Annotated in this window: 105 protein-coding genes and 5 pseudogenes (1 of these 110 cut by a window edge); 46 read left to right on the plus strand and 64 right to left on the minus strand. The window is 74.8% G+C overall.

All coding sequences use genetic code 11. The annotated features are described in order from the left end of the window. Positions 1–232: the 5' end (the start) of a threonine synthase gene (locus ACVJO7_RS19505; protein WP_491674073.1), read on the minus strand. Its footprint begins 989 nt before the window's first position; the window shows 232 of its 1,221 coding nt (coding positions 1–232); its start codon is at positions 230–232; the stop codon falls past the left edge of the window. A 145-nt stretch (positions 233–377) separates the two neighbouring features. Here ACVJO7_RS19505 and ACVJO7_RS19510 point away from each other — a divergent pair, with 145 nt between their 5' ends. From ACVJO7_RS19510 to ACVJO7_RS19520, 3 genes and pseudogenes are all read left to right on the plus strand, one after another. Continuing rightward, complete coding sequence (locus ACVJO7_RS19510; protein WP_344022331.1) at positions 378–836, plus strand: DoxX family protein; 459 nt, start codon at positions 378–380, stop codon at positions 834–836. A gap of 52 nt (positions 837–888) precedes the next feature. Then, positions 889–1,726: pseudogene (locus ACVJO7_RS19515) on the plus strand (Fpg/Nei family DNA glycosylase). A gap of 102 nt (positions 1,727–1,828) precedes the next feature. Then, positions 1,829–2,152, plus strand: a complete 324-nt coding sequence (locus ACVJO7_RS19520; RefSeq protein ID WP_491674074.1) for a hypothetical protein — start codon at positions 1,829–1,831, stop codon at positions 2,150–2,152. 13 nt (positions 2,153–2,165) lie between these two features. Here ACVJO7_RS19520 and ACVJO7_RS19525 read toward each other — a convergent pair whose 3' ends face one another. From ACVJO7_RS19525 to ACVJO7_RS19535, 3 genes are read right to left on the minus strand one after another with little or no spacing between them, the layout of a single operon-like run. Continuing rightward, positions 2,166–2,324 carry a hypothetical protein gene (locus tag ACVJO7_RS19525; RefSeq protein WP_344022337.1) on the minus strand — a complete coding sequence of 53 codons (159 nt, stop codon included), beginning with the start codon at positions 2,322–2,324 and terminating at the stop codon, positions 2,166–2,168. A 59-nt stretch (positions 2,325–2,383) separates the two neighbouring features. Further along, complete coding sequence (locus tag ACVJO7_RS19530; protein WP_491674075.1) at positions 2,384–3,316, minus strand: MFS transporter; 933 nt, start codon at positions 3,314–3,316, stop codon at positions 2,384–2,386. A gap of 33 nt (positions 3,317–3,349) precedes the next feature. Beyond that, positions 3,350–3,715, minus strand: coding sequence for a hypothetical protein (locus ACVJO7_RS19535; RefSeq protein ID WP_344022341.1), 366 nt, complete (start codon positions 3,713–3,715; stop codon positions 3,350–3,352). A 104-nt stretch (positions 3,716–3,819) separates the two neighbouring features. Between ACVJO7_RS19535 and ACVJO7_RS19540 the strand changes: the two genes are divergently transcribed. Both ACVJO7_RS19540 and ACVJO7_RS19545 read left to right on the plus strand, forming a co-directional pair. After that, positions 3,820–4,884, plus strand: a complete 1,065-nt coding sequence (locus ACVJO7_RS19540) for an NAD(P)-dependent alcohol dehydrogenase (protein WP_491674076.1) — start codon at positions 3,820–3,822, stop codon at positions 4,882–4,884. Between the two features lie 140 nt (positions 4,885–5,024). Then, the gene (locus tag ACVJO7_RS19545; RefSeq protein WP_491674077.1) at positions 5,025–7,727 is read left to right on the plus strand and encodes a helix-turn-helix transcriptional regulator; all 2,703 of its coding nucleotides are present in this window, start codon (positions 5,025–5,027) and stop codon (positions 7,725–7,727) included. A gap of 15 nt (positions 7,728–7,742) precedes the next feature. Here the strand turns inward: ACVJO7_RS19545 and ACVJO7_RS19550 are convergent, their stop codons facing one another. From ACVJO7_RS19550 to ACVJO7_RS19620, 15 genes and pseudogenes are all read right to left on the minus strand, one after another. After that, positions 7,743–9,377 carry a flavin-containing monooxygenase gene (locus ACVJO7_RS19550; RefSeq protein WP_491674078.1) on the minus strand — a complete coding sequence of 545 codons (1,635 nt, stop codon included), beginning with the start codon at positions 9,375–9,377 and terminating at the stop codon, positions 7,743–7,745. 100 nt (positions 9,378–9,477) lie between these two features. Continuing rightward, a complete protein-coding gene (locus ACVJO7_RS19555; RefSeq protein WP_491674079.1) occupies positions 9,478–10,509 on the minus strand; it encodes a thermonuclease family protein in 1,032 nt (343 codons plus the stop codon). 122 nt (positions 10,510–10,631) lie between these two features. Beyond that, the gene (locus ACVJO7_RS19560; protein ID WP_491674080.1) at positions 10,632–11,111 is read right to left on the minus strand and encodes a hypothetical protein; all 480 of its coding nucleotides are present in this window, start codon (positions 11,109–11,111) and stop codon (positions 10,632–10,634) included. Between the two features lies 1 nt (position 11,112). Beyond that, positions 11,113–12,147 carry a DNA polymerase IV gene (locus ACVJO7_RS19565; protein ID WP_491674081.1) on the minus strand — a complete coding sequence of 345 codons (1,035 nt, stop codon included), beginning with the start codon at positions 12,145–12,147 and terminating at the stop codon, positions 11,113–11,115. A gap of 1 nt (position 12,148) precedes the next feature. Next, positions 12,149–12,802: a helix-turn-helix domain-containing protein gene (locus ACVJO7_RS19570; RefSeq protein ID WP_491674082.1), complete on the minus strand. Its 654-nt coding sequence runs from the start codon at positions 12,800–12,802 to the stop codon at positions 12,149–12,151. Next, a complete protein-coding gene (locus ACVJO7_RS19575; RefSeq protein WP_491674083.1) occupies positions 12,799–13,983 on the minus strand; it encodes an NAD(P)/FAD-dependent oxidoreductase in 1,185 nt (394 codons plus the stop codon). The genes ACVJO7_RS19570 and ACVJO7_RS19575 overlap by 4 nt, the downstream gene beginning before the upstream one ends. After that, positions 13,980–15,299, minus strand: coding sequence for an FMN-binding glutamate synthase family protein (locus tag ACVJO7_RS19580; protein ID WP_491674084.1), 1,320 nt, complete (start codon positions 15,297–15,299; stop codon positions 13,980–13,982). Before ACVJO7_RS19580 ends, ACVJO7_RS19575 begins: the two co-directional genes overlap by 4 nt. After that, positions 15,299–15,988 carry a glutamate synthase gene (locus ACVJO7_RS19585; protein ID WP_344023315.1) on the minus strand — a complete coding sequence of 230 codons (690 nt, stop codon included), beginning with the start codon at positions 15,986–15,988 and terminating at the stop codon, positions 15,299–15,301. The genes ACVJO7_RS19580 and ACVJO7_RS19585 overlap by 1 nt, the downstream gene beginning before the upstream one ends. Next, complete coding sequence (locus ACVJO7_RS19590) at positions 15,976–16,881, minus strand: class II glutamine amidotransferase domain-containing protein (protein ID WP_491674085.1); 906 nt, start codon at positions 16,879–16,881, stop codon at positions 15,976–15,978. Before ACVJO7_RS19590 ends, ACVJO7_RS19585 begins: the two co-directional genes overlap by 13 nt. A 24-nt stretch (positions 16,882–16,905) precedes the next feature. Next, positions 16,906–18,276, minus strand: coding sequence for a type III glutamate--ammonia ligase (gene glnT, locus ACVJO7_RS19595; RefSeq protein WP_491674086.1), 1,371 nt, complete (start codon positions 18,274–18,276; stop codon positions 16,906–16,908). A 214-nt stretch (positions 18,277–18,490) separates the two neighbouring features. Further along, complete coding sequence (locus ACVJO7_RS19600; RefSeq protein WP_491674087.1) at positions 18,491–19,843, minus strand: ammonium transporter; 1,353 nt, start codon at positions 19,841–19,843, stop codon at positions 18,491–18,493. Between the two features lie 133 nt (positions 19,844–19,976). Then, positions 19,977–20,789: pseudogene (locus tag ACVJO7_RS19605) on the minus strand (heme-dependent oxidative N-demethylase family protein); the annotation flags it as partial. Between the two features lie 48 nt (positions 20,790–20,837). Next, complete coding sequence (locus tag ACVJO7_RS19610; protein ID WP_491674187.1) at positions 20,838–21,212, minus strand: 2Fe-2S iron-sulfur cluster-binding protein; 375 nt, start codon at positions 21,210–21,212, stop codon at positions 20,838–20,840. A 305-nt stretch (positions 21,213–21,517) separates the two neighbouring features. Further along, positions 21,518–21,652, minus strand: a complete 135-nt coding sequence (locus tag ACVJO7_RS19615) for a hypothetical protein (protein ID WP_491674088.1) — start codon at positions 21,650–21,652, stop codon at positions 21,518–21,520. Next, positions 21,649–22,149 carry a dimethylamine monooxygenase subunit DmmA family protein gene (locus tag ACVJO7_RS19620; protein ID WP_491674089.1) on the minus strand — a complete coding sequence of 167 codons (501 nt, stop codon included), beginning with the start codon at positions 22,147–22,149 and terminating at the stop codon, positions 21,649–21,651. The genes ACVJO7_RS19615 and ACVJO7_RS19620 overlap by 4 nt, the downstream gene beginning before the upstream one ends. A 266-nt stretch (positions 22,150–22,415) precedes the next feature. Between ACVJO7_RS19620 and ACVJO7_RS19625 the strand changes: the two are divergent. Next, a pseudogene (locus ACVJO7_RS19625) lies at positions 22,416–22,562 on the plus strand (helix-turn-helix domain-containing protein); the annotation flags it as partial. 195 nt (positions 22,563–22,757) lie between these two features. Here the strand turns inward: ACVJO7_RS19625 and ACVJO7_RS19630 are convergent. After that, on the minus strand, positions 22,758–23,285 hold the full coding sequence (locus ACVJO7_RS19630; RefSeq protein ID WP_491674191.1) for a hypothetical protein: 528 nt from the start codon (positions 23,283–23,285) through the stop codon (positions 22,758–22,760). Between the two features lie 315 nt (positions 23,286–23,600). On the opposite strand from ACVJO7_RS19630, the gene ACVJO7_RS19635 reads away from it, so the two are divergent. The 3 genes from ACVJO7_RS19635 (at position 23,601) to ACVJO7_RS19645 (ending at position 25,492) form a co-directional block, all read left to right on the plus strand. Further along, the gene (locus ACVJO7_RS19635; RefSeq protein WP_344028610.1) at positions 23,601–24,029 is read left to right on the plus strand and encodes a hypothetical protein; all 429 of its coding nucleotides are present in this window, start codon (positions 23,601–23,603) and stop codon (positions 24,027–24,029) included. A 121-nt stretch (positions 24,030–24,150) separates the two neighbouring features. Next, positions 24,151–24,459: a hypothetical protein gene (locus tag ACVJO7_RS19640; protein WP_344028611.1), complete on the plus strand. Its 309-nt coding sequence runs from the start codon at positions 24,151–24,153 to the stop codon at positions 24,457–24,459. A 67-nt stretch (positions 24,460–24,526) separates the two neighbouring features. Beyond that, positions 24,527–25,492 carry an NADPH:quinone oxidoreductase family protein gene (locus ACVJO7_RS19645; protein WP_344028614.1) on the plus strand — a complete coding sequence of 322 codons (966 nt, stop codon included), beginning with the start codon at positions 24,527–24,529 and terminating at the stop codon, positions 25,490–25,492. Positions 25,493–25,499: 7 nt separating this feature from the next. Here ACVJO7_RS19645 and ACVJO7_RS19650 read toward each other — a convergent pair whose 3' ends face one another. The 5 genes from ACVJO7_RS19650 to ACVJO7_RS19670 all read right to left on the minus strand — a co-directional run bounded on the left by ACVJO7_RS19650 (position 25,500) and on the right by ACVJO7_RS19670 (position 32,204). Further along, positions 25,500–27,212 carry a hypothetical protein gene (locus tag ACVJO7_RS19650; protein ID WP_491674090.1) on the minus strand — a complete coding sequence of 571 codons (1,713 nt, stop codon included), beginning with the start codon at positions 27,210–27,212 and terminating at the stop codon, positions 25,500–25,502. Between the two features lie 279 nt (positions 27,213–27,491). Continuing rightward, positions 27,492–29,369, minus strand: a complete 1,878-nt coding sequence (locus tag ACVJO7_RS19655) for a BCCT family transporter (RefSeq protein ID WP_491674091.1) — start codon at positions 29,367–29,369, stop codon at positions 27,492–27,494. Positions 29,370–29,570: 201 nt separating this feature from the next. Further along, positions 29,571–30,890, minus strand: coding sequence for a serine hydrolase domain-containing protein (locus tag ACVJO7_RS19660; protein ID WP_491674092.1), 1,320 nt, complete (start codon positions 30,888–30,890; stop codon positions 29,571–29,573). Positions 30,891–30,912: 22 nt separating this feature from the next. After that, complete coding sequence (locus tag ACVJO7_RS19665) at positions 30,913–31,716, minus strand: DNA/RNA non-specific endonuclease (protein ID WP_491674093.1); 804 nt, start codon at positions 31,714–31,716, stop codon at positions 30,913–30,915. Then, entirely contained in the window at positions 31,713–32,204 is a 492-nt protein-coding gene (locus ACVJO7_RS19670) for an Lrp/AsnC family transcriptional regulator (RefSeq protein ID WP_491674094.1), read from the minus strand. The genes ACVJO7_RS19665 and ACVJO7_RS19670 overlap by 4 nt, the downstream gene beginning before the upstream one ends. A gap of 204 nt (positions 32,205–32,408) precedes the next feature. Between ACVJO7_RS19670 and ACVJO7_RS19675 the strand changes: the two genes are divergently transcribed. Continuing rightward, complete coding sequence (locus tag ACVJO7_RS19675; protein WP_491674095.1) at positions 32,409–34,715, plus strand: thiamine pyrophosphate-binding protein; 2,307 nt, start codon at positions 32,409–32,411, stop codon at positions 34,713–34,715. 6 nt (positions 34,716–34,721) lie between these two features. On the opposite strand, the gene ACVJO7_RS19680 is transcribed toward ACVJO7_RS19675, so the two are convergent. Genes ACVJO7_RS19680 through ACVJO7_RS19690 form a run of 3 tightly spaced genes read right to left on the minus strand, consistent with a single transcriptional unit; the run spans position 34,722 to position 37,107 of the window. Further along, the gene (locus tag ACVJO7_RS19680) at positions 34,722–35,642 is read right to left on the minus strand and encodes an alpha/beta hydrolase family protein (protein WP_491674096.1); all 921 of its coding nucleotides are present in this window, start codon (positions 35,640–35,642) and stop codon (positions 34,722–34,724) included. A gap of 23 nt (positions 35,643–35,665) precedes the next feature. Next, on the minus strand, positions 35,666–36,145 hold the full coding sequence (locus ACVJO7_RS19685; protein ID WP_491674097.1) for a hypothetical protein: 480 nt from the start codon (positions 36,143–36,145) through the stop codon (positions 35,666–35,668). Positions 36,146–36,177: 32 nt separating this feature from the next. After that, positions 36,178–37,107, minus strand: coding sequence for a proteasome assembly chaperone family protein (locus tag ACVJO7_RS19690; RefSeq protein ID WP_491674098.1), 930 nt, complete (start codon positions 37,105–37,107; stop codon positions 36,178–36,180). A 163-nt stretch (positions 37,108–37,270) separates the two neighbouring features. Between ACVJO7_RS19690 and ACVJO7_RS19695 the strand changes: the two genes are divergently transcribed. Then, entirely contained in the window at positions 37,271–38,569 is a 1,299-nt protein-coding gene (locus ACVJO7_RS19695) for an MFS transporter (protein WP_491674099.1), read from the plus strand. Positions 38,570–38,576: 7 nt separating this feature from the next. On the opposite strand, the gene ACVJO7_RS19700 is transcribed toward ACVJO7_RS19695, so the two are convergent. Further along, the gene (locus ACVJO7_RS19700; protein ID WP_491674100.1) at positions 38,577–39,230 is read right to left on the minus strand and encodes a PadR family transcriptional regulator; all 654 of its coding nucleotides are present in this window, start codon (positions 39,228–39,230) and stop codon (positions 38,577–38,579) included. Positions 39,231–39,523: 293 nt separating this feature from the next. Between ACVJO7_RS19700 and ACVJO7_RS19705 the strand changes: the two genes are divergently transcribed. From ACVJO7_RS19705 to ACVJO7_RS19715, 3 genes are all read left to right on the plus strand, one after another. Beyond that, positions 39,524–39,868 carry a hypothetical protein gene (locus tag ACVJO7_RS19705; protein WP_358484485.1) on the plus strand — a complete coding sequence of 115 codons (345 nt, stop codon included), beginning with the start codon at positions 39,524–39,526 and terminating at the stop codon, positions 39,866–39,868. 63 nt (positions 39,869–39,931) lie between these two features. Then, positions 39,932–40,375 (plus strand): CBS domain-containing protein, encoded by a 444-nt coding sequence (locus ACVJO7_RS19710; protein WP_358484483.1) that lies wholly within the window; start codon positions 39,932–39,934, stop codon positions 40,373–40,375. A gap of 59 nt (positions 40,376–40,434) precedes the next feature. Further along, on the plus strand, positions 40,435–40,839 hold the full coding sequence (locus ACVJO7_RS19715) for a YkvA family protein (RefSeq protein ID WP_491674101.1): 405 nt from the start codon (positions 40,435–40,437) through the stop codon (positions 40,837–40,839). Here the strand turns inward: ACVJO7_RS19715 and ACVJO7_RS19720 are convergent. From ACVJO7_RS19720 to ACVJO7_RS19730, 3 genes are all read right to left on the minus strand, one after another. Then, positions 40,812–41,276 (minus strand): hypothetical protein, encoded by a 465-nt coding sequence (locus ACVJO7_RS19720; protein WP_344028649.1) that lies wholly within the window; start codon positions 41,274–41,276, stop codon positions 40,812–40,814. The genes ACVJO7_RS19715 and ACVJO7_RS19720 overlap by 28 nt on opposite strands. A gap of 129 nt (positions 41,277–41,405) precedes the next feature. Then, on the minus strand, positions 41,406–42,170 hold the full coding sequence (locus ACVJO7_RS19725) for a glycerophosphodiester phosphodiesterase (RefSeq protein WP_491674102.1): 765 nt from the start codon (positions 42,168–42,170) through the stop codon (positions 41,406–41,408). 83 nt (positions 42,171–42,253) lie between these two features. After that, complete coding sequence (locus tag ACVJO7_RS19730; protein WP_491674103.1) at positions 42,254–43,066, minus strand: SGNH/GDSL hydrolase family protein; 813 nt, start codon at positions 43,064–43,066, stop codon at positions 42,254–42,256. A gap of 584 nt (positions 43,067–43,650) precedes the next feature. Here ACVJO7_RS19730 and ACVJO7_RS19735 point away from each other — a divergent pair. Continuing rightward, a complete protein-coding gene (locus ACVJO7_RS19735) occupies positions 43,651–44,535 on the plus strand; it encodes a M23 family metallopeptidase (RefSeq protein WP_491674104.1) in 885 nt (294 codons plus the stop codon). Here the strand turns inward: ACVJO7_RS19735 and sthA are convergent, their stop codons facing one another. After that, on the minus strand, positions 44,536–45,969 hold the full coding sequence (gene sthA / locus ACVJO7_RS19740; RefSeq protein WP_344028661.1) for a Si-specific NAD(P)(+) transhydrogenase: 1,434 nt from the start codon (positions 45,967–45,969) through the stop codon (positions 44,536–44,538). Between the two features lie 57 nt (positions 45,970–46,026). Then, the gene (locus ACVJO7_RS19745; RefSeq protein WP_344028664.1) at positions 46,027–47,517 is read right to left on the minus strand and encodes an FGGY-family carbohydrate kinase; all 1,491 of its coding nucleotides are present in this window, start codon (positions 47,515–47,517) and stop codon (positions 46,027–46,029) included. 275 nt (positions 47,518–47,792) lie between these two features. Here ACVJO7_RS19745 and ACVJO7_RS19750 point away from each other — a divergent pair, with 275 nt between their 5' ends. Then, positions 47,793–48,986, plus strand: a complete 1,194-nt coding sequence (locus ACVJO7_RS19750; RefSeq protein WP_491674105.1) for a DUF4192 domain-containing protein — start codon at positions 47,793–47,795, stop codon at positions 48,984–48,986. Positions 48,987–48,991: 5 nt separating this feature from the next. Here ACVJO7_RS19750 and galE read toward each other — a convergent pair whose 3' ends face one another. Together galE and ACVJO7_RS19760 are read right to left on the minus strand one after the other, a co-directional pair. After that, positions 48,992–49,960, minus strand: a complete 969-nt coding sequence (gene galE, locus ACVJO7_RS19755) for a UDP-glucose 4-epimerase GalE (RefSeq protein ID WP_491674106.1) — start codon at positions 49,958–49,960, stop codon at positions 48,992–48,994. Between the two features lie 86 nt (positions 49,961–50,046). Next, positions 50,047–50,763: an iron-dependent transcriptional repressor DtxR gene (locus ACVJO7_RS19760; protein WP_344028673.1), complete on the minus strand. Its 717-nt coding sequence runs from the start codon at positions 50,761–50,763 to the stop codon at positions 50,047–50,049. 93 nt (positions 50,764–50,856) lie between these two features. On the opposite strand from ACVJO7_RS19760, the gene ACVJO7_RS19765 reads away from it, so the two are divergent. From ACVJO7_RS19765 to ACVJO7_RS19775, 3 genes are read left to right on the plus strand one after another with little or no spacing between them, the layout of a single operon-like run. Further along, complete coding sequence (locus ACVJO7_RS19765; protein WP_491674188.1) at positions 50,857–51,783, plus strand: sulfurtransferase; 927 nt, start codon at positions 50,857–50,859, stop codon at positions 51,781–51,783. Positions 51,784–51,817: 34 nt separating this feature from the next. Continuing rightward, on the plus strand, positions 51,818–52,990 hold the full coding sequence (locus ACVJO7_RS19770) for an acetoin utilization protein AcuC (protein WP_344028679.1): 1,173 nt from the start codon (positions 51,818–51,820) through the stop codon (positions 52,988–52,990). 20 nt (positions 52,991–53,010) lie between these two features. After that, entirely contained in the window at positions 53,011–55,728 is a 2,718-nt protein-coding gene (locus ACVJO7_RS19775) for a bifunctional acetate--CoA ligase family protein/GNAT family N-acetyltransferase (RefSeq protein WP_491674107.1), read from the plus strand. Between the two features lie 24 nt (positions 55,729–55,752). On the opposite strand, the gene ACVJO7_RS19780 is transcribed toward ACVJO7_RS19775, so the two are convergent. Next, positions 55,753–57,402, minus strand: a complete 1,650-nt coding sequence (locus tag ACVJO7_RS19780) for a fumarate hydratase (protein WP_344028683.1) — start codon at positions 57,400–57,402, stop codon at positions 55,753–55,755. Between the two features lie 124 nt (positions 57,403–57,526). Here ACVJO7_RS19780 and ACVJO7_RS19785 point away from each other — a divergent pair, with 124 nt between their 5' ends. The 3 genes from ACVJO7_RS19785 (at position 57,527) to ACVJO7_RS19795 (ending at position 61,627) form a co-directional block, all read left to right on the plus strand. Next, entirely contained in the window at positions 57,527–59,902 is a 2,376-nt protein-coding gene (locus tag ACVJO7_RS19785; protein WP_491674108.1) for a xanthine dehydrogenase family protein molybdopterin-binding subunit, read from the plus strand. A 109-nt stretch (positions 59,903–60,011) separates the two neighbouring features. Continuing rightward, a complete protein-coding gene (locus tag ACVJO7_RS19790; RefSeq protein ID WP_344028689.1) occupies positions 60,012–60,851 on the plus strand; it encodes a fumarylacetoacetate hydrolase family protein in 840 nt (279 codons plus the stop codon). Beyond that, the gene (locus ACVJO7_RS19795; protein WP_491674109.1) at positions 60,848–61,627 is read left to right on the plus strand and encodes a maleylpyruvate isomerase family mycothiol-dependent enzyme; all 780 of its coding nucleotides are present in this window, start codon (positions 60,848–60,850) and stop codon (positions 61,625–61,627) included. Before ACVJO7_RS19790 ends, ACVJO7_RS19795 begins: the two co-directional genes overlap by 4 nt. Before the next feature lie 15 nt (positions 61,628–61,642). Here ACVJO7_RS19795 and ACVJO7_RS19800 read toward each other — a convergent pair whose 3' ends face one another. Together ACVJO7_RS19800 and ACVJO7_RS19805 are read right to left on the minus strand one after the other, a co-directional pair. After that, entirely contained in the window at positions 61,643–62,419 is a 777-nt protein-coding gene (locus tag ACVJO7_RS19800; protein ID WP_491674110.1) for a hypothetical protein, read from the minus strand. Between the two features lie 5 nt (positions 62,420–62,424). Then, entirely contained in the window at positions 62,425–62,592 is a 168-nt protein-coding gene (locus ACVJO7_RS19805; protein ID WP_344028697.1) for a hypothetical protein, read from the minus strand. A gap of 196 nt (positions 62,593–62,788) precedes the next feature. On the opposite strand from ACVJO7_RS19805, the gene ACVJO7_RS19810 reads away from it, so the two are divergent. Continuing rightward, on the plus strand, positions 62,789–63,961 hold the full coding sequence (locus ACVJO7_RS19810) for a glutamate-cysteine ligase family protein (protein ID WP_491674111.1): 1,173 nt from the start codon (positions 62,789–62,791) through the stop codon (positions 63,959–63,961). A 41-nt stretch (positions 63,962–64,002) separates the two neighbouring features. Here the strand turns inward: ACVJO7_RS19810 and panB are convergent, their stop codons facing one another. Next, positions 64,003–64,872, minus strand: coding sequence for a 3-methyl-2-oxobutanoate hydroxymethyltransferase (gene panB, locus ACVJO7_RS19815; protein WP_344028701.1), 870 nt, complete (start codon positions 64,870–64,872; stop codon positions 64,003–64,005). 182 nt (positions 64,873–65,054) lie between these two features. Here panB and ACVJO7_RS19820 point away from each other — a divergent pair, with 182 nt between their 5' ends. Together ACVJO7_RS19820 and glnA (ACVJO7_RS19825) are read left to right on the plus strand one after the other, a co-directional pair. Then, positions 65,055–66,683 carry an alpha/beta hydrolase gene (locus tag ACVJO7_RS19820; RefSeq protein ID WP_491674112.1) on the plus strand — a complete coding sequence of 543 codons (1,629 nt, stop codon included), beginning with the start codon at positions 65,055–65,057 and terminating at the stop codon, positions 66,681–66,683. Between the two features lie 93 nt (positions 66,684–66,776). Next, the gene (gene glnA, locus ACVJO7_RS19825; RefSeq protein ID WP_344028706.1) at positions 66,777–68,120 is read left to right on the plus strand and encodes a type I glutamate--ammonia ligase; all 1,344 of its coding nucleotides are present in this window, start codon (positions 66,777–66,779) and stop codon (positions 68,118–68,120) included. Positions 68,121–68,287: 167 nt separating this feature from the next. Here the strand turns inward: glnA (ACVJO7_RS19825) and ACVJO7_RS19830 are convergent, their stop codons facing one another. Further along, the gene (locus ACVJO7_RS19830) at positions 68,288–68,764 is read right to left on the minus strand and encodes a MarR family winged helix-turn-helix transcriptional regulator (RefSeq protein ID WP_491674113.1); all 477 of its coding nucleotides are present in this window, start codon (positions 68,762–68,764) and stop codon (positions 68,288–68,290) included. A gap of 44 nt (positions 68,765–68,808) precedes the next feature. Between ACVJO7_RS19830 and ACVJO7_RS19835 the strand changes: the two genes are divergently transcribed. The 3 genes from ACVJO7_RS19835 to ACVJO7_RS19845 all read left to right on the plus strand — a co-directional run bounded on the left by ACVJO7_RS19835 (position 68,809) and on the right by ACVJO7_RS19845 (position 72,728). Next, positions 68,809–69,240: a Rid family hydrolase gene (locus ACVJO7_RS19835; protein ID WP_491674114.1), complete on the plus strand. Its 432-nt coding sequence runs from the start codon at positions 68,809–68,811 to the stop codon at positions 69,238–69,240. Between the two features lie 32 nt (positions 69,241–69,272). Continuing rightward, on the plus strand, positions 69,273–69,473 hold the full coding sequence (locus ACVJO7_RS19840) for a hypothetical protein (protein ID WP_491674115.1): 201 nt from the start codon (positions 69,273–69,275) through the stop codon (positions 69,471–69,473). Between the two features lie 222 nt (positions 69,474–69,695). Next, positions 69,696–72,728, plus strand: a complete 3,033-nt coding sequence (locus ACVJO7_RS19845; RefSeq protein WP_491674116.1) for a bifunctional [glutamine synthetase] adenylyltransferase/[glutamine synthetase]-adenylyl-L-tyrosine phosphorylase — start codon at positions 69,696–69,698, stop codon at positions 72,726–72,728. On the opposite strand, the gene ACVJO7_RS19850 is transcribed toward ACVJO7_RS19845, so the two are convergent. Further along, complete coding sequence (locus tag ACVJO7_RS19850; protein WP_491674117.1) at positions 72,710–73,654, minus strand: MerR family transcriptional regulator; 945 nt, start codon at positions 73,652–73,654, stop codon at positions 72,710–72,712. The genes ACVJO7_RS19845 and ACVJO7_RS19850 overlap by 19 nt on opposite strands. A gap of 38 nt (positions 73,655–73,692) precedes the next feature. Between ACVJO7_RS19850 and ACVJO7_RS19855 the strand changes: the two genes are divergently transcribed. Genes ACVJO7_RS19855 through ACVJO7_RS19870 form a run of 4 tightly spaced genes read left to right on the plus strand, consistent with a single transcriptional unit; the run spans position 73,693 to position 76,232 of the window. Beyond that, positions 73,693–74,583, plus strand: coding sequence for a TIGR03619 family F420-dependent LLM class oxidoreductase (locus ACVJO7_RS19855; RefSeq protein ID WP_491674118.1), 891 nt, complete (start codon positions 73,693–73,695; stop codon positions 74,581–74,583). Between the two features lie 30 nt (positions 74,584–74,613). Continuing rightward, positions 74,614–75,327, plus strand: coding sequence for a M50 family metallopeptidase (locus ACVJO7_RS19860; RefSeq protein ID WP_344028720.1), 714 nt, complete (start codon positions 74,614–74,616; stop codon positions 75,325–75,327). Between the two features lie 13 nt (positions 75,328–75,340). Beyond that, entirely contained in the window at positions 75,341–75,763 is a 423-nt protein-coding gene (locus ACVJO7_RS19865; protein ID WP_344028722.1) for a nitroreductase/quinone reductase family protein, read from the plus strand. A 34-nt stretch (positions 75,764–75,797) separates the two neighbouring features. Beyond that, positions 75,798–76,232 carry a GlcG/HbpS family heme-binding protein gene (locus ACVJO7_RS19870; RefSeq protein WP_344028725.1) on the plus strand — a complete coding sequence of 145 codons (435 nt, stop codon included), beginning with the start codon at positions 75,798–75,800 and terminating at the stop codon, positions 76,230–76,232. A 306-nt stretch (positions 76,233–76,538) separates the two neighbouring features. Here ACVJO7_RS19870 and ACVJO7_RS19875 read toward each other — a convergent pair whose 3' ends face one another. Further along, positions 76,539–77,624, minus strand: coding sequence for an isopenicillin N synthase family dioxygenase (locus tag ACVJO7_RS19875; RefSeq protein ID WP_491674119.1), 1,086 nt, complete (start codon positions 77,622–77,624; stop codon positions 76,539–76,541). A gap of 217 nt (positions 77,625–77,841) precedes the next feature. Between ACVJO7_RS19875 and ACVJO7_RS19880 the strand changes: the two genes are divergently transcribed. The 4 genes and pseudogenes from ACVJO7_RS19880 (at position 77,842) to ACVJO7_RS19895 (ending at position 80,917) form a co-directional block, all read left to right on the plus strand. Then, entirely contained in the window at positions 77,842–78,108 is a 267-nt protein-coding gene (locus ACVJO7_RS19880) for a GlsB/YeaQ/YmgE family stress response membrane protein (protein WP_491674120.1), read from the plus strand. A 240-nt stretch (positions 78,109–78,348) separates the two neighbouring features. After that, positions 78,349–78,801, plus strand: a pseudogene (locus ACVJO7_RS19885) (isochorismatase family protein); the annotation flags it as partial. Between the two features lie 100 nt (positions 78,802–78,901). Next, a pseudogene (locus ACVJO7_RS19890) lies at positions 78,902–79,666 on the plus strand (siderophore-interacting protein); the annotation flags it as partial. Positions 79,667–79,945: 279 nt separating this feature from the next. Then, entirely contained in the window at positions 79,946–80,917 is a 972-nt protein-coding gene (locus tag ACVJO7_RS19895; protein WP_491674189.1) for a cold-shock protein, read from the plus strand. Positions 80,918–81,070: 153 nt separating this feature from the next. Here the strand turns inward: ACVJO7_RS19895 and glnA (ACVJO7_RS19900) are convergent, their stop codons facing one another. Next, the gene (gene glnA / locus ACVJO7_RS19900; protein WP_344028746.1) at positions 81,071–82,492 is read right to left on the minus strand and encodes a type I glutamate--ammonia ligase; all 1,422 of its coding nucleotides are present in this window, start codon (positions 82,490–82,492) and stop codon (positions 81,071–81,073) included. A 185-nt stretch (positions 82,493–82,677) separates the two neighbouring features. On the opposite strand from glnA (ACVJO7_RS19900), the gene ACVJO7_RS19905 reads away from it, so the two are divergent. Then, positions 82,678–83,151: an RDD family protein gene (locus tag ACVJO7_RS19905; RefSeq protein ID WP_491674121.1), complete on the plus strand. Its 474-nt coding sequence runs from the start codon at positions 82,678–82,680 to the stop codon at positions 83,149–83,151. Positions 83,152–83,163: 12 nt separating this feature from the next. Here ACVJO7_RS19905 and ACVJO7_RS19910 read toward each other — a convergent pair whose 3' ends face one another. The 3 genes from ACVJO7_RS19910 to ACVJO7_RS19920 are packed head-to-tail and all read right to left on the minus strand — an operon-like array spanning position 83,164 to position 85,875. Beyond that, the gene (locus ACVJO7_RS19910; RefSeq protein ID WP_344028752.1) at positions 83,164–83,901 is read right to left on the minus strand and encodes a DUF4191 domain-containing protein; all 738 of its coding nucleotides are present in this window, start codon (positions 83,899–83,901) and stop codon (positions 83,164–83,166) included. Between the two features lie 46 nt (positions 83,902–83,947). After that, positions 83,948–84,952, minus strand: a complete 1,005-nt coding sequence (gene lipA / locus ACVJO7_RS19915) for a lipoyl synthase (RefSeq protein ID WP_491674122.1) — start codon at positions 84,950–84,952, stop codon at positions 83,948–83,950. Then, positions 84,949–85,875, minus strand: coding sequence for an SDR family NAD(P)-dependent oxidoreductase (locus ACVJO7_RS19920; RefSeq protein ID WP_491674123.1), 927 nt, complete (start codon positions 85,873–85,875; stop codon positions 84,949–84,951). Before ACVJO7_RS19920 ends, lipA begins: the two co-directional genes overlap by 4 nt. Positions 85,876–85,929: 54 nt before the next feature. Here ACVJO7_RS19920 and ACVJO7_RS19925 point away from each other — a divergent pair, with 54 nt between their 5' ends. Next, the gene (locus ACVJO7_RS19925; protein ID WP_491674124.1) at positions 85,930–86,871 is read left to right on the plus strand and encodes an LLM class F420-dependent oxidoreductase; all 942 of its coding nucleotides are present in this window, start codon (positions 85,930–85,932) and stop codon (positions 86,869–86,871) included. Positions 86,872–86,883: 12 nt separating this feature from the next. Here the strand turns inward: ACVJO7_RS19925 and ACVJO7_RS19930 are convergent, their stop codons facing one another. The 6 genes from ACVJO7_RS19930 to lpdA all read right to left on the minus strand — a co-directional run bounded on the left by ACVJO7_RS19930 (position 86,884) and on the right by lpdA (position 93,727). Continuing rightward, on the minus strand, positions 86,884–87,366 hold the full coding sequence (locus ACVJO7_RS19930; protein WP_491674125.1) for an ArsR/SmtB family transcription factor: 483 nt from the start codon (positions 87,364–87,366) through the stop codon (positions 86,884–86,886). A 35-nt stretch (positions 87,367–87,401) separates the two neighbouring features. Beyond that, the gene (lipB, locus tag ACVJO7_RS19935) at positions 87,402–88,127 is read right to left on the minus strand and encodes a lipoyl(octanoyl) transferase LipB (protein WP_491674126.1); all 726 of its coding nucleotides are present in this window, start codon (positions 88,125–88,127) and stop codon (positions 87,402–87,404) included. Between the two features lie 10 nt (positions 88,128–88,137). Further along, positions 88,138–89,409, minus strand: coding sequence for an NAD(P)/FAD-dependent oxidoreductase (locus tag ACVJO7_RS19940; RefSeq protein WP_491674127.1), 1,272 nt, complete (start codon positions 89,407–89,409; stop codon positions 88,138–88,140). Further along, the gene (locus ACVJO7_RS19945) at positions 89,406–90,296 is read right to left on the minus strand and encodes a TIGR01777 family oxidoreductase (RefSeq protein WP_491674128.1); all 891 of its coding nucleotides are present in this window, start codon (positions 90,294–90,296) and stop codon (positions 89,406–89,408) included. The genes ACVJO7_RS19940 and ACVJO7_RS19945 overlap by 4 nt, the downstream gene beginning before the upstream one ends. A 145-nt stretch (positions 90,297–90,441) precedes the next feature. Then, complete coding sequence (sucB, locus tag ACVJO7_RS19950) at positions 90,442–92,271, minus strand: 2-oxoglutarate dehydrogenase, E2 component, dihydrolipoamide succinyltransferase (RefSeq protein ID WP_491674129.1); 1,830 nt, start codon at positions 92,269–92,271, stop codon at positions 90,442–90,444. A 61-nt stretch (positions 92,272–92,332) separates the two neighbouring features. After that, complete coding sequence (gene lpdA, locus ACVJO7_RS19955) at positions 92,333–93,727, minus strand: dihydrolipoyl dehydrogenase (RefSeq protein WP_491674130.1); 1,395 nt, start codon at positions 93,725–93,727, stop codon at positions 92,333–92,335. A 211-nt stretch (positions 93,728–93,938) separates the two neighbouring features. Between lpdA and ACVJO7_RS19960 the strand changes: the two genes are divergently transcribed. After that, positions 93,939–94,310: an oxidoreductase gene (locus ACVJO7_RS19960; protein ID WP_344028781.1), complete on the plus strand. Its 372-nt coding sequence runs from the start codon at positions 93,939–93,941 to the stop codon at positions 94,308–94,310. 2 nt (positions 94,311–94,312) lie between these two features. Here the strand turns inward: ACVJO7_RS19960 and ACVJO7_RS19965 are convergent, their stop codons facing one another. After that, on the minus strand, positions 94,313–95,155 hold the full coding sequence (locus ACVJO7_RS19965) for an SDR family NAD(P)-dependent oxidoreductase (protein WP_491674131.1): 843 nt from the start codon (positions 95,153–95,155) through the stop codon (positions 94,313–94,315). 36 nt (positions 95,156–95,191) lie between these two features. Here ACVJO7_RS19965 and ACVJO7_RS19970 point away from each other — a divergent pair, with 36 nt between their 5' ends. Beyond that, positions 95,192–95,476 carry a Uma2 family endonuclease gene (locus ACVJO7_RS19970; RefSeq protein ID WP_491674132.1) on the plus strand — a complete coding sequence of 95 codons (285 nt, stop codon included), beginning with the start codon at positions 95,192–95,194 and terminating at the stop codon, positions 95,474–95,476. Positions 95,477–95,588: 112 nt separating this feature from the next. Here the strand turns inward: ACVJO7_RS19970 and ACVJO7_RS19975 are convergent, their stop codons facing one another. Then, complete coding sequence (locus ACVJO7_RS19975) at positions 95,589–97,121, minus strand: leucyl aminopeptidase (RefSeq protein WP_491674133.1); 1,533 nt, start codon at positions 97,119–97,121, stop codon at positions 95,589–95,591. A gap of 196 nt (positions 97,122–97,317) precedes the next feature. Here ACVJO7_RS19975 and ACVJO7_RS19980 point away from each other — a divergent pair, with 196 nt between their 5' ends. The 3 genes from ACVJO7_RS19980 (at position 97,318) to ACVJO7_RS19990 (ending at position 101,035) form a co-directional block, all read left to right on the plus strand. Next, positions 97,318–98,679, plus strand: a complete 1,362-nt coding sequence (locus tag ACVJO7_RS19980; protein WP_491674134.1) for an APC family permease — start codon at positions 97,318–97,320, stop codon at positions 98,677–98,679. 19 nt (positions 98,680–98,698) lie between these two features. Continuing rightward, complete coding sequence (gene gcvT / locus ACVJO7_RS19985; RefSeq protein ID WP_491674135.1) at positions 98,699–99,814, plus strand: glycine cleavage system aminomethyltransferase GcvT; 1,116 nt, start codon at positions 98,699–98,701, stop codon at positions 99,812–99,814. Between the two features lie 99 nt (positions 99,815–99,913). Further along, positions 99,914–101,035: a branched-chain amino acid aminotransferase gene (locus tag ACVJO7_RS19990; RefSeq protein WP_491674136.1), complete on the plus strand. Its 1,122-nt coding sequence runs from the start codon at positions 99,914–99,916 to the stop codon at positions 101,033–101,035. Positions 101,036–101,044: 9 nt separating this feature from the next. On the opposite strand, the gene ACVJO7_RS19995 is transcribed toward ACVJO7_RS19990, so the two are convergent. The 9 genes from ACVJO7_RS19995 to ACVJO7_RS20035 all read right to left on the minus strand — a co-directional run bounded on the left by ACVJO7_RS19995 (position 101,045) and on the right by ACVJO7_RS20035 (position 108,865). Next, the gene (locus ACVJO7_RS19995; RefSeq protein WP_491674137.1) at positions 101,045–101,935 is read right to left on the minus strand and encodes an adenosylcobinamide-GDP ribazoletransferase; all 891 of its coding nucleotides are present in this window, start codon (positions 101,933–101,935) and stop codon (positions 101,045–101,047) included. After that, entirely contained in the window at positions 101,932–103,962 is a 2,031-nt protein-coding gene (locus ACVJO7_RS20000; protein WP_491674138.1) for a bifunctional adenosylcobinamide kinase/adenosylcobinamide-phosphate guanylyltransferase, read from the minus strand. Before ACVJO7_RS20000 ends, ACVJO7_RS19995 begins: the two co-directional genes overlap by 4 nt. 50 nt (positions 103,963–104,012) lie before the next feature. Then, positions 104,013–104,429 carry a hypothetical protein gene (locus ACVJO7_RS20005; protein WP_491674139.1) on the minus strand — a complete coding sequence of 139 codons (417 nt, stop codon included), beginning with the start codon at positions 104,427–104,429 and terminating at the stop codon, positions 104,013–104,015. Positions 104,430–104,642: 213 nt separating this feature from the next. After that, positions 104,643–105,032 carry a hypothetical protein gene (locus ACVJO7_RS20010; RefSeq protein WP_491674140.1) on the minus strand — a complete coding sequence of 130 codons (390 nt, stop codon included), beginning with the start codon at positions 105,030–105,032 and terminating at the stop codon, positions 104,643–104,645. A 195-nt stretch (positions 105,033–105,227) separates the two neighbouring features. Continuing rightward, on the minus strand, positions 105,228–106,214 hold the full coding sequence (locus tag ACVJO7_RS20015) for an ATP-binding cassette domain-containing protein (protein WP_491674141.1): 987 nt from the start codon (positions 106,212–106,214) through the stop codon (positions 105,228–105,230). A gap of 135 nt (positions 106,215–106,349) precedes the next feature. After that, on the minus strand, positions 106,350–106,829 hold the full coding sequence (locus tag ACVJO7_RS20020; protein ID WP_491674142.1) for a flavin reductase family protein: 480 nt from the start codon (positions 106,827–106,829) through the stop codon (positions 106,350–106,352). Next, positions 106,826–107,329: an NADPH-dependent FMN reductase gene (locus ACVJO7_RS20025; protein WP_491674143.1), complete on the minus strand. Its 504-nt coding sequence runs from the start codon at positions 107,327–107,329 to the stop codon at positions 106,826–106,828. Before ACVJO7_RS20025 ends, ACVJO7_RS20020 begins: the two co-directional genes overlap by 4 nt. Then, the gene (locus tag ACVJO7_RS20030) at positions 107,320–108,057 is read right to left on the minus strand and encodes a 3,4-dihydroxy-2-butanone-4-phosphate synthase (protein ID WP_491674144.1); all 738 of its coding nucleotides are present in this window, start codon (positions 108,055–108,057) and stop codon (positions 107,320–107,322) included. The genes ACVJO7_RS20025 and ACVJO7_RS20030 overlap by 10 nt, the downstream gene beginning before the upstream one ends. Positions 108,058–108,196: 139 nt before the next feature. Next, the gene (locus ACVJO7_RS20035) at positions 108,197–108,865 is read right to left on the minus strand and encodes a DUF3043 domain-containing protein (RefSeq protein ID WP_491674145.1); all 669 of its coding nucleotides are present in this window, start codon (positions 108,863–108,865) and stop codon (positions 108,197–108,199) included. A gap of 37 nt (positions 108,866–108,902) precedes the next feature. On the opposite strand from ACVJO7_RS20035, the gene ACVJO7_RS20040 reads away from it, so the two are divergent. From ACVJO7_RS20040 to ACVJO7_RS20050, 3 genes are all read left to right on the plus strand, one after another. Further along, positions 108,903–110,030, plus strand: coding sequence for a glycerate kinase family protein (locus ACVJO7_RS20040; RefSeq protein WP_344023407.1), 1,128 nt, complete (start codon positions 108,903–108,905; stop codon positions 110,028–110,030). 149 nt (positions 110,031–110,179) lie between these two features. Then, a complete protein-coding gene (locus ACVJO7_RS20045; RefSeq protein ID WP_344023405.1) occupies positions 110,180–110,557 on the plus strand; it encodes a HesB/IscA family protein in 378 nt (125 codons plus the stop codon). 145 nt (positions 110,558–110,702) lie between these two features. After that, positions 110,703–111,638: a carbohydrate kinase family protein gene (locus ACVJO7_RS20050; protein ID WP_344023449.1), complete on the plus strand. Its 936-nt coding sequence runs from the start codon at positions 110,703–110,705 to the stop codon at positions 111,636–111,638. The last annotated feature ends 54 nt before the right edge of the window (positions 111,639–111,692 follow it).

The raw sequence follows: 111,692 nt of genomic DNA on the forward strand, positions 1-111,692 counted from the left end.
TGACCACGTGCGCGGGGTCGCGCACCGGCAGCAGCTCGTGGTATCGCCACAGGTCCGGCGGGCGGGCCGCGATGTCGTCCGGGGTCACCAGGGTGCGGGCCCGGTCGAGGTCGTAGCGGGCGAGCAGCGGGGCACCGGCCGGGGATGTGCCCTGGACGACGTCGGCGTCGTGCCGGGTCCCCTCGCGGGAGCACTCCAGGTGGGCGAGCGTCGAGTAGTCGTGCACCCGCACAGGTGATCCGAGCGGGGCCGCCGGGGCAAGCCCGAACCGCCGATCGGGCGCGGACGAACGTCACTGCGAGCGGCGGCGGCCGAACGGCCGATGTCGGTACCGTCGAACGAGTCAGTGAATGTTCAACCATTGAGAGGTATGCCACATGCGCCCGCTCCCCGCGCCCGCGTCCGACATCGCCTTGTTGATCTCCCGTATCCTGCTCGGCGTCGTGCTCGTCGCGCACGGCGTCCAGAAGCTCGGCCGCGGTGTCGGTGGTGTCTCCGAGGGCTTCTCCGGCATGGGGATCCCGCTGCCGACGCTGTCCGCGCTGTTCGTCATGACCGTCGAGACCCTCGGCGGGATCCTGCTGCTCGCCGGTGCCGCGACGACCGTCGCCGGGCTGGCGACCGTGGTCACCATGGTGGGTGCCTACCTGTTCGCACACCTCGGGATCACCGTGTTCGTGTCCGACGGCGGCTGGGAGCTGGTCGGCGTGATCGCCGCGCTGGCCCTCGCGCTCGCCGCGACCGGCCCCGGCCGGTTCTCGGTGGACCATCTGCTGGCCGCCCGCCGCCGCGCGACCGCCGTGACCCGCGACCGGGCGGCGGCCCACCGGGCCTGACCGCGCACCCGGTCGCCGCGCGCAGCGGACGCGGCCGGGGGACGCTGGGCCCATGCCCGAGGGACACACGGTGCACCGGCTGGCCCGCCTGCAGCGGCGTCGCTTCGCGGGCCGGCCGGTCGCCGTCAGCAGCCCGCAGGGCCGGTTCACCACCGGTGCCGGGGCCGTCGACGGCCGGGTGCTCGACGGCGTCGACGCGCACGGCAAGCACCTGTTCCAGTACTTCGGCCCGGACACCGTGGTGCACGTCCACCTCGGGCTGTGGGGCCGGTTCGGGAACCGGCGGCGGCCCGAGACGCCACCGCGCGGGCAGGTGCGGATGCGGATCGTCGGCGACAGCCACTACGCCGACCTGCGCGGTCCGGCCGCCTGCGAGCTGCTCGACGACGCCGGGGTGGCCGCGCTGCGGGCCCGGCTCGGCGAGGACCCGCTGCGCGCCGACGCGGACCCGGAGCGGGTCCGGGACCGGTTCGCCCGGTCCCCGGGCACCGCTGGCCGCGCTGCTGATGGACCAGTCGGTGATCGCCGGCGTCGGCAACGTGTTCCGGGCGGAGACGCTGTTCCGCACCGGGCTCGACCCGATGACCCCGGCCCGCGAGCTCGACGACGACACGTTCGCCGCGCTCTGGGCGGACCTGTCCGCGATGCTGCGCGACGGCGAGCGGCGTGGCCGGATCGAGACGATCCTGCCCGCGCACGGCGACGGCCCGCCGGAGACCCCCGCCCGCGGCCCGGTCTGCGCGAGCGTCGTCTACACCTACCGGCGCACCGGCCGGCCCTGCCTGGTCTGCGGTACGCCGATCGCGCACCGTGCCGTCCGGGCCCGGAACCTGTTCTGGTGCCCCCGCTGTCAGGCCGGGAGCACCGTGTATCCGCTGGGTGATCGGTGATCGCCCGGAGTGGTGTCCGATCTGTCCCGCTCCGGGCGATACGAGTACCGTTGGAGCATGCTGTCGGCAGGGTCCCCGCGGGCCGGCGCGGACCGTCGTCCCGTGATCAGGTGGGACGTCGTGCTGTCCGGTGTCGCCCTGGCCCTGGCCGGGATGCTGGTCGCGCTGGGCGTGTTCGGCGGGGTCTTCCTGATGGCCTTCCTGGACTACTGCCCGCCGCAGACGTGCAGCTCGTCGCGGATCCTGGTCTCGGTGGCCGGATCGCTGGTCGTCGCGGCCGCGGCCGGGATCGCCGGGCTCGCGATGACCGTGCTGCGGATCGTCGAACGACGGCTGTCCTGGCCGTTCGCGCTGGTCACCCTCATGGTCGTGGCGACGGCGATCGGCTTCGGCGCGGCCGACTACACCTCGGCGATCGGCTACTGACCCCGACGCCGGCTCACCCGTCCCGGTAGCGCTTGCGGTTGTTCCACACGACGTTGCGGTCGAAGTGCGCGCGCCGCGTCTCGGCGCTCCAGCGGCCCATGAAGAAGCCCCCGACGCCGCCGAGCAACAGCAGCAGAATCGTCGCGATGTCCATCGTCGCCCCCCTGGTCACGCCGGACGAACCCCTCGCCGTCCGGTGTGTCCATGGTGCGCCGAATTGGGAAGACCCTATCAGGATTTCGTCGGTCCTGATGATCCGGAACGGGGCCTCCCGCGGAAGGCGAGCGCGACGGAGGCGGACATCACCATCATCGCCGCGACCACCCACAGCCCGGCCCGCGCGTCGCCGGTCAGATCGGCGAGCCGGCCGGTCACGAACGGCCCGACGAACCCGGACAGGTTGCCGAACGAGTTGACCAGGCCGATCCCGGCGGCGGCCCCGAAGCCGGTCATGAACGCGTTCGGCAGCGACCAGAACGGCGGGATCGCCGCGAACACCCCGATCGCGCAGACCGTCACGCAGGCCATCACCGCCGTCGGCGAGCCGGTGTAGAGGGCGCCGGCGATCGCCACCGCTCCCACCAGGGCCGGCACCGCGACGTGCAGCGCCCGCTTCCCGGTCCGGTCCGAGTGCCGGGCCCAGAGCACCATCGTCACCGAGGCGATCGCGTACGGCACCGCGGTGATCAGGCCGACCTCGATCAGCGTGTACTCGGTGCCGAACTGCTGCTCGAACCCGGCGATGATCTGCGGCAGGAAGAACGCGAGCACGTACAGCCCGAGCACGATGCCGAAGTACGCCGCCGACAACGCGATCACCCGGGGATCGCGCAGCGCCGCGAGGATCCCGCGGTCCTGCCCGGCGGTCGCCGTGTCCTCCGCCGCGATCGTCGCCTCCAGCGCGGCGGTCCGGTCGGCGGGTAGCCAGCGCGCCGCGGTCGGCCGGTCCGGCAGCAGCCACAGCACCGCGATGCCGAGCAGCACCGCCGGGATGCCCTCGACGAAGAACATGAACCGCCAGCCGGCGTCGAACCCCAGCGCGCCGTCGCCGATGGTGATCAGCCAGGTCGACAGCGGCCCGCCGGCCACCGACGACAGCGGCACCGCGAGGAAGAACAGCGCCACGATCCGGGCCCGGTCGGTCGAGTCCTCTCCGTTGCGCAACGCAAGATCTCGGGGGAGTGTCGACGACGATCGTCAGTTCTTCAACCAGGCGTACGCGGTCTGCCGGGAGATCCCGAGCGCCTCGGACATCGCGCGGATCTCGCAGCCGGCGTCCCGGCCGGCCCGCAGCAGCTCACGCTGCCGGTCCCGCAGCTCCGCCATCCGGGCCCCGGTCTCGGCCATCTCGGCGAGCAGCTCCTCCGCGGCCGCCGAGGTCCGGCGGTGCCCGGCGCCCGGCCGCGGGAACGCGCGGACCGCGGCGGCGTCCCACACCCGGCGGCCCGCGTCGTCCGGCGCCGGCAGCGGCGCGGGCGCCTGCCCGCGGCTCACGTAGGAGTTCCAGGTCCCCACCTGCACGCCCCACTGCTCGGCGCACTCGTCGGCCGTCCACGTCGTCACGTGCGGAGTGTCCCCGATCCGGTGCGCCCACCCGAAGGGGTGGGGCCACGGTGCCGGCGTCCTTGCAACGGTGGGCACCGTCACACCGGACAGGGAGGTCCAGCATGAGCCCGACGATGCGTGCGTTCGTCATGACCGAGGTCGGCCGGACGGCGGTGGTCGAGAAGCCGATCCCGGTGCCCGGGCCGGAGGAGGCGGTCGTCCGGACGACGGCGGCCCTGATCTGCACCTCCGACGTGCACACCGTGAAGGGCGCGTTGCCGGTCGCCGACGGCGCGACGCTCGGGCACGAGGCGGTCGGCGTGGTGCACGCGCTCGGCTCGGCCGTCGAGGGATTCACCGAGGGCCAGCGGGTGGCCGTCAACGCCGTCACCCCGTGCTTCCGCTGTGACTACTGTCAACGCGGGGACACCAGCCAGTGCGGCGGCCCGCTCGGCGGGTACCGCTACACCGCGCAGATGGACGGCAACATGGCCGAGTACTTCGTCGTGCCCGCGGCGAAGGGGAACCTGGCCCCCATCCCGGACGAGCTGTCCGACGAGAAGGCCGCCTACGCCTGCGACATGCTCTCCACCGGGATCATGGGCGCGGAGAACGCGTCGATCGAGATCGGCGACACGGTGGCCGTGTTCGCGCAGGGCCCGGTCGGGCTGTGCGCGACGATCGGCGCGCACCGGCTCGGCGCCGGCCGGATCATCGCCGTGGAGTCCCGGCCGGAACGCCAGGCGCTGGCCAAGCAGTTCGGCGCCGACGACATCGTCGACTTCACCGCGGGCGACCCGGTCGAGCAGATCATGGACATGACCGGCGGGGTCGGCGTGGACGCGGCGATCGAGGCGTTCGGCTTCCCGCAGACCTTCGAGGCGTGCCTGCGGGTGACCAAGGCCGGCGGCCGGGTCTCCAACATCGGTTACCACGGGGAGAACCCGAACCCGCTGCAGCTCCCGCTGGACGCCTTCGGCCTCGGGATGAACGGCAAGTCGATCCGGACCGGGCTGTGCACCGGCGGCAACCTGCGCATGCAGCGGCTGTTCCGGCTGATGCTCTCCGACCGGGTCGACCCGACGCCGATGACCACCCACCGGTTCGGCTTCGACCGGGTCGACGAGGCGTTCGAGCTGATGTCCTCCAAGTCCGACAACGTGATCAAACCGCTGGTCACCTTCTGAGCCTCGCCCCGCCCGCGCCGGATCCGGCCCGGTGCGGGCGGGGCGGATCCACTCCGGTCGTCGGGGTCACGGCGGCCGTCGACCTGCGTACCATCGGTGTCCGGGCAGGGACGCCCGGTGATCCTCACGGAGGTGGGGCGATGACGGCTCTGGAACCGGTCGGCCGCACGGTTCCACGCAACGTCTCCACGCGTTTCCGCGCGCCGACCCACGTGCACAACGTGATCGAACGCGAGCGGCTGCTGGACCGGCTGCGCGCCGACGGGGCGACCCGGCTGGTGGTGATCCACGCACCCGCCGGGTACGGCAAGACGACGCTGGCCGTGCAGCGGCTGCGCGAGCTGGAAGCCGACGGCGCGCTGATCGCCTGGCTGGGTCTGCACGACGACGACAACGCCCCGCACTGGTTCCTGTCCCACCTGCTCGGCGCGGTCCGCCGGGTGCTGCCCGGCGCGGACGAGCCGCTGCGCGACCTCGCCGAGCTGATCGAGCAGAACGCCGAGGACACCCAGCGCTACGTGCTGGCCACGCTGCTGGAGCTGATCGGGGCGGTCGCCGCGCCGGTCGTCCTCACCTTCGACGACTGGCACCTGATCGACGACGCCGCGGTGCACCACGCCCTGGTGCACCTGCTCGACTTCGCCCCGCCGAACCTCTCGGTCGTGCTGACCAGCCGGCGCCGCCCCCGGCTGCCGCTGTCCCGGCTGCGGGTGCGCGGCCAGCTCGTCGAGATCGACGCCGACGCGCTGCGCTTCGACCTGGCCGAGGCCCGCGAGTTCCTGGTCGAGCTGAACGGGCTCACCCTCGACGGCGACGACGTCGCCCGGCTCTCCGCGGGCACCGACGGCTGGGTCGCCGCGCTGCAGCTGGTGTCGCTGTCGCTGCGCGACTGCGCCGACCCGGAGGCGCTGATCCGCGGCTTCTCCGGCCGGCACCACTCGGTGGGGGAGTACCTCACCGAGAACGTGCTCGACGCGCTGCCGCCGGAGATCCTCGACGCGCTGCTCGCGACCTCGGTGTGCGACCGGCTCTGCGGCGAGCTCGCCGGCGAGCTCACCGGCCGCTCCGACGGCCAGGCGGTGCTGGAGGAGCTGGAGATCCGCAACCTGTTCCTGCGGCCGCTCGACGACGAGCGCGAGTGGTTCCGCTACCACCACCTGTTCGCCGACCACCTGCGACGACGGCTGCGGCGCGACCACCCGGACCGGGTCGCCGCGCTGCACCTGCGGGCCAGCGACTGGTTCGCCCGGGCCGGGCTCGCCCCGGAGGCGGTCAGCCACGCGCTCGCCGCGGGCGAGGTCGGCCGGGCCACCGATCTCGTCGAGCAGCACGCCATGTCGTTCGTCGAGCACAGCCGGATGGTCAGCCTGCTCGGGCTGATGAACCGGCTCCCGCCGACTGCCGCCGACGACCGGCCCCGCCTGCTGATGGCGGTGGCCTGGGCGAACTGCCTGCTCCAGCGCACCACGGCGGCCCAGGCGACGCTGGACCTGCTGCGCTCGGCGCTGCCCCACGGCGACGCCGCGATGGAGATCGAGGCCGACGTCGTGCAGGCGTGCATCGACATCTACAACGACCGCACCGACCGGGCCGAGGACCTGGTCCGGCGCAGCCTCGACCGGCCCTGGGAGCACCGGCCGTGGGTGGTCGCCGTGGGGGCGAACATCCAGACCTTCTGCGACTTCCACGCCACCCGGCACGGCAGTGCCCGGGAGCGCCAGCGCTGGGCGCGCCCGTTCCACGACCGCACCACCGGCTCGTTCGCGGCCGTGTACGGGCGCTGCTTCGCCGGCATCGCCGCGCTGTCCCAGCTCGACGTCGACGCCGCCGAGGAGCACCTCACCGACGCCGTCGAGCTGGCCCGCCGCTCGGCCGGGCAGCGGTCGCACGCGGCCCGGCTGGCGGCCGCGCTGCTCGGCGAGCTGCACTACATGCGGGGCCGGATCGACGCCGCCGAGCGGCTCCTGGAGGAGTGCGGCGAGCTGGGCGCGGAGAGCGGCGTCGTCGAGTTCATGGCCGCCGGGTACGCGCTGCGGGCCCGGGTCCGGGCCCGGCGCGGCGCCGTCGCGGAGGCCGCCGAGCTGCTCGCCGAGGGCGCGCAGGTCGCCGAACGCCTCGGGCTGGTCCGGCTGCGGGCCGCGATCGGGGCGGAGCGCATCGTGCAGCTGCTCGACGCCGGCAAGGTCCGCGACGCCCGCCGGGTCGCCCAGGAGCTGCCGGAGGGCTCGTGCCGGCACGGCGGGATCGCCGAGGCGATCGACCGGCTGCGCACCTCGTCGCTGGCCGCGGTGCTGTCCGCGGAGTGCGACCACGACGGCGCGGCCGCGCTGCTGGAGAACCTGGTCGGGTCCGACGCCGCCCGCGGCTGCGTCCGGTCGGCGACCGTGCTGTCGGTGCAGCTCGCCGGGGTCCAGGAACGGGCCGCGCTGCGGATGGCCGCCGAACGGACGCTGGCCGGCGTGCTCGACCGGGTCGTCGCCGAGCGGGTGCCGCAGATCGTGCGCGACGGCGGCCCGGCCGTCCGGGCGGTGCTCGAACGGCTCGTCGTGCGGGCCGCGGCCGGGAACTGGCCGGTGGGGGCGGCACCGCTCCCCGAGCAGCTGGAGGCGCTGCTCGGGGAACGGGCCGCCACCGCGTCCACCGCGTCGGTCGATCTCACCGGCCGCGAGCTGGAGATCCTCCGGATGATCGACGTCGGCCGGACCAACCAGCAGGTGGCCCGGTCGCTGTCGGTCACCGTGAACACGGTGAAGTGGTACCTGAAGAACATCTACGGCAAGCTCGGCGCCGGCAACCGGACCGAGGCGGTCTCGGTCGCCCGCCGGCACGGGCTGCTCGCCTGATCCGGTGCCGCCGGCTCAGCGCCGTTCGAACGCCGGGTAGCCGTCCGCCGCCTCCTTCTCGCAGAGCTGCCGGTAGGTGCCGACCCCGCCGATGTAGGACAGCAGCCGGCGCGGCTTGCCGGGCACGTTCGAGCCCAGGTACCACGACGTCGTGTTGACCACGATGGTCGCGCCCGCGGTCTCCTCGTGGTGCGCGACCCAGGCGTCCTCGCCCTGCTCGGTCGGCTCGATCACCGACTTGCCCTCGACCCGCAGGTCCCGGATCGCCCGGGTGATCCACTCGGTCTGCTGCTGCAGGCAGGTCGTCATGTTGCACAGCGCCGCCGACGGGGCCAGCGGGACGGCGGTGGTCAGCAGGTTCGGGTAGCCGTGCTTGGCCAGGCCCATCGTCGTCCGGATGTCGCGGCCCCACTCGTCGGCCAGCGAACGGCTGTCGCGCCCGCGGATGTCGATCCGGGTGAGCGCGCCGGTGCCGGCGTCGAACCCGGTCGCCAGGATGATCACGTCCAGCTCGACGACGGTGCCGTCGGTGAGCTCGATGCCCTCGGGGCGGATCCGGGCGATCGGGTTGTCCTTGACCCCGATCAGATCGACGTTGTCCCGGCGGTAGACCTCCAGGTACCCGTTCTCCAGCGGTACCCGGTGGGTGCCGAACCCGTAGTCGGTGGGCACCAGCACGTCGATCAGGTGCTGGTCGACCAGCCGCTCGCGCATCTTGTCGCGGACGAACTCCGACACCTCCTCCGACACCTCCTCGGAGAAGAACATCTCGCCGAAGCCGGCCAGCCACAGCTTCAGCGAGCCGTCCTGGTAGGTCTCCTCGAGGATCTCCAGCCGCTGCTCCGGCGTGCAGTCCGCCCAGGCGTGCTCGAAGTCGTACTCGAAGCCGGTGAAGGTGTGCGGGATCGTCGCCTTCAGCTCGGCGAAACGGGCCTTGTAGGCGGCCTGCTCCTCGGGCCCGTAGCGCGGGTTCTTCATCGGCAGCACGTACTGCGGGGTGCGGGCGAAGACCGTCAGGTGCCCGACGTCCGGTGCGATCGTCTGGATCACCTGGATGCCGGTCGCGCCGATCCCGACCACACCAACCCGCTTGCCCGCCACGTCGACGCCGCCGGCCGGGTACGACGAGGTGTAGACCAGCTGCCCGGCGAACGAGTCCTGGCCCTCGAACTGGTCGGTCAGCGGTGCCGACAGCATCCCGGCGCAGCTGACGAAGAACTGGGTGTCCAGCACGTGGCCCGCATCGGTGCGGACGGTCCAGCGGCCCCGGTCCTCGTCGAAGTGCGCGCTGGTGATCTTCGTGTTGAACGTGATGTCGCGGCGCAGGTCGAGCCGGTCGGCGACGTAGTGCAGCCACCGCTCGATCTCCGGCTGGCCGGGGAACTTCTCGCTCCAGCTCCAGTCGGTGTAGAGCTTCTCGTCGAACAGGTACTGGTAGATGTAGGCCTCGGAGTCGAACCGCGCACCCGGGTAGCGGTTCCACCACCAGGTGCCGCCGACGTCGCCCGCGGCGTCGAAGGCGCGCACGTTCAGGCCCTGCTCGCGCAGCTGGTGCAGCTGGTAGAGCCCGGCGACGCCGGCGCCCAGGACGACGGCGTCGAGCTGCTCGACGGCCTTCGTGTCGGAGTCGGTGGACGGAGCTGTCGTCATCGACGGTCCCTTTCCTCGCGGGTGGATGTGTCCGTGCACACACCATGCGAGGAAGAGGGGAGGGGTGGTCCCACCCGTAGGGGTGGGGGGTTGGGCTGGATCAGCAGGGCGTCCAGGTCTTGCCGCCCGGGGCGTAGCAGCGCGGGCCGGTGTAGCCGGGCCGCCCGCCGGAGCCGCCGGAGCTGCCGGAGTCGCGGACCTCCGGTGCCGGTGCGGGAGCCGGTGCCGGTGCGGGCGCCGGCCTGGGCCGTTGCCGGGTGGCCGGCGACTGCCGGGGCGCGCTCGCGGTACCGCCGGTGGATCCGGTCGTGGGTCGCGGGCTGGTGGTGGGGGCGGGCGGCGGCGGGGGAGTGCGCAGTTCGCGGGCCGTCGCCCGGTGGCCGTCGGCCCGGTCCTCGGCGGTACCCGCAGCCGTCCGGGCCCGCTGCGCCATGGCCGGGCGGTCGTCCCGGTCGCGGACCGCCGCCCACACCAGCCCGTCGCGCGGGGCGTCGGAGCTCAGCGCGGAGTGCAGCGCGAGGGCGGTCGCGGCCACCGCGGCCGCTCCGGCGGCGGCGGTGTCGGCCTGCTCCGCGGTGCCCGCCCCGGCCGGCGTGGCGAGGCCGGTGGCCGCCGCCTCGACGGCCGTGACCTGGCCGGGGACGGTGCAGCCGATCTCCGGGTCGTACAGGCCCCGCCCGGCGGCGACCGCCTTGGCGTGCGCCTGCTCGACCTCCGGCAGGAACCGGTCGTTGGCGCCCACCTGCATCGGCAGGGCCAGACCCGCACGGGCCATCTCGGCGTTCACCAGCCGGCCGTCGTCCAGCCGGATCCCGGCGAGCACCCGGTCGTAGCGGTCGGTGGTCTCCTCGTCGACGAGCACCTCGACCTCGGTGCCGGCCGGCAGCAGCGACCGCAGATGTGCGGCCGCCTCGGGGCCGAGACACTGCACGTCCTCGTCCGGGTGCACGGTCTCCGGGGTGTCGATGTTGAGCAGCCGGATCCGCTGCTCCCGGCCGTCGACGACGACGTCGACCGTGTCACCGTCCACGACCCGTGACACGGTCGCCCGCGCCGCGTCACAGCCGCTGAGCATCCCGGCCGTCACCGAGGCGGTCAGCAGCATCGCCGCCGCCCTCACTGCACGCCGCACGTCGTCCTCCTGATCCGGGCGACCGGCCTGATTCCGGGCGCACCGCCGCCCGGCATGTCGGTGCCGGGATCGGCTCGTTATCGCACCGGCGCCGGTGATCATCAGAAGTGATGATCACCGGATCAGAGCCGGGCGGCGCCCTCGGGCCAGACGACGCGGACCGGGAGCCCTCGCTCCCGGGCCTCGCGCACGGTGTCGCCGGTGCCGCCCGTCCCGTCCGGCGGGGCGCCGTCCCAGACGGCGACGAGCAGGTCGGCGTCGTCGAGCACGGCCCGTCCGGCGGCGGCGTAGGCGGCCCGGTCCGCGGTGTCGAAGGGGAGCACCCGTACCTCGGTGGCGCATGCGTGCAACCGCTCGAACTCGTCCCGGTTCCCGGGCTTGATCTTGAGCTCCCGGTAGTCGCGGGAGGGCAGCACGACAACCAGGTCGCCGCCGGTGGCGAGCACGGCGTCGGCGAACAGCTGGTCCGCGCCGCGGGCGAGGCAGGACAGCCCGACCAGCGGCGCCGGGTGCGAGGTGAGCTCCGCGCGCAGGGCGTCGGCGACCAGCGGGATCGAGCCGGGGGTGAGCTTCGAGTGGCCGGTGATCCCGATGCGGGGCATGTCAGACGGTCCTTCCGGTGGGGGCGGCCAGCTCGGCGCGCACCCCGAGCAGCCGGACCGGGCGGTCCGGGTCGAGCTCGTCGAGCAGGGTCGCGGCGACGGCGGCGATCGGTCCGGCGTCCCGGCCGGGCGGATCGAGGCCCCGGCTGCGGGTGCTGGTCCGGAAGCTGCGGGTCCGGACCCGGATGCCGACCCGGACGCAGTCCCGTCCCTCCCCGACGACGTCGTCGGCGACCCGCAACGCCAGCGTGCGCAGGGCCGCGTGCAGCTCCGCGCGGTCGGTGAGATCGGCCGGGAATGTGGTCTCCCGGCTGCGCGAGCGCGGCACCCACGGCCCGGTGTCCAGCTCGGTGCGCCCCATCCCGCGGCCGAGCGAGACGAGGTACGGGCCGCGTCGCGGCCCCAGCTCGGCGGCGACGTCGCCGGGGCGGGACTCGGCGAGCCGGGTGACCGTCGTGATGCCCAGCCCGGCCAGCGCGCGGCCGGTGGCCCGGCCGATCCCGGGCAGCGCCTCCGGCGGCTCGGCGCCGAGCGTGCCGAACCAGTTCGCCGCGGTCAGCTCGTGCACGCCGCCCGGCTTCGCGTAGCCGGTCGCGGTCTTCGCCCGCAGCGTGTTGTCGCCGATCCCGACCGCGCAGGACAGCCCGGTGCCGGCCACCGTCTCCCGGATCCGCTGCGCGAGCGCCCGGGGATCGCCGTCGGTGCCGACGAACGCCTCGTCCCAGCCGATCACCTCGACCGGCTCACCTAGCCCACGCAGCAGACGCATCACGTCGTCGGACACCCGCTGGTAGTACGCCGTGTCCGACGGGAGGAACACCGCGTCCGGGCAGCGCCGGCGGGCCGCCGCCATCGGCATGCCGGACCGCACGCCGAACGCGCGCGCCTCGTACGACGCGGTCGCGACGACGGTCCGCGCGTCGGGACCGCCGTGCCCGCCGACGACCACCGGGCGTCCGGCGAGCTCGGGCCGGCGCAGCACCTCCGCCGCGGTCAGGAACTGGTCGAGATCGGCGTGCAGGATCCACCGGCTCATCTCACATCCCGGAGACCTCGCCGTAGGCGACGACGGACAGGAAGCGGATGGGGAGCTCGAGCAGTTCGCGGGGGCCGTGGGTGCCTTCGCCGTCGAGTTGCAGGGCGTCGCCGGGGGCCATGGTGTAGCCGGTCTCGCCGTGGCCGTAGACCATGCGTCCTTCGAGCATGTAGAGCAGTTCGGTGCCGGGGTGCTGGAACAGCGGGAACTCCTCGCTGTGCTCGGTGAGGGTGACCAGGTGGGCCTCCATCCGCTTGTGCGGTCCGCGCAGTGCGCCGAGCAGGGTGTAGTCGTGCCCGACGCGGGTGCCGCGGGCGACGATGCGGGCGCCGGCCCCGGCGGGGGTGAACACGGCCTCGCGGGGGGTGTCGGCGTCGCGGAACAGGGAGGTGACCGGCACGTCGAGGGCGTCGGCGAGGCGGGCGAGGGTGGTCAGGCTGCAGGAGGTCTGGGCGTTCTCGATCTTCGAGAGCATCGGTTTGGAGATCCCGGTGCGCACGGCCATCTCGGCCAGGGTCGCCCCGGACGCCTGCCGGATCCGCCGCACCTGGACCCCGATCGCGCGTTCCAGCCTGCCCTCCTCGGGCGCCGGCTGGTCGATCTCGCGCAGCGCGGGGCCGTGATCGATCTCCGGGTCCTCCGGTTCGCCGGTCATCGCATCTCGCCGGCCCCGGCGTAGGGGTGAGGGCTGCGCAGCAGGTCCCCCTCGGCGAACCGGGACAGCCGGAAGTCGCGTTCCGGGATCTCCGGCACCGAGCTCGTCCGGTCGACCACCAGGTCGGCGACCAGCGTGCCGACCGCGGGGGAGATCTTGAACCCGTGCCCGGAGAACCCGGCGGCGACGACCAGGCCGTCCGGCCCGGTCCGGGAGATCACCGGGTTGAAGTCGGGTGTCACGTCGTAGCAGCCGGCGTAGGTGGTGGCGACCGCGGGATCCGCCAGGCCGGGCAGCCGGGTACCGACCTTGCCGATCGCCTGCTCGACGAACGCGTCGTCCGCCCGGTCCGGGTAGCGGTCCGGGTCGGCCGGTTCGAGCACCGACAGGTCGGAGTTGCCGAACAGGATCGCGCCGTCGCCCTCCGGGCGGATGTACTGCAGCGACACGAGATCGGAGAATACCGGGACCGGGCCCAGCGCCGATCCCGGATCGATGATCACCAGCTGTTCACGGTGCACGGTGATCGGCAGGTCGATCCCGAGCGGCGCCAGCAGCCCGGCCGACCACGGCCCGGCCGCGACGACGACGGTGCCGGCGCCGATCGACGTGCCGTCGGCGAGGGTGACCCCGGTGATCCGGTCGCCGTCGGTGGTCAGCGCGGTGACCGGGCTGTGCTGGCGCAGCCGGACCCCGGCCGCGCGGGCGGCGGCCAGGAATCCCTGCGCGGTCCGGTAGGCGTCGCCGTAGCCGCCGCGCTCCTCCCAGGCGAACGCGGCGAACGGGGTCAGGTCCGCGACCGGCCACAGCTGCTGCACCTCGGCGTGGCCGATGCTCTCGGTGCGGACGCCGACCGAGCGCTGGTCGGCCATCGACGCGTGCAGCGCGGCGACGTTCGGCTCGCCGACGCCGACCACGTAGCCGGTCCGGCGGAACCCGACGTCGGTGCCCAGCACCTCGGCGGCGTTCTCGAGGACGTCCAGGCTGCGGGTCGCCATCGCGGCCAGCGACCGCACCCCGTAGTGGCAGCGCACGACGCCCGACGACTTGCCGGTGCCGCCGGAGCCGACGGTGGACCGCTCGACGACGACGACGTCGGTCACCCCCCGCCGGGCCAGCGCCCAGGCGGTCGCGCAGCCCTCCAGCCCGCCGCCGACGATCACCACGTCGGCGGTGCTCACGACGGCGCCCCGGGGATCCAGGACGTCCCGGCCAGCGGCACCTGGGCCATCGCGGCGGACTCGACGGTCAGCGCGACCAGGTCCTCCGGTTCCAGGTTCCGCAGGTGCGACTTGCCGCAGGCGCGGGCGATGGTCTGCGCCTCCATCGTGAGCACCCGCAGGTAGTTCGCCAGCCGGCGGCCGCCCTCGACCGGATCGAGCCGGGCGGCGAGCTCCGGGTCCTGGGTGCAGATGCCCGCCGGGTCGCGGCCGTCCTGGAAGTCGTCGTAGAAGCCGGCCGCCGAGCCGAGCGCCTCGTACTCGTCCGCCCGGCCGGGATCGTTGTCGCCGAGCGCGACCAGTGCGGCGGTGCCGATGGCGACGGCGTCGGCGCCGAGCGCCATCGCCTTGGCGACGTCGGCGCCGGTCCGGATCCCGCCGGACACGATCAGCTGCACCTTCCGGTGCAGGCCCAGCTCGGTCAGCGCCTGCACGGCCTGCGGGACGGCGGCCAGCGTGGGGATGCCGACGTGCTCGATGAACACCTCCTGGGTGGCCGCGGTGCCGCCCTGCATCCCGTCGACGACGACGACGTCGGCGCCGGCGGCCACCGCCAGCTTCACGTCGTAGTAGGTCCGGGAGGCGCCGATCTTGACGTAGACCGGCGTGCGCCAGTCGGTGATCTCGCGCAGCTCCAGGATCTTGATGGCCAGGTCGTCCGGCCCGGTCCAGTCCGGGTGCCGGCAGGCCGAGCGCTGGTCGATCCCGGCCGGGAGGGTGCGCATCGCGGCGACCCGGTCGGAGATCTTCTGGCCGAGCAGCATCCCGCCGCCGCCTGGCTTCGCGCCCTGCCCGAGGACGATCTCGATCGCGTCCGCGGAGCGCAGGTGCGCCGGGTTCATCCCGTACCGGGACGGCAGGTACTGGTAGACGAGGTGCCGGGACTGGCCGCGCTCCTCGTCGGTCATGCCGCCGTCGCCGGTGGTGGTGGAGGTGCCCGCCTCGCTTGCGCCGCGCCCGAGCGCCTCCTTGGCCTGCGCGGACAGCGCGCCGAAGCTCATCCCGGCGATCGTGACCGGGATGTCGAGGTGCAGCGGGTGGCGGGCGTTGCGGTCCCCGAGCACGACGTCGGTGGCGCACCGCTCGCGGTAGCCCTCCAGCGGGTAGCGCGACATCGAGGCGCCGAGGAACAGCAGGTCGTCGAAGTGCGGGAGGGCGCGCTTGGCGCCCCAGCCGCGGATGTCGTAGACGCCGGTGTCGGCGGCCCGCCGGATGCCGGCCATGGTGGCGCGGTCGAAGGTGGCGGACTCGCGCAGGCCGCGGCTGGCGGGGTCCATCAGTAGCTCCCGGAGCGAGTGCTGGTGAAGTGGTAGAGCCGGCGCGCCGAGCCGTAGCGGCGGAACTCCGCCGGATCGTGGTCCAGCCCGGCGGCGGCGAGCAGCCCGGCCAGCTCGGCCCGGTGCTCGTCGCGCAGCGGCTTCTCGACGCAGTCCGCGCCGAGCTCGCCGACCGAGCCGCGGACGTAGAGCCGGGCCTCGTAGATCGAGTCGCCGAGCCCGTCGCCGGCGTCGCCGCACACGACGAGCCGCCCGGCCTGCGCCATGAACGCGCTCATCGGGCCGACGTCGCCGCCGACCACGATGTCGACGCCCTTCATCGAGATGCCGCACCGCATGGAGGCGGAGCCGCCGATCACGAGCAGGCCGCCGTGCGCGGTGGCGCCCGCCGACTGCGACGCGTCGCCGGTCACCCGGACCAGCCCGGACATCATGTTCTCGGCGACGCCGGTGCCCGCGTTGCCGTGCACGGTGACGGTGCCGCCGTCGTTCATCCCGGCCGCGTAGTAGCCGGCGTGCCCGCGGACGTCGACGGTCAGCGGGGCGGCGATCCCGGCGGCGATCGCGTGCGCGCCGCCCGGGTTGTGCACCTCGTAGTGCGACGACGCCGGTGCGTGCAGCGCCGCGTTGAGCGCGCGCACGGTGCTGACGGCGAGATCGACGGTGGCCGTGGCGGTCAGCGTGTCCATGCGTAGACCTTCTCCGGTTCGGGCTCGTAGAGCCGGGCGTACTCGACGCCGGGCAGCCCGGCGAGCGCCCGGTACTCCGACGCCATCGCCACCCAGGCGTCGGTCTCGGCGATCACCGCGGGCTTGCAGGCGATCGCGTCGCGGACAACGGCGAACCCGTCGGCGCTGGTCACCAGCAGGGTGTAGAACCCGTCGAAGCGTTCGCAGAGCAGCCGCAGCGCCGTGTCCAGGTCGTCGCCCCGGGCCAGCCGGGCGGCGACGAACCGGGCGCCGACCTCGGAGTCGTTGTCGGAGTCGAACTCCACCCCGGTGGCGCGCAGCTCGCGCCGGATCGTGGCGTGGTTGGCGAACGAGCCATTGTGCACCAGGCACTGGTCCGGCCCGACCGAGAACGGATGGCAGCCCTGCGGCGTCACCGCGGACTCGGTCGCCATCCGGGTGTGCGCCAGGCCCTGCCAGCCCTGCGCGGACCGCAGGTCGTAGGTCCGGGCCAGGCCGGCCGGTGCGCCGGTCCCCTTGTAGACGGCGAGATCGGTGCCGGATCCGACGACGGTGCCGCCGGGCACGGCGGTCCGCACGGCGTCGACCAGCTCGGCGGTCCCGACCGGCGCCGCGAGCACCGTGGTGTCCCCGGCCGCGGTGACCAGCGGGTCCGGCCCGCCGGGCAGCGCGGCGCGCACCGCGGCGGCCGCGTCGTCCGGCGTGACGCCCGGCGGCAGCAGCACCGACACGGCCGCGTGCCCCTCGGGGCAGCGGCGCCGGTCGCCGTACACGGCGACCCCGGCGGAGTCCGGGCCGCGCTCGGCGACCTGGCACAGCATGGTCTCCAGCAGGCGTCCGAGCTGCGGGTACAGCCCGGGATCGCGCAGATGGAGTCCGACGATCCCGCACACGGGCGGCTCCCTCGGCTCGGTGGATCAGAAGGCGGTCAGGTAGCGGTCGTGCTCCCAGGAGCCGACGGTGCCGTGCCAGTCGAAGAACTCCTCCCGCTTGACCTCGGCGAGGTAGCCGGCGACGCCGGGGCCGGCCACGTCCAGCGCACCGGTGACGACCGGATCGGCACCGAGCGCCTCGACGGCGTGCAGCAGCGTCGGCGGCAGGTCCGGCCGGACGACGGCGTCCGGCCCGGTGCCGGGCGGCCCGGGATCGGCGGCCCGGTCGATGCCGTCCAGGCCGGCGGCGAGCGCGACGCTCAGCGCCAGGTACGGGTTGGCCGAGCCGTCGCCGCCGCGCAACTCGATCCGGTCGCCGTCCGGGATGCGGACGAAGTGTGTGCGGTCGTTGCCGCCGTAGGTGGCGCGCCGCGGCGACCAGGTCGCGCCGGACCGGGTGGAGGTGGCGCCGGTGCGCTTGTAGGAGTTCACCGTCGGCGCCAGCACCGCCTGCATGCCCGGTGCGTGGTCGAGCACGCCGGCCAGGAACTGGTAGGCCAGCGCCGACAACCCGAAGCCGCGCGGATCGGTGTCGTCGGGGAAGCGCGGGTCGTCGCCGGACCACAGCGACAGGTGCAGGTGCATGCCGGAGCCGGTGCGGTCGGCGAACGGCTTGGGCATGAAGGTGGCAATCATCCCGCGCTGCTCGGCCAGCACCGAGATCAGGTAGCGGGCGGTGATGACGCGGTCGGCGGTGGTGAGCGCGTCGGCGTAACCGAAGTTCTGCTCGAACTGGCCGTTCGCGTCCTCGTGGTCGTTGGCGTAGTTGCCCCAGCCGAGCGCGTTCATCGCGGTCGAGACGGTCGTGAGGTGGTCGTACATCCGGGTCACGCCGCGGGCGTCGTAGCAGGGGCGGGCGGCGTCGTCGCGGGAGTCGGCGGGGGACAGCGTGCCGTCCGCGTCCCGGGACACCAGGAAGTACTCGACCTCGGCCCCGGCGCGCAGCTCCAGGCCGCGCCGGGCGGCCCCGGCGATCGCCGCCTTCAGTGCCACCCGCGGCGCGTAGCGCCAGGGGACGCCCTCGACGTGCGGGTCGCAGTGCACCAGGGCGAGGCCCTCGCGCACCCAGGGCAGCGGCGTGTAGCTGGCCGGGTCCGGGATCGCGATCAGGTCCGGGTCGCACGGCTGCTGGCCGATCGCGCCGACCGCGTACCCGGCGAACCCGACGCCGTCGGTGACCAGCTCGTCGACGGCCTCGACCGGCACCAGCTTCGCGCACGGCTTGCCGGTGAGGTCGACGAACAGGGCGAGCAGGAACCGGATCCCGTCGGCCCGGGCGCGGCCGGCGAGATCGGCGGGGCCCGCTGCGGGATCGGTGGTCGTGGTGCGCGCCGGTGACGGCGAGGTGAGGGTCATGGGGGCTCCTTCGGGCGCTCCGGCGACACTCGGCGGCCCAGTGTCTGGTATCTCAGTGGGAAACACAATATCGCGCTAGGATATTCGCTGGGTTTCCGGCGCGTGACGGCGGATGACGGGCCGGGAACGTCCCCCCGAGACAGCACCGCCCGGCCCGCGGTCGAGGCGGGCCGGGCGGTGGTCGTGCGGAGGGTGGATCCGGTGGACCGGGCCGTCAGGTGGCCGCGGGACTGCTCTGCGACGCCCCGGAGGTTCCCGGCTCCGCGGCCGCCCCGGACGGGCCCGGGGTGGCGGTGGCGGCGAGGCCGGTGCCCATCCGGCTGCCCCGCTCGAAGTCGTAGGCGCTCTCCGCGTGCACGGTGACGTCGAGGCCCTCCAGCTCGGTCTCGTCGTCGACCCGCAGGCCCATCGTCCGGTCCAGCGCCCAGGCGATCAGGTAGGTCATCCCGAACGAGTACACGCAGGTCACCGTGATGGCGACGATCTCCCGCCAGACGATGTCCCAGCTGCCGCCGAACAGGATCCCGGTCAGCCCGGCCGGCGCGTTGGACGCGGCGAACAGGATCACGCAGACGGTGCCGACGATGCCGCCGACGCCGTGCACGGCGAACGCGTCGAGGGTCTCGTCGATGCCGAGCTTCTTCTTCCAGGTGCACGCCCAGGCGACGACCGCACCACCGGCGAAGCCGACCAGCAGCGCACCGATCGAGTTGACGGCGTCCGCGGACGGGGTGATCGCGACCAGCCCGGAGATCATGCCGGAGGCGAGGCCGAGGGTGGTGGCGTGACCGTCCCGCAGCCGCTCGACCAGGCAGAACCCGGCCATGCCCGCGGCGCCGGCGAGCAGCGTGGTCAGGATGACGTACTGGGCGAGGAAGTTCGCGCCGCCCGCCGTGCCGCCGTTGAAGCCCATCCAGCCGAACCACAGGATGCCGGCGCCGAGCACCACCAGCGGCAGGCTGTGCGGGCGTTCGGCCTGGTTGCGGCGCTTGCCCAGGACCAGTGCCAGTGCCAGCGCCGCGACGCCGGCGTTCATGTGCACCGCGGTGCCGCCCGCGTAGTCGTGCAGCTCCAGGCTGTTGAGCATCCAGCCGCCGGTGACGCCGGCCTCCTCGTCGTCGGCGGCGAACACCCAGTGCGCGAGCGGGAAGTAGACCAGGGTGAGCCAGACCGGGGCGAACACCAGCCACGCGGAGAACTTCATCCGGCCGGCGGCGCCGCTGGCCACGATGGCGATCGTGATCGCGGCGAACAGGATGAAGAACGCCGCCCAGAACACGTTCTCCGGGCCGCCGGAACCGGCGTCGTCGTGCACGCCGGCGAAGCCGAGGTACTCGACCGGGTTGCCGATCAGGCCCAGGCCGCCGAGCGAGTCACCGGAGACCATGCTGTGCCCGAGCAGGACGTAGAGCACGGAGGCGATCCCGAGCGTGCTCAGCACCATCATGATCATGTTCAGGGCGTTCTTGCTGCTGGTCATCCCGCCGTAGAACAGTGCCAGGCCGGGGAACATCAGGAGGACCAGCGCGAATGCGGCGAGCAACCACGCGAGATCTGCTGCGGGCACGGGCAACTCCGGTGTGAGTGGGGATCAGGGACCCGCCGGACCCGGCGGAAGGGACGAACGTCGTGGGCGAAGCAAACCGGACATCCGTTTCACACCAGTTAACGAGAGTTACGAGGCTGACACGACTGGGTGATCAGGCCGCGCTGCCGAGCAGGAACCCCGCGGCGCGGTCCCGGAACCGGGTCAGTCCCTTGTAGTCGGCGATGTCGTCGGGCAGCTCGGACAGCACCCGGCCGAGCCGGACCCGCCAGGCCGGCACGGCGGCGATCTCCGCCAGCGGGGCGAGGTGGGTGCGGATCAGGAACAGCAGTGCGCCGGACTCGCCCAGCCGGATCAGGTGCTGCACCTCGACCCGCAGGTGCAGCCGCCGGGCCAGCTCGTCGTCGGGCACCCCGGCGACCAGCCGGCGGTCCGGCCTCCACAGTGGGTAGGGCTCGGGCGACTGGTCGAGCCGCCGGTCGACCGACATCGTCCAGTTCGTGCGCCGGTACTCCTGGCCGGGCTGCAGGCGCATGAGGAAGCGCTCGGCGCGGGCGATGACGCCCTCGGTGTGCACCCGCGGCACCGGGCCGTGCACCTCGAGGAACCGCATGCCGACGTCGAACCGCAGCGACCGGTCGGCGGCGAAGGTGACCAGGCCCGCGTCCACCCAGAGCGCGCCCTCGCGCTGGTCGAGCAGCACGACGTCGTCCTGGACCCGCGAGCAGAGGAACCTCAGCGGGCCGCCCGGGACGCTCGCGTCGTCGCCGTCGGTGAACACCTGCGTGGTCCCGAGCAGGCGGTTGGACCAGGCGAACCGGCCGCCGCCCAGCTCGTCGAGGGTGAAGGTCGCCGGATCCTGGGCGGCCAGCTCGTGCAGCACGGTCAGCAGCGCGTCCCAGCAGGCCCCGGCCATGTGCGGCAGCACCGTGCAGCGCGCGGGATCGGCGGCGAGGATGCGCTCCCGCTCGACGAGCTCGGTCCTCGCGGAACGGGAACGGGAAACCGGTCGGGCTCACAGGTCCACCTCCAGGGTGTCGGACGCGCTGCGGGAGACGCAGCACATGACCGAGCCGTGCCGTTCGTCCTCGGCCAGGAACTCGTCGCGGTGCAGCGGGGTGCCGCCGAGCACCGGCACCCGGCATTCGCCGCACACCCCCTGCCGGCACAGGTGCGCCACCGGGACCCCGGCGGCCAGTAGGGCGTCGAGCAGGCTCGCGCCGCCGGGGACGGCGACGTCCCGCCCGGAACGCGCCAGCCGGACGGTGAACGGGACGCCGGGTACCGGCTCCGGGGCGGTGAACCGCTCGGAGTGCAGCCGCCCGGCGGGCCACCCGAGCCGCGCGGCGCGGTCGAGGACGTGATCGACGAGCGGTTCTCCGGGCCGCAGGTGTAGAGGTGCGTACCGAGCGGCCGGCGCACCAGCAGCGCTTCGAGCCGGGCGGCGAACGCGGCCCGCCCGCTCACGGCGGTGAGCCGGTCCCCGAGCAGGCCGGCCAGCTCGGACCGGTAGGCGCCGGTCCCGGACCGGTGCACGTACAGCATCTCGACCGGCCTGCGGTGCCGGACGGCCGTGCGGGCGTGCGGGCGTGCGCCAGCATCGGGGTCACCCCGATCCCGCCGGCGACGAGCACGTGCCGCCGGGCCGAGGCGACCGGGGCGAACGCGCTGCGCGGGCCGTCGGCGACGATCCGGTCACCGGCCCGCAGCCGGTGCAGCCGGACCGAGCCGCCGCGGCCGCCGGCCGGCCGGATCGGCCAGGGCCAGCTCGCGGATCCCCGGGACGATCTCGGTGCTCTCCCGCACCAGCAGCGTGCGTGGGCCGGTCACGACGCCTCCTCGGCGTCGGCGGAGAAGCCCAGGTAGCAGCCCTCGCGACGGGACACGTGATGGTGCACCAGCAGCGTCCGGCCGCAGCCGGCGCAGCCGGTGCGGCCGCCGACCGGGACCTCGGCCGTCGTCGTGGTGTCGCAGTGCGGGCACCACACCCGGCGCACCCGGTCGTCGGTGGCGAACGTGGTCGTCTCGGCGGTCAGCAGGCCGTGGGCGAGCGCGACCGCTCCGATCCGGAGCACGTCGCACTCCGGCCCGGCGACCATCAGCCGGATCCCGACCCGGGCGGTGGCGAGCCGGGTGTCGAGCTCGCCGAGCAGCGGACCGGCCGCCGCGGCGGACAGCTGCTCGGCCGGGATCCCGGCCGCTCCGGCCTCGGCGCTCCAGGCCCGGGCGACGGTGGCGGCGCCGTCGCCGACGGCGAGGACGAGGACCCGCCGCGCCGCCCGGTCGACGCCGGGTGGCGGACCTCGAGCTGCAGCTGGCGGCGGCACACCGGCCGGGACTGCGCCCGCTGCCGCTGGGCCGGATCGAGGGGCTGGCCGCGGTACTGGCCGGGCGGGTGGGCACCGACGCCGCGCGGGCCGCCGTCGCGTACGTCGACGGCACCGTGCTGACCGCGCTGGTCACCGGGGAGCGCCCGGACCGCGACGCGCCGGCCGCGGCACTGGCGGCCCTGCTGGACGTCCGGCCGGAGACCGGCCGGCGCCGCCGCCCGCCCGGCCGGGACCGGACGGTGGAGCAGGTCATCGGGGACGAAATGCGGCGGATCCGGCAGGCGTCCGGGGCGACCCTGGCCGAGATGGCCGTGCGCACCGGGATCTCCAAACCGATGCTCTCGAAGATCGAGAACGCCCAGACCTCCTGCAGCCTGACCACCCTCGCCCGCCTCGCCGACGCCCTCGACGTGCCGGTCACCTCCCTGTTCCGCGACGCCGACACCCCCCGCGAGGCCGTGTTCACCCCCGCCGGGGCCGGCGCCCGCATCGTCGCCCGCGGCACCCGCGTCCGGCACGACTACACCCTGCTCGGCGCGAACTGCTCGAGCTCCCCATCCGCTTCCTGTCCGTCGTCGCCCACGACGACGACGCCGGGACGGCGGTCAGACCCGCAGCGTGGTGACCACCCAGCGCAGCGTGGAGCGGTCGGTGCAGCTCGCCAGCAGCTCGGCCTGCTCGGTCGCCTCGGCGTCGGACCGGCGGGCGTCGTAGAGGTCGGCGACCACGCCGGGCACGTCCAGGTGCTCGCCGCGCAGCGCCTGCGCCGGGCCGGGCAGCTCCAGCCGGTCGATCAGCAGCCGCAGCGTCCGGTACCCGATCACCCGCATGCCCGGGCCGAGCAGCGGCGAGGACGGCGCCGGCGACGGGCCGGGGCCGGCGGGCAGGGTCACCGCGGACACCGCGATCACCCCGCCGTCGAGCATCGCCCAGGCGTCGACCGCGGGCCGGTGCGCCTCCCGGCCGGACGCGGTCGGCAGGTCCTGGGTGGCGAGCCAGCGCCGCAGCCGGGGCCGCAGGTCCCAGCGCACGTCGAACACCCCGCTGCCGAGGTCGGAGGGGGTGAACACCTCGTCCCAGCGCGGCCCGCCGGGCACGCCGCTGCCGACACCCGTATCGGGCTGGATGGCCATGTCTCGTTCCCCCGGGCTGGTCACCGACCCGGCCACCGGTGAGCGACGTCACGCACGGAGCCGGACGACCAGGATACGTGCGGGCGAACGGGCGCACAGTGTGGCGCGGACGGTCGTACCCGGTGGTGTGACAACCCGGCCGGCCGTGCCGCGAGCGGCCGATCAGGCGCGCCGGATCGCGACCGGACATGACGCTCCGTCACCGGATCGGGTTGCTCAGCGGTGATGGATGACACGATCGTGGGACTCCACGGGGAGTGGTAACGAGGCAGGATGATCCCAGCGATCCACAAGTGACGGCGACGTGGAGGCGACATGGACGGACAGTTCGACGGCACCCCGGCGGTGCACCCGGGCCTGATCCCGGCTGCGCGGCGCTCGGTGGAGACCCTCCCGTCCGGCCGTGGCGTCGCCGACGCCGGCCGGGGACGGGTGCTGGCCCGCTACGCCCGGCTCATGCGGTCCGGCCGGCCCGAGGTCTGCCGGCCCGGTCGCCGGGAGATCGAGGAGCGGGAGCGGACCGGCGTCGGCACCGCCCCCGGCAGCGACGGCAAGGTCATCTACCCGGACCGGGACGCCGCCGAGTGCGCGGCCCGCGAGCTGGAGGCCCTCGGCGGCCGGCCGCAGCGGGCCTACCTGTGCCGCCGGTCCCGGCGCGGGCACTTCCACCTGACGACGGACCTGGTCGCCGAGCGGCGGCGCGGCCCGGCCGAGCTGATCCCGCGCCCGCGCCGCGGCGACTGACCGGCACCACGTGTTGACCTGGATGTGATGCGCAGCACACGCTGATCGTCTAGCGTGGGTGTGGCGACGGTCACTCGAAGCCGTCGCGTTCACCACCACGCCGACGCATCAGGAGGGTCCCGTGAACCCGCACCTGCTGGAGGAACGAGTCGCCACCGTCTCCGGTGGCCCCGGCCTCGCCGAGACCGCCCGCGCCCGCCTCGCCGCCCACAAGGCCACCGCCGACGCCTGCCGTCGCCGCACCTCCGAGCGCCGCGCCGAGCTGGAGCGGGCACTCGCCGGTGACAGCACCGGCCACGCGCTCGATCTGATGCTGGAGCTGGACGCGCTGGAGCGCGTCCAGGACCGCATCGACCACCGGCTCTCCGAGCTGTGCGACGCGCTGAGCGATCCGCGCTCGCCGCGCTACGGGGACGCCCAGCCGATCTAGGGCCCGCTCCGCGCGCGCGTGGTTCGATGGCGGGGACACCGCCGTCGAGCGACAGCAGGGAGAACACGTGCGTGCAGTGCAGGTCGTCGAGCTGGACGGGCCGTCCGCGGTCCGGATCAACGATGTGGAGCCGCCGGTGCGCGGCGCCGGCGAGGTGCTGATCGACGTCGCCGCGGCCGGGGTCAACTTCCCGGACGTCCTGCTCACCCGCGGGCAGTACCAGTACCGGCCGGACCCGCCGTTCACGCTCGGCTCCGAGTGCGCCGGCACGGTCCGCGAGGCGGAGCCGGGCAGCCGGTTCGCGCCGGGCGACCGGGTCGTCGCCTTCACGATGTCCGGCGTGTTCGCCGAGACGCTCTCGGTCCCCGAGCACACGGTGCTCCCGCTGCCCGACGGCGTCGGCTTCGCCGAGGGTGCCTGCCTGCCGATGAACTACCTCACGGCGCACTTCACCCTGGAGACGCGGGGCGCGCTGAAGGCGGGGGAGACGGTGCTCGTGCAGGGCGCGGCCGGCGGCGTCGGCACCGCCGTCGTGCAGCTCGCGGCGGCGCTCGGTGCGACCGTGATCGGGGTCGCCTCCACCGAGGCCAAGGCCGAGGTGGCCAAGCGCGCCGGGGCGGCGCACACGGTCGGCGTCGACGGGTTCAAGGACGCGGTCGCCGAGATCACCGGCGGCGCCGGCGTCGACATGGTGGTCGACCCGGTCGGCGGCGACCGGTTCACCGACTCGCTGCGCTGCCTGGCCCCGCTGGGCAGGCTGATGGTCGTCGGGTTCACCGCGGGCGACATCCCGACCGTCAAGGTGAACCGCCTACTGCTCAACAACATCGACGTCCGCGGCGTCGGCTGGGGCGCCTACGCGCTGTCCCGCGACGGGTTCGTCCGCGCCGAGTGGGACGCGCTGGTCCCGCACCTGCGCTCCGGCGCGCTGGACCCGCTGATCAGCGAACGCTTCGGGCTGGACGACGCCGCGACGGCCCTGTCCCGGATCGACGACCGGGTGGTGACCGGCAAGGTCGTCCTGGAGGTCTGAGCGGGCCTCAGCCTGCGGGCTCCAGATTGTGCCGTACCGGGGTCCTCGGGTGCGGCGCGGCCGCCGGGCGGCCCGCACCCGGGTCCCGCGGCGCCGGCGCCGGGGCCGGCTCGGCGACGTGCAGCCGGTGCCGGGCGGCCAGCGCCCGGCCGGCCGGTCCGGTCTCGCCCAGCGCGTGCAGCGCGAGCGCCCGGTGCGCGGGCACCTCGCAGCGGCGCAGGAACCGGTCCAGCTCGCGGACCGCGTCGCCCGGCTCCCGGGACAGCGCCCACAGCACGACCTCGGCGCGGGCGATCTCCTCGCGGACCCCGCCCATCCGCACGCACAGGTACTCGATGTCCTCGTCGGCGAGCTCGCCCGGCGCCGGGACGTGCATGCCCTGCTCCAGCAGGTACTCGTGCACCGCCCACAGCCCCATCGGGGTCAGCTCGACGACCGTGGGATCCGGGTCGTCGCGGTGCGCCACCTGGGACAGCGCGTCCAGCTCGTCGGCGTCGAGGGTCTCGGTCAGCTCGATCGCGCCGAGCAGCTCGCAGGCGTCGAGCAGCGCGGTGACGTCGCGCCGCCACAGCCGCTGCTCGACATCGCCGGCCAGGTCGTCGACGACGCAGCCCGCGTCGTCGTTGACCGTGTCGCGGACCTGGCGGTGGAAGTGCTCCAGCGGGACCGGGCCGCCGCCGGCCGCGTAGAGGTTGACCCACAGCACCGGGAACGCCTCGGACATCGACATCCCGAACAGCGACGGGGCGCCGAACACGTCGGTGCCGCCCAGGTTGTCGCCCAGCCTGCCGACCGACTCGAACACCCTGCGCCACAGCTCGATCGGCCGGTTCAGCAGCGGCCCGGCGCTCTTCACCGGCAACAGCCTGCCCCGGACGACGCGGACCAGCCGGGCGGCCCGGGCCCAGCGCAGCAGCAGCGAGACCTCGGGCAGGTCGTCGCTGGTGCGGGCGGTCTCCCGGTAGATGTGGTCGAGCTGCAGGTGCGCGGCGAGATCGAGCGCGTCGGCCCGGCCGAGCCTGCCGTCGGAGGTCAGCCGGCGCCCGGCCCGGACCCACACGGTCAGCTTCCGCAGCAGATCGAGCGCATCGGACCGCTCGGCGGCCTCCACCAGTGCCGCCGCGCCCGGCATCGGCACCGGCGGGAGCTCCGGGCTCCACTCGGTGCGCGGCGGGCGCTCGGCCTCCCGGCGCATGATCTCGGCGAGCGCGTGCCGGTCCACGTCGGCCTCGCCGGAGCCGGCCCGGTCCAGGAAGCGCTGCACGGCCACCGGATCGGCGGGGTCGATCCCGTTGCGGTGCAGCTGCACGCCCCAGAACTTGCCGAGATCGTAGTTGCGCTCGTCGGCGAGCCCGTCGTGCAGCGCGGGCGTCGAGTCCAGCACCTGGCGGTGCAGTGCGTCGGGCGGGGCGGACCGCGGATCGAACCAGTCGTGGTCGTCCAGGAAGTCGATCAGGGCGTGGAAGGCGGGGGCGACGTCGTCCGGTTCGAGGACGGTCACCTTGCGCGGGAACCACATCCCCAGCGCGTCGGCCACCTGGGGGCGGGTCCACCGGCCCAGCCTGCGGTCCCGGGAGTACTTGTAGTCCACGGCCGCGGCGACGAGCGCGGTGTCGACCTCGACCCGGTGCCGCCGGGCCCACACGAGGAACTGCTCCAGCAGCCGGCTCCGGGCCTCGGCGTACCCCTGGTCGTCCCCGGGGGTGAACACGAGACGCATCCGGCCCACTGTGTCAGGTCCCTCCGTCCGTTCGCCGAGCACGGTGATGATCTCCGGCGCGCGCGGGGGCCTGCACGCCGGGTCGTAGAAGGTGCAACGAGCGCGCCGATCGCGGGTCACGCCGAACCACTCACCGTCGGTGGGCGGTCGGTGACGACCGGTGCGACGGTTCCCCCCGACGCGCCCTCCCGGAGACCCTCCCACGGACGACGACGGCCGGACACCCCGCGTGGGGTGTCCGGCCGGGCCGGTGTGCGGCGAGCGGTGCCGCCGGATCGGTCAGTCGCCGCCGACCGGGCTGTCCTTCCGCTCGGCGTCGCTTTCCGCGGGCGGACCCGGGTCCGGCACCGCGCCGGACGCCTTCTCGGACGCCGTGTCGGCGGGCTCGGGCTCGGGACCGGGATCGACGGGGCCCTCGCCGGGCTCGGTCATCGTGTAGCCGGGCCCGGTGCCGGGGCCGTTGCGGTACCCGCCCGGGGGTGCCTCCTCCTCGACGCGGTCCTTCGGGAACGCGCCGACCTTGACGAAGAAGTCGTCGCCGTGCCGGTCGGTGGCCCAGTCGACGGCCTGCTCGATCACCTCGGCGCCCTTGAGCTCGCGCAGCACCACCGGATCGCGGCGCAGGTCGCGGAACAGCGCGAAGCAGAGCAGCACCATGATGATCACGAACGGGGCCGCGACCAGGATGGTCAGGTTCTGGATGCCGCCCAGCGCGTCCTCGCCGCCGGTCAGCAGCATCAGGACGGCGACGGCGCCCATCACCGCACCCCAGAAGATGACCACCCAGCGGTTCGGCTCGATGGTGCCGCGCTGGGACAGCGTCCCCATCACGATCGAGGCGGCGTCGGCGCCGGAGACGAAGAAGATCCCGACCAGGATCATCACCAGGATGCCGGTTGCCGTGGCCCACGGGTAGGCGCCCAGCACCTGGAACAGCTGGACGTTGGAGTCCTCGGAGAACTGCACGCCCTGCTGCGCCTGGGTGATCGCGGTGCCGCCGAAGATGCAGAACCAGACCAGCGAGACCAGCGACGGGGCGAGGATGACGCCGCCGACGAACTCGCGGATGGTGCGCCCCCGCGAGATCCGGGCCAGGAACATCCCGACGAACGGGGTCCAGGAGATCCACCACGCCCAGTAGAAGATCGTCCAGCTGGACAGCCACTCGAGCATCGGCTCGCCACCGACCGCCTCGGTGCGCCCGACCATCTCGAAGAACTGGGAGAAGTAGGCGCCGATCGAGGTGGGGATGAGATCGAGGATGATCACCGTCGGTCCGGCGACGAACACGAACAGCGCCAGCACACCGGCCAGGACCATGTTCGTGTTGGACAGCCACTGGATGCCGCGCGCGACGCCGGACACCGCGGAGAGCACGAACGCGGCGGTCAGCACCACGATGATCGCGGCCAGGGTGCCGGGCCCGACCGGACCGTCCGACCAGCCGACGGTCTGCATGCCGCCGCCGATCTGGTAGGCGCCCAGGCCCAGCGAGGCGGCCGACCCGAACAGGGTCGCGAAGATCGCCAGAATGTCAATTGCCTTGCCGATTGGCCCCTCGGCGGTGCGGCGCCCGATCAGCGGGATGAACGCCTGGCTGATCAGCTGCCGGCGGCCCTTGCGGAACGTCGAGTAGGCGATGGCGAGCCCGACCACCGCATAGATCGCCCAGGGGTGCAGCGTCCAGTGGAACAGCGATGTCGCCATCGCGACCTGCATCGCCTCGGTCGTCCCGGGCTCGGCGACACCGGGCGGCGTGGAGGTGGTGAAGAACGAGAGCGGCTCGTTCACGCCGAAGAACATCAGCCCGATGCCCATCCCGGCGGAGAACATCATCGCGATCCACGAGACCGTGCGGAACTCGGGCTGCTCGACGTCGGTACCGAGCCTGATCCGGCCGAACCGGCTGAACGCCACGAACAGCGCGAACGCCACGAACGCCGTCGCGGCGAGCACGAACCCCCAGCCGCCGCCGCGCATCAGCCCGTCGAGCATCGTCTGGGCGGTCGCGCCGAGACTGTCCGGGGACACGATGCCCCACACGACGAACAGCAGCGCGAGTGCCGCGCCCACTCCGAAGATCGTCCAGTCGGTGCGCGACCGACCCTCATCGGATCCGGCCGGGCCGGAATCCGCGCGTGGTTCCACCTGTGTCATTCCAGGTCACGCCCGTTCGGGCGTTTCCCCCTCCCTGGTCGAGCACGCTCGATCGTGCACATCCTTGCGGGGGGAGTGTAGGAAAACCGGACGATGCTGTGGTGACGGAGCGACCCGCCCGAATTGGTCCGTGCAGGTCAGAGTGGTGCGGCTGACTGTTTCAATTCGATATCGTTGAAATTTTGTCCGCTTTGCTGCCGTTTATCGCCATCCGGAACCGTCGACACCACCCGGAACCGGCGCCGCCGGATCGTAGGGTGTCCGGGTGAACACGAACGTGGCCAGCCACAGGTGGTCCTCGGCGATCCGCAGCGTCTCACCGGCGAAATAACCGTCCAGCCCGATCCAGCTGCGGTCCGGGCCCGGCCGGAACCGGGACGAGCGACCGGGCCGTCCGAGACCGCCCAGGTGCAGCATCCCGCCGGGGACCGCCCGCAGCGCGTACGGCGACGGGCCCCAGAACCAGGGGCCGAGCAGGGCCGGGTCCACCGGCGACGGCTCCGGCGCCCACTCGTCGATGATCCGCGGCTCGGCCGCCTTCACGTCGGTGAGCAGCCCGGCGGCCAGCCCCGAGTCCAGGCCCGAGGTGGTGTTGCCCATCGCCAGTGCGCCGGTGCCCTCCTCGCGGTCCACCCAGAGCCCGGCGAGGAACCCGGGCATCGACCCGCCGTGCCCGATCAGCGTCGCCCCGCCCTCGACCCGCAGCACCTGCACACCCAGGCCGTAACCCGCCCACACCGGCGACGACGCGTCGATGCCGGCGGGCAGCGTCATCTCCTCGACGGTGGACGGGGCCAGCACGCCGCTGGTGTCACCGAGCAGGAACGCGCCGAGCCGGGCCAGGTCGCGGGCCGTGCACCAGAGCTGCCCGGCCGGGGCCATCGCTCCGGCGTCGTGCTCCGGCTCGGGCAGCGTGAGTTCGGCCCACGGATGTACCGCGCGGCCCGAAGCCGCCGGCTCCTGCGGCCTCGGCGAGGTGCGGGTCATCCCGAGCGGGAGCAGCACCTCCTCGCGCGCCACCTCGGCCCAGGCCGCGCCGCGGGCCCGCGCGACGACCTCGCCGAGCAGGCCGAACCCGAGATTGGAGTAGTGGAAGCGGCGGGCCGCGGGCAGCACCCGGTCGGCCTCACCGAGGCCGAGCTCGTCGAGCGTGCCGCCGGGCGCCCGCTCCCACCACTGCCCGGGGCTCTCCGAACCGGCACCGGCCAGGTGCGACAGCAGCTGGCCGAGCGTCCGGTCGCCGAGCGGGGTCCCGGGCAGGTGCCGGTCCAGCCGGTCGTCGAGATCGAGGGAGCCCTCGTCGCGCAGCCGCAGCACGGTCACGGCGCAGACCGTCTTGGTGATCGACCCGATCCGGAACTGGACGTCGTCGTGCGCCGCGCCGTCCGGGAAGCTCCCGCGGCCGGCGTGCCAGGCCAGTGCGCCGTCGCGGACGACGCCCGCGACGAGCGCGGGGACACGGCCGTCGCGCTGGGCGCGGGCGACACGGGCGAGCAGGGTGCGCTGGGTCGAGGGGAGCACACGACGACGGTAGCGGGCGGGTTCAGAGCGCGATGTCGGCGTAGGAGGTGAGCCGGACGGCGCGATCGGCGAGCGTGGCGGGCACCGGCTCGCCGACCGGCATCCGGTCGGCGCCGGTGAGCGGCCCGAGATCGAGACCGGTGAGCTCGGCGATCCGGGCGACCGGCACCTGGAACGTCCGGAAGCCGCTCAGCGGCGGCGGCTCGCCGGGGGCGCGGCGCAGGTCGCCGAGCCGGGGCGACTGGTCGAGCAGGAACCCGGTGGTGCCCAGCGCGCCCCCGGTCAGGTAGCCGCCGATCTTCCAGAACAGCCGCGGGACGAGCAGCCCGCGGTACTCCGGGTCGTCGTCGGCGAGCACCGGCCCGGTGAACACGACCAGCCTGCGGCCGTGCTCGGCGGCGTGGTCGAGCAGGTGGTCCTCGAGCCCGAGCCACAGCTCGCGGTCCTGGTTGAACGCCGACGCCTGCGGTGCGGCGTTGGTGTAGTGGAAGGTGTCGTCGCTCGCCCGCTCCGCGACCGCCTGCTCGCCCCAGGCCGGGTCGGCCCGCCGGACCAGGTGCCCGCGGTCGAGGTCGTTGCCGGTGTAGATGTCCGGACCGGCCTGCGCGTCGGCCGGGACCCGGTCGTCCAGCCGCCAGTCGTCCGAGCGCGGCACCGGGCGCAGGGCCGCGCCGTCGATCATCACCGCGGTCGCCGCGGCCAGCCTGCGGTCCGGCCGGTGCAGCGTGGCGAAATGGGTGTAGTCCAGCGGCACCGTCGCGACGCCGGGCGGCGCGACCGGCATCGGCGCCGGCACACCTAGGAAGTCCGGATCGAAACCGCTCACCGCACCCCCCTGGCCAGCCGGTGCAGCAGCGGGGCGGTGCGGAACCCGACCAGCGAGCGCATGACCAGCGACGTCGACGTCCGCTCCACACCGTCGATGGCGAGCAGGTGCCCGGCGATCCGGTAGAGATCGTCGGCGTCCCGGGCGACCAGGTGCACCAGCAGGTCCTCGGCGCCGGAGACGCCGTGCACCTCCAGCACCTCGGGGACCCGGTCCAGCGCATCGGCGACCGCGGCCAGCTCGCGCTGCACCACCCGCACCGTCACGAACGCGGTGAGCGGGTAGCCCAGCGCCGCCGGGTCGATCCGGCGCTCGAAGGTGTCCAGCGCGCCGAGCCGGTCCAACTTCGCCAGCCGGGCCTGCACGGTGTTGCGGGAGAGCCCGACCCGGTCGGCGAGCGCCAGCACGGTCGCCCGCGGGTCCTCGGCGAGCGCGAGCAGCAGGCGGGCGTCGTGGCCGTCCAGCTCGCTGCGCACCCTGCCGTCCATTCTCCTGCTCACCCTGCTGCCCACCCACGGGCCGTCCGTGCGGTGCGCACTCTGCCGCCCCGGCGCCGTCCTGTCCAGGCCGCCCGCGTGCATTCTGCTCAGTTCCCGGCCCGTCGGTTGTGCAGTCATCGGAGTGGTGGTGAGCTGCTGGTGCAACGTGCGTGGTCCCCGGCCACCACGCCGGCGAGGGAGCTGGAGACACCGATGACCGACACCGACGACCGCGGGACGATCGCCGACATCGAGCAGCGGGTGCTGTGGCTGTCGACCGCGATCATCGACGCCGCCAACCGGCGCGGCGACCCGAGCGGGCTGAAGGTGGGTGGGCACCAGGCGTCGTCGGCGTCCCTGGTGACGATCATGACCACGCTCTGGTTCGAGCACCTGCGGGCGGCCGACCGGGTGTCGGTGAAACCGCACGCGTCGCCGGTGCTGCACGCGATCAACTACCTGCTCGGCGAGCTGGACGAGGCGTACCTGCCGACGCTGCGCGCGTTCGGCGGGCTGCAGTCCTACCCGTCGCGGTCCAAGGACCCGGACCCGGTCGACTACTCGACCGGTTCGGTCGGCATCGGCGCGACCGCCCCGATCTGGGGGGCGCTGGCCCGCCGCTACGTCGACTCGCACTTCGGCGGCGCAGGACGGGGGCGGCAGTACTCCCTGGTCGGCGACGCCGAGCTGGACGAGGGTGCGGTCTGGGAGGCGATCCTGGATCCGATGGTCGGCGAGCTCGGCGAGGTCGTCTGGGTCGTCGACCTGAACCGGCAGTCGCTGGACCGGGTGGTCCCCAACATCGGCGCGCCGCGGCTGGAGGGCATGTTCGGCGCCGCGGGCTGGCAGGTGCTCACCGTGAAGTACGGCCGGCTGCTGCACGAGCTGTTCGCCCGCCCCGGTGGTGACGCGCTGCGCGAACGCATCGACGCCATGCCGAACCCGGAGTACCAGCGGCTGCTGCGCTGCGACGCCGCCGAGGTCCGCAAGCGGCTCCCGGACGGCGTGCCCGACGGCGCCGGGCTGGCCGGGCTGATCGAGGACCTGGACGACGCGACGCTGCTGGCCGCCGTCCGGAACCTGGGCGGGCACGATCCGGCCGCGCTCGGCGAGGCGTTCGACGCGATCGACGACACCCGCCCGACGGTCATCCTCGCCTACACCGTGAAGGGCTACGGCCTGGCCACCGCGGGCCACCCGCAGAACCACGGCTCGCTGCTGACCGCCGAGCAGGTGCGCGAGCTCGCCGACACGGTCGGCGCCGACGTCGACGACCCGTGGCGGCGGTTCGATCCCGCGAGCCCGGCCGGGCTGCTGTGCGCCCGGACCGCCGAGCGGCTGCGCCGGGAGCCGGCCGTGCCGGAGCCGGTGCCCGCGCTGCCGACCGACATCGGCCGCACCCCGTCCGGCCGGGCCACCACCCAGGCCGCGCTCGGCCGCGCCCTGCTCGACCTGACCCGGGAGGCGCCCGACGCGGCGGGCCGGGTGGTCACGCTGTGCCCGGACGTGTCGTCGTCGACGAACCTGGGCGGCTGGGTGAACAAGGTCGGCGTGTGGTCCAGCGCCGAGCGCCGGGACTGGTTCGACGACGACCCGGAGACAATCCTGCACTGGCGCGAGCGGCCCACCGGCCAGCACCTGGAGCTGGGCATCGCCGAGGGCAACCTGGTCGGCGCGCTCGGCGAGCTGGGCGCCACCTGGTCGCGCTGGGGGCGCCCGGTGCTGCCGATCGGGGTGCTCTACGACCCGTTCGTCGAGCGGGCCCTGGAGCCGTGGTCGTTCGGCATCTACGCCGGCGGGCAGTCGATCCTGGTCGGCACGCCGTCCGGGGTGTCGCTCGCCCCGGAGGGCGGCGCCCACCAGTCGATCACCACCCCGTCGGTGGGACTGGAGCAACCCGGCTGCGTGACCTACGAGCCGGCGTTCGCGATCGACGTCGAGTGGACCCTGCTGGCGTCGCTGGCCCGGCTCGGGCGCCCGGACGGGACCTCGGCCTACCTGCGGCTGTCGACCCGGCCGGTGGATCAGTCGCTGGCCGCGGTGCCGTCCGATCCGGCGGCCCGCGAGCGGCGCCGCCGCCAGGTCGTCGCCGGGGCGTACCCGCTGCGCCACGCGGGCACCGCGCCGGACCTCACGATCGCCGCGATGGGGCCGCTGCTGACCGAGGCGCTGGCCGCCGCCGACCGCCTGACGGCGCTCGGGCACGCGGTGGACGTGGTCTGCGTGACCGCGCCCGGACTGCTGTTCGACGCCGTGCAGGCCAGGGCGGGCCGCCCGGCCCGGCCGCAGGCGCAGCCGTGGGTGCTGGAGTCGGCGTTCCCGGCGCGGCGCGCCGCACCGCTGGTCACCCTGCTCGACGGGCACCCGCACACGCTGGCGTTCCTGGCCGGGATCAACCGGGTGCCGGCCACCCACCTGGGCGTGACCCGGTTCGGCCAGTCCGGTGATCTCGCGTCGGTCTACGCCCATCACGGGCTGGACGCCGACGCCGTCGTCGGGGCGGCACTGGACCTGCAGTAGCCGGGATCAGGCGAGGACCTCGTCCAGCCAGTCGAACGCCTCCCGGTGGAACACCGCCCGGCCGGTCATCTCGCAGTGCCCGGTGACGCCGTCGGCCGGGCCGAACTCGACGTAGCGCGACGGGCAGGTCAGCCGGGCGGCGAACGTCGGTGCGACCGCGGTGAGGTCGTCGCCCGCGGTGCGGCAGACGAACGTGGGGCAGCGGATCAGGTGCTCGCGCCCGGCGAGGGTGTAGTCGGCCAGCACACCGAGCAGCTCCAGCGGGTCGTCGACGCCGTGCACCCACAGGTTGCGGCGCAGCGACCAGCCGGCGCTCGGCCTGCGCAGCACCGACCGGAGCGCCGCGGCCAGCACCGGGCGGGTGAGCACGGTGCCGTGCGGGAGGTTGCGGGTCAGCGGCCGCGGGATCCGCGCCCGGAGCGCGCCCAGCAGGTCGTAGGGCCCGCTGTCGGACACACAGGCGGCGAGCCGGTGCTCGGCGGTCGCCGCCCGCGGGGCGGTGTACCCGCCGAAGCTCCAGCCCATCAACGCGATCCGGGCCGGATCGACACCGGGCAGCTCCAGCACGTGGTCCAGCACCGGGCCGACCACGTTCTCCCAGTCCGGCCGGAACACGATGCCCTGGTCGAGCAGCACCGAGCCCTGGCCGGGGCCGTCGAACGCGATCACGTGGTAGCCGCGGTCGAGTGCCGCGGCGCCGTTGGCGAACCAGAGCTCCTCGACCGTGCCGTCGTAGCCGTCGGTGAGGATCAGCGTCGGCCGGGGCTCGTCGCCGTCGCCGGCGCGGAAGAAGTAGCCGGGCAGCGTGGTGTCCCGGTAGGGGATGCCGAGGATCTGCGGCGGCCGGTCGAACAGCTCCGCCGCGGCCCGGAAGGTGGCCGTCTGGGCGTGCGCGCTGTCCCGGAACCGGGCGTCGAAGAGTCCCATCGGTTCCTCCCTCGGCGCAGCTGTCACCGCAGGATCTCCACCAGCAGCACCCAGGTGCTCACCAGCGCGCCACCGATCGCGCCGACCGTGGCGACGACGATGCCGTAGGCACCGGCCGGCCGGCCGGCGACCAGCAGCGCGCCGGCCGCGGCGATGCCGCCGACGGTGACCGCGGCCGGGAGGACCGTCGACACCAGCCGCACGGCCACCGCCTGCTGCGGCGGCCGGGCTCCCGGCCGGGCGAGGTAGAGCACGCCCGGGCCGAGCACGGCGGGCAGGACCAGCAGCTGCACGCCGTACGCGGCCGGGCCCTGCGGCACGGTGAGCAGCATCGCCGACAGCGTCGGCAGCACCAGCAGCAGAACGGCGAAACCCGAGCGGGTCGGGAGCTCCGCGGTGTCGACGATCAACCGGATGTTGATCGACATCGAGACGAAGAGCAGCCCGATCAGTGCCGCCCCCGCACCGGTGACGGCGACCCCGAAGTCGGTCCAGCCCTCCATGCGGCGGACACTCGTCCGCCGCGCCCGCGGTGTTAGGGGGCGGGCGGCTCGTGCGGCGGCTCGTCGCCGCCCTCGGCCAGGAACCGCTCGAACTCCGCGGCCAGCTCGTCGCCGCTGGGGAGTTCGCCGCCCTCCAGCCCGTCGGTCAGGTCACCGGCCTCGCGGGCGGCGGCGACCTGGTCGTACTGCTCCTCCAGCGCCTTCACCACCTGGACGACCTCGTCGGACTCGGCCATCTGCTCGGCGATCTCGGTGTCCGCCTGCTCGGCGGCCCGGGTCAGCGTCTCGGTCGGCAGGTAGAGGCCCGCCGAGAGACCGGCGTGGTCGAGCAGCACCCGGGCGGCCTGCGGGTAGGCCGAGCGCGCCAGGTAGTGCGGGACGTGCACGGCGAAGCCCATCGCGTCCTGTCCGGCCTGGCCGAGCCGGTACTCCAGCAGCGCGGCCGCACTGCCCGGGACGTCCGCGGTCGCGAACCACGGCTGGTGTCCCTCGACGAGCTCCGGGCGCGTCGCGTGCGCGGTGACGCCGATCGGGCGGGTGTGCGGCACCGCCATCGGGATGCCCTGCAGGGTGATCACCAGGCGGACGCCGAGCTGCTCGGCGAGCAGGCCCACCGCGGCGACGAACCGCTCCCACTGGGTGTCCGGCTCCGGCCCGGCGAGCAGCAGGTACTGCGTGTCGCCGGTGTCCTGGAGCGCGACCACCTCGAGCGTGGGCGGGTCGTAGTCGGCCCAGTGGTCGGTCTCGAAGCGCAGCGGGGGGCGCCGCGACCGGTAGTCGACGAGCTGGTCGATGTCGAAGCTCGCGACCCGGCTGACCTCCCGCTCGTCCTTCATCGCGCCGACGGCGAGCGCGCCGGCGTTGCCGGCGTCGACGAACCCGTCCAGCACGACGATCAGCACGGGCTCGTCGAGGTGCGGCGCGGCCGGGTCGACCTGGTAGAGCTGAGCGGGATCGAGCACCGGGTCCTCCGTGTGGTGGCGTCCGCGACGGCCGGGGCCCGCCGCCGGCCCGACCCTAGCCGGACGGCGGCCGGTGCTGCCGGTGGCCGCGGCCCGGCCGGGTGTGACGCTGGTCGGCCGGGGGCGTGCGGCGGGCCCGGATGCCGCAGAATGGTCGTTCGTCATGGCAACGTTCTCGGCGCCGCGTGGCGCCTACCTGGTCTGGTCGGCCGGCCTGCTCGCCTACACGGTGGCGGTGCTGCAGCGCAGCTCGTTCGGGGTCGCCGGGCTGGACGCCGCGGAGCGGTTCGACGCCTCGCCGACGGTGCTCGCCGGGTTCCTCGTGCTGCAGCTGCTCGTCTACGCCGCGCTGCAGGTGCCGGTCGGCCTGCTGCTCGACCGCTTCGGTGCCCGGGCGATGGTGCTGGCCGGCGCCGTGACGATGACCGCGGCGCAGGTGCTGGTCGCGCTGGCGACCGCGCTGCCGCTGGCGATCGCGGCCCGGGTGCTGGTCGGGATCGGCGACGCGCTGACCTTCATCTCGGTGCTGTCGGTGGTGTCGGTCTGGTTCCCGGCCCGCCGGGTGCCGCTGATGACGCAGCTGACCGCGCTGCTCGGCCAGTCCGGGCAGGTGCTGTCGGCGATCCCGCTGGCGACGCTGCTGCACGGCCACGGCTGGACGACCGCGTTCCTCGCCGCCGCGGCCGCCGGGCTGGTCGCGACGATCGCGGTGGCGGCGGTGTTCGTGAACCGGCCGCCGGGCAGCCCGGAGCCGGCCCCGGCGGCGAGCCCGCGCGAGGTGCTCGACGGCCTGGCCGGGGCCTGGCGGCACCCGGGGACCCGGCTCGGGCTGTGGTCGCACGCCGGGACCCAGTTCTCCGGCCTGGTGTTCGCGCTGCTGTGGGGGGTGCCCTACCTCGTCGCCGGGCAGGGGATGAGCCTGGCGGGCGCCTCGGCGATGCTGACCGTGCTGGTCGCCGCGGGTGCCGTCGCCGGGCCGGTGTTCGGCGAGTTCACCGCCCGGCACCCGCTGCGCCGGTCCTGGCTGGTGCTGGCGGTGATCGGGTCGACCGCCGTGGTGTGGGCGATCGTGCTGCTGGTGCCGCCGCCCGCCCCGCTGTGGCTGCTGGTGCTGCTGGTGGTGGTGCTCGCCGCGAACGGGCCGTGCTCGGCCGTCGGGTTCGACTACGCCCGCACCTTCAATCCCGAGCACCGGCGCGGAACGGCCGTCGGCATCGTCAACGTCGGCGGGTTCACCGCATCGCTGCTGACGACGCTGCTGGTCGGCGCCGTGCTCGGGATCTCAGGCGGCTACACCCCGGAGGCGTTCCGGGTGGCCTGGCTCGTGCAGTTCCCGATCTGGGCGATCACCGTCGCCGGGGTGCTCGTCGCGCGCCGCCGGGCCCGCCGGGTGCTGGCGGAGGAGGGCACGATCGTGCCGCCGCTGCGCGAGGTGCTGAGGCGGCGCCGGCGGACCCCGTGATCCGGGCTCACTCGGCCAGCAGCCGGTACAGCGCCTTGCGTGCCGCGGTCAGCGCCTCGGTGGCCGCGGTGACCTGCTCGGGCGTCCCGGCGGCGGCCACCTGCCGGGCGGCCGCGTGCAGCCGGGCCAGCTCGTCGCCGAGCCCGGTGGCCGGGTCGTCGGCCGCGGCCTCCGCGTCGTCGGCGAACGGGGCCCACACCGCGTCCAGGGTGGCGCGGTGCTCCGCGACGTGCCGGGTGCCCTCCTCGGTGAGGTGGACGACGCGGCGGCCGTCGGTCTGCTCGGAGCGGACCAGGCCCTCGTCCTCCAGCTGGGACAGCATCGGGTAGACCGAGCCGGGGCTCGGCTTCCACCGGCCGCCGGTCCGGGCGGTGATCTCCTGGATGATCTCGTAGCCGTGCCGCGGCGCGTCGGCGACGACGGCGAGCACCGCCGCCCGGACGTCACCGCGGGCGGTCCGCCTGCGGCCGAAGCCGCGCCCCCGCCCGCCGGGGCCGAACCCACCGGGCCCGAAGCCGCCGGGGCCGCCGGGGCCGCCGAAGCCGCCCGGGCCGAACGGCCCGCCGGGGCCGAAACCGCGGCCGCGGCCGTGCGGGCCGCCGCGGTGCGGACGGCCGCGGCGCGGGTCGTCACCCTCGTGGTCTGCCTGGTCGTCGTTCATGAATGCCTCCTCGCGGCCGCGCGGGCCGGGTCGTCCGAACCGTCCGGGCCGGCCGAACGGCCGCCGGAGACCGTGCACGTCTCGCATGGTCATGACGTGTGTTCCTCTCGTCGCGAGCCTCCTCTTCGATCGGCTCGTGTGCCATCACGATATATCGCGACGCGTCGCCGTTGCAACGAGATACGTCTGAGAGTTCGCTGTGTGCCGCGTCGCCGCTGGCCCGGCCCGGCCCGATGCCGTTGACTGGCCGGACGGGCCCGGACCGGCCGGGCCCGGCGAGGGGAGGGGGCGTCGTGGGGCGTCACGACCGGCGGAGGCCGGCCGACGGGGACACCGCGGGCACCGCGGAGGTGTCCGACTCGGCCGAGGAGCTCGACCTCAGCGAGGTCTCACCGGCGGTCCTGCGCGACCGGCTCTCCGCGCACGCGGACGGCCGCGACGACCAGGTCGTCCGCGCCGCCGCCGAGCTGCGGGCGAGCCTGGACCGGCTGGCGGCCGGCATCGCCCACCGCCGAGAGGCGCTCGTCGTGCGGGCGGGGGAGATGGCGCGCGCCGCGGCGCCGTTCGCCGGCGGGGCGCTCGCGGCCGGGCTCGGCGCGGTACTGGTGGTGCGACGGGTGCGCCGGCCAGATCGTTAGCTTGCGCAACGCCGCCCGCCGGGCGGACACTCGGTGCTCCGGCGGTGGCGATGGAGGTACGCGATGAAGGTCTCCGACATCCTGCGGATCAAGGGCGACACGGTGCACACGGTGCTCTCGTGGAACACGATCGCCGAGGCGGCCGCCCGGCTGGCCGGGCCACCCGCGATCGGGGCACTCGTGGTGTCCGACGACGGGTTCCGCGAGCGGGTCGCCGGGATCATCTCCGAACGCGACATCGTCCGCCGGTTCGCCACCGACGGCGCCGGCCTGACCCGGCTCACCGTGGCCGACGTGATGACCCGCAAGGTCGTCACCTGCGCACCGGACGACTCGATCGCCGAGGTCATGGCCTCGATGAACCGCTGGCGGCACCGGCACCTGCCGGTCGTGGAGAACGGCAGGCTGCGCGGCATGATCAGCATCGGGGACGTGGTGAAGCAGCGGCTGGCGGAGATGAGCACCGAGGCCGGGGTGCTGCGCGACATCTACATCGCCTCACACTGATCCCGGAGGATCACCGTTCCACCGGGAACGACGGGCGCGGCCCGGGCGTTGCACCGGGCATGAGCGCTGCATCTGCTTCGACCGCGGGTCGTCGTGCCGGCCGTACGGCCGCGTTCGCGACGCTCTTCCGTGCCCTCACCCGGCGGGGCGCCCCCGGTGAGCCCGGGCCCGCCCAGCGGGTCCGGGCGCTGCCCTCGATGCTGGGCGACGCCTGGCGCGGCAGCTACCCGCACCTGGGGAAGGGCCGGTTGGCGCTGTTCCTGCTCGCGCTGGCCTACCTGGTGTCGCCGGTGGACCTGGTCCCGGAGGCGTTCCTGACCGTGTTCGGCCTGGGCGACGACGCGATCGTCGCGATGTGGCTGGGCGGCGCGCTGCTGGTCGAGGCCGACCGCTACCTCGGCTGGCGGTCCGGGCCGCCGGTCGTCGTCGACGGCGGTCAGGTCTCGCAGTTCGACCGGACGTAGTCGTTGATCCGCTGGCTGGCCGCCTGGTACTCGGGGTCGCTGCGGGCCTCGGCGATCTCCGGGTCGCGGGCGACGGCGATCGTGTCGCCGCCGTTCGCCTCCAGCAGCTGCAGCTGACGCTCCACGATCTGGTTGACCCGGTCGAAGTCCGACCGGATCTCCTGCGGGGCCAGCGCGGTGACCTGCTGGTTGGCCCGGCGCACGTTGGAGGCGACCGCCTCGACGTCGTCCAGTCCGCGGCCGAGTCCGAGCCCACCGACCGGCTGCGTCGCCTGGCGGCTGGCCTGCACCGCGTCACAGAACGGCGTCGTCGCCTGCGCCTGGGTGGTCGTCGCCGGGCGGGACGTGCCGGGCTGGGTCGCGAGCGAACCGCCGCAGCCGGCGAGCAGCACCAGCGCAGCCGGAACGAGCAGCACGAACCGCCGCACAGCCGTCATCGGGTTCCTCCACTCACCACCACCGATCGGGGTGTCGGAGAGTCTAGGTCCGGGCCTGTGAGGTGGGTGTCGTGACCTGCCGATCGGCGGTGTGCCGCTCGTCCCAGGCGGGCCTCCCGGCCGGACGGGTCAGCCGAGCAGCGCCCGCAGCACCCCCGGCACGTCGGTGATGATCCGGTGCACCCCGGCGTCGATCATGCGACGCAGGTCGGTCCCGGAGTTGACGGTGTACACGCCGGTCTCCATCCCGCGGGCCCGGACCGCCGCGACCAGCGCGGCGTCGGTGACCCGGAAGCTCGGGTTCACCTGGTCGGCGACGGCCGCGGCGGCGTCCAGCTCGGCGTCGGTGGGCCGGCTGTCGAACAGCAGGCCCGCCGGGACGTCCGGGGCGGCGGCGGCGAACCGGCGCATCGCGTCGTGGTCGAAGGACTGCACCGCGACGTCGGCCCGCGGTGCCCCGACGGCGTCGGCGACCTGTTGCTCGATGCCGGGGTAGGACGCCGGGTCCTTCAGCTCGATCAGCAGGTCGGCCCGGTCCCCGACGCGGGCGAGGAGCTCGCCGAGGGTGGGGACCGGCTCCCCGGCGAACCCGGGACCGAACCAGGAACCCGCGTCGAGCCGCTTCAGCTCGGCGAGGGTGAACGTCCCGACCGGTTCCGCGGCCCGGTCCGGGAGGACCCGGGCGACGTCGGTGGTGCGGGCGAGGGTGGTGTCGTGCAGCAGGACCAGCTGCCCGTCGGCGGTCCGCTGCAGGTCGACCTCGATCGAGTCGGCGCCCTGCGCGAGCGCCTCGTCGACGGCGGCGAGGGTGTTCTCCGGGGCGTCGGCGGAGGCGCCCCGGTGGGCGACCACCTGCACGGCCGGGCCCGGTCCGGCGGGGGAGGGGTGTCGCATGTCGCCGATCCTGCCGGGCCGGGCGGTCGGCCCGGTGCACGCCGGACGGCGCCGGGATGACACCGGGCCGAACCGGTCACGGGTCACGGGCGGGCGGCGGCGGCGTCGAGGGCGGGCAGGTAGCCGTCCCGGTATCCGGCGGCGGTCGGGTGGTAGGCGGCCGGGCTGCCCGCGGCGGGCGGGTTGATCCACGGCTCGGCGCCGCACAGGCCGTGCCCGGCGAACGAGTCGCGGACGTCGACGAACTGCCCGCGGAAGCGCTGCGCGGCGTCGGCGAGCGCGTCGTTCAGGGTGTCGGCGGCCCGGTTGAGCGCCTCCCGGCGGGCCGCGTTCGGGACGCCCGGGACGTCGCAGGCCGCGCCGGGCTCGAACAGCCGCGGATAGCCGAGGACGACGATCCGGGCGTCCGGTGCCTGCAGCCGCACCGCGACGATCACCGAGATCAGCCCGCCCGGTGCGAACAGCTCGGCGATCCGCTCACCGCCGCGGACCGCCCGGAAGCAGGCCTCGTCGTCCGGGGCGGTGCTGCAGGTGGCGAGCACCGGGCCGAAGCCGGTGTCGTTGCCGCCCGCGGTGATCGTCACCAGGCCGGTGTCCGCGGAGACCGTCCTGACCTGGCGGGCGAGCACCTCGCCGCTGGTCGCTCCGCTGCAGGCGACGGTGCTGAACGACGCGGGCCCGTGCCGTTCCGCCCAGAGCGCGGGATAGGCGTCGGGCCCGCGCAGGCACTCCCCGCTCGCCGGGTCGGTGGCCGCACCGACGCCCGCCGCGTAGGAGTCGCCGAGCGCGACGTAGCGGGTCGCCTGCTGCGCCGACGCGCCCGGGGCGGCGACGGCCGCGGGGGCCAGGCCGACGAGCAGCAGCACGGCCAGCACGGGGACCAGGAGTCGGCGCACACGTCCCAGCCAACCCGGCGGGGGACGGGCGGGCAATCGCGGTTCCGGGTGAGGGGCGGTACGGGCCGTGCGGCACCGGTGGGCCGAACGGGTGCGCGGGAGCTGCCGGCCGGCGGCGTCCGCGGCGTCGGCGCAGCTCCCGGCCCTGCCCGCTCGACCACGCTGAGTGACCGGCAGCGCAGGGCGGCAAACGGACGTACCACTCGCCCGTCCGGTGCGCGATCCCGTCGTCGCAGGTGGAGTGACGATTTTCGGCGCACCGACCGGTTGTCCCTGCGGTGAACGGCAGGTGATGGCCGCTCTCGTCACCCAGCGTCCGCTCACCGCCCGACGGCTTCCAGTGGTCTCGTCATCACTCGTTCGGGTTTGCCCTCGCGGGGCGGCGGGCTAGCGTCGGCGTCAGATCACGGAACGGTCACGAACCGGACGCAGCCCGACCCCCCGACGGGCTGCCCCGCTCCCCACGGGTTGTCCGCCGTTCCGCGATCCGGAAGGAAGATGTGGCACGGCATCGCTCCCCCCAGGGTCGGCCCGCGGGTCTCGGGCTCCTGTCCCCGCAGTTCGCGGTGGCAGGGGTCGGAGACATGGCCGGCGCGTTCCCGTCCGGTCCGCACGTCCGGCGCTCCCGCCGCGCCGAGGACCGCCCCCGCTACTCCGCGAGCACCCGGATCGCGGCCGCGGTCGTCGCGGTCGGCGGTCTCGCCGGCGCCGCGCACGCCTCGGCCGGCGGCGAGGGGCTCCCCGCCCCGGTGACCGGCTGGCTGGACACCGCCTCCGCGGCGTTCACCGGCGGTGGCGCCACGGCCGGCCTGGCGGCGCCCGAGGCGGTCCCCGCCGCCGCGCCGATCGCCGATCCCGGCACGATCGCCGCGCTGGCCACCCCGGCCGCCGGCGGCGCCTCGGTCGCCGCGCAGACCGTCATCGCCGGAGCCGGCGTGCACTCCAGTGCCGCGGACGCCGTCGACGGCGCCGTCGCCTCGATCGCGAAGGTGCAGGAGGCCGCCGCCGAGCAGGCCCGCGCCGCCGAGGCCGCCCGGGCAGCCGGTGCCACCGGCTCGCTGGAGAGCCCGTCGGTCGCCGGTGGCGCGGTGTCGATCGTGTCCGGCCGGGTCACCTCCGGGTTCGGCTCGCGCTGGGGCTCCCAGCACATGGGCCTGGACATCGCCGCCCCGATCGGCACCCCGATCAACGTCCCGATCGACGGCACCGTGATCAGCTCCGGCGCGGCGAGCGGGTTCGGCATGTGGGTCCGGGTGCAGCACGACGACGGCACGATCACCGTCTACGGCCACATCAACCGCTCGCTGGTGTCGGTGGGCGAGCGGGTGACCGCCGGGCAGCAGATCGCCGAGGTCGGTAACCGGGGCCAGTCGACCGGGCCGCACCTGCACATCGAGGTCATCGACCCGAGCGGCACGAAGATCAACCCGAAGCCGTGGCTGGACGCCAGGGGCTTCTCCTACACCTGATCAGGACTTCTGCACGCTCTCCAGCGCGCGGATCTTGTTCGTCGCGTCCAGGGCCGCCACCTTGTACGCCTCGGACAGGGTCGGGTAGTTGAAGACGGTGTCGACCAGGTAGTCGACGGTCCCGCCGCAGCCCATGACGGCCTGCCCGATGTGCACCAGATCGGTCGCGTTCGTCCCGAAGACGTGCACGCCGAGCAGCGTCCGGTCCTCCACGGAGACGAGCAGCTTCAGCATCCCGTAGGAGTCGCCGACGATCGCGCCGCGCGCCAGCTCCCGGTACCGGGCGAGCCCGGTCTCGTACGGCACCGCGGCCGAGGTCAGCTCCGCCTCGGTGTGCCCGCAGAACGAGATCTCCGGGATGGTGTAGATCCCGATCGGCTGCAGCTCGTGCAGCTGGCGGACCGGCTCGTCGAACAGGTGGTAGGCGGCCAGCCTGCCCTGGTCCATGCTGGTCGACGCGAGCGCCGGGAACCCGATCACGTCGCCGACCGCGGCGATGTGCTCCACGGTGGACCGGAACTGCTTGTCCACCTCGATCCGGCCGCGCGGGTCGGCGCTCAGGCCCGCCTTCTCCAGGTCCAGCTCGGCGGTCAGCCCCTGCCGGCCCGCCGAGTACATGACCATGTCGGCCGGGATCTTCTTCCCGCTGGCGAGGCTGGTGACGGTGCCCTTCCCGTTCACCTCGACCGAGGACACCTCCTCGCCGAACCGGAACGTCACGGCCTGGTCGCGCAGGTGGAACTTCAGCGACTCGACGACCTCCGGGTCGCAGAAGCCGAGCATCGTGTCCCGCTTCTCCACCACGGTGACCCGGGTGCCCAGCGCGGCGAACATCGAGGCGTACTCGATCCCGATCACCCCGGCGCCGACGACCACCATCGAGCCGGGCACCCGGCCCAGCTCCAGCACCTGGTCGGAGTCGACGACCCGCTCGCCGTCGAACGCGACCGTGTCCGGCCGGGCCGGCCGGGTCCCGGTCGCGATCACGAACTTCTCCGCGCTGACCTGGTTGTGGTCGCCCCGCCCGGCGCCCTCGACGACGACCGTGTGCGGGTCGGTGAACCGGGCGGTGCCGGTGAGGATGTCGACGTGGTTGCGGAGCAGCTGGTTGCGGACGATCTCGGTCTCCCGGCCGATCACGTGCCGGGTGCGGGCCAGCAGGTCGTCGATCGTGATCTCGGCCTTGACCCGGTAGCTCGCGCCGTACATCTCGCGCTGGCTGAACCCGGACAGGTACAGGACGGCCTCGCGCAGCGTCTTCGACGGGATGGTCCCGGTGTTGACGCAGACGCCGCCCATCATGTGCCCGCGGTCCGCGATGGCGACGCGCCTGCCGAGCTTGGCCGCGGCGATCGCGGCCTTCTGCCCGCCGGGGCCGGAACCGATCACCACCAGGTCGTAGTCGTACACGGGGTGCACCTCCGGGTCGGTCACGCGACCAGCCTCATCGCCGCCGGGGCACCGGGCAACAGCCCGCGCGTGAACAGCGTGTCACGCCTGGTACGCCCGGCGGCGCTCCTCCGCGAGGAAATGCGCGGTCTCCCGGGTCGCGGTGTACAGCGAGCGGTAGTGCGGGTGGTACCGGTCGTAGATCTCGCGGGCCGCCGGATCCGGCTCGATCGTCCGGGCGACCGGGTTCCACCTGCGCAGTTCGGGCTCCGCGCCGGTCGCGACCGCGGCCAGCCACGCGTCGCCCAGCGCGGCCCCCACGGTCTGTTCCGGGACGTCCTGGGGCACCCCGGTCACGTCGGTGACGATCCGCGTCCACAGTCCACCCTGGACCCCGCCGCCCACCGCCACCAGCCGCTTCGTGCCGCCGCCCGCCTGCCGCATCACCTCCAGGTTGTGCCGGACACCGTGCGCGATGCCCTCCAGCGCCGCCCGGTACACCTCGCCCCGGGTGTGCCCGGTGGTCAGTCCGGCGAGGACGCCGCGGGCGTCCGGATCGAACAGCGGGGTGCGCTCGCCGGCGAAGTAGGGGAGCAGCAGCAGCCCGCCGCTGCCGGGCGGCACCTGCGCGGCCTCGGCGACCAGCTCGGTGAAACCCTCGCCGGTCAGGTCGCGCAGCCAGTTGGTGATGGCGCCCGAGGTGGCCATCCCGGCGGCGAGGGTGGTGCTGCCGGGGACGACGCCGCGGGTCGTCCACATCGCCGGGTGCGGGTGCGCCCGGTCGATCACCTCGATCAGGAACATGGTGGTGCCGTACATGACCATGACCTCGCCGGGTGAGGTGACGCCGGCGCTGGTCGCCTCGGCCCAGGCGTCGACCGTCCCGGCGGTGACCGGCAGCCCCTGCGGCAGCCCGGTCTCGGCGGCCGCCGCGGCGCTCACCTGCCCGGCCACCTCGGTCGGCCACAGCAGCCGGGGCAGCTCGATCCCCGGGGCGGTCAGCTCCGCCCAGTCGTGCGCCCAGTCCGCGGCGGCGAGGTCGTACATCGGGTCGCACTGGCTCGCCGAGTGGTGGTCGAGCACGTACTCGCCGGTGAGCCGGTGTACCAGGTACGACGAGCACATCAGGAACAGCGACGCGCGCCGGTGCACCTCCGGCTCGTGCCGGGCCAGCCAGCGCCACTTCGGGCCCACCGCCTGCGACGACAGCGGTGTCCCGGCCCGGGCGAGGATCGCCTCGGCGCCCAGCTCGGCGGTCAGCTCGTCGATCTCGACCCCGGCCCGGGTGTCGACGCCGTAGAGGATCGCCGGGCGCAGCGGGCGCCCGTCGGCGTCCGCCGGGAGCAGCGTCGGGCCGATCCCGGACACGCCGAGCCCGGCCGGCTCCGCGTCAGGGACGGCGGCGAGCAGCTCCCGGACGATCCCGGTGAAGTCGCCCCACCAGATCGTCTCCGCGTCGTGCTCGACCCAGCCCGGGCGGGGCTGGGCGGTGTCGTGGGCGCGATCGGCCCGGGCGAGCAGCCGGCCACCGGTGTCGACGACGACGCCCTTCGAGCCGGAGGTCCCGATGTCGACGCCCAGATAGACCTGCATGGGACTTTCCTACCCTCCCCGGGGTGTGCCGCGCAGCGCTGCCGGGCAGAACATCGGTGCAGGTTGCGGGGTGCCGGGCGGGGTGCGTCCGGTGCTGCCGCCGGGCACCGGCCGCGCCGCCGATAGCAGACCGGTCCGACAGTCCGGGCGCTCCGCGGCCCGCGGAGCCGGACCTGTCCACGAGACCCCCTCCGGAAGTGGCCGCGAGGCCGGTTGTCCACAGCCCGCGGGCCGGCACCGTCGCGGACCCTGGCCCGCCGTCGCAGGATCGCCGCATGACGATCCCCGCCCAGCCCGATCCCGCCGCACCGCCCGGGATCCGCCCGGTTCCCCCACCGGCGGATCCGCCGGTGCCGAGCCCCGCACCGGCCCGGCCGTACCCGGGCGCCGCACCGCCGGATCCGCCGGCCGGCGGCCCGGCCGGGCCACGGCTGCGGCTCGGCGACACCGGGGAGGTGCTGGCCGCGATCCCGGTGCTGATCGGCTTCCATCCGGAGGACTCGCTGGTCCTGGTCGCGATCGGCGGGCCGGGCGGCGGGCGGCGGGTGGGGCTCACCCTGCGGGTCGACCTGCCGGCCCCGCACCAGGTCCGCCGGGTGTGCGACGAGGCCGTGTCGGTGCTGTCCGGGGACGGCCCGGCGGAGGCGGTGGCCGTCGTCGTCCGGGGTGCGCGGACACCGGCCCGGCCCGCCCGCCGCACCCGCCGCGACGTCGCGGTCGCCACCCGCCGCGCGCTCGGCTGGGCCGGCATCGTCCCGCTCGCCGTGCTCTGGGCGGCCGGCACCCGGGAGGGCGACCGCTGGAGCTGCTACCCGCTGCCGGGGCAGGTGTGCGACTGCTCGGGGGTGGTGCCCGGCCCGGCCGCCACCGCGTTCGCGGCGGCCGCCGCGGTGCTGGAGGGCCGGGCGGTGCTCCCCGACCGGGCGGCCGTCCGCGATCAGCTGGCCGGCGGTGCCACCGACCGCGCCCGCCGGGAGCGGCTGGCCGCGGACCCGTCGCCGGTGGACGTGTCCGGAGGCCCGGCCGGGCGCACGCTGCTCGACGCCGCGCTGGCCGACGCCGCCCGGGGGCGGCTCGCGATCGACGACGGGTCCGCCCGGCGGTTCCGGGCCGCGTTCGGCGACCCGGCGTTCCGGGACGAGGCGCTGCGGCGGTGCCTCGGGGCGCAGGCCCCGCACGCCGAACAGCTGTGGGCGGCGCTGACCCGCGCGCTGCCCGCGCCCGGGCGGGCGCATCCGGCGGCGTTGCTGGCGGTCTGCGCGCTGCTGCGCGGCGACGGGCCGCTGGCCGCGCTCGCGGTGGAACGGGCGCTCACCGACCGGCCGGACCAGGTGCTCGCCGCGGTGGTGGACACCTCGCTGCGCGGCGCCACGACACCGGGGGAGCGGTCGCCGTACGCGGGCCCCGGCGGGCTGCGACGGCTGCTCACCGCGATGCTCGGCACCGGCGGCCCGGGCGGCTCCCGGTGAGCGGGTCAGCGGCTGCGGGCGAACTCCCACGCGTCGGCGACGATCCGCTCGATCTCGGTGCGCGAGGGCTTCCAGCCCAGCTGCTCGGCCGCCCGGTCGCCGGCGGCGACCAGCACCGCCGGGTCACCGGGGCGGCGCGGCGCCACGACCGCCGGGATCGGGTGCCCGGTCACCCGGCGGCAGGTCTCGACGACCTCCAGCACGGAGAACCCGTGCCCGCTGCCCAGGTTGTAGATGTCGTGCCGGCCGGGGGTGGCGTGGTCCAGCGCGAGCAGGTGGGCGTCGGCCAGGTCGTCGACGTGGATGTAGTCGCGCACGCAGGTGCCGTCGGGGGTCGGCCAGTCGTCACCGTAGATCGAGATGGACTCGCGGGTGCCGGCGGCGACCTGCAGGACCAGCGGGATGAGGTGGGTCTCGGTCGCGTGCCGCTCGCCGAGCCGGTGCCCGCCGCCCACGTGCGCCCCGGCGACGTTGAAGTACCGCAGGCTGGTCGCGGCGAGGCCGTGCGCGTGCGCGTACGAGGTCATCATGTGGTCGATGGCGAGCTTGCTCGCGCCGTACGGGTTGGTCGGCCGGGTCGCGGCGATCTCCGGGATCGGCACCCGGTCCGGCTCGCCGTAGGTGGCCGCGGTCGAGGAGAAGACCAGCCGCGGCACCGCGTGCTCGCGGATCGCCTCCAGCAGCCGGAACGAGGCGACGACGTTGCCGTCCCAGTACCGCTCCGGCTTCTCGACCGACTCACCGACCAGCGACCGTGCGGCGAAGTGCAGCACGCCGTCGAAGGAGCCCTCGGCCAGGACCTCGCCCGCGGTCGCGCCCAGCTCGCCCTCGACGAGGGTCGCTCCGGCGGGCACGGCGTCCCGGTGCCCGGTGGACAGGTCGTCGAGCACGACGACCTCGTGCCCGGCTGCGAGCAGGTGTGCCGCGCACACGCTGCCGACGTACCCCGCCCCACCGGTGACGAGCAGCTTCACTCCGGTCCTCCCACCGTGCCGATCCGACGGTGCGAGCCTCTCACCCCGCCCCCGGTGCGTCGTCGTGCCCCCGGGGTGCGGGGTGCCTACTGCGCCCGGACGAGGACGGCGTGCGCCACCAGGGGGGCCACGGTGGCCTTCTCTCCCTCGGTGACCACCGGGACGGGATCGCCGAACCGCGGGATGGAGCCGACCTCCACGATGTGCCCCGGCACGATCCCGGCCAGCTTGAGCTCGGCCATCAGCTCCGCGTCGTTCTGGACGTGCTCGGCGATCCGGCGCACCTCGACCCGGCCGCCGCCGCGGCGGGCCAGCTCGTCGAGCCGCTGCAGCCCCACCTCGAGCGCCGGCGGCACCGAGGAGGACGCGGACAGCCCGTCGCCCCGCTCCAGCTCCTCCAGGCCCGGGATCGGGTTGCCGTAGGGCGACACGGTCGGCTTGTCTAGCAGCCGGAGCAGCTTCCGCTCGACGTCCTCGCTCATGACGTGCTCCCAGCGGCACGCCTCGGCGTGGACGAGCTCCCACTCCAGGCCGATCACGTCGATCAGCAGGCGTTCGGCCAGCCGGTGCTTGCGCATGACGGCGACGGCCCGGCTGCGGCCGTCGTCGGTCAGCTCGAGGTGGCGGTCCCCGGCCACGACGACCAGCCCGTCCCGCTCCATCCGGGCGACGGTCTGGCTGACGGTCGGGCCGCTCTGACCGAGGCGTTCGGCGATCCGCGCGCGCAGCGGGACGACGCCTTCCTCCTCGAGTTCGTAGATGGTTCGGAGATACATCTCCGTGGTGTCGATGAGGTCGTTCACGTGGGGCCCCTTCATTCGGTGGCCAGTCTACCCAGGCCGGCGCCCGGGCACGGTGCGCCCGTCCGGGGCAGGATGGGGCGCGTGTCCGGTTCCATGATCGCCCCCGAGGATCTCGCGGATCTGCTCGCCCCCACCGCGGGGGCTGCGGCCGGTCCGCCCGAGACCACCCGCCCCGTGCTGCTCGACGTGCGATGGCGGCTGCTCGGCCCGCCCGGGCGCGGGGACCACGCGGCCCGCCGGATCCCGGGTGCGGTCTTCGTCGACCTCGACACCGAGCTGGCGGCCGGTCCGTCGGCGCCCGGGCCCGGCGGGCGGCACCCGCTGCCGGGGCCCGGCGCGCTGCAGGCCGTGCTGCGCGCCGCCGGGATCCGCGACGACGCACCCGGCCAGCTCGTCGTCGCCTACGACGACGTCGACGGCTCGGTCGCCGCGCGCGCCTGGTGGCTGCTGCGCTGGGCGGGCGTCGCACCCGGCCGGATCCGGGTGCTCGACGGCGGGTTCACCGCCTGGGAGGCGATCGGCCTGCCGGTGACCGGCACCGCGGGCGACGCCCCGGAGCCGGATCCGGCGCCGCCCGGCGACCTGGTCGTCCGGCCGGGCGCGATGCCCGTGGTCGACGCCGACGGCGCGGCCGCGCTGGCCCGCGACGGCGTGCTGCTCGACGCCCGCGCCGCGGCCCGGTTCCGCGGCGAGACCGAGCCGGTGGACCCGCGGGCCGGGCACATCCCGGGCGCCCGCAACACCCCGGCGGCGGCCACCGCCGGGCCGGACGGGCGCTGGCCCGCCGTCGGCGTGCTGGCCGACCGGTTCCGCGCGGCCGGGATGGCGCCGGGGACACCGGCCGGCGCCTACTGCGGCTCGGGCATCAACGCCTGCGCGATCGTGCTCGCGCTGGAGGAGTCCGGGCTCACCACGCCGGACGCGCCGGCCGCGCTCTACCCGGGCTCCTGGTCGGAGTGGAGCTCGGATCCGCAGCGCCCCGCCGCCACCGGCGACCGGCCGTGGGCCGCTCGGGAGTGACCGTGACCCCGCGTCTGACATACGGTCCCCTCCCATGAGCGCGCGCACGTCGGTCGTGTGGACACCGGAGTTCCTCACCTACCAGCTGTCCGACGACCATCCCCTCAACCCGGTGCGGCTCGAGCTCATGATGGAGCTGTCCCGCGGGCTGGGTGTGCTCGACGGCGTCGAGCTGATCGAGCCGGAGCCGGCGACCGAGGCCGATCTCGACCGGGTGCACACCGCCGGCTACCGGACCGCCGTCCGGTCCGCGCCGGAGGCGCCGTTCGGCGTCGGGCACGGGCTCGGCACCTCCGACAACCCGATCTTCTTCGGGATGCACGAGGCGGCCGCCCTGATCGCGGGCGGCTCGGTGCGCGCCGCCCGGGAGATCGCCGAGGGCCGCGCCGACCGGGCGGTGAACATGGCGGGCGGGCTGCACCACGCGATGCGCGACCGGGCCGCCGGGTTCTGCGTCTACAACGACTGCTCGGTCGCGATCGCCTGGCTGCTGGAGCAGGGCTACGAGCGGATCGCCTACCTCGACGTCGACGTGCACCACGGCGACGGCGTGCAGGCCGCCTTCTACGACGACCCGCGGGTCATGACGATCTCGCTGCACCAGCACCCGCTCACCCTGTGGCCGGGCACCGGCTGGGCGGGCGAGCTGGGCCGCGGCGACGGCGAGGGCTACGCGGTGAACATCGCGCTCCCGCCGGGCACCGGCGACGCCGGCTGGCTGCGCGCCTTCCACGGCGTGGTGCCCTCGCTGCTGGAGCAGTTCCGGCCGCAGGTGCTGGTCACCGAGTGCGGGGCGGACACCCACGCCGAGGACCCGCTGGCGAACCTGGAGATGTCGGTGGACGGCCACCGCGCCGTCTACCACGCGCTGCGCGAGCTGGCCGAGACCACGGCCGGTGGGAAGTGGCTGATCCTCGGCGGCGGCGGCTACGCCCTGTACCGGGTGGTCCCGCGCTCCTGGACGCACCTGATGGCCGTCGCGCTGGACCGCGATCTCGACCCGGACACCTCGATCCCGGCGGACTGGACGGCGAAGGCGTCCACCCACACCCGGGCGCCGCTGCCGGTCTCCATGTCCGACGGCGCGGACCCGTCGTTCGAGCGCTGGGGCGGGTCGTTCGGGGAGCGCGTCGACTCGGCCATCCTGGAGACCCGCCGTGCGCTGTTCCCCCTGCACGGCCTCGAACCCGACGACCCGCGGGACTGAGCGGCGGACAGGACGGACCCATGCCCGACGACGAGCCGCAGCACGAGGACCCCTACCCCTATCCCCGGCAGTGGGAGGCCGACGTCGTCGCCTCCGACGGCGGGATCGTGCACCTGCGCCCGATCACCCCCGACGACGCCGACGCCCTGCTCGCCTTCCACGCCAAGCTGTCCGACCGCACCCGCTACCTGCGCTACTTCGGTCCCTACCCGCGGATCTCGCCGCGCGACCTGGAACGGTTCACCGTCGTCGACCACCGCACCCGGGTCGCGTTCCTGGCGCTGCTCGGCGACGAGATCATCGCGGTCGGCCGGTACGAGGGCCTGACCGCGAGCGGCGGCGCGGCCGTCTCGCAGGGCGCCGGGACCGACGAGCCCGTCACCTCCGCCGAGGTCGCGTTCGTCGTGCGCGACGACCACCAGTCCCGCGGGCTCGGCTCGATCCTGCTCGAGCATCTCGCCGCGGCCGCCCGGGAGAACGGCCTGTCCCGGTTCGAGGCCGAGGTGCTCGTCGAGAACCACGCGATGGTGCGCGTCTTCCGGGAGGCCGGCTACCAGGTCAAGCGGGCCTTCGCGGAGGGCGTGCTGCACCTGGAGTTCGACATCGACCCGACCGAGAAGTCGATCGCGGTCCGCGACTCCCGCGAGCAGGCCGCCGAGGCGCGCAGCGTGGCGAACCTGCTGCACCCCGGCTCGGTCGCGGTGATCGGTGCCTCGGCGGACGAGACCAAGCTCGGCCACACCGTCCTGTCCAACCTGCTGCAGGCCGGGTTCACCGGCCCGGTGTACCCGGTCAACCCGGACGCCCGGTCGGTGCGCGGGGTGCGCGCCTACCCGTCGGTGATCGACATCCCGGACGAGGTCGATCTCGCCGTGGTCGCCGTCCCGGCCGCGAACATCGACGAGGTCATGGACTCCTGCCTGGCCAAGGGCGTCAAGGTGCTGGTGGTGATCAGCTCCGGGTTCGCCGACGCGGGCGACGACGGCGGCACCGTCGCCGAGCGCCGGCTGGTCGCCGAGGCCCGCGCGCACGGCATGCGGGTGGTCGGGCCGAACGCGCTCGGCGTCGCCAACCCGGATCCGGCGGTCCGGCTCAACGCGACGCTGGCCCCGGCGCTGCCCGGCCCGGGCAGCACCGGCTTCTTCTGCCAGTCCGGTGCGCTGGGCACCGCGATCCTGGCGAACGCGCGCAGCCGCGGGCTGGGGCTGTCGTCGTTCGTGTCGGCGGGCAACCGGGCCGACGTCTCCGGCAACGACCTCATGCAGTACTGGCAGACCGACCCGGCGACCGACCAGGTGCTGCTCTACCTGGAGACGTTCGGCAACCCGCGCAAGTTCGCCCGGGTCGCCCGCCGGCTGGCCCGGACGAAGCCGATCGTGGCGGTGAAGTCCGGCCGGCACACCGGGCCGCTGCCGTCGCTGGCCTCGGTCGCCGCGCCGATCGACGAGCCGAGCGTGCAGGCGCTGTTCGAGCAGTCCGGCGTCATCCGGGTGCAGACCCTGCCGCAGCTGTTCGACACCGCGCTGCTGCTGGCCTACCAGCCGCTGCCCGACGGACGGCGGGTGTCCGTCGTCGGCAACTCGACCGCGGTGAACCTGCTCGTCACCGACGGCCTGCTGGACGAGGGGCTGGAACCGGCCGCCGATCCGGTCGACGTCGGCACCCGCGCCTCGCCCGCGGAGTTCGCGGCCGCGGTGCGCTCCGCGCTGGACGGCCCGGGCCGGCCGGACGCGCTGATCGCGGTCTTCGTGCCACCGGTCGCGGTCGAGGGCACCGCGCACGCGCACGCGCTGCGCGACGCCGCGGACGGCGCGGGCGTCCCGGTGCTCGCGGTCTTCCTCGCCGCCGAGGGGATACCGGAGGAGCTGTCCGTGCCGCAGGCCGACGGCACCCCCGGCCGCGGTTCGGTGCCCAGCTACGCGAGCCCGGAGCGGGCGACGTCGGCGCTCGGCCGGGTCACCCGGTACGCCGAGTGGCGCAACACCCCGGTCGGCGAGTTCGTCGTCCCCGAGGGGACCGACACCGAACGGGCCCGGCGGCTGGTCGCCTCCTTCGACCCGGACGCCGAGCACCAGCTGACCGACACCGAGGCCGTCGAGCTGCTCGACTGCTACGGCCTGCGGGTCATCGCCTTCGAGCGGGCCGACGGCGCGGACGCCGCCATCGCCGCCGCCGAGCGGGTCGGCTACCCGGTGGTGATCAAGGCGACCGCCGACGAGTGGCGGCACCGCGGGGACTTCGTCGGCGTCCGGCTCGATCTCGTCTCGGCCGACGCGGTGCGGGCGGCGCACGCCGAGCTGTCCCGGGTCACCGGGTCGCAGGAGGTGTACGTGCAGCGGATGGCGCCGAAGGGCACGTCCTGCAAGCTGGAGGTCGTCGACGACCCGTCGTTCGGCTCGCTGCTCGCCTTCGGCCTGTCCGGGATGGCCACCGAGCTGCTCGACGACCGCGCCTACCGGGTGCTGCCGGTGTCCACCGAGGACGCGCGGCGGCTGATCCGGGCGCCCCGCGCCGCCCCGCTGCTGACCGGCTACCGCGGCACCGAGCCGGTGGACACCGCGGCGCTGGAGGACGTCGTGCTGCGGGTCGGCCGGCTCACCGAGGACATCCCGCAGATCCGGTCGCTGTCGCTGGACCCGGTGCTGGCCTCCCCGGAGGGCGCCTTCGTCACCGGGGCCAGGGTGACGGTCGGCCGCCCGCCCAGCCGGCGCGACGCCGGTCCCCGCCGCCTGGCCTGAACCGGGCGGCGGGGCCGGCCGCGGTCAGCTGCGGAACGACACCTGCAGGGTGGGGGTGGAGGTGTCGGCGAAGAAGTCGTTGCCCTTGTCGTCCATCACGACGAACGCCGGGAAGTCCTCGACCTCGATCTTCCAGACCGCCTCCATGCCGAGCTCCGGGTACTCGAGCACGTCGACCTTGCGGATGCAGTCCTGGGCCAGCCGGGCGGCCGGGCCGCCGATCGAGCCCAGGTAGAAGCCGCCGTTGGCCGCGCAGGAGTCCACCACCTGCGTGGACCGGTTGCCCTTCGCGAGCATCACCAGCGACCCGCCGGCCTCCTGGAACTGCTTCACGTAGGAGTCCATCCGGCCGGCCGTGGTCGGGCCGAACGAGCCGGACGCGTAGCCCTCCGGGGTCTTCGCCGGGCCCGCGTAGTACACCGCGTGGTCGCGCAGGTACTGCGGCATCGGCTCGCCGGCGTCGAGCCGCTCGGCGATCTTGGCGTGCGCGATGTCGCGGGCGACGACCAGCGGCCCGGTCAGCGACAGCCGGGTCTTCACCGGCAGCTGCGAGAGCTGGGCCCGGATCTCGTCCATCGGCCGGTTCAGGTCGATCCGCACGACCTCGTCGGACAGGTCGGCGTCGGTGGCCTCGGGCAGGTACTGCGCCGGATCGCGCTCCAGCTGCTCCAGGTACACCCCGGACGGGGTGATCTTCGCCTTGGCCTGCCGGTCGGCCGAGCAGGAGACGGCCACCCCGACCGGCAGCGAGGCGCCGTGCCGGGGCAGCCGGATCACCCGCACGTCGTGGCAGAAGTACTTGCCGCCGAACTGGGCGCCGATCCCGAAGTTGCGGGTCAGCTCCAGCACCTGCTGCTCCAGGTCGGTGTCCCGGATCGCGTGCCCGAGCTCGGACCCCTCGGTGGGGAGGTTGTCCAGGTAGCGGGCCGAGGCGAGCTTGGCGACCTTCAGGTTGTACTCGGCCGACATGCCGCCGACGACGATCGCGAGGTGGTACGGCGGGCAGGCCGCGGTGCCCAGCGAGCGCAGCTTCTCGTCGAGGAAGGTGGCGAGCCGCTTCGGGTTCAGCAGCGCCTTGGTCTCCTGGTAGAGGAAGGTCTTGTTGGCCGAGCCGCCGCCCTTGGCCATGACCAGGAACTCGTAGTACGGGTCCAGGCCGGGCTTGGCGTACAGCTCGACCTGGGCCGGGAGGTTGGTCCCGGTGTTCTTCTCGTCCCAGAAGCTCAGCGGCGCCATCTGCGAGTAGCGCAGGTTGAGCTCCTGGTAGGCCTCGAACACGCCGCGCGAGACGGCGGCCTCGTCGTCGCCCCCGGTCAGCACGGTCTCGGTCTTCTTGCCGACCACGATCGCGGTGCCGGTGTCCTGGCACATCGGCAGCACCCCGCCGGCCGAGACGCAGGCGTTGCGCAGCAGGTCGGTGGCGACGAACCGGTCGTTGCCGCTCGCCTCCGGGTCGTCGACGATGGCGCGCAGCTGGCGCAGGTGCGACGGCCGCAGCAGGTGCTGGATGTCGGTGACGGCGGCGCGGACGAGACCGGTGATCGTCTCCGGCGGCACCTCGAGGAAGGTGCGTCCGGCGGCCTCGGTCACGGCGCCCGCGGGCAGGTCGAGCTCGCGGTACTCGGTGTCGTCCGGGCCGAGCGGGAGCACGTCGGTGTGGTGGAACTCGGGCATGGCCGGGACGCTACCGGGCCGGCCCGGTGCGCGACCGCAGGTGGAGACGCACGCGACGACGTGACCCCGGCCGCTGCGCCCGGCTAACCGGACGGCCCTCCGGTTGTCCGGTAGCGTGGGTCACATGCCTGGTTCGATCCTCGGAACATCGGTCCGTCGCGTCGAGGACGCCGACCTGATCACCGGTCGCAGCACCTACGTGGGCAACCTGCGCCGCGAGTCGCTGGCGCACGTCGTCTTCGTCCGGTCGCCGCTGGCGCACGCGCTGGTCACCGGCATCGACACGGCCGCCGCCGCGGCGGCGCCCGGGGTGCTCGCCGTGTACACCGCCGCCGATCTCGACCTGCCCGCGCACCACGGCCTGATGGTGCTGAACCCGCGGACCCCGCGCCCGCCGCTGGCGACCGACCGTGTCCGGTTCGTCGGCGAGGCGGTCGCGCTGGTCGTCGCCGAGAGCCGCGCGGCCGCGGTGGACGCCGCCGAGCTCGTCGAGGTCGACTACGACCCGCTGCCCGCCGTCACCGACCCGGAGGCCGCCCTGGCCGACGGCGCCGAGCTGCAGTTCCCGGAGCTGGGCAGCAACCTCGCGGGCGGTGAGCGCGGTCCCGGGCCGGACCCGCTGGCCGGTGCCGAGATCGTCGTCCGGGCCCGGATGGAGAACCAGCGGGTGGCGGCCGTGCCGCTGGAGGGCAACGCGATCGCCGTCGAACCCGGCGGCCCCGGCGACGAGTTCGCGCTCACCGTGCACGTCTCCACCCAGATGCCGCACGGCTTCCGCGCGCAGATCGCCGGCCTGCTCGGGCTGGAGCCCGGCGACGTCCGGGTGATCGCGCCGCACGTCGGCGGCGGGTTCGGCGCGAAGGCCGGCGTGCTCGCCGAGCACACCGCCACCGTCGTCGCCGCGCGCGCCCTGGGCCGCCCGTTGACCTGGGTGGAGACCCGCTCGGAGAACCTGGTCTCGATGCCGCACGGGCGCGGCCAGGTCGGGTACTACGAGCTGGGCCTGACCCGGGACGGCCGGATGACCGGCCTGCGCGCCCGGGTGATCGGCGACGCCGGCGCGTACGCCGGGTTCGGCGGCGCGCTGCCGCTGCGCACCACCTACCTGATGGCGACCGGCGTCTACGACGTCCCGGCGCTGCGCTACGACGCGGTCGCCGCGCTGACCAACACCACCCCGATGGGCGCGTTCCGCGGCGCCGGCCGCCCGGAGGCGGCCGCGCACCTGGAGCGGCTGGTCGACGTCGCCGCCGCCGAGCTGGGGATGGACCCGGTGGAGCTGCGCCGGCGCAACCTGCTCGATCCGGCCGCGTTCCCGCACACCACGCCGACCGGCGCGACCTACGACGTCGGCGACTACGACCTGCCGCTGCGCGAGGCGCTGCGGATCGCCGGGTACGACGAGCTGCGCGCCGAGCAGGCCCGGAGGCGGGCGGCCGGGGACCCGGTCCGGCTCGGCATCGGGGTCGCCGCCTATGTCGAGGTGACCGCCGGCGGCGGGGGCGGTGAGTACGGCTCGGTGACCGTGCACGAGGACGGGACGGCCACCGTGTCGGCCGGCACCTCGGCGCACGGCCAGGGGCACGCGACGTCGTTCTCGATGCTGGTCGCCGACCGGCTCGGCATCCCGCTGGAGAACATCCGGTACGTGCAGTCGGACACCGCGCTCGTCCCGCGCGGCGCCGGGACCGGTGGGTCGCGGTCGCTGCAGCTGGGCGGCACCGCGGTCGCCGAGGCCGCGCACGAGCTGTACGAGCGGGCCCGCAAGCTCGCCGCGGCGCTGCTGGAGGCCTCCGCCGACGACGTGCTGATCACCGAAGACGGCCGGTTCGGCGTCACCGGCGTGCCCGGCGGCCCGACCGTCGGCTGGAGCGAGGTGCACCGGCAGGCCGTGCAGGCCGGGGAGGAACTGCACGTCGGGCTGGACTCCCAGCAGGACGGGGCGACGTTCCCGTTCGGCGCGCACGTGTCGGTGGTCGAGGTCGACACCGGCACCGGGCGGGTCACCCCGCTGCGGCACGTCGCCGTCGACGACTGCGGGCGGATCCTCAATCCGCTGCTCGTCGAGGGCCAGCAGCACGGCGGCCTGGCCCAGGGCATCGCGCAGGCGCTGCACGAGCAGGTGCTGTTCGACGACGAGGGCCAGCCGCTGACCTCCAGCCTGGCCGCCTACACGATCCCGACCGCGGCCGACATGCTCTCCTTCGAGGTGGCCACCACCGAGACGCCGACCCCGCTGAACTCGCTGGGTGCCAAGGGAATCGGCGAGTCCGCGACGATCGGGTCGACGCCGGCCGTGCAGAACGCGGTGGTGGACGCGCTGGCCGATCTCGGCGTCCGGCACGTCGACCTGCCGTGCACCCCGGAACGGGTGTGGCGGGCCGTCACGGCCGCCCGGCCGGGCGCCCCGCAGGATGCCTGGCGGGAGCCGCCCGCGGTGTTCGACGGGCTCCCGGTGCGCGGCGGCGAGGCCGCCGACGACGAGGCCGGCGCCATCTGAGCCGGACGGCGACCCCACCCCTGGGGTGGGGCCGCCGGAGCCGGTGCCGCAGACTCTCAGCGGACGCAGGCGATACCGCCGACGGACTCACTGGAAGGACGCGCACACGATGAGGCTGGCGACGATCCGGACCGCGACCGGGCACCGGGCGGTGCGTGTCGACGGCGACACCGCCGTCGAGACCGGGGAGGCCGACGTCCGTGCGCTGCTGGAGCGCCCGGACTGGTTCGAGCACGCCACCGGAGCCGACGGCCCGGTGCACGACGCCGCGAACCTGGATCACGCGCCGCTCGTCCCGAGCCCTGAGAAGATCATCTGTGTCGGGCTGAACTACCGCGACCACGTGCTGGAGATGGGCAACGAGCTGCCCGAGTACCCGACGATCTTCGGCAAGTTCGCACCCGCGCTGATCGGTGCCCGGGACGAGATCGAGCTGCCCGCCGAGTCCGACCGGGTCGACTACGAGGCCGAGCTGACCGTCGTCATCGGGCGGTCGGTCCGGCACGCCGACGCCGAGGCCGCCCGGGCCGCGATCGCCGGCTACACCGTGCTCAACGACGTCAGCATGCGCGACTACCAGCGGCGCACCAAGCAGTTCCTGCAGGGCAAGACCTGGGAGCACTCCACCCCGCTGGGCCCCGAGCTGGTCACCCCGGACGAGCTGCCCGCCGACCCGGCGGACGGCGGCGCGCTGCGCATCCGGTCCGAGCTGGCCGGCGAGATCATGCAGGACTCGACCACCGACCAGCTGGTGTTCGGCGTCGTCGACCTGGTCGTGTACCTGTCGACGATCCTGACCCTGAACCCCGGCGACGTCATCGCCACCGGGACCCCGGGCGGTGTCGGCGACGCCCGTACGCCGCCGCGCTACCTGACCGACGGCTGCGAGATCGTCACCGCGGTGGACGGGGTCGGCGAGTGCCGCAACGTCTGCCGGTCCGTGCGGTGAGTGGGGACCCTCCCGCCGCACGACCCACCGTCCCGCCGCCGCTGGCCGACTCGCTGGCCTGGGCCGGTGACGGCCAGGCCCACCTGCGGGGCCTGATGACCCGGATGGGCGGTGACGCGCTCACCGCGCCGTCGCTGCTCGCCGGCTGGACGCGGGCGCACGTGCTCACCCACGTCGCCCGCAACGCCGACGCGATGCGCAACCTGCTGACCTGGGCCCGGACCGGGATCGAGACGCCCGCCTACCGCAGCGCGGCGGCCCGGGACGCCGACATCGAGGCCGGTGCCGCGCGCTCCGCCGACGAGATCCGGGCCGACGTCGTCGCCTCCTCCGACCGGCTGGCCGACGCCGTCCGGGCGATGCCGGCCCGGGCCTGGTCGGTCCGGGTCCGGACCGCGCAGGGCGCCGGGATCCCGGTCACCGCGGTGCCCTGGCTGCGCGCCAGGGAGGTCTGGATCCACGCCGTCGATCTCGACGTCGGGGCGTCGTTCAAGGACCTGCCGATCCCGATGCGACGGGTGCTGGTCGCCGACGTCGTCGGGCACCTGGAGCGCAGGCCCGGCTGCCCGCACGTCCGGCTGGAGGAGTCGCGCACCGGGCAGGTGCTGGAGTTCGGGCCCGGCCCGGCCGGGACCGACGGCTCGGCCCCGGCGGACCTGGGGACGGTGCGCGGCCGCGCACCGGACCTGATCGCCTGGCTGCTCGGCAGGCCGTTCGGCAAGGGTCTGCGGGACGCCGCGGGCAACCTGCCGGGGCCGCTGCCGTCCTGGCTCTGACGATCCCGGCCCGGCTCAGTCCCGCCCCTCCAGCTCGTCGAGCCGTGCGGTGGCCCGGCCGAGCTGGCGGGCCATCTCGTCGAGCCGGGCCTGCAGCAGTGCCATCTCCGCGGTGAGCACCGCGACCGCCCCGGCCGTCGCGACCGCGTCGCCCTCGATCTCGTCCCGCCCGCCGAACGCCGAGTCGTCGAGCAGCCGATCCGGATCGGCGCCGGCGGCGCGGGCGCCGATCGGGGTGAGCGGGCCGGCCGGGACGTCGTCGGGCAGCAGCTCGATCCCGGCCAGCCGGGCGAACCGGTCCGGGGTCAGCACCGGCCGGGCGCCCGCGCAGCGGGCACAGACCGGTTCGAGCCGGCGCCAGCCCCGCTGCCCGGCGCCGGTGTCGGCGAGCGCGGACACCGGCATCCCGCACCGGCAGGGCCGCATCCGGACCGACCGGACCCGCTGCCGGGAGTAGCGCAGGCCCAGCTCGTAGCGGCGGAACCGGCCGGACACCGCGACCTCCAGCAGCACCGAGCCCTGGTGCTCCGGCGCGCAGGCCAGCTCCCGGGCGTCGGAGTCGGAGTGGAAACAGTAGAAGCCGCAGTCGCACCAGCGGGACGGGCAGGCGTGCCGACAGCCGTGCGCGCACACCGCGTCGTCGACGGTGCGGTAGACGTGCGCCCGGCCGAGTGTGACGCCGCTGAAGCCGGCCATCGTGCCGTCCGCGGACAGCATCGGGAAGGCCAGCTTGTGCCCGTCCAGCGGGCCGGTCGGGTGTTCCCGCGGCAGTCGACGGAAGGGGGCGCGCACGTCGATCAGTCCTCGCGGGACCCCGAGCGCGCCGGGTGCTCGTGATCGGCCGGTGCCCAGTCCGCGAACTCGGGGTCGGTGGCGGTGGGCCGGGGACCCTCCTGCGCCGCGGCGACCCGGTCGGCCTCGTGGTCCACGGCGAATCCCTCGGAGATCTTGCGGCCCAGCCTCATGACGCCTCCCGTGATCCGGGGTTCCCGGGCGGACCTGGTGTGGCCGCCGTCACCAGGCTGACCGCTCGGTGCGATGTTGTCCAGGGCGGAACGGGTGAGCACGTCCGGTTCGGATCACATCCGGACGGACCATCGGCGCCGGTAGGCTCGTCCAGCGCTCACTCAGGGCTCATGAGCGGCGAACCGGGGGTGATCGGTGCGGGGACCGGCGCGATACGGCATCGAGCACGAGCTCGCCCTGCTCCGGGCGGACGGCTCGCTCGCCGACTTCACGACGCTGACCCACGCCGAGGTCGCCGCCGTCGTCGACGAGCTGCCCGATCTCCCGCACGGCCAGGCCGACCTGCGGATCGGGGACGCCGGGATCCGGCGCAAGCGGTGGTACGCCGAGGGCTACGAGCGGCTCGACGAGCACGGCGGGCTGTGGCGGTTCGATCCGAAGGGCATCGAGATCCGCACCGTCGTGCACGACTCGGTGGACGCCGCCGAGTCCGCGCTGTGCGCCGACGCGCGGCTGCTCGCCGAGGTCGCCGGCCGGCACGGGTTGCGCCCGGTCGCGCTGGGCTTCCATCCCGGCCGTTCTGCCTACCACCTGGACCCGCCGGCCAACGCGCACGAGCGCGAGCTGATGGCGTCCTCGCCCGAGGAGCGGACCGCCCACCTGCACATGGTCACCTGGGGGCCGGACCTGAACCTGTCGTTCCCGGAGGCCGGGACCGATCCGGCGGTGCTGGCCGACGCCGCCGCCAAGCTCACCTACTACAGCCCTTACCTGGTGCCGTGGTCGTTCTCGTCGCCGTTCCGGGAGGGGCGGCCGTGGGGCGGCGAGTCGGCGCGGACGTCCCGGCGGACCGGGCCGCGCCCGGCCGCGCTGGCCTACCTGGAGCCGGGCGCGGCGCTCCCGCCGACCGACCCGAGCCTGACCCGGCACGCCGGCATCCCGGGCGAGATCGGCCGGATCGAGTTCAAGGCGTTCGACGCGATCGCGGCGGTGCCGGGGGAGGAGCCGGCCGAGGGCGGCCCGGGCAGGCTGCCCGGCGCGCTGCTCAGCCTGCTCACCGGGGTGCTGCGCGACGACACCCTGACCGGCCGCCGGCGCACCCCGGACGCGGCCGCGCACCGCCGGGCCGCGCTGCGCGGCTGGTCGGACCCGGCGGTCCGCAGCGGCTCGCAGGCGGTGCTCGACGCCGCGGCGGCCGCGCTGCGCGGCGAGCCCGGCCACGGCCAGCGGCTGGCGCTGCTGCGGGCGCTGCTGGAGCGCCGGGAGAACCCGGCCGTCCGGATGCTCGCCCGGCACCGCGCCGGCGGCGGGATCCCCGGCATCCCGGAGGTCCCGGGGATCCCTGCCCCCGCGCCGCGTCCCCGGTAACCCCGGCGGGGCCGGGACCGGGCCGGCGGCGTCAGTGGTGGTCAGTGGTAGCTGTGCTCCTCGGCCGGGTACTCGCCGTCGCGCACCTCAGCGGCGAACGCGGCTGCCGCGTCGTGCAGCACCCCGCCGACATCGGCGTAGCGGCGCACGAACCGCGGCACCCGCCCGCGGTTCATCCCGGCCATGTCCGACCAGACGAGCACCTGGGCGTCGCACTCCGGGCCGGCGCCGATCCCGACGGTCGGGATCCGCAGCTCCGCGGTGACCCGCTTCGCGACGTCGGCGGGCACCATCTCCAGCACCACGGCGAACGCGCCGGCCTCCTGCAGCGCCAGCGCGTCCTCGACGAGCCGGTCCGCGCCGTCGCCGCGGCCCTGGATCCGGAACCCGCCCAGCGCGTGCTCGCTCTGCGGGGTGAAGCCCAGGTGCGCCATCACCGGGACGCCGGACGCGGTCAGCGCCTCGACCTGCGGTGCGAACCGGGCGCCGCCCTCCAGCTTCACCGCGTGCGCACCGGCCTCCTTCATGAACCGGAACGCGGTCTCCTGGGCCTGGGCGGGGGAGACCTGGTAGCTGCCGAACGGCAGGTCCGCCACCACCAGCGCGCTGCGCGCCCCGCGCACCACGGCGCGGGTCAGCGGGAGCAGCTCGTCCACCGTGACCGGGATGGTGTTGTCGTGGCCGAACACGTTGTTGCCCGCCGAGTCGCCGACCAGCAGCACCGGGATGCCGGCGTCGTCGAAGATCTCCGCGGTGTAGACGTCGTAGGCGGTGAGCATCGGCCAGCGCCTGCCCTCCTGCTTCCACTGCAGCAGGTGGTGCACGCGGGTCCGCCTCGGCGGTGCCGCGGGGGCCCGGTAGGGCGCGGTGACCTCGCCGTGGTCCTGTGTGCCCAGGTCCTGTGCGCTCATCGGTGAGCTCCTTCCGTCCTCGAGGCCCGCGCTGGTCACGGGTCCCCGGGTTCGCCGTCGATGGCGATTCCAGGGTGGCAGCGGGGACGCCGCGGTGGGCGGCGGTGTGGGAACGCTCACCGGCCGGTGCCGCGTCCGGAACCGTCGGGGGTCGATGGCATGCTCCGGACATGCTCCCCCGAATGCTGCGTCCCCGGGTCGGCGGACCCGCGTCACCATCGCGTCCCGGGGCCCTGCCGGTGCGGCGCCGCGGGCGGGCGGCCGGCATCGGGGCCCTCGGGGCGGCGGTCCTGGTGCTGGTCGGTGCCTGTTCGGACGCCGGGACCGGCACCGACGAGGCGCAGGCGCCCGCCGAGCCGGGGCTGGAGCAGTTCTACGGCCAGGAGCTGACCTGGGGCCCGTGCGCCGACTACGCGGCCACCACCGAGGACCAGCCGGCCTACTCCGATCCGGAGCTCGACTGCACCCGGGTCACCGTCCCGCAGGACTACGCCGAGCCCGGCGGCGAGACGATGCAGATCGCGCTGTTGCGCAAGAAGGCCACCGGCGACCGGATCGGCTCGCTGTTCACCGACCCGGGCGGGCCGGGCGCGTCGGGCACCTCGTTCATGGCGGGCCAGGCGTCGAGCTGGGCGGCGAACGGGCTGGGCGACCGGTTCGACCTGATCGGGTTCGACCCGCGCGGCACCGGCGCCAGCGTGCCGCTCATCGAGTGCCTGACCGACCAGGAGAACGACGAGGACCGGGCGAAGGTCTTCGCCGATCCCTCGCCGGAGGGCGTCGCCGCCGCCGAGGCGCACAGCAGGCAGTTCGCCGAGCGGTGCACCGAGCGCACCGGTGCCGACGTGCTGGCCAACGTCGGCACCCGGGACGTCGCGAAGGACATGGACATCCTGCGCGCCGTCGTCGGCGACGAGCAGCTGACCTACGCCGGGTTCTCCTACGGCACCGAGCTGGGCACCGCGTACGCCGAGGCGTTCCCGCAGAACGTGCGGGCGCTGCTGCTCGACGGCGCGGTCGACCCGACGCAGACCACGATCGAGTCCACGGTCAAGCAGAACGCCGGGTTCCAGCTCGCCTTCGACAACTTCGCCAAGGACTGCACCACCCGGGAGAACTGCCCGCTCGGCACCGACCCGGCGCAGGCGACGGCCGCGTTCCAGGCGATCATGCAGCCGCTGATCGACGAACCGGTCCCGGCGGGCGACGGCCGGATGCTGAGCTTCAACGACGCGCAGACCGGGGTCAGCCAGGCGCTCTACGTCTCCCAGCTGTGGCCCGCCCTGCAGCAGGGCATCTCCCAGGTGGCGAACGGCAACGGCGACTTCCTCATGCAGCTCGCCGACCTCTACCACCGGCGCGACGCGCAGGGCGAGTACTCCAACATGCTGCAGGCGTTCCAGGCGATCACCTGCGTGAACCAGCCGGCGCTGACCGAGCCCGCCGAGGCGCTCGAGCTCGCCACCCAGGCCGACGAGGCGGCGCCGTTCCGGTCCACCGGGCGCGGGCCGGTCGGCGCGCGGGACGCCTGCGCGTTCTGGCCGGCGCCGCCGACCAGCGAGCCGCACACGCCACAGGTCGACGGGCTCCCGCCGGTCGTCGTGGTGTCGGTCACCGGTGACCCGGCCACGCCGTACCAGGCCGGCGTCGATCTGGCCGGCCAGCTCGGCGGCAGCCTGATCTCGGTCAACGGCGAGCAGCACACCGCGTCCCTGCAGGGAGACCCGTGCGTGGACCGGCTCGCGATCGACTACCTGGTGAACCTGACCGTGCCGGAGGAGGGCGCCGAGTGCACCCTGATGCCGTCGTGACGCCGGGACCCGGCCGGGTGGTGGGCGCCCCGCTCGGGGCACCCGCACACCCCGGTAACTTCCGCGTAACACGGACTTCCTAGGCTCCGCCGCATGGACCGCCAGCAGGAGTTCGTTCTCCGCACGCTCGAGGAGCGCGACATCCGATTCGTCCGTCTGTGGTTCACGGACGTGCTCGGCTACCTCAAGTCGGTGGCCATCGCCCCGGCCGAGCTGGAGGGGGCCTTCGCCGAGGGGATCGGTTTCGACGGTTCCGCGATCGAGGGCTTCGCCCGGGTCTACGAGTCGGACATGGTCGCGAAGCCGGACCCGTCGACGTTCCAGGTGCTGCCCTGGGAGACCGCCTCCGGCGAGCACTACTCGGCGCGGATGTTCTGCGACATCGCGATGCCGGACGGCTCGCCGTCCTGGGCGGACCCGCGGCACGTGCTGACCCGCGCGCTGAACAAGGCCGGCGAGGCCGGGTTCACCTGCTACGTGCACCCGGAGATCGAGTTCTACCTGCTGCGCGACCTGCCCGACGACGGCACCCGCCCGGTCCCCGCCGACTCCGGCGGCTACTTCGACCAGGCCAGCCACGACGTCGCGCCGCACTTCCGGCGCAACACCATCGAGACGCTGGAGTCGATGGGCATCTCGGTCGAGTTCAGCCACCACGAGGGCGGGCCCGGCCAGCAGGAGATCGACCTGCGCTACGCCGACGCGCTGACCATGGCCGACAACCTCATGACGTTCCGCTACGTCGTGAAGGAGGTCGCGCTGACCCAGGGGGTGCGGGCGTCGTTCATGCCCAAGCCGTTCTCCGAGCACCCCGGCTCGGCGATGCACACCCACTTCTCGCTGTTCGAGGGCGACCACAACGCCTTCCACGACCCGGACGACCCGTACGAGCTGTCCGCGACCGGCAAGGCGTTCGTCGCGGGCGTGCTCAAGCACGCCCGGGAGATCACCGCCGTCACCAACCAGTGGGTCAACTCCTACAAGCGGCTGATCACCGGCGGCGAGGCGCCGACCGCGGTCTCCTGGGGGCACGCGAACCGCTCCGCGCTGGTCCGGGTGCCGATGTACTCGCCGGGCAAGTCGTCGTCGCGCCGGATCGAGGTCCGCACGCTGGACTCGGCGTGCAACCCGTACCTGGCCTACGCGGTCATCCTGGGCGCCGGGCTGACCGGCATCCAGAAGGGCTACGAGCTGCCGCCGGCCACCGAGGACGACGTCTGGGCGCTCACCGACACCGAGCGCAAGGCGCTGGGCTACGAGCTGCTGCCGCAGAACCTGACCGAGGCGCTGGACGTCATGGAGCGCTCCGAGCTGGTCGCCGAGTACCTCGGCGAGCACGTGTTCGACTTCTTCCTGCGCAACAAGCGCGCCGAGTGGGACGCCTACCGGCGGAACGTGACGCCGCACGAGCTGGCCACGTACCTCCCGGTGCTGTAGCGGGATCCGACTCCGGGATCGTGCCGGGCCCGCTCCCGCAGGGGATCACCAGGGCCGGCGAGGGACAGTACGAGCGGGTGTCGAACGTGCTGGGCCACCCACCGGGCGACGGCGGTCGGTGAGAGCAGCTTCGCGCTCCACCCGGACGGGCAGTGGGAGCGGGGGCGTCAGAACTCCCTGGGGCGTACCCGCAGCCGGCCGGCGATCCGGGCGAGCGCCGCCCGGTCGTCGGCGTCCAGGCGGTCCAGGGCCAGCTCGCGGACCGACCGCAGGTGGGTCGGGGCCGCGTCCTGCAGCACGGCGAGCCCTGCCCCGGTGAGTGCGGCGATCGTGTAGCGGCCGTCGTCGGGGTCGGGCGACCGCTCGACCCACTCGCGCCGCTCGAGCCGCTTCACCACGTTCGACAGCCGCGACAGCGAGCCGTTCGCGAGGAAGGCGAGCTCGCTCATGCGCAGCCGCCGCTGCGGCGCCTCGGACATGTGGCTGAGCACGAGGTACTCGAACAGGGTGAGCCCGTGCGACTGCTGCAACGGCGACTCGAGCCGGCCGGGCAGTAGCAGGAGCAGGGACAGCAGCCCGGTCCAGGCCTCCTTCTCGTCCGGGTCGAGCCAGAGCAGGTCGTTGCCGGTGTCTCCGGTCTCCATGGCGATCACTTTACATGTGAAGTCATGAGTTGTAGATTGAGTTCATGAGTGAAGTGAATACGGCGGTGTCGTTCCACGCCACCCCCGGGTACGGCGAGGTGCTGCGCGAGCAGCTCGGGTACAGCCAGGCGGTGCGGATCGGGGACCGGGTCGAGATCTCCGGCCAGGGCGGCTGGGACGACGGGCTCGCGATCCCGGAGGACCTGGAGCGGGAGATCGTGGGGGCGTTCGACAACGTCGGCCGCACGCTGGCCGCGGCGGGCGCGAGCTGGGCGGACGTGGTGCACGTGAACTCGTACCACAAGCTCACGCCGGGCGCGGACGCCATCGGCGCCGACCACAACGACGTGATGACCCGCGAGTTCAGGGCGCGCCTGGGCGGCCGGGCGCCGGTCTGGACCCAGACCGGGGTGACCGCGCTCGGACTGGCCGCGATGCGGGTGGAGATCCGCGTGACGGCCGTCATCGACTCGTGAAGTAGGGCATTGGGGGTTTCACCCCGGCCGACGTGCTCCGCCCGATCACCGCGTGGCACTCCCGCGACGACGACCAGGTCCCGTTCGACGCGGTGGAGGACACCATCGCGCTGGTCCCCGGCGGCCGGTTGCTGGAGCAGGTCGAGCCCGGCCACCTGCCGTCGGCCGGAACCCTCGACGCCCTGTTCGACGCCCTGGCGGATCCCGGCCGCGACCCGGTCGCCACGCCCTGACCACCCGTTCCCGGTCGCCCGCGCGCCCGCGGCCGTCGCCCGGCTCGGACACACGCAGCCCGATCCCGCGGCGGTGCAGCTCCCCGGGACCGGCCCCCTCGCTGCTGCGTCCGGGCGCCGAGCCTGCGCCCGCCCGGCGGCGCCCGGCAAGCGGGTCCGGACCGACCGGCCGCGGGGACCGTGCCGTGACCGGGGCGTGATGGGGCAGGATCGGCAGTCGTGATGGAACGGCGGACGGGGACGTCGCTGGCCCGGCTCGGCCTCACCGGCCAGGGCGCGGACGCGATGCTGCGGGAACTGGGCTGGTGGGACGGCGACGCACCGGTCGCCGGCTGCGAGGAGATCATGTGGGCGCTGGCCCGCAGCCCCGATCCGGATCTCGCGCTGCGCGCGGTCGAGCGGCTCGCGCAGAGCCCGCCCTGGCGGGCGATCGACCGGACCCTGCGCACCGACCGGGGCCTGCGCGGACGGCTCTTCGCAACGCTCGGCTCGTCCACCGCGCTCGGCGACCACCTCGTCCTGCACCCGGACCGCTGGGAGCTGCTCGCCGACACCCCGGACCGTGGGAACCCGCCGCCGGACCTGGCCCGGCGCTCCGCGAACCTGCTGCGCGCCGTCGGCGCCGATCCGGCCGCCCCGACACCGGGCACCCCCGGCGGCGCCCGGGCCACCCTCACCGGCGCCGACGCGGTCGCCGCGCTGCGCTGCGCCTACCGCGACGAGCTGCTCGGGCTGGCGTCGGCCGATCTCGCCGCGGTCGGCGACCCGGCGCTGCCGGTGATGGAGGTCGACGACGTCGCCGCGCAGCTCGCCGATCTCGCCGAGGCCGCGCTGACCGCGGCGCTCGCCGTCGCGGCCGCCGAGCAGGACCCGCCGGACGAGCTGCGGCTGGCGATCATCGGGCTCGGCAAGTGCGGCGGCCGGGAGCTGAACTACGTCTCCGACGTCGACGTCGTGTTCGTCACCGAGCCCGGCGGCGAGCTGACCCAGCCGGCGACGAAGCTGGCCGCCCGGGTGATGCGGGTGGCCGGCGAGGCCTGCTTCGAGGTCGACGCGAACCTCCGGCCGGAGGGACGCCAGGGCGCGCTCGTCCGGACCCTGGACGGGCACGTCACCTACTACCGGCGCTGGGCGAAGACCTGGGAGTTCCAGGCACTGCTCAAGGCCCGCCCGATCGCCGGTGACCCCGATCTGGGGAAGGCCTACGTCGACGCACTCGCGCCGATGGTGTGGCAGGTGTCGAGCCGCGACGACTTCGTCGCCGAGGTGCAGGCGATGCGCACCCGCGTCGTCGAGAACATCCCGTCCCACCAGCGCGAACGCGAGCTGAAGCTGGGTCGCGGCGGGCTGCGGGACGTCGAGTTCGCCGTCCAGCTGCTGCAGCTGGTGCACGGCCGCAGCGACGACACCCTGCACTCGGGCAACACGCTCGTCGCGCTCGCGGCGCTGTCCGCGGGCGGCTACGTGGGGCGCGACGACGGCGCGAACCTGGCCGCGTCCTACCGCTTCCTGCGGTTGCTGGAGCACCGGCTGCAGCTGCAGAAGCTGCGCCGCACCCACCTGCTGCCGGCCGCCGACGACACCGACGCGCTGCGCTGGCTGGCCCGCTCGGCGCGGATCCGGGCGGACGGCCGGCGCGACGTCGTCGGGGTGCTGGTCACCGAGTGGCAGCGCAACGCGCGGCGGGTCAGCCGGCTGCACGAGAAGCTGTTCTACCGGCCGCTGCTCTCTGCGGTCTCCCGGCTGGCGGGGGAGGAGGCGGACGCCGTGCTGTCGCCGGACGCGGCGAAGGCCCGGTTGAAGGCGCTCGGCTGGGCGTCGCCGGAGGGCGCGCTCGGGCACCTGCGCGCGCTCACCGGCGGGGTGTCGCGGGCCGCGTCGATCCAGCGCGCGCTGCTGCCGGTGCTGCTCGACGAGCTGTCCCCCAGCCCGGACCCGGACCGCGGGCTGCTCGCCTACCGCCGGGTGTCCGAGGCGCTCGCGGCGACGCCGTGGTACCTGCGGCTGCTGCGCGACGAGGGCGCCGTCGCCCAGCGGCTGATGACGCTGCTCGGGACGTCCGCGCTGGTCCCGGACCTGCTGCAGCGTGCGCCCGAGGTGCTGCGGATGCTCGCCACGTCCTCCGGCGTGCAGAGCCCGGAGCTCACCCGGGACCCGGCCGAGGTGTCGGTGGCGCTGCGCACGACGGTCGCCCGGCAGAGCACCCCGGAGGCCGCGGTCGCCTCGGCGCGCTCCTACCGGCGGCACGAGATGCTCCGCATCGCCTGCGCCGACCTGCTCGGCCTGGTCGAGGTGGACGAGGTGTGCGCGGCGCTGAACTCGGTGAACGAGGCGGTGATCGCGTCCACGCTGGACGCCGTGCTGCGGGCGGAGGAGGAGCGGTCGGCGCTGCTGTCGGTGATCGGGATGGGCCGGCTCGGCGGCGGCGAGTCGAGCTACGGCAGCGACGCCGACGTGATGTTCGTGTGCGCCCCGGCGGAGGGCGTCAGCGACCACGACGCCGTCCGGTGGGCCACCCGGGTGGTGGAGAAGGTGCGCAGGCTGCTGGGCTCGCCGAGCCCGGACCCGGAGCTGCCGGTGGACGCCGACCTCCGCCCGGAGGGCCGCTCCGGCCCGATGGTGCGCACGCTGGCGTCCTACCGCGAGTACTACGCCCGCTGGGCCGAGGTGTGGGAGGCGCAGGCGCTGCTGCGGGCCCGGCCGATCGCCGGCGACCGCACGCTCGGCCGGGAGTTCACCGCCATGATCGACCCGATCCGCTACCCGGCCGACGGGATCGCGGACTCCTCGGTCGCCGAGATCCGCCGGATCAAGGCCAGGGTGGACGCCGAGCGGCTGCCCCGCGGCGCGGACCGGTCCACGCACACCAAGCTCGGCCTGGGCGGGCTCGCCGACGTCGAGTGGACGGTGCAGCTGCTGCAACTGCAGCACGCCGGCGACCTGCCGGAGCTGCGGACCACCTCGACCCTGGAGGGGCTGCGGGAGGCCGCCGAGGCCGGCCTGATCGACGACGACGACGCCCGCGAGCTCGAGGAGGGCTGGCGGACCGCGACCGGCGCCCGCAACGCCATCATGCTGGTCAAGGGCAAGCCGGGCGACCAGCTCCCGCGCTCGGGGCGGGAGCTGGCCGCCGTCGCCGCCGCGCTCGGCTATCCGGCGGGCGGCGACCCGGGGGTGTTCCTCGACGACTACCGGCGCACCACCCGGCGGGCCCGCGCCGTCGTCGAGCGGGTGTTCTACGGCTGGGAGTCCTGAGCGCGCAGCGCCCGGGCCACCCACTCGAACGCCGGGATCGTCGGCTCCCGGCCGGGCCAGCCGTTGAGCGTGCCGAGCAGCGTCCAGTAGCGCTCGACACGCCGGTCGGAGAACAGCTCGATGGTCTCCGCCGTGCGGATCCGCTCGGCGGGGCCGAGCCCGTCGACGCCGGGGATCCGGGCGAGCACGGCGGCCGCCTCGGCGGACGCCGGATCGATCCCCGCGGTCTCGGCACCCCCCGCGTGCTCGATCACGGCGGCCGGATCCAGCTGCCGGTGCTCGGCGGTGGCATCGGATCCGGCGACGGCCATCTCCCGGCAGCGGGCCCGGAAGCCGGGATCGGCGACCAGCTCCGCGAGCTCGACCCACGCCCCGACCTGCTCGGGCGTCGGGTCGTCGGGCAGCTCGGACGGCAGCGTCCGCATCCCGTCGGCGATGCCGGCGCCCGGGGCGTCCGGGTCGGTGCCGGCGAAGGTCTCGGTCACGAACTCGTCGATCAGGTTCTGCCGCTGCGCGGCGGACAGCCGGGCGAGATCGTTCATCAGGGTCACGGTCCTCTCATCGGGTTGGGTGTCGTCGGTGCCGGTCCGCGCGAGCAGCACGCACACCGCGCGCTGTGCCTTGAGCTCGCGGATCCGGCTCTCCAGGGCCCGTACGTGCGCCTGCGCCACCTCGCCGACCCCCCGTCGGCGGGACAGCACGGCGCGCACGTCGTCCAGCCCCAGGCCCAGCTCGCGCAGGGTCCGGACCAGGTCGAGGCGGGCCACCGCGGCCGCGTCGTACACCCGGTGGCCCGACGCGCTGCGATCGGCGGGCACCAGGCCCTCGTCCGACCAGAAGCGGATCGTGCGTACCGGCACCCCGGTCCGCTCGGCCAGCCGGCCGATCGTCAGCGCGGGATGATCTCCGGTGTGCGATGCGGTCACGGGGGACAGCGTCGCGGGTTCCAGCCACTGGAGGTCAAGTGCGAATCGGATTCGGTCTGCCGCAGTTCGGTGCGGCCGCCGCCCGCGCCGAGGAGACGATGCGGTTCGCCGCGGGCGCCGAGGAGCTCGGCGCGGCCAGCCTGTGGGCGGGGGACCGGCTGCTGGCCGCGGTCGAGCCGTCGGTCGGCTACGGCGGCACGGACACCGTGCCGGAGCAGTTCCGGGCCTCGCTCGATCCGCTCGCGCTGCTGACCGCGGCCGCCGCCGTCACCACCCGGTTGCAGCTGGGCACCAGCACGCTGAACGCGCCCTGGTACCCGCCCGCGCTGCTCGCCCGGCACGCGCTGAGCGTGGACCGGATCTCCGCCGGGCGGTTGCTGCTCGGCCTGGGCACCGGCTGGTCACCGGAGGAGTACGCCGCCGTCGGCGTCCCGATGGCCGAGCGCGGTGACCGGCTCGACGAGGCGCTCGACGTGCTCGACGCCTGGTGGAACGACGACCCGGTCGCCCACGACGGCGCGACCGGCACCATCGCGCCGTCGCACGTGCTGGTGAAGCCGCACGGCATCCCGGTCCACCTGGCCGGCTGGGCGCCGCGGGCGCTGCGCCGGATCGCGCGGCGCGCCGACGGGTTCCTGCCGGTCGTGACGCCGGGGACGCGCGACCTGACCGCCGCCGTGTCGGCGCCGTGGGAACGGCTGCGCGCCGAGGCGGCCGCCGCGGGCCGCGGTCCGGACGCGATCGGCGCGGTGCTGCGGGTCAACCTGCCGCCCGGATCGAACACCGCCGACGCGGCGGCGACGCTGCGCCGGGTCCGCGACGAGACGGCGGTGACGCACGCCTTCGTCGACCTGATGTACCTGCCGGGCGCGGCGGCCGGCGGGGCCGCTGCGCTGCGCCTCGCCGAGGAGGTGCTGGCCGCCGTCTGACCGGTCCGCGGCCACTGGTTCACTGGTCGGGTGGCCCCCCTGGAGCTGATCACCCGAGGCTACGAGCTGGTCGCCGCCCGGCCCGCGTCGCTGCTTGCGGCGGTGCTCGCACTGGTGGTGGTGGCGTGGCGGCCGACCTGGCGGCTCACCCGGACCGCGGTGACGATCGCGCACGAGGGCGGCCACGCGCTGGTCGCGGTGCTGGTCGGGCGCGGGCTGACCGGCATCCGGCTGCACGCGGACTCCTCCGGCGTCACCTACTCGACCGGTGCGGGCCGCGGCCCCGGGGTGGTCGCGATGTTCCTCGCCGGGTACGTCTTCCCGCCGCTGCTCGGGCTCGGCGGCGCCGTCCTGGTGGGTGCCGACGCGGCCGGCGCGATGCTCTGGATCGGGGCGGGACTGCTGGCCGTCACGCTGCTGCAGATCCGCAACGTCTACGGCGGGCTCGCCGTCGTCGCCACCGGCGCGCTGCTGGTGCTGGTCGCGCTGCGGGCCGACGAGGAGCTGCGCACCGGGTTCGCGGCGGCGCTGAGCTGGTTCCTGCTGTTCGGCGGGGTGAAGGCCTGCCTGGAGCTGCGCCGCGGCCGGCGCGGCGGGCGGTTGCGGCACTCCGACGCCGACCGGCTCGCCGAGCTGACCCCGCTGTCCGGCGGCGCCTGGGCGGCGTTCTTCGTGCTCGCCTCGGTCGCGGCGACGGCGGCTGCCGGATGGGTGGTGTTCGCCCCGGGCGGGGCCCCGGCGTGATGGGATCACCGGTATGGCAGAGGACTTCAACAGCCGCGTCATCCGCGAGTTCCGGGAGAACGACGGGAAGGTCGGCGAGCCCTTCACCGGCCTGCCGATGATCCTGGTCCACCACGTGGGCGCGCGCAGCGGCACCGAACGCGTCACCCCGTTGCGCTGGTTCGCCGACGGCGACAGCTACGTGATCGTCGCCTCCAAGGCGGGCGCGCCGGACAACCCGGCCTGGTACCACAACCTGAAGGCGAACCCGGACACCGTCGTCGAGGTGTCCGACGGCGCGGGCGGCGCCGAGACGGTCCAGGTGCGGACGACCGAGCTGACCGGTGCGGACCGGGACCGCGTCTGGACCCGGATCAAGGACGACAACGAGGTGTTCGCCGGCTACGAGCGCAAGACCGACCGCACGATCCCGCTGCTGGCGCTCACCCCGCGCTGAGCGTCCACGGACCGGTGATGGCAGGGTGCTGGACATGACGATCACCCTCGAGCAGGCACAGACCATCACCGCCGCGGCGTTGCAGCACGGCACCGAGCAGGGCTTCAACCCGCTGACGGTCGCGGTCCTCGACCCGGGTGGTGCGATCGTCGCGCTGGCCCGCCAGGACGGCTCCGGTTTCCTGCGGCCCGATCTCGCCGTCGGCAAGGCCAGCGGCGTGCTGGCACTGGGGATGACGAACCGGGCGATCGCGGCCCGCGCGGCCGACTCGCCGGAGTTCTTCACCTCGGTCGCCAACCTGGCCGGCGGGAAGATCCTCTCGGTGCCCGGCGGGGTGTTCGTCAAGGACGCCGCCGGCGCGCTGCTCGGCGCGGTCGGTGTGACCGGCGACGCCTCGCTCAACGACGAGGCGGCGGCGCTGGCCGGGATCGAGGCGGCCGGGCTGGTCGCGGTCACCGGCGCCGAGTAGCACGCGCGCGTCGCGGCCGGTCCCGGACGAGCCGCACCCCCGGGCGACGAGGTCAGCCCGGGGGCGCGGAGGGGACACGATCCTGCCGCCGAGGAAGGATCGTGCACGTGCGTGGGCACGCGCGGGCGGAGCAGCGCGTGCGGGTCATCGCGTGGTGGTGGCCGGGACGTACACCGGCGGTCCGTCACACTTCGTGGTCAGGCGGTTACAGCCGTCACACGGTGTGACGTGGAACACGGTACCTGCGAGTCAACCAGCCGGTCCGGCCCCCTGTCAACGTCTCCGCGCACGCGGTCCGCGAGCGGATCACTGGACCGATTCTGCGCTCACCGTACCGCGCGCGGCCCGGACGAGATCCGGGTGGTGACGGATCGCGACCTCGGGATGTGAACGCAACCATCCCTTGAGCGCGTTGTCCCCGAACCGGGGCAGCAGCGCGTTCTGCGCGGTCTCGTGCACACCCGGTGCCTGCTCCGCCAGTCCGGGCGGCAGCGGCACCGGATCGAGCCGGGCGTCCAGCCGGGGCGACCAGAAGAACCCGACCGACTGCCGGGTGGCACCGGGCCCGCAGGCCAGCACCCGGTGCGGGGTGGCGACCAGGTAGCCGTCGGTCGCGACCTCCAGCATCTCGCCGACGTTGACGACCAGCGAGTCCCCGTGCGGCGGCACGTCCACCCAGCCCGATCCCGGCGGGCGCGCCTGCAGCCCGGCGACCGGGCCGGCCGGATCCTGCAGCAGCAGGGTGAGGAAACCCCAGTCGGCGTGCGGGCCGACGCCCTGCGCGTCCGGCGCGAGCGGCTCGCCCGCCGACGGTCCGACATAGCGGATGACCTTGCCGAACCAGTGCGGCTCGCCGGTGAACAGCGGATCGAAGTGGTCCTCGGGCAGGCCGAGCCCGGCGGCGAGGGCGCGGGTCAGCTCGGCGGCGACCCGCGCCATCAGATCGGCCCAGGCGTGCGCCCGGACCCGCAGCTGCGGGACGGTGTCGTCCGGCCAGCGGTTCGGGCCCTCCAGCAGCCGGTACGGCTCGTCCCACTCGGCGCGGGGCCGGGCCGGCAGCTCCGGGCCGAAGTCGATCTGCTCGCGGGCGTCCGGCCGGCCCGCGGTGATCTCGTGGCCCAGCCGGGTGTAGCCGCGGAAGTGCGGTGACTCCCGGTTGTCCAGCGCGAGGCGCTGCCCGGCGGGCAGGTCGAAGAACGCGGCCGCCGCCGCCATCAGCTCCGCGACCTGACCGGGTGCGGCGCCGAACCCGTGCAGCCGCAGGAACCCGATCCGGTGCAGTGCGTCCCGCAGGGTGGTGATGAAAGCGGGATCGAAGCTCCCGTCGGCCCGGCGGGCGCGGTCCAGCCGCAGCGCGGGGACGGGGTCGTTCGCGGTGTCCGGGCCGGTCATGGCCCCATCCTCCCCGCCCGGCGCATCCGGGACGACCCTCATATCGATCCGGGGACCCCGGATCGGGTGTGCAGGGGCGTTTCCTGCATGCCGGGACCACGCAGGAGGTTTACTCTCGGCAACGTTTCGATCGGCGTTCCACTGGTCACTCCATGACAGCTTCGACCAGTGACCATCCTGGTCTGCCACAGGTGCAGATCAAATAGGGAGGACGAAAATGGGCATCATCGGATGGATCGTGCTGGGGCTGCTCGCGGGAGCGATCGCCAAGGCGATCATGCCAGGCAAGGACCCGGGCGGAATCTTCGTGACCCTGGGCATCGGTGTGGCGGGTGCGCTCGTCGGCGGATTCCTGGGCAGCGCGATCTTCGGTATCGGCCTGGACACCTTCTGGAGCTTCCAGACCTGGATCGTCGCGATCCTCGGCTCTTTGCTCCTGCTGGGGATCTACCGCGTCGTAATCGGACGTCGCGTCAAGGCCTGACTCGGCGGGCATCTCCGAGCCCACCTCGGCGCCGTCCGGCTCTGCCGGGCGGCGCCGACGTGTGTCCGGGGCCGGACGCCTCGGCCTGTGTCCGCCGGGTGTCGCTGTGTAGGTCTTCCGAACCCTGACGTTAGCCGCTCGCGCATCGACCCCTACGACCCGCCCGACCCGGCGGACTTCCCGCCGGGCCGGGTCGGCTGGCGACCCGACCCGAGGCGGGCCGCCCTGCTGGTGCACGACGTGCAGCGCTGCTTCCTGCGCCCGTTCGCGCCCGGCGACCGGCCGCTGCCCGGCCTGCTCAGCGGGCTGGCCGGGCTGCTGCGCGACTGCCGCGCCGCGGGCGTGCCGGTCATCTACACCGCGCAGCCGGGCCGGCAGACCGCGCAGGAACGCGGGCTGCTCACCGACATGTGGGGGGCCGGCATCGGCGGGGTGGTCGACACCGCACCCGAGCTGGAGCCGATCGCCGACGAGGTGGCGCCGGAACCGGGCGACCTGCAGCTGGTCAAGTGGCGCTACAGCGCGTTCCTGCGCACCCCGCTGCGGGAGGAGCTCACCCGGCTCGGGCGGGACCAGCTGCTGATCACCGGCGTGTACGCCTCGATCGGCTGCCTGGCCACCGCGATCGAGGCGTTCATGCTCGACGTCCAGCCGTTCCTGGTCGGCGACGGGGTCGCCGACTTCTCCCGGGCCGACCGCGACACCGCGATCGACTGGGTGGCCCGCCGGTGCGGCGTGGTGACCTCGCTGGCGAAGCTGTCGGCGCGCTCACCCCGGTGCCCGCGGAGGGCCGGTGACCGCCCCACCCGGGCCGGGCTGGCTGCACACCGAGCTCACCGCGGTCGTCCCCGGCGGGCTCGACGGCGTCGGTCCGGACGAGGACCTGCTGGACCTGGGCATCGACTCGGTCCGGCTGATGCTGCTCGTCGAGCGCTGGCAGAGCGCGGGGTTCGACGTCGATCTGCTGGGCCTGGCCGAACGGCCCACCCTGGCCGGCTGGCTGGAGCTGCTCCGCGCCGGGGCGCCGGCCGCGGTGCCCACCGCGGCCGCGGCGCCCGGCGGCCCGTCGGCGACGACCGTCCTGCGGGTCGAGCAGCTCACCCCGCGGACGGTCCGGATCACCCTGGACGACCGCGCGGGGCGGTTCGCCGGGGCCCGGCCCGGCGCGTACCTGATGCTGCGGGCCGGGCCGATGCCCGCGGCCCGCCCGGTCACCGTGCACCCGCACGCGGCCAGCGGTGAGATCGACGTCGACGTCGTCGCGCACGACGGGGGACCGCTCGGCCGGTGGGCCGCCGGGGCCCGCCGCGGCGCCGCGGTCGTCGTCGACGGGCCGCACGATGTGCCGGACCTGCCCGCCGGCCCGGTGGACTGGACGTTGCTGGTCGCCGACCATCCGGCCCAGCCCGCGCTCGCCGCCCGGGTGGCCGCGCTGCGCGCGGGCGACCGCGCGATCGCCGTCGCGGTCGTGCCGGACGCGGCGGAGGAGCAGCTGATGCCGACCGCGGCGGATCTCGGCACGGTGTTCGTGCACGCGGCCGCCGATCCGGGCCCCGTCCTGGCGGCGGTGCGGGCGGCCGTGCCGGGCCGGGCGGGGGCGGGCCTGGCTGGCCGGGGGAGCGGCACCGGATGGACGCCCTGGGTGCCGTCCTGGCCGGGCTGCCGGCGCTGGCCGGGCGGTGCGTGGTGGAGCGCTACGGCGGTGCCCCGGTCTGAGGCGGCGGTGCGGCGTGGCCGCGGTCCGTCACCCGGGTACGACGAGGGCCCGGCCCGACCGGCCGCGAGGTCGGTCGGGGAGACTGGGGCCAGTACCCGCCCACTCGATCTGGAGTCTTTGATGCCGCAGGGGACCGTCCGCTGGTTCGACGCCGAACGGGGTTTCGGCTTCCTCGCGCCCGAGGACGACTCGCCGGATGTGTTCGTGCACGCCTCCGAGATCGTCGGGGACGGCGCGAACGTGCTGCGCGAGGGCCAGGCCGTCGAGTTCGAGGTCGGTGAGAACGACCGCGGGCCGCAGGCGCTGCGTGTTCGCGTCACCGCCGACGCGGCCGCCGGTGGCGTCGTGGGGCTGCTCGGCACCGTCAGCTGGTACGAGCCGGGCAAGGGCTACGGCTTCGCGGCGCCCGACGGCGGCGGCGCCGACATGTTCGTGCACAGCTCCGCCATCGTGACCGGCGGTGTGCTCGTCGAGGGGCAGCGGGTGGCCTTCCTGGTCGTCGACGGCGAGCGCGGCCCGCAGGCCGGGCACGTGATCCCGCTGGGGCCGGGGGCCGGCATCCCCTCGGCAGGCGGCGCAGGCGGCGCAGACGGCGCCGACAGCGCCGACAGCGCCGACAGCGCCGACGGGACGGTGGCCTGGTACGACGAGGACAAGGGCTTCGGCTTCATCCACCCCGACTCCGGCGACGAGGACGTCTTCGTCCACGCCCGGGCCCTGGCCGAGGGGCTGACGTGGCTCGCGGAGGGCGACCGCGTCGCCTACGACGTGGCCGTGTCGGAGAAGGGCCCGCAGGCCCGCGACGTCCACCTGGTCCGGGGCGCCGAGCCCGCGTCGCCGCCGCGGCGACCGGCACCGGCCGCGGCGCCGGCGTCGCGGGACGTGCCGGCCCGGGGCGGCGAGGGCGTCGTGGCGCGCTACGACGGCGACCGCGGCTTCGGTTTCATCACCCCGGACGCGGGCGGCGACGATCTGTTCGTCCACGTGTCCGTGGTCGCGGGATCGGAGACGCTGGAGAAGGGCGACCGGGTCCGGTACGCGGTGCGGCAGAGCGACCGGGGTCCGCAGGCCGACCGCGTCGAACGTCTCTGACGAGAGCGGGGCCCGGCCGACGGCCGGACCGCTCCCCGTTCGTGGCGCACGAACACGAATAACGGCGGTCGACACCGATCCGGCGCCGGGAAGGCGCCGTGCCGGGTCGACCGCCGTTCTCCTGCCGACCGCGAGATCGGCGGAACGCCTGGATCAGACGTCGTAGTAGAGCGCGAACTCGTACGGGTGCGGGCGGAGCCGCAGCGGGTCGATCTCGTTCTCCCGCTTGTAGGCGATCCAGGTCTCGATCAGGTCGGGGGTGAACACGCCACCCTCGAGCAGGTAGTCGTGGTCCTCCTCCAGCTTGTCGATGACCGCGGAGAGCGAGGACGGGACCTGCGCGATGTCCTTGGCCTCCTCGGGCGGCAGCTCGTAGAGGTCCTTGTCGATCGGCGCGGCCGGCTCGATCTTGTTCTTGATGCCGTCCAGGCCGGCCATCAGCATGGCCGAGAACGCCAGGTACGGGTTGCCCGACGAGTCGGGGCAGCGGAACTCGATGCGCTTGGCCTTCGGGCTGTCACCGGAGAGCGGGATCCGGATGCAGGCCGAGCGGTTCCGGGCCGAGTAGACCAGGTTGACCGGCGCCTCGAAGCCCGGGACCAGGCGGTGGTAGGAGTTCACCGTCGGGTTGGTGAACGCCAGCAGCGACGGCGCGTGGTGCAGCAGGCCGCCGATGTAGTACCGCGCGGTGTCGGACAGGCCGCCGTAGCCGGACTCGTCGTGGAAGAGCGGCTGGCCGTCCTTCCAGAGCGACTGGTGCACGTGCATGCCCGAGCCGTTGTCGCCGAACAGCGGCTTCGGCATGAAGGTGGCGGTCTTGCCGTTCTGCCACGCCACGTTCTTCACGAGGTACTTGAAGAGCATGATGTCGTCGGCCGCGTGGAGCAGGGTGTTGAACTTGTAGTTGATCTCCGCCTGCCCGGCGGTGCCGACCTCGTGGTGCTCGCGCTCCACCTCGAAGCCCGAGTCCTGCATGGTGCTGACGATGTCGGCACGCAGGTCGGCGTAGTGGTCGACCGGCGGGACGGGGAAGTAGCCGCCCTTGTAGTTGACCTTGTAGCCGAGGTTGCCGCCGACCTCCTCGCGGCCGGTGTTCCACCAGCCCTCGGAGGAGTCGATGTGGTGGTACGCCTGGTGCGGGTCGGTGCCGAACCGGATGGAGTCGAAGACGTAGAATTCCGCCTCCGGCGCCATGAACGCGGTGTCGGCGATGCCGGAGGCCGCCAGGTACTCCTCCGCCTTGCGCGCGATGTTCCGCGGGTCACGGGAGTAGGGCTCACCGGTGACCGGGTCGTGCACGAAGAAGTTGACGTTCAGCGTCTTGTGCTTGCGGAACGGGTCGACGCGGGCGGTCGCCGGGTCCGGGAACAGCGCCATGTCGGACTCGTTGATCGCCTGGAAGCCGCGGACGGAGGAACCGTCGAACGCGGCGCCGTTCTCCAGGAGGTCGCCGGCCGTCTTGGCGGGGACGGTGAGGTGCTGCATGACGCCGGGCAGGTCGCAGAACCTGATGTCGACGTACTCGACCTTCTCGTCCGAGATGTACTTGAGTACCTCTTCGGCGTTGCTGAACACTCTCTCGGGCTCCTTCGATCGCTGGTGGAGATCGTGGGCGACGGTAGGAGTGCCGTGTTGCCCACCCATCACTCACCTGTTTCGCCGACGTTAACTGACCGGACCGGGATAACGATCACATTCGTCCCACATGTCCGGTCATGGCCGACGGCGGCGGTCCCGCTGCGACGCCTAGGCTAGAAGGCATGGCCCGCTGGATCGAGTCCTGGCTTCCCGGTTCCTCCGACGGCCCCGGTGTACAGCCGGGCGGGTACCCCGGACAGCGCTTCGGCCTGCCCGAGACCGGGCACTACTCGGTGGCGGGGCTCGGCAGGCGGATCGGCGGGGTGTGCATCGACTGGGCGCTGGCGTACCTGCTGGTGCTGTTCGTCGCCGGCACCGACGCGATCGGCACCCCGGGCTTCAGCTGGGGCGTGCTCGGCGCCTGGTTCGTGATCACCGCGCTGATGGTGTCGGTGTTCGGCATGAGCCCGGGACACATCGCGCTCGGCATGCGGGTCGCCCGCACCGACATGGCGAACTACGTGGGCATCCCGCGGGCGTTGCTGCGCACCGCCCTGATCGCGCTGATGCTCCCGCCGTTCATCCGCGACCAGGACGGCCGCGGATGGCACGACCGCGCCAGCACGACGATCGTGGTGCGGGTGCTGCGCGGCTGATCCCGCCGGGGCTCAGCGGCGGCGGACGGTGCGCTGGATGCTGCGCATCTTCGCGCCCTGCGGCAGCGGGCCCTTCGGCATGGCCGCGGTCCGGGTGCCGAGCGCGTTGAGCTTGTTCTCCAGCGAGTCCATCTCCGCGGCGGAGATGTTGCGCGGCAGCTTCATGAGGTGCCGCTGCAGCTTCTTGAGCGGAACCTGGCCCTCATCGTTGCCGACCAGGACGTCGTAGATCGGGATGCTGCCGGCGACCCGCGCGGTGCGCTTCTTCTCCTGCGCGATGAGGCTCTTCACCCGGTGCGGCGCGCCCTCGGCGACGAAGATGATCCCGGGCCGCCCGACGACCCGGTGCACCGCGTCGAGGTGCGTGGTGCCCGCGATGCCCTGCGTGATCCGCCACTGCCCGCGCATGTTGTCCAGCGCCCAGCCCGCGGCGCCCGGCTGCCCGTCGGCCTTGGTGTAGATCGAGCGCTGCACCCGCCTGCCGAACACGCTGAACGCCCCGAGGGCGCCGATCATCACGCCGAACGGGACGAAGAACCAGGTCATCCCGAAGAACCAGCCGATGAGGGTGAGCAGCGCGATCGCACCGACGAAGACGCCGATCATGATCGGGAGGAGCTTCTTGTCCTCCTTGCGCTGCATCTGGAACGCCTGCCAGATCTGCTGGCGGCGCTGCTTCGACGCGGCCTTCTTCGCGGCCTTGCGCGCCTTCTTCTCTTCGGGCGTGGGCTTGCGGGGCTTGCCGGGCATGTGCCCAGACTACGTCCCCGCCGCGATCAACGGTGCGCCGAGGTGGTCAGCTGCGGGCGAGCAGCGAGCTCGCCTCCTGGGCGGCCGGACCGGAGTCGGCGAGGTGCGCGAGGTCCGGGTGCAGCTCCTCGCCGCGGTGCGCGACCGTCTGCGCGTAGAGCCGCCCGGCCCGGTAGGACGAGCGCACCAGCGGGCCGGCCATGACCCCGGCGAAGCCGATCTCCTCGGCCGCCTTCGAGTGCTCGACGAACTCCTCCGGCTTCACCCAGCGCTCCACCGGGTGGTGCCGCTTGGTCGGCCGCAGGTACTGGGTGATCGTGATGATCTCGCAGCCGGCCGCGTGCAGGTCGCGCAGCGCGGCGGTCACCTCGTCCGGCGTCTCGCCCATGCCCAGGATCAGGTTGGACTTGGTGACCAGGCCCTTCTCCCGGGCCTTGGTGATCACCTCGAGGGAGCGCTCGTAGCGGAACGCCGGGCGGATCCGCTTGAAGATCCGCGGGACCGTCTCCAGGTTGTGCGCCAGCACCTCGGGGCGCGCGTCGAACACCGGGCCGAGCTGCTCGTCGCGCGAGTTGAAGTCCGGGATCAGCAGCTCGACGCCGGTGCCCGGGTTCATCTCGTGGATCAGCCGGACGGTCTCGGCGTAGAGCCAGGAGCCGCCGTCGTCGAGGTCGTCGCGGGCGACGCCGGTGACGGTGGAGTAGCGCAGCCCCATCTGCTGCACCGACTCGGCGACCCGGCGCGGCTCGTCACGGTCGAGATCGGCGGGCCGGCCGGTGTCGATCTGGCAGAAGTCGCAGCGCCGGGTGCACTGCTCGCCGCCGATCAGGAACGTGGCCTCCCGGTCCTCCCAGCACTCGTAGATGTTGGGGCAGCCGGCCTCCTCGCACACCGTGTGCAGGCCGCCCGACCAAACCAGGCCCTTCAGCTCGGTGTACTGCGGGCCGGTCCTCGCGCGGGTACGGATCCAGGAGGGCTTCCGCTCAATCGGGGTCTCCGAGTTGCGGACCTCGAGGCGGAGCAGCTTGCGGCCTTCGGGTGCGACGGTCACGCCCACACCGTACGCCCGGGGTCCGGTGTGATGCCGGTCGCGGCCGCGGTGACGTCCCACAGCCGGCCGGCGAGCACCGGGTCCTGTGCCGCAGCGGAACGGCGGGCCGGACCGGGTGGCCCGTGCAGCTCGCCGGGGCCGGACGGGCCGAGGTGGTCGCCGCCGTGCACCGGCCCGGCCGCGGCGGCCAGCTGCGGCCCGATGCCGTCGGAGACCGGCTGGGTGATCATGCGGTCCAGGATCCCGAACGCGCGGTCCCAGCGGGTGCTGCGGCCGGCCCGCCGGAACGAGTTCTGCATCAGCGACGACTCGGTCATCCCCGGGTGCGCGGACACCGACAGCACCGGATCGCCGGCCAGCCGCAGCCTGCGGTCCAGCTCCGCGGCGAACAGCAGGTTCGCCAGCTTCGACGCCCCGTAGGCGGCGTTCGGGGAGTACCGGCGGGCGCGCCAGTGCAGGTCGTCGACGTCGAGCCGGCCGGTCCGGTGCCCGAGGCTCGACGTCAGCACCACCCGGGACGGCTGCTCCGGGTCGCCCGCCGCGCGCAACGCCGGCATGAGCAGCCAGGTCAGTGCGGCCGGGCCGAGGTGGTTCGTGCCGATCTGCAGCTCGAAGCCGTCCGCGGTCTCGGCGCGCGGCCCCATCGCGACGCCCGCGTTGTTGACCAGCACGTCCAGCCGGTCGCCGGTGCGCTCGCGGATCTCGACCGCGGCGGAGCGGACCGAGGCCAGGTCGGCGAGGTCCAGCAGGACGAGCTCGCCGCCGGCCCGCTCCGCCGCGAGCTGGCCGCGGGTGGTGTCCCTGGCCGCCATCAGGACCCGGGCCCCGGCCCCGGCCAGCGCGGCGGACAGCGCCGGGCCGAGCCCCGACGTCGTGCCGGTGACGAGGACCGTGCGGCCGGTGAGATCGGGGAGCGGGTACACGGCGGCGACGGTAGCGGGCGCGGGCCGGCCCGGCCGCGGCTACCGTGCGGCACCGTGGACTTCCGGATCTTCACCGAACCCCAGCAGGGCGCGACCTACTCCGATCTGCTGCGGGTCGCCCGCACGACCCAGGACGCCGGCTACGACGCCTTCTTCCGCTCCGACCACTTCCTGGCGATGGGTGACGGCGGTGCCGGGGCCGGACTGCCCGGCCCGACCGACGCCTGGGTGACCCTGGCCGCGCTCGGCCGCGAGACCACCCGGATCCGGCTCGGCACGCTGGTCACCAGCGCGACCTTCCGGCTGCCCGGTCCGCTCGCGGTCGCCGTGGCGCAGGCCGACGAGATGTCCGGCGGCCGGATCGAGGTCGGCCTCGGCGCCGGCTGGTTCGAGGCCGAGCACGCCGCGCTCGGCATCCCGTTCCCGCCGGTCGGGCAGCGGTTCGAGCTGCTCACCGAGCAGCTGGAGATCCTCACCGGGCTGTGGGCGACGCCACCCGGCGACCGGTTCGACCACCGCGGCACGCACTACACGATCACCGGTTCGCCGGCGCTGCCGCGGCCGGTGCAGGACGCCCCGCCGGTCGTCGTCGGCGGGATCGGGCGGCGCCGGACGCCCGCGCTGGCCGCCCGCTTCGCCGCCGAGTTCAACGTGCCGTTCCAGGACGCCGGCGTGGTCGCCACCCAGTTCGGGCGGGTGCACGACGCCTGCCGCGCGATCGGCCGCGATCCCGCGGACCTCACCTACTCGGTCGCGCAGATGCTGTGCCTCGGCCGCGACGACGCCGAGCTGGCCCGGCGCGCCGCCGCGGTCGGCCGGGACGTCGACGAGGTCCGCGCGAACTGCCTCGCCGGCACCCCCGGCGAGATCGTCGACCAGCTCGGCCGCTGGTCCGAGCGGACCGGCGCGACCCGGTTCTACCTGCAGATCCTCGATCTGTCCGATCTGGAGCACCTGGAGCAGTTCGCCGCGTCGGTGATGGGCCAGCTCGGCTGACCGCGGTGCGGCTCAGGATCCGAGCTGCCCGCCGAGGTCCGCCGCCGCGGTCAGCAGCACCAGCACCGGCACCACGGCGCGCGGTGCGATCCGGTAGCTGCCGCGGCCGTCCTGCTCGACGACGCCGGCGTGGGTGAGGGCCCTGAGATGGTGGTAGAGCTGGCCGGTCGAGGCCAGCTCGGCGACCTCGGTCAGTCCGGCCGTGCCGCGCGGGCCGTGCAGCAGGCCGCGGACGATCCGGACCCGGACCGGATGCCCGAGCGCGGCCAGCACCGCGGTGCGCGGCTCGTCGTCCAGGGCGAGCGCGGCGCCGGCGTCGTACTCGATGCTCCAGCGGACCTCGCCGTGCAGCGCGACCTCGCCGGAGTAGCGCACCGTCCCGGTCCCCGTGGGGGCGGGCGCGACGGCGGGCTCGGCGACGGCCGGGCCCGCGCCGAGCCGCTGTTCGAGCTGCTCGACGCGGCGTTCCAGATCGGCCAGGCGGTCTGCGGTCACCCGATCATTCTACGGAACTACGGAGAAGCGGTCGATCAGCCGAGCCCGCTCATCAGGTCCACCATCCGGGCGACCGGGTGCTCGGCGACCGGGAGCCGGCCGTCGATCGCGTCCAGCACGGCGGTGGTCACGGCCCCGGTGACGTCGTCGACGGTGATCTCCCGGCCGAGCTCGGTGCTCAGCGTGGTGACGCCGGCGTCGGCGATCCCGCAGGGCACGATCCGGCCGAAGTCGCCCAGGTCGGCGTCGCAGTTGATGGCGAACCCGTGCTGGGTCACCCCGCCGGAGATGCGCACCCCGATCGCGGCGACCTTGCGCTCCGGGCGCATCCCGGCGGCGGGCAGCCACACCCCGGACCGGCCCTCGACCCGCCCGGCCGCCGGCAGCCCGAGATCGTGGCAGACCCGGATCAGCGCCTCCTCCAGCCGCCGGACGTAGTCGACGACGTCCATCGGCTCCTTCAGCGCCATGATCGGGTAGCCGACCAGCTGCCCCGGCCCGTGCCAGGTGATCCGGCCGCCGCGGTCGACGTCGATCACCGGGGTGCCGTCCTGCGGCCGGTCCTCCGGCCGGGTCCGGCGCCCGGCCGTGTACACCGCCGGGTGCTCGAGCAGCATCAGCACGTCCGGGCCGGTGCCCTCCTTGCGCGCCGTGGCGTGCGCCCGCTGGGTGTCCCAGGCGGCCTGGTACTCGACGCGGCCCAGCCGGTCCACCCGGACGGGGTCGGTTCCGGCACGGCAGCTCTGATGCGGATCGGGCATGCCGCCGAGATTACCCCCGCACCCGGGCCGCCCCGAGCCGCGCCAGCACCGCCTGCGCCGCCCGGCGCCCGCTCACCAGCGCGCCCTGGGTGGACGGGGTGTCCCGGTGGTCGCCCGCGACGAACAGGTTCCGGCCCAGGTCGACGTCGCGGCGCACCGGCCGGCCGGGCTCCAGCAGCGGCAGCGCCCAGTCGACCTGCGCGGTGTGCAGGTGCGCCCAGTCGTCGGTCGGCACGGCCCAGATGCGGGACAGCTCACGTCGCACGGCGGGCTCGTCGAGCCCGGTGCCGGCCGGGGTGCCGACGATCGACGACGCCACCAGCGGCCGCCCGTCGGCCGAGTAGCCGGGTGCGGCGGCCGTCAGGACGACGCTGTTGATGACCGGTCCGCCGGTGCCGTCCAGGTGCAGCAGCGGTGCCGCCGACGGCGCCCGCGGGGGCACGTGGAAGAACGTGGTCAGCGCGTTCATCCGGGGTTCGGCGACGCCGGGCAGCAGCGCCGCCGCGGTCCTCGGGTCGGCGGCGACCAGCACCGCCCGGGCGCGCAGCGTCCCCGCGTCGGTGTCCGCCGACGGTGCGTCCCCGCCGTGCACGGCGTGCACCCGGGTGTGCAGCGTGACCGCGCCGGGCGGCAGCGCGGCGGCCAGCCGCCGGGGCAGCGCCTCGATCCCGTCGTCGGGCACCACGACCGTGCCGAGCGCGAAGCTGCGCCACACCAGCCGGACGAACGCCGCGGACGTCTCCAGCGCCGGATCGGCCAGCACCCCGGACAGGAACGGGCGCAGGAACCGGTCGGTGACCGCACCGCCGATCCCGGCGGCGGCCAGGTCGTCGGCGGCCGACCGGTCGATCATCGTGGCGGTGCGCGCCGGGGGAGAGGCCAGCACCCGCGCCGTCCAGGCCACCAGCTTCGCCTTGTCCAGCGGGCCGAACAGGTCGTCGGCGGCGGTCGCGGGGGCGGACGCCGGGCGGCGCAGCGGATTGACGAACCGGTGCAGCTCGCCGTCGCCGGCCCGGACGGCGGCGCCGGGCTCCAAGGCGCGGGCGGCGAGCGAGTCCAGGCCGTGCGGGGCCAGCGCGGCGCGCAGCGCCGGGTACGACGAGTTGAGCACCTGGAACCCGCGGTCGCAGCGGAACCCGTCGACGACGTCGGTCGCCATCCGGCCGCCGACCCGGTCGGACGCCTCCAGTAGCTGCACCGACAGACCGTGCCGGTGCAGGACGGCGGCCGCCCGCAGCCCGGCGAGGCCGGCGCCGACGACCAGGACGTCCGGCGTGCTCACGTACCGACCGCGGCGGACAGCGCGTCGCCGACCGTGTGGTGCCGGAACCGGAACCCGGCGTCGAGCAGCGCCTTCGGCACCGCTCGCTGCCCGCTGAGCAGGGTCTCCCGGCCGAGCTCGCCCAGCACGGTGGAGACCACCGGGGCGGGCACCGAGAACGGGGTGGGCCGCCCGACGGCCTCGCCCAGCTCCCGGGTGAACTCGGCGTTGGTGACCGGCACCGGGCCGGTGATGTTGGCCGGCCCGGACAGCGATCCGGTCTCCACGGCGAAGCGCAGCGCGGACACCTGGTCGTCCAGCGACACCCACGGCATGTACTGGGTGCCCTTGCCGATCCGGCCGCCCAGGAAGCCCCGGAACAGCGGGCGCAGCATCGCCAGCAGCCCGCCGGACGGCGACAGCACCAGCCCGGTCCGGATCAGCACGACCCGCGCGCCGGCGTCGGCGGCGCGCGCGGCGGCCGCCTCCCAGTCCCGGCAGACGTCGGCCAGGAAACCGCTGCCCGACGGCGCCGACTCGTCGGTGACGTGATCGCCGGTGTCGCCGTAGTAGCCGACCGCGGAGCCGCTGACGAACGCCGGGACGCCGTGCCGGGCGACCGCGGTGGCGAGCACGTCGGTGGGCACGTTGCGGGAGTCGCGGATCAGCTGCTTGCGCGCCCCGCTCCACGGCCGGTCGGCCAGCCCGGCCCCGTTGAGGTTGACGACGGCGTCGACGCCGTCCAGCGTGCCGTCCTCGATCGTGCCGGCCGGTGGGTCCCAGCCCCGTTCGTCCGGCGCGGCGGGGGAGCGCCGCACCAGGCGCAGCACCTCGTGGCCCGCCCCCCGCAGGTGGGCGACCAGGGCGGTTCCGATCAGACCGGACGAACCGGCTACGACGACTCGCACGGCGGCGATCCTTCCCGGTTCCGGGCCCGGGCGCGACCCGGCGGGTGGCGACGGTGATCACCCGTTCACCCGGTGGTGGTACGGGTGCGGCCCGCCCCGGGTGGACCGGGACGGGCCGCGACCGTCGGGGCGGGTGGCGCCGGGCCTACAGGCCGAGCTCGGCCTCGAAGGCACCCTCCTCCAGGCGGGCCCGGATCGCGGACAGGAAGCGTCCGGCGTCGGCACCGTCGACCAGGCGGTGGTCGTAGGTGAGCGGCAGGTAGCAGACCGAGCGGACGGCGATCACGTCGTCGCCCTCGGGGCCGGTGATGACCTTCGGCTCCTTGACGATCGCACCGGTGCCGAGGATGCCGACCTGCGGCTGGTTCAGGATCGGGGTGTCGAACAGCGCCCCGGCGGAGCCGATGTTCGTGATCGTGAACGTGCCGCCGGACAGCTCGTCCGGGCCGATCTTGGCGTCCCGGGTCCGGGCGGCCACGTCGGCGATCTTCTTGGCGATCCCGGCCAGTGACAGGTCGTCGGCGTCCTTGATCACCGGGACGAGCAGGCCGCGCGGGGTGTCCACGGCGATGCCCATGTGCACCGAGCCGTGGTACGTGACCTGCTTGTTGTCCTCGGAGATCGAGGCATTGACCGACGGGAACGCCTTGAGCGCCTCGATCGTCGCCTTCGCGATGAAGGCCAGGAAGGTGAGGTTGGCGCCCTCGCGGCGCTTGAAGTCCTCCTTGACCTTGTTCCGCAGCTTGACGATGCGGGTGAGGTCGACCTCCTGGACGGTGGTCAGCTGGGCGGACACCGCCAGCGACTCGTTCATCCGCTGGGCGATCACCTGGCGCAGGCGCGGCAGCTTGACCGTGGTGCCCGGCTGCGGGCCGTCCTGCGGGCGGGTCGGGACGGTCTGCGGCTGCTTCGGCGCACCGCCGGACGCGGCGGGGGCCGCCGGGGCCTCCGGGGCCGGGGCGGACTTCTGCTCGGCCGCTGCCAGCACGTCCTGCTTGCGGATCCGGCCGCCGACCCCGGAGCCGGTCACCGTCCCCAGGTCGACGCCGTGCTCCTGGGCCAGCTTGCGGACCAGCGGCGTCACGTACGGCTTGTCGCCGGACCCGTTGGACGACGACGGCGCGGAACCCTGGGTGTCGGTGGACCCCTTGGGCTGCGCCTGCTGCTGCTTCGGGGCCTCGGCCTTGGGCTGCTCGGCCTTGGGCTGCTCGGCCTTGGGCTGCTCGGCCTTCGGCTGCTCCGCCTTCGGGGCCTCCTGCTTCGGGGCCTCCTGCTTCGGCTCCGGCTTCTTCTCCGGGGCCGGCTCCTCCTTCTTCGGAGCGGGGGCCTCCTCCTTCGCCGGTGCGGCCGAGCCGTCGCCGACCAGCGCGAGCTGCGCGCCGACCTCGACGGTCTCGTCCTCGCCGACGGTGTGCTCGAGGACGGTGCCGGCCACCGGCGACGGGATCTCGGTGTCGACCTTGTCGGTCGAGACCTCCAGCAGCGGCTCGTCCACGTCGACGCTGTCGCCGACCTGCTTGAGCCAGCGGGTGACGGTGCCCTCGGTGACCGACTCGCCGAGCTCGGGCATGGTGACCGGCGTCCCGGAGCCGCCGCCGGACGCACCGGAACCGGACTCGTCGGACGACGGCGCAGCCGCCTCCTCCTGCGCGGGCTCCGGCTCGGGCTCCGGCTCGGGCTCGGCCGCCTCCTCGGCGGCGGGCTCGGCACCGCCGGAGCCGCCGCCGTCGGACTCGTCGGCGTCGCCGATCACGGCGAGCTCACCGCCGACCTCGACGGTCTCGTCCTCGCCGGCGATGATCCGCTTCAGCACCCCGGCCGCGGGGGACGGGATCTCGGTGTCGACCTTGTCGGTCGAGACCTCGAGCAACGGCTCGTCGACCTCGACGGTGTCGCCCTCGGACTTGAGCCAGCGGGTGACGGTGCCCTCGGTGACACTCTCGCCCAGGGCGGGCATCTCTACGGTGACGGCCATGTCGGGTGGAGCTCCTCTTGTTCCGCGTGGGTGTTCGGGTCTGGGGACGGATCGGCCGGGATCAGCCGTGGGTGTGCAGCGGTTTCCCGGCCAGGGCGAGGTGGGCCTCTCCGAGTGCCTCGCTCTGCGTGGGGTGGGCGTGGATCAGTGCGGCGACGTCGGCGGGGAGAGCCTCCCAGTTGTAGATGAGTTGCGCCTCCCCGACGAGCTCGCCGACCCGTGAGCCGACCATGTGCACACCGACCACGGGGCCGTCGGCGCCGGCCGGGCCCGCTTGGACGAGCTTGATCGCCCCGGAGGTCTGCAGGATCTGCGACCGCCCGTTGCCCGCCAGGTCGTAGGTGAGGGTGTGCACCTCGCCGTGCCGCTCGCGGGCGGCGTCCTCGGTCAGCCCGACCGAGGCGATCTCCGGGTCGGAGTAGGTCACCCGCGGGACGCCGTCGTCGGACAGCGGGGTGGGTGCGAGCCCCGCGACGTCCTCGGCGACGAAGATCCCGTGCGCGAAGCCGCGATGGGCCAGCTGCAGCCCGGGGGTGACGTCGCCGACGGCGTACACGCCGTCCAGGTTCGTCCGGAGCCGCTCGTCGACGGTGACGAAGCCGTCCGACATCGCGATCCCGGCCTCGGCGAACCCGTGACCGGTGGTGTTGGGGCCGCGGCCGACCGCGACGAGCAGCAGATCGGCGTCGATCTCCTCGCCGTTCTCCAGCGCGACGGTGACGACGTCGCCGGAGCGGGTGGCCTTGCTCAGCCGCACGCCGGTCCGGGCGGTGATCTTCCGGCGGCGGAAGGCGCGGCCGAGCTGGGTGGAGCAGAACTCGTCCTCGGCGGGGACCAGCCGGGGGAGTGCCTCGACGATCGTGACCTCGGCCCCGAACGAGCGCCACACGCTGGCGAACTCGACGCCGATCACGCCGCCGCCGAGCACCACGACCCGTTCCGGGACCCGGTCCAGGGTGAGCGCGGCGTCGGAGGTGACGATCCGGTCGTCCAGCTCCAGGCCGGGCAGCGAGCGGGCGTAGGACCCGGTCGCGAGCACCACGTGCCTGCCGTGCAGGAGCCGGTCGCCGACCCGCACGACGCCGGGCCCCTCGAGGGTGCCGGCGCCGTCGACCACGGTGATCCCGCGGGCGGCGACGAGCCCCTGGAGACCCTTGTGGAGCCGGCCGACGACGCCGTCCTTGTAGGAGTTGACGCCGGCCATGTCGACACCGTCGAAGCTGGACCGGACGCCGAGTTTCGCGCCGTCGCGGGCGTTGTCGGCGACCTCGGCGGCGTGCAGCAGCGCCTTGGTCGGGATGCAGCCGCGGTGCAGGCAGGTGCCGCCGATCTTGTCCTTCTCGACGAGGACGACCGAGAGCCCCAGCTCGGCGGCGCGCAGCGCGCAGGCGTACCCGCCGGAGCCGCCGCCCAGGATCACCAGGTCGGCCGCGCTCGCTGAGCCCGTCTCGGACACCGATCAGCTCCCTCCCGGTCACGTGCGGCGGGGGCCTCCACCGCCGTGACGCCGCAGTGCGGCGCCCATCTTGTCACTACCCGCACGGTGCGCCAGTGCGGGTGTCGGGAGCAGATCATGGTCCTCGCGCGTTGTACTGACGGATCACGTGTGTCCGTTTCGCCCGCCGGCGGTACGGAATGTCGTGCGAGCCGACGAGAGGGTGACGCCCATGGGCCTGCTGGACAGGTTCCGTTCCCGCCGGTCCTCCGGCCAGGCCAAGGCTCCGAGTGCGGAGTCCTACCTGCGGGAATGGACGAACGCTCGGATCGGGGTGGAGGCGTTCGTCGAGCCTCGGACGACCGTGACCGAGACGACGGTGGTGTTCGTCGCACACGACGGCGAATGGACCCGGCGGCGGGTCGGGAACCCGAACCGGGCCAAGAAGCTGGCCCGCTCGATGCAGATCCCGATCTACGACGTGCAGCTGGTCGGCTACCCGAAGCGGATGCGCGACCACGACGCGCGGGAGCGGGCGCTGCGGAAGAAGGCCAAGCAGGAGGAGATGCTGCGGCAGCTGCGGGAGAAGGACCGGGACCGGTAGCGCTAGTCCTGCAGTGAGCGGGCCCTGCGGGCGCCGATCGCGCGCATCGCGGGCTCCAGCCGCAGGGCGGGCCCGGGGACCAGTGCGGTCAGCCGCAGCACCGCGCCGCGCCAGGCCGGCAGCGTGCGGTACACCCGGCCGGTGCCGAACATCCCGACCAGGCCCTGCGCGACCTGCTCGGTGGTGACCAGCGTCCCGGACCGGACCAGCGCCTGGGCCTGCCCGCCGGGCTCCATCCCGCGCAGCAGCTCGGTGTTGACGCCGTCCGGGCAGACCGCGTGCACTCGGATCCCCTCCCGGCGGACCTCGGAGGCGAGTCCGGAGACCACGGACAGTGCACCGGCCTTGGACGCCGCGTACACGGACAGGCCGGGGACCGGGCCGAGCGCGGAGAGCGAGACGGTGACGCCGATCTCGCCGCCGTGCGCGACGCCGGCGGCGGCCTGCTCCCGGAACGCGGCGACCGCGGCCCGGGCACCCCAGACCGGGCCGAGCAGGTTCACCTCGACCAGGGCGCGGGCGTGTGCCTCGGACAGCTCGGTGAGCGCGCCGTCGAACCCGACGCCCGCGTTCGACACCCAGGCGCCCAGCGGGGCCAGCTCGCGGGCGCGGTCGGCGACGGTGCGCGCGTCGGCCGGGTCGGTGACGTCGTGTGCGGCGCCGTCCGCGGCGCCGATCCGCTCCGCGGTGGCCCGGGCGGCGTCCGCGTCGAGATCGGTGACGAGCACCCGGTAGCCCCGGCCGACCAGCTCGGTGGCGATCGCCTCGCCGATCCCGCGGGCGGCGCCGGTGACCACGGCGGAGCGGGGAGCGTGCGCGGGGATCTCGTGCCGGCGTCGTCGCATGGGCCGGGAGTATGCCCTACCGGTCGGTAACCCGGGGTGCTCCGCGCAGCGCCCGGCGCCGGCCCGCGCCGAGGGTCCGGTCACCCGGCACCTGGGCGCTCGACGTCGGCCCCGAAGCTGCGCCGCTACGAGGCCGCGGGCACCGCGGAGCTGTGGCTGGTCGACCCGCCGGCGTCGACCGTGCTCGTCTTCCGGCGGGCCGCCGGAAGACGAGCAGTGCCGGATCAGACACAGCAGGGTCCGGTACACCTGGGTCAGGTACGGCCGGGTCAGGTACAGCAGGGTTCGGCACCGCGCTGGAGGTCGCGGGCGGCGATCTGACCAGCCCGCTGCTGCCCGGGTTCGCGCTGCCGGTCACCGATCTCTTCGAGGACGCCGGGTGAGGCGCGCGGCGTGACCGGGCGCCGCCGCGACCGCGGCGGCACCCGGGGTCTCAGCCGTTCGCGGCGACGTCGTCCAGGAAAGCGATCAGCGTCCGCACCGGCACCCCGGTGCCGCCCTTGGTGGTGTAGCCGCGCGGGCCGCCGGTGTTGTACGCCGGACCGGCCACGTCGATGTGCGCCCACGGCAGCCCGGCCGGCACGAACTCCTTCAGGAACAGCCCGGCCAGCAGCATCCCGGCGAACCGCTGCCCGCTGACGTTCGCGATGTCGGCGACCCGGGAGTCGAGGTCGGAGCGCAGGTACTCGGGCAGCGGCATCGCCCAGCCGTCCTCGCCGACGTCGACGGCGTGCCCGGCGACCCGGTCCCGCAGGTCGTCGGACCCCATGATCCCGGCGGTGCGCAGCCCGAGCGCGACCTGCTGGGCGCCGGTCAGCGTCGAGGTCTCCACCAGGTAGTCGGGGTCGTCCTCGCCGGCCCGGACGAGCGCGTCGGCCAGGATCAGCCGGCCCTCGGCGTCGGTGTTGAGCACCTCGACGGTCTTCCCGCCGTACATGGTGAGCACGTCACCCGGCTTGTACGCCATCGAGGACGGCATGTTCTCGGCCATCGGCACGGTCGCCGTCACCGCGACCGGCAGCTCCAGCTTCGCCGCGAGCACCACGGTGGCGACGACCGCCGCGGCGCCACCCATGTCCGAGGTCATGTCCGCCATCCCGGCGTTCGGCTTGAGCGAGATGCCACCGGTGTCGAAGGTGATGCCCTTGCCGACCAGCGCGACCTTCCGGGCCGGCGCGGCGCCGCCGTTCCAGGTCAGCCGGACCAGCCGCGGCTTGTTGGCCGAGCCCTTGCCGACCCCGGTGATCCCGCCGTAGCCGTTCTCCCGCAGCCGCTCGTCGTCGAGCACCTCGGTGACCAGGCCGGCCCGCTCGCCCAGGGCCACCGCGCGCTGCGCGAACGTCTCCGGGACCAGCACGTTCGGGGCGGTGTTCACCAGGTCGCGGGCGGTGGCGACGGCCTCGGCGACCAGGCCGGCCCGGCGGACCTGCGCGTCGGTGACCCCGGTGAACGTCCAGGACGCCACCGGTGCCGATCCGGCGTCGGTGCTGGAGCGGTGCGCGTCGAACCGGTAGCCACCGAGCAGCGCGCCGGCCACCGCCGCCTCGGCGGCGCCGTCCCCGGCGGCGCCGAGCGTGCTCACCGCGGCGGGCGTCCCGGCCAGCGCCCGGGACGCCGCACCGGCGGCCCGGCGGACCCGGTCGGCCGCTGCCGCGTCGTCGCCGGCCTCGCCGAGCCCGACCGCCACCAGCCGCGGCGCGGCGACCGCCCCGCGGGTCGGCAGCGAGACGACCTGCTCGACCTTCCCGGTCGCGCCGACGACGCGGAGCAGCTCGGCGAGCTCGCCGCCGAACGCGGCGTCGACGTCGGCGGCGCCGGCGGCGAGCACCGGCGCGACCGCGGTGCCCGCCCCGTCGTCGGCGGGCGCCCCCGGGTGCAGGCCGATCACCAGCGCCCCGGCCTCGACGGTGGACGGCGACGCGGTCGTCGCGGCGGTGTCCGGGATGGTCGGTTCGGCGGTCGGCACGGGGAACTCCTCGGTCGTGGGACGGTCGGATCGGTATCGGACGGGTGGCCTCGCGTTCCGCTCGTGCACACACGGTGACCAGCACACGTGTCCCGTGCGCCGGGCGGGTGGGGAGCGGCGCGGCGAGACCGGACCGAGATGGTAATGACACCCCCGCGGCGCCGCGCGGCACAGGGTCGAATGGGAAGGTGATCGGGTGCCCCGACCCCCGTACCGGATGCCGACCGCGACCGCGGTCGTCGTCGCCCTCGCGGCGATGTTCGGTACCGGTCTGTACGCGGCGCTGGCCCCGGCCGCCGCGGTGTCGGGACCGTGGTTCCCGCTGGGCGTGCTGCTCGCCGGGCTGGTCGCGCTCGCCGTCGTCGCCTCCACCGCGCACCTGGCGACGGCCCGGCCGGCCGGGCCGGAGCTGGTCCGGGACGACCTGCCCGCACCCGCGGTGCGGCTCGGCGCGGTGGCCCGGCTGGTGTCGCGGGCCGCGGCCGCCGCGGCGGCCGCCGGCGTGTTCGGCGCCTACGTGCTGCCCACCCAGCCGCTGCCGGTCGCGGTGGTCGCGGTGCTCGCCGTCATCGCGGTGAACGCGGCCGGGGTCCGGGTGTCCCCGGCGGCGTCCGGCGGACTGGTCGTGGGCACCCTGCTGGTGCTCGCGCTGGTCGCCGGGGTGGGCCTGACGACCGACGCGCCGGAGGGCGCCGGGCCGTCGTCGGCGATGCCCGCCGCGGAGCTGGCGGGCGCCGCCGTCGCGGACGGCGCGGGGACCCCGGACGATCCGGTCGCCGGGACGCTGCAGGCCGCGGTCGAGCCGGGGCCGCTGGGCGTGCTGACCGCCGCCGCGTTCGCGTTCTTCGTCTACACCGGCCTGTCCCGGGTGGCCGAGCTCGGCGGCAGCCTGCGCGACCCGATGCGGGCGATCCGCCGCGCACCGGCGGTCGCCGTGCTGGTCACCACCGGGTTGCTGCTGACGCTCTCGATGGCGCTGCTGCACGGGCTGGGCGTGGAACGGCTGGCGATGTCGCCGACCCCGCTCGCCTCGCTGATGGACACCGGCGGCAGCCCGGCGCTCGGCGTGCTGGTCCGGATCGCGGCGGCCGCGGCCACCGCGGCCGCGCTGCTCGGGGCGCTGTCCCGGGCCGCCGGCGGGGCGTCCCGGCTGGCCCTGGACGGCGAGCTGCCCGCCTTCCTCGGCCGCGGCGGCTCGCGCGGCACGCCGTGGCCCGCCGATCTGCTGCTCGGCGGGCTGACCCTGCTGGTCACCCTGGCGGTGGGGCCGATCACCGCGATGGCGATCGCGGTCGGCGCCGCCCTGGTGCACCACACCCTGCTGCACGCCGCGGTGCTGCGGATCCCGGGCCGCCCGGCCGCGGCGGCGTTCGTGGCGGGCGCCGGCGGCACCGGCTGCCTGGTGCTGGTCGCGGCGCTGCCGCTGTGGCCGCTGCTGGCGACGGCCGGCGCGCTGGCGGCCGGCTGGGTGCTGTGCGCGCTGTCCGCGCGGTCGGCCGCCGTCCGGGGCCGCCAGGAGGCCGCCGGCCCGGCCGATCCCGAGGAACGCGCCGCCTGAGGGACTAGGGTCCCCTGGCGTGACCGACGATCTTCTGTCCAGCCCGCTGCACGAACGGCACGTCGCCCTCGACGCCACCCTCGGCGAGTTCGGCGGCTGGTCGATGCCGATCTCCTACCCGGGCGGCACCGTCGCCGAGCACACGTCGGTGCGCGAGACGGCGGGACTGTTCGACGTCAGCCACCTCGGGACGGTCCCGATCGCCGGGCCGGGCGCCGCCGCGCACGTGAACACCTGCCTGAGCAACGACCTCGGCCGGATCGGCCCGGGCCGGGCGCAGTACACGCTGGCCTGCAACGAGACCGGCGGCGTGATCGACGACATGATCATCTACCTGGCGGCGGACGACGACCTGCTGCTCGTCCCGAACGCCGCGAACTCCACCCGGATCGTCACGATGCTGCAGGACGGCGCCCCGGACGGGGTCACCGTCACCGACCGGCACCGCGAGCTCGCCGTGCTCGCCCTGCAGGGGCCGCGCTCCGCGGAGGCGCTCGCGGCCGCGCTGGGCGAGGCCGGATCGGCGGTCGCCGACCTGGACTACATGTCGTTCACCGACATCGAGGGCGGCGCGGTGCGGGTCTGCCGGACCGGCTACACCGGCGAGCACGGCTACGAGCTGGTCCTCGACGCCGCGGCGGCGCCCGCCCTGTGGGACGCCCTGCTCGACGCGGTCCGCGCGGTCGGCGGCGGCCCGTGCGGGCTCGCCGCCCGGGACACCCTGCGCACCGAGATGGGCTACCCGCTGCACGGCCACGAGCTGTCCGAGGAGATCAGCCCGGTGCAGGCGGGCAGCGCGTGGGCGGTCGGCTGGGACAAGCCGTCGTTCTGGGGGCGGGATGCGCTGGTCGCCGAGCGGGCGGCCGGCCCGGCACGCCGGCTGCGCGCGCTGCGGGCGACCGGGCGCGGCGTGCCGCGGGCCGGCATGACCGTGCTGGACGCCGAGGGCGGCAACCCGGTCGGCACCGTCACCTCCGGCACCTTCTCGCCCACCCTGAAGGCCGGGATCGCGCTGGCGCTGATCGACACCGATCCGACGGTGTCGCCCGGCGACGCGCTGGTGGTCGACGTCCGCGGCCGGGCGCTGCCGGTCGAGGTCGTGAAGCCGCCCCTGGTGCCGTCCCACGTGCGATGACGCCGGTGTGACCGGCGTCCGTCCCGCAGGGGAGGATCGCGTCCCGACCGTCGGGAATCCGACTACTTGCGATGCGGGCGGCGGAGATACCGTTCACCCATGAGCGCGCCGCAGTTCACCGTCACCCGCAACCCCGCCCCGGCGTCCCCGCAGCGGCGCGCCCAGGTACTGGCCGATCCCGGTTTCGGCCGGCACATGACCGACCACATGGTCACCATCCGCTACACCGAGGGCACCGGCTGGCACGATCCGCAGGTCGTGCCGTACGGGCCGCTGACCCTCGATCCGTCGTCGATGGTGCTGCACTACGGCCAGGAGATCTTCGAGGGGCTGAAGGCCTACCGGCAGCCGGACGGCTCGATCGCCCTGTTCCGGCCGGAGCAGAACGCCCGCCGGTTCGCCGGGTCCGCGAGGCGGCTGGCGATGGCCGAGCTGCCCGAGGAGCTGTTCCTCGCCTCGCTGGCCGAGCTGCTGTCGGTGGACTCGGAGTGGGTGCCCGCCGCCGGCGGCGAGGACTCGCTCTACCTGCGCCCGTTCATGATCGCCACCGAGGTGGGGCTGGGCGTCCGGCCGTCGTCGGAGTACCTCTACGCGGTGCTGGCCTCGCCGGCCGGGCCGTACTTCGCCGGCGGGGTCAAGCCGATGGACGTCTGGCTGGAGACCGAGTACACCCGGGCCGCCCTGGGCGGCACCGGCACCGCCAAATGCGGCGGGAACTACGCGGCGTCGCTGCTTCCCCAGGCTGTCGGCGCCCGGCACGGCTGCGCCCAGGTCGCCTACCTCGACGCCGAGGAGCGCACCTGGATCGACGAGATGGGCTCCAACAACCTGTTCTTCGTCTTCACCACGACCGACGGCGGCGTCGAGATCGCCACCCCGGACCTGCGTGGCGCGGTGCTGCCCGGCATCACCCGGGACTCGCTGATCACCGTGGCCCGGGACCTGGGGATGTCGGTGGTGGAGCGGCGGATCGCGGGCCAGGAGTGGCTGGGCGGGGTCGCGAGCGGCCTGCTCACCGAGGTGTTCGGCTGCGGCACCGCCGCGGTGATCACCCCGATCGGCACCGTGAAGCACTCCGGCGGCGAGGTGACCGTGGGCGACGGGGAGCCCGGCCCGGTCACCCTGCAGCTGCGCGAGGCGCTCACCGCGATCCAGCGGGGCGCCGCGCCGGACCCGCACGGCTGGATGCGCACCCTGGTGCCCGCCCCCGCCTCCGTCTGACCGGCCTGATCACAGCGCGGCGGCCAGTACGACCAGGACGGTGGTGGCGGCCAGCTGCTCGGCGGCGCCCAGCACGTCCCCGCTCATCCCGCCGAACCGACGACGGGTGTGCCGGGCCAGGCCGGCCACGAGCAGCGCGGCGGCCAGCACCGCACCCACGGTGACCAGCACGATCCCGGGCCCGGCCAGGACCCCGGGGAACGCCGTGGGGCCTTCTGTGAGGTAGTCGGCGTAGCGCCGGGGCATTCCCGCCCGGTCGACGGCCGGGACCAGGGCGGCGGCCCCCGCCCCGGCCAGCACCGTCCACCACAGCGGGGCGACCCACACCCGCTGGGAATCCGCGACCAGGGCGCCCAGCCCACCCTCCCTGGCCGCCGGTGTCCCGCTCCTGGCCACCCAGCAGAATCCGGCCCGGCCGACCCCGGCGGCCAGCGCGCAGGTCACCAGCACCGCCGCGGGCGGGGCCGAGGCGAGCTGGGCCAGCGCCGCGGCCTGCGCCCCCAGCACCACCACCAGCGTGACGACGGCGAACGGTCCCGCACCGCCCTCGGCCATGATCCGCAGCGCCCGCTGGGGGGGCCCGTAGCTGCCCAGGCCGTCGGCGGTGTCGGCCAGCCCGTCCAGGTGCATGCCGCGGGTCGCGAGCGCACCCGCCCCGACCACGAGCAGGCCCGCCACCAGGGGGGACGACCCGAGCGCGGTGAGCCCGAGCAGCAGCGCCCCACCGGCCATGCCGAGGCCGACCCCGACCACCGGTGCCCATCTCAGCGCGGCCGCGGGGACCCCTTGAGGGAGGGCGCCGTCCGGGCCGGTGCCGACCCGGACCGGGAGCACGGTCAGCCAGCTGACGGCGAGCCGGAGCCCGGCCAGCGGCCCCGGGCCCCGCCTGGCGTCGGTCACCGGGTGGCGCCCGCCGCGGCCGTCGCGTCCCCGGGGACGACGCCGGTGTCCTCGGCGGTGCCCGTCTCGCCGAGCAGGCGGGCCGCGGTGATCAGTAGCGGCAGCACCGCGACGCCCGCGGTGCCGTCCTCGGTACGCACCGCGAGATCCAGCACCGGGGTGAGCGCGAGGTGCTCCAGGACCAGCCCGGCGGCCGGCTCGGTGGACGGCTGTGCCGCCAGCCACCACTGCTTCGCGCCGGGTGCGAGCTCCTCGGCCATCAGCGCGGCGGCACCGACGGCGACCCCGTCGAGCACGGTCGGGACCTTGCGCTCCGCGGCGCGGGCCAGGAAGCCGGCGAGCACGATCAGGTCGGTGCCGCCGACGGTGCGCAGCAGCGCGAGCGGGTCGCGCAGGTGCGGGCGGGCGCGGCGCAGCCCGTCCCGGATGGCGACGGCCTTGCGCATCCAGGCCCGGTCGTCGATCCCGGAGGCGCGGCCGACCACGGCGACCGGTTCGGCGCCGGTGAGCGCGGCGACCAGCGTCGCGGCCGGGGTGGTCGCACCCACCGCCAGGGTCGCCGGGACCAGGACGTCCGCCCCGGCGTCGATCTCCTCGTCGGCGAGCTGGCGGCCGGTGCGCCAGGCAGCGGCGGCGGCGTCGTCGGTGAGCGCGTCTTCGCGGTCGATCCGGCCGGTGCCGCGGGCCACCCGGTGCGCGGACTCGACGCCGTCGGCGTCCCGGCTGAGCCCGACGTCGACGGTGCGCACCGCCGCCCCGGCGGCCCGGGCGGCGACGGTGACCGGCAGCCGTCCGGCGGCGGCGGCCTCGGCGCGGGCGGCGGAGACCTCCGGCGGGTAGGCGGACACTCCGTCGGCGGCGACGCCGTGGTCCGCGGCGAGCAGCAGCACACGGGCGTTCACCGGCGGCCGCGGCGGGCACTCGCCCTGGCAGGCCGCGAGCCAGACACCGAGCTCGCCGAGCCTGCCCAGGCCGCCCGGGGGCAGCGCGAGCCCGTCGACGAGCGCGACCGCGGCGCGCCGGGTCCGCAGATCGGGCCGCCCGACCGCGGCCGGGGCGGACGGCCGCTCGACGGGGTCCGGGCCGGTCACCGGCGCGGCCGACGACCCGGTCGGCGGGGTGACCGCGCCGGGGACGCCGGCCGGGGTGCCAGCGACGTCACCGTCCGGGTCGGCGACGCCGGGATCCGCGGGGACGGGCGGCACATCCGGGGCCGCCGCACCGGGCGCCCCCGTTGCCGGGGCCGGCGCTGCGAGGTCCGGCGCACCCGCTCCCGGGTCCGGCCCACCGGCTGCCAGGTCCGGCCCACCGGCTGCCAGGTCCGGCCCACCGGCCGCCGGGTCCGGGGCACCGGCTGCCAGGTCAGGCCCGCCGGCTGCCGCACCGGACGCGCCGTCGGCTGCCACCCCCGCGGCGCGGGCCGCCGCATCCGGGGCGGGAGCCGGGCCGTCCGCGGCGGGGGCCGGGGCACCCGCCGCACCGGCGTGTCCGGCGTCCGGTCCCGGCAGCCGCAGCGCCCGCCCGGCGACCACCAGCACCGTCTCCGCGCAGACCTCGGCGAGCGCGGCGTTCAACCCGCCCAACAGGTCCCGGAACAGCCGCCCGGAGGCGGACCCGGGCACCACGCCCAGCCCCACCTCCGCCGACACCAGCACGACCGGCCCCGGCGCCCCCGCCACCGCGGCGACCAGCCCGTCCAGCAGCTCGTCGACCTCGGTGTGCGGCCCCGGCCGGTCCCAGGCGCCCGCGTCGTCGAGCACCCCGGCGAGCCAGGTGCCGAGATCGTCGACGAGCACCGGGCCGGGGACGGCGAGCGCCGCGACGAGCGCGACGCCGGAGACCTCCTCGGTCGTCCACGCCGCCGGGCGGCGGACGACATGCGCGGCGATCCGGGCGTCCCACTCGGCGTCGCCGTCGGTCCGCCGCCCGGTCGCCAGGTACCGGACCGGCACCTCCTCGCCGAGCAGCTGCTCGGCGTAGCGCGACTTGCCCGACCGGGTGCCTCCGATGACGAGCGTTGCGTTCATGCCGCACATCGTGTCGCACCCGTCCGGCGTGGCATCCGGAAGGGGCCTCCTCAGAACTCCGTGAGGTTGTCCCGGAACCGCTCGTGGGTGTAGCGGGTGCGCACCCGGCCTCGTCGCTGCAGGGCGGGGACGAGCCCGTCGCAGACCCGGCCGACGACGTCGCGGGACATGTCCCCGGACACCAGGAAGCCGTCGCCGCCGACCTCGTCCATCGCGCGCAGGAAGTCGACCAGCGTGGACCGGTGCCCGTTGGTGGTGACCTGGGGGACCGGGCCGTCCAGGTCGAAGCCGGCGAAGTCGTTCTCGGTGAGCGCGGACAGGTGCGCCAGCGCGGCCTCGGCGAGCTCGCGGGCCTGCGCGTCGGTCTCGGCGAGCACCGGCGCCACCACGAACAGGATCTTGCAGCTGTCCGGGTCGCGGCCGATCCGCTCCATCCGGGACCGGACGTCGGCGTGGTAGGCCTTCATCGCCTCGACCCCCCGGCGCCGAGGCGATGATCGTCTCGGCGTGCGCGGCGGCGAACTCCCGGCCGCGCGGCGAGCCGCCCGCCCGGCAGCACACCGGCCTGCCCTGCGGCATCGGCATCGTGTTCAGCGGGTCGCGGCTGCGGTGCCACTTCCCGTCGAAGTGGATCGGCGAGACCCGGGTGTGGTCGACGAAGCGCCCGGTCTCCCGGTCCATCACCACGGCGCCGGGCTCCCACGACCCGCACAGCCGTTCCACCAGGTCGACGAATTCGTCCGCTCGCTCGTGGCGCTCGTCGTGGTCGGGCAGCAGGTACGGCGGGTACGGCAAGGTGGACATGGTCGCGACGATGCCCAGCCGGGAGGTGTGCGCCACGACCAGCCCGACCGGGTCGTGCTGGGTGCGTAGAGGCCGTGGTGCAGGTCGGTCTCCAGACTGCCGCCGTGGTGGTCGGGCACCATCGGCGAGTCCTCGATCATCATGTAGTCGAAGCAGGCCCGTTCCAGCGCGCGGGCGAAGTCGACGTGGAACCGGCCGTCCGGCCAGATGGCGCCGGTGTCGCCACCCCACGGCCCGCGCCAGGTCGCGTGGGCGGAGAAGTTCATGAACCAGCCGAGTGGAATCGCTGCGGTGTCACGGGTGTCCTCCCGGGAGGGATGGGGGTGGCGGCTCCGGCGGGCGTGCCGGGTCCGGTGGGGCGAGGCCGCGCAGGGCGACGACGGCGGCGAACGCGGTGAGCAGTGCCAGTGCGACGACCGCGGTGGTGCGGGCCGGCACGCGCCCCGGGAGCCGGGCCGCGGTCAGTCCGAGCAGCGGCGCGGCCAGGTTGGTGGTGAGCAGGAACGCCTGCCCGGTGGCGAGCGGACCGGTGGCCGCGGTCGGCGGGCCGCTCCGGCAGCCTCCACAGGCAGGGGAGCAGCAGCAGGCGGAGGCACGTTGATCAGGAACACCCAGCGGGCGCCCGTCAGCTCGGCGACCAGTCGGCCGGCGGTGAGCCCCAGCCCGGCCCCGACCAGCGAGGACGCCATCAGGTCGCGACGGCGCGGCGCCGGACGGCCGGATCGGGTGACAGGTCGGCGACGGTGGCGAGCACGGCCGGGATGGCGGCCACCCCGCCCACGCCCTGCAGCACGCGTCCGGTGAGCAGGGTCCACGGCTCGCCCGCGAGCCGCGCCCTGCTCGGCACCCGGGCCGGCCGGCTGGTCGGCGTCGACGTAGGCGAGGGTGGGGACGCAGCGCAGCAGCCCGCGGACGTAGGGGTGCGCGTCCGGCATGTCCAGGGCGGGCGCCGAGCACCCGCGCGGTGTCGGGCAGGCCGACCCGCACCAGCCAGTCGGCGGCCTGCTCGCGGGCCTGCGCCCGGGTGCACCCGTGTTGGTGCGCAGTACCGTCACCAGCTGGCTGCCGACGGTCCAGACCGGGTCCAGCGAGGTCATCGCGTCCTGGAACATCATCGCGATGCCGGGCGTGCGGTGCGGCAGCCGGGACCGGCCGGTCCGGTCCAGCTCGGCGCCGTGGAACCGGATCCGGCCGCGCACCCTGGCGGCCCGGTCGAGGAAGCCCGCGACCGCCAGGGCGAGCGTGGTCTTGCCGGATCCGGACTCGCCGACGACCGCGATCCGCTCGCCGCGCTCGATCCGGAGGGTGACGCCGCGAACCGCCGCGACCGCATCCGGATCGTCACCGAACGTCACGGTGAGATCGTCGACGGCGAGCAGGGGGCCGGGCTCGTGGATGTCGTCCGGGGCGGCGACGCTGCCCACCCGTTCCTGCAGTGTGTCGGTCATGGCCGGAGACCTCCGTGATCGGAGTGGGCCCCCCAGCCTCGGATCGGGGTGTTTCCGAGCCCGGCACGGTGGGTGACCCGCGCGTTGCGCCGCGGTCGGTGTCCGGTGGCCGTGCGTAACCTGGCCGGCCGCGGGTCAGCCGGCCAGTGCGCGGAACCGGCCTGCGTGGAACACCAGCGGATCCACCTCGTGCCGCCCGTCGAGGGCGTGCACCCGCAACAGCGCGATCACGTGGTCGCCGGCCGGCAGCTCGGCGTGCAGGGTGCAGGTGAACCACGCCGCGGCGCCGTCGACGAGCACCGCCCCGTCCTCGTCGGTCCGGATCGGCAGCCCGGCGAACCGGTCACCGGTGCGGGCCGACAGCCTGCGGCAGGCGTCGTCGTGCGGGGACGCCAGCACCGACACCCCCAGCCGGGGCAGCGCGCGCAGCACCGGCCAGGTCGTCGAGGTGTCCTGCATGCAGACCGACACCAGCGGCGGGTCCAGCGACACCGCGGTGAAGGCGCTCGCCGCCATCCCCACCGGCCGCCCCTCGAGCTCCGCGCAGATCGCCGTCACCCCGCTCGGGAAGCAGCCGAACACCCGCCGCAGGTCGGCGGCGCCGGGCGCGGTCACCGGAGCACCGCCGTCGTGCAGGCGTCGAGCACCGGGCCCCAGCGGGCGGCGTACTCCGGCACCGCGGGATCGTCGGCCCAGGCGTCGTCGCGCAGGTACAGCCCGGGCGCGGGGCAGGTCGCACCGAGCTCCACGAGCACCGGCTTGAGCAGCAGTTCCGGCGCCATCGCGTGGGCCGGCCCGGCGCCGAGCATCAGCGGCACGGCGACCACGCCGCGCAGGCCGGTGCCGGTGCCGAACTGGTCGAGGAACAGCTTGAGCACCCCGGTGTAGGTCGCCTTGAACGTCGGGCTGGCGACGACGGCGAGCCGGGCCTGCGACACCGCCGCGACCGCCTCGGCGACCGCCGCGTCGCCCCAGCCGAGCAGGCCGGGGCCGAGGCCGATCACGTCGACCTCGGCGTCGGGCGCGGCGCCGGTGAGCGCCTCGGCCACCCGCCGGGCCGCGGACAGGGTGCGCGAGCCGGGCTTCGGGTTTCCGGCCACCACGATCACGGACACGGGGAACCTCCGGGACGGGTCGTGCCCCGGGACGCTCCCGGGGTCTGGTCCTGCGGGTGCGCGGCGGCCGGCACCGGGCCGGCCCCGGTCACGGTGGCCGCGTCGACGACGACGAGCCGGTGCCGGACCGCGAACGCGGCCGCCGCGGCGACGGTCAGCGGCTCCCCGCGGTCGTCGACCGGGACGGTCGCGACGGCGACCTCGCCGCCCCGGGCCAGGCGCAGCAGGGCCAGTGCCGTGCCGGCCGGTCCGGGGACGTCGTCGGCGACGACGGGCATCACGTGCCCGGGCCGGGTGAGATCGGAGCGGGACGCGCCGGGATCGGCCAGCACCCGCAGGGTGCGCGCCCGGTCGACGGCGCTGATCCCGGTGCCGATGCCGGTGGCGGCGTCGACGGTGACGGTCGGGCCGCCGCGCTGCGAGTCCGCGGTCACCGACATCGGCGGCAGCCCGAGCAGCACCGCCCGCCCGGCGGTGAGCGGGGCGGTGAGCAGGCCGGAACCGTGCCGGATCAGCCAGGCGGTGCCCGCGGGACCCGCGGTGGCCGGATCGGCGACGAGCTGGACCGGGACCGGGCCGGCGCATCCGGTGACCAGCACCGGGCGGCCGGCCGCGAACGCCGCGGCGGCGGTGTCGAGCGCGCCGGGCCGCGGGCCGGGGGCGGCGGGTGACGGCGACCGGGACGGTTGCCCCTGCGCCGGCAGGGACGGGGACACGGGTGGTGACACGGACACGGGATCTCCCTCCGTGCGGGCGGGTTCCCCGCACGGTGCCCAGTCCAGCCCGGTGGAATTGCCCGGCCGGGTCCGGCCGGTCAGCGTTACATTGCGCCACCCGCGTCACACGGGTGGCGCCGCGCGCCCGTCGTCAGGGGTTGTCGCCGCGCTTGACCCGCGGCTTCGGCACCCGCATCCGGCGCGGCTGGGTGGCCCGGGAGAAGGCGTACCAGCCGGTGCCGAGCCCGCGGATGTCCTCCTCCGGGAACTTCTCGCGGGCCCTGCGCAGCACCTGGTAGCCGAGCAGCGTGCCCTCGACGACCATCACCGCCAGCATCAGGAACGTGAACAGCGTGACGTACTGTTGGATGACCGGGTTCTGGATCAGCGCGGCGACCAGCACCAGCGCCGCCAGCGGCAGGAACAGCCCGATCACGTGCGGGCGGGAGTCGACGATGTCGCGCACGTAGGCGCGGACCTTGCCGCGGTCGCGGGGGAGCAGCACCCGGTCGTCGCCCGCGTCCATCCGGCGGCGGCGCTCCGCGGCCTTGGCCCGGCGGTCCTCCCTGGACGGGCGGTTGGCCTTGGCCAGCTTCGCGGCCTCGCGCTGGGTGCGCGGCGGGGGCGGGGCCAGCCCGCGGCGCTTGCCCTCGGCATCGCGGCGCTTGGGCGTCGCGCGGCCCTTGCCGGGTGTGGTGTGCGGGCGGGACCGGCCGTCCGTGCCCTCGTCCCCGGCGGCCTCGGCGCCCTCGGCGACCGGGGAGTCGACCGCGGTCTGCCCGGCCTGGTCGGAGCTGTCGGAACGGCGCAGGAACCTCACACCTCTCACAATACGGGCCCGGGCTAGCCTCGCCCGCATGCGGATCGTGGTTGCCCCGGACTCCTTCGGCGGGACGCTGAGTGCGCGCGAGGCGGCGGAGGCGATCGCCGAGGGCTGGCGGAGATCGGTACCGGCGGCGGACCTGCGGCTGGTCCCGCTGGCCGACGGCGGGACCGGTTTCGTCGAGGTGCTGCACACCGCGCTCGGCGGCACCGTGCACGAGCTGGAGGTGACCGGCCCGCTCGGCGACCCGGTCCCGGGTTCCTGGCTGCAGGTCGGCGACACCGGCTACCTGGAGTGCGCCTCGGCGTGCGGGCTGCACCACGTGGCCCGGGCGGACCGGGTGCCCGCGGTCGCCCGGACCGCCACCACCTACGGCGTCGGCGAGCTGCTCGCCGACGCCCGCGACCGCGGCGTCCGGACGGCGGTCGTCGGGCTCGGCGGGTCCGCCACCACCGACGGCGGCGCCGGGATGCTCGCCGCGCTCGGCGCCGCGCCGGTCGACACCGACGGCCTCGCGCTGCCCCCGGGCGGCGCCGCGCTGGCCCTCTGCGACCGCCTCGACGGCCGCCCCGACCTGGGCGGGATGCAGCTCGTCGCGGCCTCCGACGTGGACAACCCGCTGCTCGGCGAGCACGGCGCCGCCGCGGTGTTCGGGCCGCAGAAGGGCGCCGACGCGGCCACCGTCGCCGAGCTGGACGCCGCGCTGGGCGTGTTCGCCGGGGTGCTGGCCGGGACGGCCGGGCGCGACATCCGCGACGACGCCGCGGGCGGTGCCGCCGGCGGGCTCGGTGCGGCGCTGCTCGCGCTCGGCGCACGCGTCGAGTCCGGGGCCGGCCTGGTCCGGCGGCTGGTCGGGCTGGACGCCGAGCTGGACGCCGCCGCCGGGGCGGGCGGCCTGGCCGTCACCGGCGAGGGCAGCTTCGACTGGCAGTCGCTGCGCGGGAAGCTGATCACCGCGGTCGCCCGCGGCGCGGCGGACCGGGGGATCCCGTGCGTGGTGCTGGCCGGCCAGGTCAGCGTCGGGCGCCGGGAGGCCGGTGCGGCAGGCGTCGACGCGGCGCACGGCGTCGCCGACGAGCTCGGGCTGGACGCCTCGATGGCCGACCCGGCCGGGACGCTGGCCGAGCTCGCGTCCCGGGTCGCGCCGCAGTGGAACCGGTGACCGGGCGGGGCACGGTGACGGCCGCCACGTCCGCCGTCGCCGAACGGGGGGTTCGCCACCGGGCTGGAGTCCCACCCGGCGTCGTAGTATTGACCTGAGGAAGAGCACCGCCGGGGAACACGGCGGACCCGCACGTTGTTGGGAGAGCCATGACCGTCGAGAACGCAGTGAACGCCGGAAACGCCGCCACCGCGGAAGAGACCCACGGTGTGGAGCTCACGGAGTCCGCCGCCGTGAAGGCGCGCACCCTGCTCGAGCAGGAGGGGCGCGACGACATGCACCTGCGCATCGCCGTGCAGCCGGGTGGCTGTGCCGGGCTGCGCTACCAGCTCTTCTTCGACGACCGCTCGCTCGACGGCGACCTGTTCCGGGACTTCCAGGGCCTGAAGGTGGGCGTCGACCGGATGAGCGCGCCGTACCTGCAGGGCGCCACGATCGACTTCGTCGACACCATCGAGAAGCAGGGCTTCACCATCGACAACCCGAACGCCGGTGGCTCCTGCGCCTGCGGCGACAGCTTCAACTGAGGTCTGCGTCACCGGCGTACTGCCTGGTGAAAGGCACATCCGGGCCCCGTCAAGATCGCTTCGATCATGACGGGGCCCGGCTGCGTGACGTAGGGTCCCCTGCGTGCCTATTGCCGTGACGGGATCGATCGCCTCCGACAACCTGATGCACTTCCCGGGGAAGTTCTCCGAGCAGATCCTCGCCGAGCAGCTGGACCGGATCTCGGTCAGCTTCCTGGTCGACGACCTGACGGTCCGCCGGGGCGGGGTGGCCGGGAACATCGCCTTCGCGCTGGGTGTGCTGGGCCAGAGCCCGGTGCTCATCGGGGCGGTCGGAGCCGACTTCGCCGAGTACAGGAAGGTGCTGGAGGACCTGGGCGTGGACACGTCCGGCGTCTCCACCCACGACGACGTGCACACCGCGCGGTTCGTCTGCACCACCGACGACGACATGCGCCAGATCGCCTCCTTCTACACCGGCGCGATGGCCAAGTCGAAGGAGATCGAGCTGGCCCCGATCGCCGAGCGGGTCGGCGGGTTCGACCTGGTGCTGATCGGCGCCAGCGACCCGGAGGCGATGGTCCGGCACACCGACGAGTGCCGGGACCGTGGCTATCCGTTCCTCGCCGACCCCTCGCAGCAGCTCGCCCGGATGGAGGGCCCCGAGGTGCGCCGGCTCGTCGAGGGCGCCACCTACCTGGTCACCAACGACTACGAGTTCGAGCTGCTGATGAAGAAGACCGGCTGGACCGCCGAGGACGTCGGCGCGAAGGTCGGCACCCGGATCACCACCTTCGGCGAGAAGGGCGCGGTGATCGTCGAGTCCGGCGGCACCGAGACCTGGATCGACGTCGTCCCGCCGACCGAGCAGGTCGACCCGACCGGGGTCGGCGACGCCTGGCGCGCCGGGTTCCTCACCGCCGTCGCCGGCGGTCTGCCGCTGGAGCGCTCGGCGCAGCTGGGCGCGCTGATCGCGACCTACGTCCTGGAGTCCGACGGCCCGCAGGAGTGGACCTGGGACCGGGACGCGGCGCTGACCCGGCTGCGCGACACGTTCGGCGATCTCGCCGCCGACGAGCTCCGGGCCGTGCTGCCCGCCTGACCGTCCGCTCCCGTGACACCCCGGCCGGCGCCCGCGACCCGCGGACGCCGGCCG

It is taken from the genome of Pseudonocardia sp. DxW (assembly GCF_058448985.1).

What these genes read in the sequence shown, in the direction of transcription:
- ACVJO7_RS19510 (WP_344022331.1), top strand. Translation starts at nt 378, where the DNA reads ATGCGCCCGCTCCCCGCGCCCGCGTCCGACATCGCCTTGTTGATCTCC.
- ACVJO7_RS19540 (WP_491674076.1), top strand. Translation starts at nt 3,820, where the DNA reads ATGAGCCCGACGATGCGTGCGTTCGTCATGACCGAGGTCGGCCGGACG.
- ACVJO7_RS19545 (WP_491674077.1), top strand. Translation starts at nt 5,025, where the DNA reads ATGACGGCTCTGGAACCGGTCGGCCGCACGGTTCCACGCAACGTCTCC.
- ACVJO7_RS19550 (WP_491674078.1), bottom strand. Translation starts at nt 9,377, where the DNA reads ATGACGACAGCTCCGTCCACCGACTCCGACACGAAGGCCGTCGAGCAG.
- ACVJO7_RS19560 (WP_491674080.1), bottom strand. Translation starts at nt 11,111, where the DNA reads ATGCCCCGCATCGGGATCACCGGCCACTCGAAGCTCACCCCCGGCTCG.
- ACVJO7_RS19565 (WP_491674081.1), bottom strand. Translation starts at nt 12,147, where the DNA reads ATGAGCCGGTGGATCCTGCACGCCGATCTCGACCAGTTCCTGACCGCG.
- ACVJO7_RS19570 (WP_491674082.1), bottom strand. Translation starts at nt 12,802, where the DNA reads ATGACCGGCGAACCGGAGGACCCGGAGATCGATCACGGCCCCGCGCTG.
- ACVJO7_RS19580 (WP_491674084.1), bottom strand. Translation starts at nt 15,299, where the DNA reads ATGGACCCCGCCAGCCGCGGCCTGCGCGAGTCCGCCACCTTCGACCGC.
- ACVJO7_RS19585 (WP_344023315.1), bottom strand. Translation starts at nt 15,988, where the DNA reads ATGGACACGCTGACCGCCACGGCCACCGTCGATCTCGCCGTCAGCACC.
- glnT (WP_491674086.1), bottom strand. Translation starts at nt 18,276, where the DNA reads ATGACCCTCACCTCGCCGTCACCGGCGCGCACCACGACCACCGATCCC.
- ACVJO7_RS19630 (WP_491674191.1), bottom strand. Translation starts at nt 23,285, where the DNA reads ATGGCCATCCAGCCCGATACGGGTGTCGGCAGCGGCGTGCCCGGCGGG.
- ACVJO7_RS19635 (WP_344028610.1), top strand. Translation starts at nt 23,601, where the DNA reads ATGGACGGACAGTTCGACGGCACCCCGGCGGTGCACCCGGGCCTGATC.
- ACVJO7_RS19650 (WP_491674090.1), bottom strand. Translation starts at nt 27,212, where the DNA reads ATGCGTCTCGTGTTCACCCCCGGGGACGACCAGGGGTACGCCGAGGCC.
- ACVJO7_RS19655 (WP_491674091.1), bottom strand. Translation starts at nt 29,369, where the DNA reads ATGACACAGGTGGAACCACGCGCGGATTCCGGCCCGGCCGGATCCGAT.
- ACVJO7_RS19670 (WP_491674094.1), bottom strand. Translation starts at nt 32,204, where the DNA reads ATGGACGGCAGGGTGCGCAGCGAGCTGGACGGCCACGACGCCCGCCTG.
- ACVJO7_RS19675 (WP_491674095.1), top strand. Translation starts at nt 32,409, where the DNA reads ATGACCGACACCGACGACCGCGGGACGATCGCCGACATCGAGCAGCGG.
- ACVJO7_RS19680 (WP_491674096.1), bottom strand. Translation starts at nt 35,642, where the DNA reads ATGGGACTCTTCGACGCCCGGTTCCGGGACAGCGCGCACGCCCAGACG.
- ACVJO7_RS19685 (WP_491674097.1), bottom strand. Translation starts at nt 36,145, where the DNA reads ATGGAGGGCTGGACCGACTTCGGGGTCGCCGTCACCGGTGCGGGGGCG.
- ACVJO7_RS19695 (WP_491674099.1), top strand. Translation starts at nt 37,271, where the DNA reads ATGGCAACGTTCTCGGCGCCGCGTGGCGCCTACCTGGTCTGGTCGGCC.
- ACVJO7_RS19700 (WP_491674100.1), bottom strand. Translation starts at nt 39,230, where the DNA reads ATGAACGACGACCAGGCAGACCACGAGGGTGACGACCCGCGCCGCGGC.
- ACVJO7_RS19710 (WP_358484483.1), top strand. Translation starts at nt 39,932, where the DNA reads ATGAAGGTCTCCGACATCCTGCGGATCAAGGGCGACACGGTGCACACG.
- ACVJO7_RS19715 (WP_491674101.1), top strand. Translation starts at nt 40,435, where the DNA reads ATGAGCGCTGCATCTGCTTCGACCGCGGGTCGTCGTGCCGGCCGTACG.
- ACVJO7_RS19720 (WP_344028649.1), bottom strand. Translation starts at nt 41,276, where the DNA reads ATGACGGCTGTGCGGCGGTTCGTGCTGCTCGTTCCGGCTGCGCTGGTG.
- ACVJO7_RS19725 (WP_491674102.1), bottom strand. Translation starts at nt 42,170, where the DNA reads ATGCGACACCCCTCCCCCGCCGGACCGGGCCCGGCCGTGCAGGTGGTC.
- ACVJO7_RS19735 (WP_491674104.1), top strand. Translation starts at nt 43,651, where the DNA reads ATGGCCGGCGCGTTCCCGTCCGGTCCGCACGTCCGGCGCTCCCGCCGC.
- ACVJO7_RS19745 (WP_344028664.1), bottom strand. Translation starts at nt 47,517, where the DNA reads ATGCAGGTCTATCTGGGCGTCGACATCGGGACCTCCGGCTCGAAGGGC.
- ACVJO7_RS19750 (WP_491674105.1), top strand. Translation starts at nt 47,793, where the DNA reads ATGACGATCCCCGCCCAGCCCGATCCCGCCGCACCGCCCGGGATCCGC.
- ACVJO7_RS19765 (WP_491674188.1), top strand. Translation starts at nt 50,857, where the DNA reads ATGATCGCCCCCGAGGATCTCGCGGATCTGCTCGCCCCCACCGCGGGG.
- ACVJO7_RS19770 (WP_344028679.1), top strand. Translation starts at nt 51,818, where the DNA reads ATGAGCGCGCGCACGTCGGTCGTGTGGACACCGGAGTTCCTCACCTAC.
- ACVJO7_RS19775 (WP_491674107.1), top strand. Translation starts at nt 53,011, where the DNA reads ATGCCCGACGACGAGCCGCAGCACGAGGACCCCTACCCCTATCCCCGG.
- ACVJO7_RS19780 (WP_344028683.1), bottom strand. Translation starts at nt 57,402, where the DNA reads ATGCCCGAGTTCCACCACACCGACGTGCTCCCGCTCGGCCCGGACGAC.
- ACVJO7_RS19785 (WP_491674108.1), top strand. Translation starts at nt 57,527, where the DNA reads ATGCCTGGTTCGATCCTCGGAACATCGGTCCGTCGCGTCGAGGACGCC.
- ACVJO7_RS19790 (WP_344028689.1), top strand. Translation starts at nt 60,012, where the DNA reads ATGAGGCTGGCGACGATCCGGACCGCGACCGGGCACCGGGCGGTGCGT.
- ACVJO7_RS19805 (WP_344028697.1), bottom strand. Translation starts at nt 62,592, where the DNA reads ATGAGGCTGGGCCGCAAGATCTCCGAGGGATTCGCCGTGGACCACGAG.
- panB (WP_344028701.1), bottom strand. Translation starts at nt 64,872, where the DNA reads ATGAGCGCACAGGACCTGGGCACACAGGACCACGGCGAGGTCACCGCG.
- ACVJO7_RS19820 (WP_491674112.1), top strand. Translation starts at nt 65,055, where the DNA reads ATGCTGCGTCCCCGGGTCGGCGGACCCGCGTCACCATCGCGTCCCGGG.
- glnA (WP_344028706.1), top strand. Translation starts at nt 66,777, where the DNA reads ATGGACCGCCAGCAGGAGTTCGTTCTCCGCACGCTCGAGGAGCGCGAC.
- ACVJO7_RS19830 (WP_491674113.1), bottom strand. Translation starts at nt 68,764, where the DNA reads ATGGAGACCGGAGACACCGGCAACGACCTGCTCTGGCTCGACCCGGAC.
- ACVJO7_RS19835 (WP_491674114.1), top strand. Translation starts at nt 68,809, where the DNA reads ATGAGTGAAGTGAATACGGCGGTGTCGTTCCACGCCACCCCCGGGTAC.
- ACVJO7_RS19845 (WP_491674116.1), top strand. Translation starts at nt 69,696, where the DNA reads ATGGAACGGCGGACGGGGACGTCGCTGGCCCGGCTCGGCCTCACCGGC.
- ACVJO7_RS19865 (WP_344028722.1), top strand. Translation starts at nt 75,341, where the DNA reads ATGGCAGAGGACTTCAACAGCCGCGTCATCCGCGAGTTCCGGGAGAAC.
- ACVJO7_RS19870 (WP_344028725.1), top strand. Translation starts at nt 75,798, where the DNA reads ATGACGATCACCCTCGAGCAGGCACAGACCATCACCGCCGCGGCGTTG.
- ACVJO7_RS19875 (WP_491674119.1), bottom strand. Translation starts at nt 77,624, where the DNA reads ATGACCGGCCCGGACACCGCGAACGACCCCGTCCCCGCGCTGCGGCTG.
- ACVJO7_RS19880 (WP_491674120.1), top strand. Translation starts at nt 77,842, where the DNA reads ATGGGCATCATCGGATGGATCGTGCTGGGGCTGCTCGCGGGAGCGATC.
- ACVJO7_RS19895 (WP_491674189.1), top strand. Translation starts at nt 79,946, where the DNA reads ATGCCGCAGGGGACCGTCCGCTGGTTCGACGCCGAACGGGGTTTCGGC.
- ACVJO7_RS19905 (WP_491674121.1), top strand. Translation starts at nt 82,678, where the DNA reads ATGGCCCGCTGGATCGAGTCCTGGCTTCCCGGTTCCTCCGACGGCCCC.
- ACVJO7_RS19910 (WP_344028752.1), bottom strand. Translation starts at nt 83,901, where the DNA reads ATGCCCGGCAAGCCCCGCAAGCCCACGCCCGAAGAGAAGAAGGCGCGC.
- lipB (WP_491674126.1), bottom strand. Translation starts at nt 88,127, where the DNA reads ATGCCCGATCCGCATCAGAGCTGCCGTGCCGGAACCGACCCCGTCCGG.
- sucB (WP_491674129.1), bottom strand. Translation starts at nt 92,271, where the DNA reads ATGGCCGTCACCGTAGAGATGCCCGCCCTGGGCGAGAGTGTCACCGAG.
- ACVJO7_RS19960 (WP_344028781.1), top strand. Translation starts at nt 93,939, where the DNA reads ATGGGCCTGCTGGACAGGTTCCGTTCCCGCCGGTCCTCCGGCCAGGCC.
- ACVJO7_RS19965 (WP_491674131.1), bottom strand. Translation starts at nt 95,155, where the DNA reads ATGCGACGACGCCGGCACGAGATCCCCGCGCACGCTCCCCGCTCCGCC.
- ACVJO7_RS19990 (WP_491674136.1), top strand. Translation starts at nt 99,914, where the DNA reads ATGAGCGCGCCGCAGTTCACCGTCACCCGCAACCCCGCCCCGGCGTCC.
- ACVJO7_RS20000 (WP_491674138.1), bottom strand. Translation starts at nt 103,962, where the DNA reads ATGAACGCAACGCTCGTCATCGGAGGCACCCGGTCGGGCAAGTCGCGC.
- ACVJO7_RS20005 (WP_491674139.1), bottom strand. Translation starts at nt 104,429, where the DNA reads ATGAAGGCCTACCACGCCGACGTCCGGTCCCGGATGGAGCGGATCGGC.
- ACVJO7_RS20010 (WP_491674140.1), bottom strand. Translation starts at nt 105,032, where the DNA reads ATGAACTTCTCCGCCCACGCGACCTGGCGCGGGCCGTGGGGTGGCGAC.
- ACVJO7_RS20015 (WP_491674141.1), bottom strand. Translation starts at nt 106,214, where the DNA reads ATGACCGACACACTGCAGGAACGGGTGGGCAGCGTCGCCGCCCCGGAC.
- ACVJO7_RS20040 (WP_344023407.1), top strand. Translation starts at nt 108,903, where the DNA reads ATGCGGATCGTGGTTGCCCCGGACTCCTTCGGCGGGACGCTGAGTGCG.
- ACVJO7_RS20045 (WP_344023405.1), top strand. Translation starts at nt 110,180, where the DNA reads ATGACCGTCGAGAACGCAGTGAACGCCGGAAACGCCGCCACCGCGGAA.
- ACVJO7_RS20050 (WP_344023449.1), top strand. Translation starts at nt 110,703, where the DNA reads ATGCACTTCCCGGGGAAGTTCTCCGAGCAGATCCTCGCCGAGCAGCTG.